General features: G+C 71.5%; 62 protein-coding genes and 2 pseudogenes (1 of these 64 running past the window's edge). 40 read left to right on the forward strand and 24 right to left on the reverse strand.

Going from position 1 to position 97,259, the window contains the following annotated elements; all coding sequences use genetic code 11:
• Positions 1 to 1,507, reverse strand: partial view of an acyl-CoA carboxylase subunit beta gene (locus ACWC2T_RS21525; RefSeq protein ID WP_450671948.1) — the 5' portion only. The gene continues 38 nt to the left of window position 1, outside the view; 1,507 of the gene's 1,545 nt are visible here — the first part of the coding sequence; the start codon lies at positions 1,505 to 1,507; its stop codon lies off the left edge, out of view.
• A gap of 112 nt (positions 1,508 to 1,619) precedes the next feature.
• Positions 1,620 to 2,405 carry an AfsR/SARP family transcriptional regulator gene (locus tag ACWC2T_RS21530; RefSeq protein WP_450671949.1) on the reverse strand — a complete coding sequence of 262 codons (786 nt, stop codon included), beginning with the start codon at positions 2,403 to 2,405 and terminating at the stop codon, positions 1,620 to 1,622.
• A gap of 443 nt (positions 2,406 to 2,848) precedes the next feature.
• On the opposite strand from ACWC2T_RS21530, the gene ACWC2T_RS21535 reads away from it, so the two are divergent.
• The 5 genes from ACWC2T_RS21535 (at position 2,849) to fdxA (ending at position 7,289) form a co-directional block, all read left to right on the forward strand.
• Complete coding sequence (locus ACWC2T_RS21535; protein WP_450671950.1) at positions 2,849 to 3,856, forward strand: DUF2156 domain-containing protein; 1,008 nt, start codon at positions 2,849 to 2,851, stop codon at positions 3,854 to 3,856.
• Between the two features lie 42 nt (positions 3,857 to 3,898).
• A complete protein-coding gene (locus ACWC2T_RS21540; protein WP_450671951.1) occupies positions 3,899 to 4,048 on the forward strand; it encodes a hypothetical protein in 150 nt (49 codons plus the stop codon).
• Between the two features lie 259 nt (positions 4,049 to 4,307).
• The gene (locus ACWC2T_RS21545; protein ID WP_450671952.1) at positions 4,308 to 5,408 is read left to right on the forward strand and encodes a fatty acid desaturase family protein; all 1,101 of its coding nucleotides are present in this window, start codon (positions 4,308 to 4,310) and stop codon (positions 5,406 to 5,408) included.
• A 149-nt stretch (positions 5,409 to 5,557) separates the two neighbouring features.
• Entirely contained in the window at positions 5,558 to 6,925 is a 1,368-nt protein-coding gene (locus ACWC2T_RS21550) for an MFS transporter (protein WP_450671953.1), read from the forward strand.
• Between the two features lie 28 nt (positions 6,926 to 6,953).
• Complete coding sequence (gene fdxA / locus ACWC2T_RS21555) at positions 6,954 to 7,289, forward strand: ferredoxin (protein WP_450671954.1); 336 nt, start codon at positions 6,954 to 6,956, stop codon at positions 7,287 to 7,289.
• A 52-nt stretch (positions 7,290 to 7,341) separates the two neighbouring features.
• Here the strand turns inward: fdxA and serS are convergent, their stop codons facing one another.
• The 12 genes from serS to ACWC2T_RS21615 all read right to left on the reverse strand — a co-directional run bounded on the left by serS (position 7,342) and on the right by ACWC2T_RS21615 (position 19,438).
• Positions 7,342 to 8,619, reverse strand: a complete 1,278-nt coding sequence (gene serS / locus ACWC2T_RS21560; RefSeq protein WP_450671955.1) for a serine--tRNA ligase — start codon at positions 8,617 to 8,619, stop codon at positions 7,342 to 7,344.
• Complete coding sequence (locus tag ACWC2T_RS21565; protein WP_450671956.1) at positions 8,612 to 10,093, reverse strand: APC family permease; 1,482 nt, start codon at positions 10,091 to 10,093, stop codon at positions 8,612 to 8,614. The genes serS and ACWC2T_RS21565 overlap by 8 nt, the downstream gene beginning before the upstream one ends.
• Positions 10,094 to 10,181: 88 nt before the next feature.
• Complete coding sequence (locus ACWC2T_RS21570; RefSeq protein ID WP_450671957.1) at positions 10,182 to 11,402, reverse strand: beta-ketoacyl-[acyl-carrier-protein] synthase family protein; 1,221 nt, start codon at positions 11,400 to 11,402, stop codon at positions 10,182 to 10,184.
• Positions 11,402 to 11,632: an acyl carrier protein gene (locus ACWC2T_RS21575; RefSeq protein ID WP_450671958.1), complete on the reverse strand. Its 231-nt coding sequence runs from the start codon at positions 11,630 to 11,632 to the stop codon at positions 11,402 to 11,404. The genes ACWC2T_RS21570 and ACWC2T_RS21575 overlap by 1 nt, the downstream gene beginning before the upstream one ends.
• Positions 11,633 to 11,666: 34 nt before the next feature.
• Positions 11,667 to 12,674, reverse strand: a complete 1,008-nt coding sequence (locus tag ACWC2T_RS21580) for a beta-ketoacyl-ACP synthase III (protein ID WP_450671959.1) — start codon at positions 12,672 to 12,674, stop codon at positions 11,667 to 11,669.
• A complete protein-coding gene (locus ACWC2T_RS21585; RefSeq protein WP_450671960.1) occupies positions 12,671 to 13,654 on the reverse strand; it encodes a VlmB-like protein in 984 nt (327 codons plus the stop codon). Before ACWC2T_RS21585 ends, ACWC2T_RS21580 begins: the two co-directional genes overlap by 4 nt.
• On the reverse strand, positions 13,651 to 14,196 hold the full coding sequence (locus tag ACWC2T_RS21590; RefSeq protein ID WP_450671961.1) for a flavin reductase family protein: 546 nt from the start codon (positions 14,194 to 14,196) through the stop codon (positions 13,651 to 13,653). The genes ACWC2T_RS21585 and ACWC2T_RS21590 overlap by 4 nt, the downstream gene beginning before the upstream one ends.
• The gene (locus ACWC2T_RS21595) at positions 14,193 to 14,723 is read right to left on the reverse strand and encodes a hypothetical protein (RefSeq protein ID WP_351211016.1); all 531 of its coding nucleotides are present in this window, start codon (positions 14,721 to 14,723) and stop codon (positions 14,193 to 14,195) included. Before ACWC2T_RS21595 ends, ACWC2T_RS21590 begins: the two co-directional genes overlap by 4 nt.
• A 21-nt stretch (positions 14,724 to 14,744) precedes the next feature.
• The gene (locus ACWC2T_RS21600; protein WP_450671962.1) at positions 14,745 to 15,227 is read right to left on the reverse strand and encodes a type II toxin-antitoxin system RatA family toxin; all 483 of its coding nucleotides are present in this window, start codon (positions 15,225 to 15,227) and stop codon (positions 14,745 to 14,747) included.
• Positions 15,228 to 15,229: 2 nt separating this feature from the next.
• Entirely contained in the window at positions 15,230 to 16,525 is a 1,296-nt protein-coding gene (locus ACWC2T_RS21605) for an aspartate aminotransferase family protein (RefSeq protein WP_450671963.1), read from the reverse strand.
• Positions 16,526 to 16,636: 111 nt separating this feature from the next.
• Entirely contained in the window at positions 16,637 to 17,779 is a 1,143-nt protein-coding gene (locus ACWC2T_RS21610) for an acyl-CoA dehydrogenase (protein ID WP_450671964.1), read from the reverse strand.
• Between the two features lie 27 nt (positions 17,780 to 17,806).
• Positions 17,807 to 19,438 carry an aldehyde dehydrogenase family protein gene (locus tag ACWC2T_RS21615; RefSeq protein ID WP_450671965.1) on the reverse strand — a complete coding sequence of 544 codons (1,632 nt, stop codon included), beginning with the start codon at positions 19,436 to 19,438 and terminating at the stop codon, positions 17,807 to 17,809.
• A 161-nt stretch (positions 19,439 to 19,599) separates the two neighbouring features.
• Here ACWC2T_RS21615 and ACWC2T_RS21620 point away from each other — a divergent pair, with 161 nt between their 5' ends.
• The 9 genes from ACWC2T_RS21620 (at position 19,600) to ACWC2T_RS21660 (ending at position 33,844) form a co-directional block, all read left to right on the forward strand.
• Positions 19,600 to 19,899 carry an acyl carrier protein gene (locus ACWC2T_RS21620; RefSeq protein ID WP_351211026.1) on the forward strand — a complete coding sequence of 100 codons (300 nt, stop codon included), beginning with the start codon at positions 19,600 to 19,602 and terminating at the stop codon, positions 19,897 to 19,899.
• Between the two features lie 12 nt (positions 19,900 to 19,911).
• On the forward strand, positions 19,912 to 25,875 hold the full coding sequence (locus tag ACWC2T_RS21625) for an SDR family oxidoreductase (protein ID WP_450671966.1): 5,964 nt from the start codon (positions 19,912 to 19,914) through the stop codon (positions 25,873 to 25,875).
• A gap of 33 nt (positions 25,876 to 25,908) precedes the next feature.
• A complete protein-coding gene (locus tag ACWC2T_RS21630) occupies positions 25,909 to 27,510 on the forward strand; it encodes a fatty acid--CoA ligase (protein ID WP_450671967.1) in 1,602 nt (533 codons plus the stop codon).
• A complete protein-coding gene (locus ACWC2T_RS21635; RefSeq protein ID WP_450671968.1) occupies positions 27,507 to 28,499 on the forward strand; it encodes an LLM class flavin-dependent oxidoreductase in 993 nt (330 codons plus the stop codon). Before ACWC2T_RS21630 ends, ACWC2T_RS21635 begins: the two co-directional genes overlap by 4 nt.
• A 29-nt stretch (positions 28,500 to 28,528) precedes the next feature.
• Positions 28,529 to 29,296: a thioesterase II family protein gene (locus ACWC2T_RS21640; protein WP_450672002.1), complete on the forward strand. Its 768-nt coding sequence runs from the start codon at positions 28,529 to 28,531 to the stop codon at positions 29,294 to 29,296.
• A gap of 130 nt (positions 29,297 to 29,426) precedes the next feature.
• Positions 29,427 to 30,437: a ketoacyl-ACP synthase III family protein gene (locus tag ACWC2T_RS21645; RefSeq protein WP_450671969.1), complete on the forward strand. Its 1,011-nt coding sequence runs from the start codon at positions 29,427 to 29,429 to the stop codon at positions 30,435 to 30,437.
• Positions 30,438 to 30,488: 51 nt separating this feature from the next.
• The gene (locus ACWC2T_RS21650) at positions 30,489 to 31,994 is read left to right on the forward strand and encodes an MFS transporter (RefSeq protein WP_450671970.1); all 1,506 of its coding nucleotides are present in this window, start codon (positions 30,489 to 30,491) and stop codon (positions 31,992 to 31,994) included.
• Between the two features lie 77 nt (positions 31,995 to 32,071).
• Positions 32,072 to 33,541, forward strand: a complete 1,470-nt coding sequence (locus tag ACWC2T_RS21655; protein WP_450671971.1) for an MFS transporter — start codon at positions 32,072 to 32,074, stop codon at positions 33,539 to 33,541.
• Positions 33,542 to 33,721: 180 nt separating this feature from the next.
• Entirely contained in the window at positions 33,722 to 33,844 is a 123-nt protein-coding gene (locus tag ACWC2T_RS21660) for a hypothetical protein (RefSeq protein ID WP_450671972.1), read from the forward strand.
• A 172-nt stretch (positions 33,845 to 34,016) separates the two neighbouring features.
• Here the strand turns inward: ACWC2T_RS21660 and ACWC2T_RS21665 are convergent.
• A pseudogene (locus ACWC2T_RS21665) lies at positions 34,017 to 34,346 on the reverse strand (transposase).
• Between the two features lie 43 nt (positions 34,347 to 34,389).
• Between ACWC2T_RS21665 and ACWC2T_RS21670 the strand changes: the two are divergent.
• The 5 genes from ACWC2T_RS21670 (at position 34,390) to ACWC2T_RS21690 (ending at position 39,244) form a co-directional block, all read left to right on the forward strand.
• On the forward strand, positions 34,390 to 35,616 hold the full coding sequence (locus ACWC2T_RS21670; protein ID WP_450671973.1) for an RNA-guided endonuclease InsQ/TnpB family protein: 1,227 nt from the start codon (positions 34,390 to 34,392) through the stop codon (positions 35,614 to 35,616).
• 149 nt (positions 35,617 to 35,765) lie between these two features.
• Positions 35,766 to 36,041 carry a cytochrome P450 gene (locus ACWC2T_RS21675; RefSeq protein ID WP_450671974.1) on the forward strand — a complete coding sequence of 92 codons (276 nt, stop codon included), beginning with the start codon at positions 35,766 to 35,768 and terminating at the stop codon, positions 36,039 to 36,041.
• Between the two features lie 134 nt (positions 36,042 to 36,175).
• The gene (locus ACWC2T_RS21680; protein WP_450671975.1) at positions 36,176 to 37,138 is read left to right on the forward strand and encodes a diacylglycerol/lipid kinase family protein; all 963 of its coding nucleotides are present in this window, start codon (positions 36,176 to 36,178) and stop codon (positions 37,136 to 37,138) included.
• A gap of 50 nt (positions 37,139 to 37,188) precedes the next feature.
• Positions 37,189 to 37,557 carry a nuclear transport factor 2 family protein gene (locus tag ACWC2T_RS21685; protein WP_450671976.1) on the forward strand — a complete coding sequence of 123 codons (369 nt, stop codon included), beginning with the start codon at positions 37,189 to 37,191 and terminating at the stop codon, positions 37,555 to 37,557.
• A gap of 118 nt (positions 37,558 to 37,675) precedes the next feature.
• Positions 37,676 to 39,244 (forward strand): MmgE/PrpD family protein, encoded by a 1,569-nt coding sequence (locus ACWC2T_RS21690; RefSeq protein ID WP_450671977.1) that lies wholly within the window; start codon positions 37,676 to 37,678, stop codon positions 39,242 to 39,244.
• A gap of 35 nt (positions 39,245 to 39,279) precedes the next feature.
• Here the strand turns inward: ACWC2T_RS21690 and ACWC2T_RS21695 are convergent, their stop codons facing one another.
• Positions 39,280 to 40,050, reverse strand: coding sequence for a GntR family transcriptional regulator (locus ACWC2T_RS21695; RefSeq protein WP_450671978.1), 771 nt, complete (start codon positions 40,048 to 40,050; stop codon positions 39,280 to 39,282).
• Between the two features lie 324 nt (positions 40,051 to 40,374).
• On the opposite strand from ACWC2T_RS21695, the gene ACWC2T_RS21700 reads away from it, so the two are divergent.
• The 8 genes from ACWC2T_RS21700 (at position 40,375) to ACWC2T_RS21735 (ending at position 64,817) form a co-directional block, all read left to right on the forward strand.
• Positions 40,375 to 41,655 carry an extracellular solute-binding protein gene (locus ACWC2T_RS21700; RefSeq protein ID WP_450671979.1) on the forward strand — a complete coding sequence of 427 codons (1,281 nt, stop codon included), beginning with the start codon at positions 40,375 to 40,377 and terminating at the stop codon, positions 41,653 to 41,655.
• Between the two features lie 81 nt (positions 41,656 to 41,736).
• Positions 41,737 to 42,738 (forward strand): carbohydrate ABC transporter permease, encoded by a 1,002-nt coding sequence (locus ACWC2T_RS21705; RefSeq protein WP_450671980.1) that lies wholly within the window; start codon positions 41,737 to 41,739, stop codon positions 42,736 to 42,738.
• On the forward strand, positions 42,735 to 43,565 hold the full coding sequence (locus ACWC2T_RS21710) for a carbohydrate ABC transporter permease (RefSeq protein ID WP_351211049.1): 831 nt from the start codon (positions 42,735 to 42,737) through the stop codon (positions 43,563 to 43,565). Before ACWC2T_RS21705 ends, ACWC2T_RS21710 begins: the two co-directional genes overlap by 4 nt.
• Before the next feature lie 8 nt (positions 43,566 to 43,573).
• Positions 43,574 to 45,082 carry a glycoside hydrolase family 3 protein gene (locus ACWC2T_RS21715; RefSeq protein WP_450671981.1) on the forward strand — a complete coding sequence of 503 codons (1,509 nt, stop codon included), beginning with the start codon at positions 43,574 to 43,576 and terminating at the stop codon, positions 45,080 to 45,082.
• 292 nt (positions 45,083 to 45,374) lie between these two features.
• The gene (locus tag ACWC2T_RS21720; protein ID WP_450671982.1) at positions 45,375 to 47,099 is read left to right on the forward strand and encodes a fatty acyl-AMP ligase; all 1,725 of its coding nucleotides are present in this window, start codon (positions 45,375 to 45,377) and stop codon (positions 47,097 to 47,099) included.
• A gap of 163 nt (positions 47,100 to 47,262) precedes the next feature.
• Positions 47,263 to 61,083 (forward strand): SDR family NAD(P)-dependent oxidoreductase, encoded by a 13,821-nt coding sequence (locus ACWC2T_RS21725; protein WP_450671983.1) that lies wholly within the window; start codon positions 47,263 to 47,265, stop codon positions 61,081 to 61,083.
• Between the two features lie 66 nt (positions 61,084 to 61,149).
• Entirely contained in the window at positions 61,150 to 63,681 is a 2,532-nt protein-coding gene (locus tag ACWC2T_RS21730; RefSeq protein WP_450671984.1) for a thioester reductase domain-containing protein, read from the forward strand.
• A complete protein-coding gene (locus ACWC2T_RS21735) occupies positions 63,678 to 64,817 on the forward strand; it encodes an alpha/beta hydrolase (RefSeq protein ID WP_450671985.1) in 1,140 nt (379 codons plus the stop codon). The genes ACWC2T_RS21730 and ACWC2T_RS21735 overlap by 4 nt, the downstream gene beginning before the upstream one ends.
• Positions 64,818 to 64,854: 37 nt before the next feature.
• On the opposite strand, the gene ACWC2T_RS21740 is transcribed toward ACWC2T_RS21735, so the two are convergent.
• On the reverse strand, positions 64,855 to 66,384 hold the full coding sequence (locus ACWC2T_RS21740; RefSeq protein WP_450671986.1) for a helix-turn-helix domain-containing protein: 1,530 nt from the start codon (positions 66,382 to 66,384) through the stop codon (positions 64,855 to 64,857).
• 209 nt (positions 66,385 to 66,593) lie between these two features.
• Between ACWC2T_RS21740 and ACWC2T_RS21745 the strand changes: the two genes are divergently transcribed.
• The 3 genes and pseudogenes from ACWC2T_RS21745 to ACWC2T_RS21755 all read left to right on the forward strand — a co-directional run.
• Positions 66,594 to 67,211: a hypothetical protein gene (locus ACWC2T_RS21745; RefSeq protein WP_450671987.1), complete on the forward strand. Its 618-nt coding sequence runs from the start codon at positions 66,594 to 66,596 to the stop codon at positions 67,209 to 67,211.
• 222 nt (positions 67,212 to 67,433) lie between these two features.
• The gene (gene acnA / locus ACWC2T_RS21750; RefSeq protein WP_450671988.1) at positions 67,434 to 70,151 is read left to right on the forward strand and encodes an aconitate hydratase AcnA; all 2,718 of its coding nucleotides are present in this window, start codon (positions 67,434 to 67,436) and stop codon (positions 70,149 to 70,151) included.
• Positions 70,152 to 70,821: 670 nt separating this feature from the next.
• Positions 70,822 to 70,944, forward strand: a pseudogene (locus tag ACWC2T_RS21755) (histidine kinase dimerization/phospho-acceptor domain-containing protein); the annotation flags it as partial.
• Between the two features lie 222 nt (positions 70,945 to 71,166).
• Here ACWC2T_RS21755 and ACWC2T_RS21760 read toward each other — a convergent pair.
• Positions 71,167 to 73,836 carry a SpoIIE family protein phosphatase gene (locus ACWC2T_RS21760; protein WP_450671989.1) on the reverse strand — a complete coding sequence of 890 codons (2,670 nt, stop codon included), beginning with the start codon at positions 73,834 to 73,836 and terminating at the stop codon, positions 71,167 to 71,169.
• A gap of 558 nt (positions 73,837 to 74,394) precedes the next feature.
• Complete coding sequence (locus ACWC2T_RS21765; RefSeq protein WP_450671990.1) at positions 74,395 to 78,198, reverse strand: GH92 family glycosyl hydrolase; 3,804 nt, start codon at positions 78,196 to 78,198, stop codon at positions 74,395 to 74,397.
• A 343-nt stretch (positions 78,199 to 78,541) separates the two neighbouring features.
• Between ACWC2T_RS21765 and ngcE the strand changes: the two genes are divergently transcribed.
• The 9 genes from ngcE (at position 78,542) to ACWC2T_RS21810 (ending at position 90,546) form a co-directional block, all read left to right on the forward strand.
• Positions 78,542 to 79,984, forward strand: a complete 1,443-nt coding sequence (ngcE, locus tag ACWC2T_RS21770) for an N-acetylglucosamine/diacetylchitobiose ABC transporter substrate-binding protein (RefSeq protein WP_450671991.1) — start codon at positions 78,542 to 78,544, stop codon at positions 79,982 to 79,984.
• Positions 79,985 to 80,054: 70 nt separating this feature from the next.
• Positions 80,055 to 80,990: a carbohydrate ABC transporter permease gene (locus ACWC2T_RS21775; RefSeq protein ID WP_450671992.1), complete on the forward strand. Its 936-nt coding sequence runs from the start codon at positions 80,055 to 80,057 to the stop codon at positions 80,988 to 80,990.
• A gap of 15 nt (positions 80,991 to 81,005) precedes the next feature.
• The gene (locus ACWC2T_RS21780) at positions 81,006 to 81,926 is read left to right on the forward strand and encodes a carbohydrate ABC transporter permease (RefSeq protein WP_450671993.1); all 921 of its coding nucleotides are present in this window, start codon (positions 81,006 to 81,008) and stop codon (positions 81,924 to 81,926) included.
• A gap of 187 nt (positions 81,927 to 82,113) precedes the next feature.
• Positions 82,114 to 83,313 carry an ROK family transcriptional regulator gene (locus ACWC2T_RS21785; protein ID WP_450671994.1) on the forward strand — a complete coding sequence of 400 codons (1,200 nt, stop codon included), beginning with the start codon at positions 82,114 to 82,116 and terminating at the stop codon, positions 83,311 to 83,313.
• A gap of 133 nt (positions 83,314 to 83,446) precedes the next feature.
• Positions 83,447 to 84,547, forward strand: a complete 1,101-nt coding sequence (locus tag ACWC2T_RS21790; RefSeq protein WP_450672003.1) for a substrate-binding domain-containing protein — start codon at positions 83,447 to 83,449, stop codon at positions 84,545 to 84,547.
• Between the two features lie 180 nt (positions 84,548 to 84,727).
• Positions 84,728 to 85,519, forward strand: coding sequence for an ATP-binding cassette domain-containing protein (locus ACWC2T_RS21795; RefSeq protein WP_351211087.1), 792 nt, complete (start codon positions 84,728 to 84,730; stop codon positions 85,517 to 85,519).
• On the forward strand, positions 85,516 to 86,808 hold the full coding sequence (locus ACWC2T_RS21800; RefSeq protein WP_450671995.1) for a sugar ABC transporter permease: 1,293 nt from the start codon (positions 85,516 to 85,518) through the stop codon (positions 86,806 to 86,808). Before ACWC2T_RS21795 ends, ACWC2T_RS21800 begins: the two co-directional genes overlap by 4 nt.
• 133 nt (positions 86,809 to 86,941) lie before the next feature.
• Positions 86,942 to 88,870, forward strand: a complete 1,929-nt coding sequence (gene dxs, locus ACWC2T_RS21805) for a 1-deoxy-D-xylulose-5-phosphate synthase (RefSeq protein WP_450672004.1) — start codon at positions 86,942 to 86,944, stop codon at positions 88,868 to 88,870.
• 152 nt (positions 88,871 to 89,022) lie between these two features.
• Positions 89,023 to 90,546, forward strand: coding sequence for an amino acid permease (locus tag ACWC2T_RS21810; protein ID WP_450672005.1), 1,524 nt, complete (start codon positions 89,023 to 89,025; stop codon positions 90,544 to 90,546).
• Positions 90,547 to 90,606: 60 nt separating this feature from the next.
• Here the strand turns inward: ACWC2T_RS21810 and ACWC2T_RS21815 are convergent, their stop codons facing one another.
• A complete protein-coding gene (locus ACWC2T_RS21815) occupies positions 90,607 to 91,014 on the reverse strand; it encodes an NTP pyrophosphohydrolase (protein WP_450671996.1) in 408 nt (135 codons plus the stop codon).
• A gap of 39 nt (positions 91,015 to 91,053) precedes the next feature.
• On the reverse strand, positions 91,054 to 92,037 hold the full coding sequence (locus ACWC2T_RS21820) for a hypothetical protein (protein WP_450671997.1): 984 nt from the start codon (positions 92,035 to 92,037) through the stop codon (positions 91,054 to 91,056).
• A gap of 20 nt (positions 92,038 to 92,057) precedes the next feature.
• Between ACWC2T_RS21820 and ACWC2T_RS21825 the strand changes: the two genes are divergently transcribed.
• A complete protein-coding gene (locus tag ACWC2T_RS21825; protein WP_450671998.1) occupies positions 92,058 to 92,180 on the forward strand; it encodes a hypothetical protein in 123 nt (40 codons plus the stop codon).
• Between the two features lie 61 nt (positions 92,181 to 92,241).
• Here ACWC2T_RS21825 and ACWC2T_RS21830 read toward each other — a convergent pair whose 3' ends face one another.
• From ACWC2T_RS21830 to ACWC2T_RS21840, 3 genes are all read right to left on the reverse strand, one after another.
• The gene (locus tag ACWC2T_RS21830; RefSeq protein WP_450671999.1) at positions 92,242 to 94,371 is read right to left on the reverse strand and encodes a 3-hydroxyacyl-CoA dehydrogenase NAD-binding domain-containing protein; all 2,130 of its coding nucleotides are present in this window, start codon (positions 94,369 to 94,371) and stop codon (positions 92,242 to 92,244) included.
• Positions 94,368 to 95,585 (reverse strand): thiolase family protein, encoded by a 1,218-nt coding sequence (locus ACWC2T_RS21835; protein WP_351211099.1) that lies wholly within the window; start codon positions 95,583 to 95,585, stop codon positions 94,368 to 94,370. The genes ACWC2T_RS21830 and ACWC2T_RS21835 overlap by 4 nt, the downstream gene beginning before the upstream one ends.
• A gap of 308 nt (positions 95,586 to 95,893) precedes the next feature.
• Positions 95,894 to 97,183, reverse strand: a complete 1,290-nt coding sequence (locus tag ACWC2T_RS21840; RefSeq protein ID WP_450672000.1) for an HRDC domain-containing protein — start codon at positions 97,181 to 97,183, stop codon at positions 95,894 to 95,896.
• Positions 97,184 to 97,259 lie beyond the last annotated feature (76 nt).

A 97,259-nucleotide genomic window follows, 5' to 3' on the forward strand; every position in this document is an offset into this window, starting at 1 on the left:
CGGCGTGTTTGGCGCGGAGCATCGCGAGCGCGCCGATGAGGACGGCGCGGGTGTCGGCCGGGTCGATCACGTCGTCGACCAGGCCGCGTTCGGCCGCGTAGTACGGGTGCATCAGCTCGGCCCGGTACTCCTTGACCAGCTCCGCCCGCATGGCCTCGGGATCGTCGGCCTCGGCGATCCGCCGCCGGAAGATGACGTTCGCGGCGCCCTCGGCGCCCATCACCGCGATCTCGTTGGTCGGCCAGGCGTAGGTCAGGTCGGCGCCGATCGACCGGGAGTCCATGACGATGTACGCGCCGCCGTAGGCCTTGCGCAGGATCAGCGAGATACGGGGCACGGTGGCGTCGCAGTAGGCGTAGAGCAGCTTGGCGCCGTGCCGGATGATGCCGCCGTGCTCCTGGCCGACGCCCGGCAGGAAGCCGGGCACGTCGAGCAGGGTGACGATCGGGATGCTGAACGCGTCGCACAGCTGCACGAACCGGGCCGCCTTCTCGGACGCCTCGATGTCCAGCACCCCGGCCAGGGTCTGCGGCTGGTTGGCGACGATCCCGACGACGTGGCCGTCCAGCCGGGCCAGCGCGCAGATGATGTTGCGGGCCCAGCGCTGGTGCACCTCCAGGTACTCGCCGTGGTCGACGATCTCCTCGATCACCCGGGTCATGTCGTACGGCCGGTTGCCGTCGGCCGGTACCAGGTCCGCGAGCGCGGGGCAGCGCCGGCCGTCCGGGTCGTCGCAGGGCACCGCGGGCGGGTTCTCCCGGTTGTTGCGTGGCAGCAGGGAGAGCAGGTAGCGGACCTCCTCCAGGCAGGTCTCCTCGTCGTCGTAGGCGAAGTGGCAGACGCCGGAGGTCTCGGCGTGGACGTCGGCGCCGCCGAGGCCGTTCTGGGTGATCTCCTCGCCGGTCACCGCCCTGACCACGTCCGGGCCCGTGATGAACATCTGCGAGGTCCCGCGCACCATGAAGACGAAGTCGGTCAGGGCGGGCGAGTAGGCGGCGCCGCCCGCGCAGGGCCCGAGCATCACGCTGATCTGCGGGATCACCCCGGAGGCGGCGGTGTTGCGGCGGAAGATGCCGCCGTACCCGGCGAGCGCGGTCACGCCCTCCTGGATGCGGGCGCCCGCACCGTCGTTCAGGGAGACCAGGGGTGCGCCGGCCGCGATGGCCATGTCCATGATCTTGTGGATCTTGGCGGCGTGGGCCTCGCCCAGCGCCCCGCCGAAGATCCTGAAGTCATGGGCGTAGACGAAGACGGTACGTCCCTCGACGGTGCCCCAGCCGGTGACCACGCCGTCGGTGTACGGCCGCTTCGTCTCCAGACCGAACCCGGTCGCCCGGTGCCGGCGCAGCGGCTCGACCTCGTGGAACGAGCCCTCGTCCAGGAGCAGGCCGATCCGTTCGCGTACGGTCAGCTTGCCCTTGGCCCGCTGGGCGGCTGTCGCCTTCTCGCCGGGGCCGGCGAGCACGCGTGCGCGCAGTTCGGCCAGTTCCGCGACCTGGGACTTCATCTCTGCCTGCCTCTGCGTGAGGAGTTCTCTTCGGTGGCGTCGCCCCGGCGATCGTGACAACCGGGGCTGACCGTCGGCTGACGGGCCGCTTGCGCGTCAACTGCCGGACAGATCAGGCCGGTTGGAGGAGCCGGTCGCCGGTGAGGGCCGGGTCGTGGGAGAGGATCGCGTTCTCGACCCGGCGCAGCGCGGGGGAGGGCTGGATGCCGAGTTCGTCGTCCAGCCGGCGCCGCATCCGGTGGAAGACGTCCAGGGCGTCGGCCTGCCGTCCCGAGCAGTACAGGGCGACCATCAACTGCTCGCAGAACCGTTCCCGCAACGGGTGGTTGGCATGGGCGTCGGCCAGTTCCGCGAGCACGGCCGCGTGGTGGCCGAGCCGCAGCTCGGCGTCGAAGCGCAGCTCCATCGCCCGCATCCGGTGCTCCTCGTAGCGGGCGCCCGCCAGCTGGCACAGGGTCCCGCCGGGAAAGCCGCCGAAGACCGGCCCGCGCCACAGCGCCAGCGCGTCCCCGAGCAGCCGGGCGGTGCGCTCGGCGTCCTGAGGCCCGGCGGACTCGGCCAGCCGCACCGCCCGGACGAACTCGGCCGCGTCCAGCTCGCCCTCACCCAGCCCCAGCCGGTAGCCGGCCGGATGCATCGTCACCCGCGACACCGGCCGCTCCGGCTCCAGCGCCCGGAGCCTGCGGCGCAGCCGGCTGATGTGCGCCTGCAGGGCGTTGGCCTGGTTGTCCGGTACGGCCTCGCCCCACATCTCCTCGGCCAGGCTCTCCCCGGAGACCGGCCGGCCCTCGCAGACCAGCAGCGTCTGCACCAGGATGCGCTGCAGATCGCCCGGCACGTCCGCCGGACCGGCGTCGGTGCGTATCTGCAGTGGCCCGAGAACGGAGAACCTCAGCATGTCATTCCCCCTTGATGACCCTTGACGACAATTCCTCGGCGACGGTGTTTCCGGTGCAGTGCGGTGGAAAAACGGGAGGCCGAACGCGCCACGCCCCGGCGGGCCTATTCTCTCGCGGCCCGCCGGGGCGGTTGCTCCGCCGGGACGGGGGGCGGCCGGCGGTTTCTGGGAAACCGGTCTCCGTCGCCTTCGACGGAGTACCGGCTGAGGGTGAGTCTGTTTCCGCGCGCCGGACCAGTCAATTCGATTTCACCCGTGTACGGAAATCTTGGTCCGACTGCCGTCCACGTCCTTCACATTGGCAGTGCGCGCTGACGGAATGCTGACGCGCTTCTGACGCACGGCAATGAATTTCCAACTGCCCTTTTCCTGGGCGTCCCGGCGGTGCTGTACTCGCTTCGACACTCCCTTGCCGTGAAAACGCTCCCGAAAGGGGTACGGGAATGACCGCGACCACCACCGAAACCGCCACCGGAAACCGGGTGCTGGAGGCGATAAGCAGGCACACCGCGAGCGAGAACCCGAGTTCGTTCCTGGCACTCAACAGCGGAAACAGCACCTTCACCGTCCCGGGCACGGACGGCGTCGTCGTCCACCGCCGCACCGGCCGCTGGGCCGTGCAGTTCGGCGGCCCCTTCGCCGCCGAGGAGGACTACGACACCCTCCTGGACGCCTTCCGGAGCCACGTCCGCGCCGAGGGCCTCAGCCTCGTCGGCGTCCAGCTCCAGCGCACGGACGCCGAGCGCTACGCCCGGCACGGCTTCACCGTCAACCAGGTCGGCGCCTCCTGGGCGGTGAGCCTCGACGGGTTCACCCTGCGCGGCACCAAGTTCATGCAGCTGCGCAACAAGATCTCCCGCGCCCACCGCAACGGCCTGGTGATCCAGGAGGTCGACGCGGCCGACGTGACCGAGGCCATCGCCACCATCGATGCGGCCTGGCTCGGCTCCAAGGGCGGCGCCCAGCAACTGGAGTTCCTCGTCGGCCAGATCGGCGGCGAGGCCCAGGCACACCGTCGGCTGTTCACCGGCACCATCGACGGCGCCCCGGTCGCCTACATCTCCTACTCGCCGGTGTACGGCAGCCGGGCCGGCTGGATGCACGACCTCAGCCGCCGCATCCCCGAGGGCTCCCCGGGCCTGATGGAAGCCATCAACGCGCACGCCGTCGAGGTGTTCCGGGCCGAGGGCGTCGAGTGGCTGCACTTCGGGTTCACGCCGTTCACCGGCCTGGACGCGAGCCATGAACTCGACGGCCACAGCCCGGCCTTCCAGTGGCTGATGCACGCCCTGTGGGCCGAGGGCGCGGCGCTGTACCCGGCGCAGACCCAGCTGTCGTACAAGCAGAAGTGGGCGCCGGACCTGCTCATCCCCGAGTACGTCGCCTTCGACGGCCCGCAGGCCTCACTGCCCGGGTTCGCGCACATCTTCCGTGCCTGCAACGCCTTCTGACGCCACATCACACCGAACCTTCACCCCGACAGGAGACACATCATGAGCCAGACCACCGAGGAACTCCAGCACGCCATGGTCGAGCAGCTCATGGCCGTCATCGGCGCCCCCGACGACCAGCAGGTCGCCGAGGCCGCCGACGCGGTCGTCCGCGCCCTCGACGAGCGGCTGCGCACCGAGGCCGCCGCCTGAGCGCGCCCGGCTGGATCAGACCGGCATCAGTGCCACATCAGTACGGCACGGAACGCTGGACACACGTCCGCCCGGCGGTCCGGGCCCGGGAGCACCGCACTGTGCTCCCGTCGCCCGGGTGCGCCGGGCGGACCCCGACAGGACCTGTCCCGCGACGGTGACCGCACGCGGGAGCCGAAGTCGACTCGCGGCGCCCGCAGCTCCGCGGGGCAGCGGCGCCGCCGCCCGCACCGGGCACTTCTCCCAAGGAGAGCAACGCATGCAGCGTCCGCACACCCAGACGGCCGGGGTGCCGGCCTTTGAGGCCGCCCCGCGCCCCGGCGCCTCGGCGACCTTCGCCGAACTGCTCAAACGGGTCAAGGCCGAGGGCCTGCTCGACCTCGACCCCCGCTACTACGTGGGCAAGCTCGCCCTCAACACCACCCTGCTGCTCATCGGCTTCGCCGCCTTCTTCGAGCTGGGCGACACCTGGTGGCAGCTTGTCACGGCCCTGTGGATGGGCCTGTGCGGCGGCCAGTCGGCGTTCATGTGGCACGACGCCGGCCACAAGGCGATGTTCCGCAGCAAGAAGGCCGCCTCCGCGGTCGGCTACATCCACGCCAACCTGGTCAACGGGGTCAGCTACGGCTGGTGGGTCAACCACCACAACCGGCACCACAGCAACCCCAACCACCTGGACATGGACCCGGACATCGGCCGGCGCACCGCCATCTTCGACATCAAGCAGTACCCCACCCGCAAGGGCACCCAGAAGTTCGTCGTGCGCTACCAGAGCGTGCTGTTCTTCGTGCTGCTCGTGCTGGAGGGCTTCAAGATGCTGAAGACGGCCGTGCTGTCGATCGCCCAGGGCAGGACCAAGCGGCCGGTGCTGGAGACGTTCCTGATCCTGCTGCGCGCCGCCGTCTACCTCACGTGCGTCTTCACCGTCCTGTCCCCGGCGCTCGCGGTCGCGTTCATCGTCGTCCAGCACGCCGCCCTCGGCGTCTACTTCGGCATGATCTTCGCCCCCAACCACAAGGGCATGCAGATCCGCGACGGCGAGGAGGAGACCCTGGACTGGCTGGAGCGGCAGGTCCTCACCTCCCGCAACATCCGGCCCAGCCTGCTCATCGACTTCCTCTACGGCGGCCTCAACTACCAGGTGGAACACCATCTGTTCCCGGCCATGCCGCAGAAGAACCTGCCGCGCGCCCGGGAGCTGACCATGCAGTACTGCGCCGAACGCGGCGTGCCGTACCACGAGGTCGGGTTCTGGGCCTCCTACCGCGAGGTCGCCTCCTACCTCCACGAGGTCAGCGCGCCCGTCCGCCGCGGTGACGTGGAGGAACAGATCCGGCGCCGCGCCATGGAATCGGTCTGATCACCCACCCCGTCACGGCAGCGCCCACTTCACCCCACACCCCACACCCCGGCCCCCGGGCCGCACGCCCGGGCCCGCCGGTGGCCCGGGCGGTTCCTTGACCGGGGGCGGACCCGAACCCCACGCAGGAGTCAGTAAGGAGCCAGCCCATGTCCCAGACCACCGCGGCGGCGGGCGGTGTCACCGCTGCCGCCCCGATCGGCGCCCGCCTGGACCGGCTGCCGATCACCGCGCTGCACCGCAGACTCACCGCGGTCATCGGTGTCGGCCTGTTCTTCGACACCTTCGAGAACAACCTGTCCGGCACCATCGGCAAGGTGCTGCAGAGCGACTTCGGCTTCGGCGCGACCTCGCTCAAGCTCGTCCTGGCCTCCGCTTTCCTCGGCCAGTTCCTGGGCTCGCTGACGCTCGGCCGGATCGCCGACCGGTTCGGCCGGCGCCGGGCCTTCCAGGTCAACCTGGCCGTCTACTCGGTCTGTTCCCTGCTCGGCGCCCTCTCGCCGAACGCCGCCTGGCTGATCGTGACCCGTTTCCTCGCCGGTCTCGGCATCGGCGCCGAACAGGCCCTGTCGGACTGCTACTTGGCGGACGTCCTGCCCGCCTCCAGGCGCGGCCGGTTCATCGCCCACGCCTACACCCTCGCCTTCTGCGGGGTCCCCGCGGTCGGCTTCGCCGCCCTGTGGCTGGTGCCCCGGACCCCGCTCGGCGTGGCCGGCTGGCGCTGGCTGTTCGTGCTCGGCGCGCTCGGCTCGGCCGTCGTATGGCTGCTGCGCCGGGGGCTGATCGAGTCCCCACGCTGGCTGGCGGCGAACGGCCGCACCGCGGAGGCCGAGAGGCTGGTGGCCCGGATGGAGGCCGAGGCGGGCGGCCGGGCACTCGTGCCGGACCGGCCCGCACCCCGGGCCGACGCCGCGGTCGACGACGCCCGGCTGCGGGACGTCCTCGGCCCCGGCCTGCGCCGACGCACCCTCGTGCTCTGGCTCTTCTGCGTGCTCTCGGTCGTCGGCTACTACGGCTTCGGCACCCTCGCCCCGCAGATCGTCGCCGCCAAGGGCTACGGCGTCGTCGCCGGACTCGGCTTCACCGCACTGTCCTTCCTCGGCTACCCCGTGGGCTCCGCGCTCGCCCTGCCGGTCGTGGACCGCGTCGAGCGCCGCACCCTGATCGCCCTGTCGGCGGCCGCGATGGTCGTGGCCGGACTCGGCTTCGCGTACGCGGACTCGGCGGAGCTGATCGTGGTGTGCGGCTTCGCCTACACGCTCTGCAGCAACGTCTTCTCCAGCGTCTCCCACGTGTACCTGTCCGAGCAGTACCCCACCGCGATCCGGGCCACCGCCGCCGGCGCCGCCTACTCGCTGTCCAAACTCAGCGCCGCCGCACTGCCGTTCGTCCTGCTCCCGGTCCTCGACGCACACGGCGCCGGCGCCCTGTTCGCCGTCATCGCCGCCGCCATGGCCGTCCTGGCGCTCACCGTGCTGACCCTGGGCGAGCGCACCACCGGAACCCCGGTCGACTGAACCCTCCCCGTACCAGAAGGAGTTGAAGATGGCCTACGTCATCGGACTGCCCTGCGTCGACGTCAAGGACCGCTCCTGCATCGACGAATGCCCCGTCGACTGCATCTACGAAGGCCGCCGCGCCCTGTACATCCACCCGGACGAATGCGTGGACTGCGGCGCCTGCGAACCGGTCTGCCCGGTCGACGCCATCTACTTCCAGGACGACCTGCCCGAGGAGTGGGGCGGCGACCACGCGGCCTCCAACGCCGACTTCTTCGCGGGCCTCGGCTCGCCCGGCGGCGGCAGTGCCCTCGGCCCCCAGGACCACGACTCGGCACTGGTGAGCGCGCTGCCCAAGGGGGTTCCGGTGGCCGGCGCGTGAGCCAGGCAGCGAAAAGGGGCGGGAGTGAGACTCCCGCCCCTTTTTGGTGTCCTCACTCGGTGGCGCCGCCCGGCAGGATCCGCCGGAAGCCGGTGTACGGCACCAGCGCCTCGGGCAGCACCACGGACCCGTCGTCCCGGACGCCCTGCTCCAGCAGCGCCGCCACGGTCCGCCCGATGGGCAGGGCCGACCCGTTCAGGGTGGCCGCCGGGGTCTTGCGGCCGTCGGCACCCCTGACCCGGATGTCCGCGCGGCGGGCCTGGAAGGTGCCGCAGTCGGAGACCGAGGAGATCTCACGGAAGGAGCCGCCGCCCGGCAGCCAGACCTCGATGTCGTACGTCATCCGCGCCGAGAAACCCATGTCGCCCGCGGGCAGCAGCACGGTACGGAAGGACAGTTCGAGGCGGCGCAGGCACTCCTCGGCGTGTCCGACCATCAGCTGAAGCTGCTCCTGCGCCCGCTCCGGGGCGCAGATCCGCACCAGCTCCACCTTCTCGAACTGGTGCAGCCTGAGCACACCGCGGGTGTCCCGGCCGTACGCCCCCGCCTCCGCGCGGAAGCAGGGGGTGCGGGCGGTGAACGCGTACGGCAGGCTCCGCGCGTCCAGCAGCTGCCCGGCCACCAGGTTGGTCAGCGGCACCTCGGCGGTCGGGATCAGGAACAGTTCCCGGTCGCCGACCTGGGTGCGGAACAAGTCCTCCTCGAACTTGGGCAGTTGACCGGTGCCGGTCATGGTGTCCCGGCTGACCAGGAACGGCACGGACTGCTCGGTGTAGCCGTGCTCGCGGGTGTGCAGGTCGAGGAAGAAGTCGCCGAGGGCCCGCTCCAGCCGGGCACCGGCTCCCCGGGCCACGCTGAACCGGGCGCCGGACAGCCGGGCCGCCGCGGCGGAGTCGAGGATGCCGAGCGCCTCACCGATCTCGGCGTGGTGGCGGGCCCCGTCCGCCGGACGCGGCGCCGGCCCGTCCCGTCGTACCTCCACGGCCTCCTTCTCGGAGTCACCGTCCGGGACCGTGTCCAGCGGCAGGTTGGGGATCGAGAGCATCAGCTCGCTCAGCTCGCCGGCGGCCTTCCGGGCAACGCTCTCCGCCTGCTGCACCTCAGCCCGCAGCGCCCGCGCGGCCTCCTTCTCCGCCTCGGTCGGCGGGCCGGAGCGGCGGGCCTTGGCCGTGCGGTTCAGCTCGGTGCGCAGCCGGGTGACCTCGGCCTGCGCGGCGGAGCGGTCGCGCAGGGCGGCGCTCAGCGCCTCCAGGTCGAGGTCGTGGCGGCGGCGGGCCAGGCGCCGTACGGCGTCGGGGCCCGCCTCGATCAGCTCGTGGGGATCATGCATGGCGGTCTCCTGTCAGGGCGGGGGAGGGTGCCGGGGCGGGGGCGGCGAGGTGCCGGGTGCCGAGCCGGCGGTAGCGCAGCGGGCGGGCCGAGCGCATGCGGGCGGCGTACGCCAGACCGCCCAGCGCGACCAGCGGCAGCAGCCAGGGCAGGGCGGCGATCACCTTCGAGGGGGAGCCGGTGAGCATGTCGAAGTTGCCGACGACCAGCCAGACGGAGGCGGCCAGCCCGGTGAAGCCGAGCAGCGGGGCGAGGGTCTCCCGCCACCAGTGCCCGCCGCCCCCGCGCAGCCGCAGCCCGAGCACGGACAGCGCGGCCAGTGCCTGCAGCGCGACGATGCCGAGGGTGCCGAGGCCGAGCATGCTGGTGGTCAGGTCGGCGTACGGGTCGAGGCCGGCCACGGCGAAGGCGGCCACGACCACCGCGGTCAGCGCGCTCTGCGCGAGGCTCGCCCGGTGCGGGGAGCCGTGCCGGGCGTGCTCGGCGGCCAGGGCGCCCGGCAGCAGACCGTCCTCGGCGAGGACCTGCGCATACCGGTTGGCGGCGCTGTGCAGCGCCAGCGTCGCCGCGAACAGGCTGGTGCACAGCAGCACCTGGAGCCCCGTGCTGCCCGCCTTGCCGAGGAAGTCGTCGCCGAGCACGAAGAACAGGTCGCCCATCTCCTTGCCCGCGACCTCCCGCACCCGGCCACTGCCGACCGCACCCACCGCAAGCCAGCTGGTCAGCGCGTAGAAACCGGCGATCAGCACGACGGCCGCGTACGTGGCCCGGGGCACACTGCGCCGGGGGTCCCTCGCCTCCTTGCCGTACAGCGCGGCCGACTCGAAGCCGATGAAGGAGACGAACGCGAACATCAGCGACACACCGACGCCGGGGCCCACGGCCGTGTGCGGCGAGAAGGAGGCGGTGGGCAGGGCATGCAGTCCGTGCCGCGTGAGGATGGCCACGTCCAGCGCGGCCAGCACGCCGATCTCACCCAGCATCAGCAGGGCGAGCACCCGGGCGCTGAGCGCGATCTCCCGGTACCCGAGCACGGCGGTCAGCACCAGCCCGACGGCCGCACACCACTCCCAGGACACGGTCAGTCCGTGGGCGGCGAGGACGAGGTGGGTGAAGTAGCCGAGCGCGCCCGCGAGCCCGATGGTGGCGCAGTTGTAGGAGAGCAGCGCGACATACCCGGCCGCGACGGCGGGCGGCCTGCCGAGTCCGTCGGCGACGGAGGCGTAGAAGCCACCGGAGCCTCCGGTACGACGGGCACTGACCGCGTACCCGACCGAGAAGCACAGCAGGGTCACTCCGGCGAACAGGAACGCCGCGGGCACGCCGGCGCCGTCACCGAAGGCGAACGCGAGCGGGACCGTACCGACCATCGCGGACAGCGGTGCGGCGGCGGCGACGATGAGAAACAGGATGTGCCCGGTACCGAGCCGGCCGGGTGGGGAGGGGGAACGACGGGTGGAACCACTGGTGGACATGGGGGACTCCAGAGCAGGGAGGACCTGAGAAAGGGGGAACAGCCGCCCGCGGAGCTCTCTCGGCGGACGGCTGCTTGCGCATGTGTGCTCAGGCGGGGGCGATCGCCAGCGCCGTGTTCTGCCCGCCGAAGCCCAGGGAGTTGCTCAGCGCCAGGTCGATGGGCATCTCGGTCAGGGTCTGCGCCAGCTTGATCTCGATCCGGGGATCGGGCATGACCAGGCCCGCGACGGGCGGAATCAGTTCGTGCTCCACACTCAGCACGGCGAACGCGGCCTCCACCGCCCCCGCCGCGCCCAGCAGATGACCGGTGACTCCCTTCGTGGACGTGACCAGCGGATCCCCGCGCAGGGTCCGCTGGATCATGCGAGCCTCGGACAGGTCGTTCAGCGGTGTCGACGTGCCGTGGGCGTTCACGTGCTGCACGTCGTCCGGGTCGGCACCCGCGTCCGCGAGAGCGGCTCGCACCGCGGCCTCGATGCCCGTGCCGTCCGGATGCGGTGACGTCATGTGGTGGGCGTCGGCCGTCGCTCCGTAGCCGATGATCCGGCCGTGGATGTGGGCGCCCCGCGCCCGCGCGTCGGCCACCCGCTCCATCACGAGGATCCCGGCACCCTCGCCCGCGACGAAGCCGTCCCGGTCGGCGTCGAACGGCCGGGACGCGGACGCCGGGTCGTCGTGCCGCTTCGACAGCGCGCCCATCTGCGCGAACCCGGCCATGACCAGCGGGGTGATCATGGCCTCGCTGCCCCCGGCCAGCACGATGTCGCACCGGCCGAGCGCCAGCAGGTCCCGCGCGGTGCCGATGGCGGTCGCGCCCGAGGCACAGGCCGTCGCCACCACCAGGTTGGGCCCGGTCGCCCCGAACTCGATGGCCGTCTGGCCGGCCAGCATGTTCGGCAGCTGCATGGGCAGCAGCAGCGGCGACACCCGGTCGGCGCCGTGCTCGCGCAGCACATGGTGCTGGTCCTCGACCGTGCCCGGACCGCCGTCGGCGCAGCCCAGCACCACACCCACCCGCGCGCCGTCCCAGGTCTGCGGGTCCAGGCCCGCGTCGGCCACCGCCTCGTGCGCGGCGACCAGCGCGAACTGCACGAACCTGTCCAGCCGGTGGGCGCGCCGCGCACTCAGCAGGGTCTCGGGGTCGAAGCCGGGCACCCGGCAGGAGATCTGTACGGGGTTGTCCGCCAGCACCGGATCGAGGGCGGCGGCCGGCCTGCCGTCGCAGACCGCCGCCCAGCTCGGCCCGACCCCGATCCCGCCGGGGGTGATCAGGCCGAGCCCGGTGACGGCGATGTCCATGCCGGCCATCAGACCGTCGCGCTCCGCTCCTCCATGAGCCGGACCATGTCGGCCACGGTCTCGGCCTCCAGGAGATCGTCGTCGCTGATGTCCAGGCCCAGCTCGGACTTCAGCAGCAGCGACAGCTCCACCACGGCCAGCGAGTCCAGCTCGATGTCCTCCCGGGTGGCCTCAGGGGTGATGGCCTCGGGCGCCACCTTGAGCTTGTTGGACAGGATTTCCTTGAGCTGCTCCAGCATGTCGGTTCCTTTCCAGGTATGTGCTGACGGTCGATCAGATGGTCTGCAGCTCCGGCCAGATGACAGTGGCCGCACCCCACGACAGGCCGCCGCCGAACGCGGTGAGCAGCACTCGGTGGCCCGCGGCGAGCCGCCCCTCGGCGGTGGCCTCGGCGAGCAGCAGCGGAATCGAGGCGGCGCCGGTGTTGCCGACCCGCTCGATGTTGCTCAGCCGGCGTTCGGCGGGGATGCCGAGCCGGTCCGAAACCGCCTCCAGGATCCGGGCGTTGGCCTGGTGGGCCACGAACCGGTCGACGTTGCTCAGGTGCCAGCCGGCCCGCACGGTGGCCTCGGTGGACGCGGCGGTCATGTGCGCCACCGCGTGCCGGTAGGTGTCCCGGCCGAGCATCTGGAAGAAGTGGTCCCGCGGGGCGGCCGGACGGCCGGTGGACCGCTGCCGGGAGCCGCCCGCGGGCACCTCGATCAGATGGCTCAGCTCGCCGTCGCTGCCGAGCACCAGCGGCCCGACGGCCCCCGGTTCGGCGGGCGAGCCGGCCCGCAGCACGACCGCGCCCGCGCCGTCCGCGAAGATCACCGCGGTGGTGCGGTCGGCCGGGTCGATGATCGTCGTGAAGGCGTCGGCGGCGATCAGCAGCACGCTGTCCGCGACGCCGGCCGCGATCAGCCCCGCGGCGGACGCGAGGCCGTAGAGGAACCCGGAGCAGACGGCCGCCACGTCGAAGGCCGGCACCGGTCCGAGCCCCAGCCGCGCGGCCACCTGCGGTGCGGTGGCCGGGCAGGGCTGGTCCGGGGTGGTGGTGGCGAGCACCACCGCCCCGACGCGCTCGTCCCCGGCGGACTTCAGGGCCCGCAGGCCCGCCTCGACCGCCAGGTCGCCGGTGGAGGTGCCCGGCGACACGACGTACCGTTCGGCGATCCCGGTGCGGGACCGGATCCAGGAGTCGGAGGTCTCCAGCCGGGCCGAAAGGTCGTCGTTGGTCACCCGGTTGGGCGGGACGTACGACCCGATCCCGGTGACGACCGCGGCCCGCCCGGTGCTCATGCGCCGGCCTCGGACGAGAGGACCTCGACGGGCAGGCCCATGTAGGCCATGCGGACCTCGGCCATCTCGTCGGTCCACCGCTCGGCCATGTCGTAGCGCTGCTCGGCGGTGGTGTCGAGCAGCCGCACGCCCGGCCAGATCTCGTAGTCGCCGATGAGGTCCGCGTGCCGGGCCATGCCCTCCTGGAACAGCTCCTCGCGGTGGATGACGAACTCCCGGTCCGGGATCTCGTCCCACAGCTTCACGCCCGCGCGCAGGATCTGAAGCAGCCTGGGCTTGTACTCCGGGTGCTCGATCACATGGTCGCGCAGGATGGTGCTGGCCACGGTGAGGTGCCTGATCTCGTCGATGGCCGTGCCGCGCGAGATCTCGCCGGTCGCCGGGGACAGCGGGGTCCACTTGCGCTCGCTCAGCTCGGCGGCCGGGGCGAGCACGCCCTCGATGATGATGGCGAACACGGCGACCCCACCGGGGAAGTCGGCCTGGTCGCGGACGATGTCCAGGGTGAAGTCCACCACCGGGTCCAGGACCCGCCCCCGGTAGTCCCGGGCCATCTCCTCGATGTCCTTCAGCAGGGTGTGCTGCGGGATGCCCAGCTCCACCAGGTGCTGGCGGAAGACCCGGGCGTGCCGGGCCTCGTCGAGCAGCTGGGTGGCGTAGAACTCCATCTGGGGGATGCCGGGCGCGATCGAGACGTAATGGCCGAGCAGCCGGGTGGCCAGCTCCTCCGCCAGCGCCCGGAAGCCGAACTCCAGCACCAGAGCCTCACGCAACGGGCCGGGCGCCTTCAGGAAGTCCGGGGTGAGCGCGTTCGCGTGGTGGCCGGTCGCCCCTCGGCCCCGCAGGGTGCCCTGGGCGACCGAGGTGATCCAGTAGGCAAGGTCGCACTCCTCGGGGCCGAGGGTGAGTTCCTTCGCGCCGTCCAGCAGACCGGGCGCCTTCTCCCAGTCCGCCTCGGGAGCAATGGATGACGAGGTCATGACGCGGCGGCCTCCTTCGCCGGGCGCAGGGAGCCGGCGTACAGCCCGCCGGCGTAGGAGAACAGCGGGATCCCGTCGTCCGCGGTGGCCCGCACGACGTGGCCGAGCAGCAGTTCGCTGTCGCCCGCCGGGTGCGCGGAGTGGAAGCGGCAGACGTAGTGGGCGAGCGCGCCCGCGATCAGCGGGGCGTGCGCGTAGCGGTCCGCCGTCCAGGCCAGGCCCGCGAAGGCCGCGTCGCCGTCGGGCCGGGAGCTGTCCGCGAACCGCCGTGCCACGTCGGCCTGTTCGGCGCCGAGCACATTGATCGCGAACCGGCCCTCCGCGGCCGCCAGCCGGGCGAAGGACGAGCCCGCCCGCAGCACGACCCCGACGAGCAGGGGCTCGCGCGAGACGAGGGTGACCGTGCTGGCGGTCGTGCCGTGCATATGGTCCTCGGGGCCGGTGGTCAGCAGGGACACCGGCGAGGCGAGGTGGTACAGGGCGCGCCGGCGCTCGGCGGGGTCCTGCCGGACCGGGCGTCGTACCTCCGTGGCGGTGGTCATCGCACGGCCTCCGTCTCGCGTACGACACGTGCGGGCACGTGTCCGACCGGCACCGGGTCCATGGCGTGCCCGACCGGCTTCGGGTGCGGCAGCCCCAGGTCGTCCAGCAGCCGCAGATAGCCCTCCTGGCGCACCGGCTCGAAGGGCAGCGCGAAGGACTTCATGAAGTTGCCGAACAGGCCGCGGTCGCCGAACAGATGGAAGGGCAGCACCAGCAGCGCCCACTCCGGCCTGACCAGCCAGCACCACAGCGCGGCGACCGCGCCCTGGGTGATGAGGCTGTGCATGACGTTGTAGAGGACGTAGTACGCCTTGGGGATCGGCCGGCCGCCGCTCCTGCGGAACGCGATCGCGCCGGGGATGTAGCCGATCAGGTCGATGTAGAGGAACAGTCCGAGCGCCGGCAGCCAGCGGATGTCGCCGAAGTGGTAGACGATCAGGCCGGTGGTGACGGCGAGGCCCACCAGGTACTCGGCGCGGTGCAGCGAGTAGGTGCGCGGGGTCTCGAAGGGGTTCGCCTGGTCCATGGTCAGCTCCTCGCGCGGGTCCTAGGCGCCGACCGCGGCGGGTGTGGTGAGTTCGATGCCGCCCTGGATGCGCACGGCCGGGAACAGGCCGGTCAGCGCCCAGGCGACGGTCTCCTTGATGACCCGCTCGGCGATCGGGTCGAGGATGCCCTCCAGGCTCGGGATGCCGAAGTCGAAGTCGGCGTCGAAGCGGACCGTGACGTCCGCGCCGGACTGCCGGACGGACCAGGTCCCGGAGAAGGAGTCGAAGTCCCCGTCGGACTGCTCGAAGCGGATCGCGCCCTCCTCCGGCACGACCGTGTCGTCCTCGGTCCAGCGCAGCAGGCCGCTGCGGAAGTGCAGCTCCCAGCTGGAGGAGGCCTTCGGGTCGGGGTAGGAGGCGTGCACGGTGGTCGCGTTGACGTGGGGCGCGAGGTCCGGGTACCGCTCCCAGCGCCGTACGGCGTGCAGGACCGTGTCGGCCTGCTCCGCGGGTATCAGGGCATCGAGTTCGACGTGCCGCACGATCAGTTACCGCCTTCCGGCATCTTGGCCGCGCCCTTGATCAGGTCGCGGGTGGCCAGGTCGAAGGAGTTGACGAGGAAGTCCACGTCGGTGTCGTCCAGCACGGCGGGCGGGGTGAACCGCACCACCGAGCTGCCGTTCATGGAGTGGTTGGCGACCACGCCGTGGTTGAACAGCTCGATCAGCAGCTCGCCGGCGAGGCCCGCCTCGACCAGCTCGACGCCGATGAGCAGGCCCCGGCCGCGCACGTCCACCACCAGCTCGGGGATGTTGCGCCGGGCGACCTCCGCGATCCGCGGCAGCAGCCGGGCGCCGAGGTCCATGGCCCGGGTGACCAGGCGCTCCTCCTTCACGGCCCGGATCGCGCCCTGCACGGCGGCCATCAGCACCGGCTGCCCGGAGAAGGTGGCGGTGTGGACGTAGGGGTCCTTGTCGAAGGGGCGGAACGCCTTGCGGGTGGCGACGGCCGCCGACACCGGCATCACCCCGCCGCCGAGCGCCTTGCCGGTGAGCAGGACGTCCGGGACGACGCCCTCGATGTCGGCGCCCCACCACTCGCCGAGCCGCCCGAACCCGGACTGCACCTCGTCGAGGATCAGGAAGCCGTCGTACTCACGGACCAGCTCCTCGACCCGCTTCAGGTAGCCCTTCGGCGGGACGATCACCCCGCCCTCGCCCTGCACCGGCTCCAGGATCACGCACACCTCGCCCGGGTGGGCCCTCAGCTCGGCCTCCAGGGCGTCGGCGTCGCCGTACGGCAGGTGCTGGAAGTCGGGGACGAGCGGGCGGAACGGCGCCTGGTAGACGTCCTTGGCGGTCGCCGACAGCGCGCCCAGGGTCTTGCCGTGGTAGCCGCCGCGCATCGAGACGGTCCGCTTGCGGCCGCCCGCGCGGGCCAGCTTCAGCCCCGTCTCGACCGCCTCGGCGCCGGACAGCGCGAAGTGCACGCGGTCGAGACCGGGAGGCAGCACGGAGACCAGCGCCTCGGCGGCGCGGGCCACCGTCGGCTCCAGCAGGATGCGGGTCGCGGTGGGGTGGGTGCGCAGCTGGCGCTCCACCTCCTCCATGACGATCGGGTGCCGGGCGCCCATGATGAACACGCCGTAGCCGCCCGCGTTCAGGAAGCGCTCACCGTCACTGGTGGTGAGCCAGGCGCCCTCGGACGCCACCTCCATATGACTGCCGAACAACTCGGCAAGCGTGGCCCGGCCCTTGCTGAGGTGGGCGCGGTAGAGATTGAGGATCTCGGCCTCATCTTCGACGGCCGGGGCCGCCTGGGATTCCTGGATTACGGTCACGGTCACTGACTCCAAAAGAGGGTGGAAAAGCGCGCCCCAAAGGGGCGCGGGGAACTGCGCGATCAACCACAACGAACCCGCAGCCGCGAACGGAGCTCATCCGACCGAGCTCTACGCCAAAACCAACGGCCCCCCGCCGAAGTACGCGAGCAACGGCTCCGACGCGGCGATACGCGACGGCGGATGAAAGGCCAGTGCTCGAGTAGCGGCAGCGGCCTGCGCGGAGGCAGAGTTGCTGATGAACTCCAGCCCCCCCAGCAGTTCCAGCGCCCGCCCCACGATGTCCGGCAGCGCGTTCTGCACGGCGTACCGGGCGACCAGCACCCGCGCCACCGACTCCTCGTCACCCGGCTCGGGACCCGTGCCGCGGGCCACGCCCTCCAGCAGAGCCAGCGCGGCCTCCATGTCGACGGCGAGCGCCGCCCGCTCCTCCGCGCCGCCCCGCTTGCGCTCCAGCACCTGCTCCACCAGCGCGGCGGCGGCGCCGGCGTACCCGCCGGAGATCAGCATCTCGAACCAGACGAACCCGGCCGACTGCAGGTCGTCCAGGCGGGTCGGGTCGTCGTCGCCGGCCCGTACGACCATCTCGGCCGGGACGAACACGTCCTCCAGCCGCACCTCGTCGCTCTCCGCGCCCGCCAGCAGGTCGTTGGCCCAGAACGGGTGCACGGACAGACCGGGCGCGTCGGCGGGCACGATCGCCAGGGCCAGCTCCGGCTCGCCGCCGTCCTCGCCGTGGATCGCGATGGACGCGGTCAGCAGGCTCATCGAACGGGACAGGCTGCACGGCTTCTTCGCGCCGGACAGCAGGAACCCGCCCTCCACCGGGCGTGCGGTGACGGCCGGCTTGAGGATGTTCTGCGCGGTACGGCCCTCGGCCCAGCCGGACGCCATCACCTGCTGCTCCGGCACGATCCGGTGCAGCAGCTCGGTCTGCGCGGCGGTGAGCCGGCCCGACTTCACCGCGAGCGAGTACAGCATGGCCGCGGTGAAGTGGTGCATGGACACCGCCGCGACGAGGGAGGGGGAAAGGGCGCCCAGGGCCAGCTGCACCCGCAGCGCCTCCAGCGGGGCCGCGCCGTGGCCGCCGTAGGTCTCGGGGATGAGCAGGCCGACCCCGCCGTGGATGCGGAAGAGGTCGATCACGGGGCTGCCGGGCCGCTCGCGCTCGGCGTACGGGATCTGCTCCAGCTCCTTGAGCAGTCCGGGGTGGAACCGCTCGCAGACGGTCCGGGCGGCATCGAGGGAACGCACGGGAAACCTCCGCAGGTCGGGGTGTGGTCAGGCGCCGAAGACCGCGTCGTACGGGCTCACGTCGCGGGCGATGCTGACTCCCTGCACATGGGAGGTCTTGAGCATCGGGTAGTTGGCCTCGCCGAAGGCGCCGCCGGTGCGGCCGGTGCCGCCGTGGCTCGGCAGGTACGGCAGGAAGCCGATGTGGGAGTCGTTGACCTTCAGCAGGCCGCCGTTGACCGTGCGCCGCACGAAGGTCTCCACGACGTGGTCCGAGCGGGACCACAGGGAGTTGCGCAGCCCGTAGTCGTTGCCGTTGACGAACTGCAGGAACGCTTCCAGGAGGGCGTCGTCGTTGTCGCGTTCGGCGACCACGATCGGGATCAGCGGGAAGAAGGTCTCCTCGCGGACCACGTCGTACGTCCGCGCCCGGTCAAGGCCGTCCACCCGCACCACCGTCGGCTGGAGGAACACGCCCGTCTCCGAGACCGTGCCGTCCAGCTCGGTGCGGTGCCCGCCGGTCACCAGCTCGGCGCCGTTGTCCAGGGCCTGCCGCAGCAGCCGGAAGAACCGTTCGCTGCGCCTGACCGGTGACAGCAGCACGTCCTCCTCCTCGGGCAGGCCCGGCCGGATGCCCTTGACCTGCTCCTTCACCTCGGCGATCAGCGCCTCGGCGACATCGGGGTGGACGAGGACGTAGTTGGGCACCATGCAGATCTGCCCGGAGCCGTAGAAGGCCTCCGTGATCGCCTCGGCCGCCCACTTCACGTCGGCGTCCTTCCACACCACGATGCCGTCGTTGCCGGCGAGCTCGAGGATGGGCTTCTTGCCGTGCGCCACGCAGCTCTGCTCGAAGCGCAGGCCCTCCTGGCTGCCGCCGATGTAGAAGATGTCGTTGATCAGGGGGTCGGCGATCCAGCGGTCCATGGTCTGCTTCGGGTTGGAGCACACCGCGTTGAGCACCCCGGCCGGCGCGTCGGCCTCCTCCAGCAGCGGGGCGACGACGTCCCGCAGCAGCCACATCGTGGACAGCGCGATGCTGCGCGGCGCCCGCACCACCACCGCGTTGCCGGCCATCAGCGCCAGCACGCACAGGGCGGCGCTCGGCAGCGGGGCGTTCTGCGGCGGGTTGAAGGCGACCACGCCGTCCGGCTGGCGGTGCAGGATCAGCTTGCGGCCGTTGTACTCCTTCTCCACCCGCATCTGCTTCAGGTACCAGCGCAGGGAACCGGGAGCGTAGATCTGCAGCAGGCAGCTCAGCTCCCAGCGGGCGAGCTTCACCGGGTGGGACTCGGCGACCAGCATGCGCAGGAACTCGTCCTGGTGCTTGATCAGTTCCTCGCGGAAGCGGGTGCCCAGCCGCATCCGCCGCTCCAGCGGTACGGCCGCCCAGTCGGGGGCGGCAGCGGCGGCGGCCTGGGTGGCCAGGTCGATGGCGGAGTCGTCCGCGATCGCGCAGCGGCCGACGACATAGGGATGCCGCGCCGCCTCGGACTCCGGGTCCTGTTCGAGGGAGCGCTTCAGACTCACGCTGGTGAACACGTCTTCCAGCAGGGAGCGCCCGCTGACGGTGTAGACCCAGCCGTCGCCGGCCACGTCCTTGCCCGCGATGTAGAGGTCGTAGCTCTTCAATCCGGAAGGTGCCTCAGCACTCTCCTCCTGCGCGGCTTCGCGAAGCATCTTCAGCCTTTCGGATATGGCGTGTGGATTTCTTGAAGCAAGGCGAGCCTGGCAGCGGAATCTGACCCCGCGCTGACGCCCGACTGACCGGCCCGATCCGGCCAACTGCCTTGCGGGAAGCCGTCAGTGGGGTGTCAGGCGGCGCTGCTTGCATGAGCCGCATGCCACCTGTCGACAGCACGAGCCGGCGCCTGCGCGAGCTGCCGCGCAGCGAACTCGCCGAAGAAATCGAGTCAATCGTCCTCGGGAAATTCAAAGCCGTTCTGCTCATGGACGATTCCGAGGATCTCCCGCTCGACGTCAGCTATTTCGATCTCGGCCTCACCTCGCTGCGGCTGACCGAGATACGGCAGAGCCTGGAACAGCTCCTGGATCTGTCGATCAACGTCAGCGTGCTCTTCAACGAGCCGACGATCGCCCATCTCGTGGACCACCTGACCCAGGCCATCAAGGAAGCTTGAGGAGTCGCTCCCATGCCGCGTACGGAGACAGAGCAGGCGCCCGAGCCGGTCGCGATCGTCGGAATCGGTCTGCGGTTCCCCGGCGGCAGCGGCTCGCCCGACGAGTTCGACGCCTTCCTGCGGGAGGGCAGGAGCGGGATCGGCCCGATCCCCCGGGACCGCTGGGACGTCGAGGCGTTCACCCCCGAGGGCCCCGACGACAAGGGCAAGATCATCGCCTCGGCCGGCGGGTTCCTGGACCGCATCGACCTGTTCGACGCGGGCTTCTTCAACATCTCCCCGAAGGAAGCCCGGTACATGGACCCCCAGCAGCGGCTGCTGCTGGAGACCGCCTGGCAGGCCCTGGAACACGCCGGCATCGACCCGGCCCCGCTGCGCCGCGGCAACGGCGGCGTCTACATCGGCGCCAGCTCCATCGACTACGCCCTGGAGCTGGACTCACTGCCCTACGAGGAGCTGGACGGCCATCTGGCCTCCGGCATCACCATGTTCCCGCTGTCGGGCAGGCTGTCGTACTTCCTGGGCTGGCGCGGCCCGAGCATGAGCGTCGACACCGCCTGCTCCTCCTCCCTGGTCGCCCTGCACCTCGCCGTGCAGGCCCTGCGCGGGGGCGAGACCGACATCGCGCTGTGCGGCGGCGTCAACGCCCTGCACCACCCGCGCATCCCGGTGATGTTCTCCAACGCCCAGATGCTCGCCCCGGACGGGCGGTGCAAGACCTTCGACGAGTCCGCCGACGGCTACGCGCGCGCCGAGGGCTGCGGCATCGTCGTCCTCAAGCGGCTCACCGACGCCGAGCGCGACGGCGACCGGATCCTCGCCCTGGTGCGCGGCACGGCCGTCGGCCAGGACGGCGACAGCGCCGGGCTCACCGTGCCCAACGGCCCCGCCCAGGAGAAGGTCATCCGCAGCGCGCTCACCGCCGCCCACCTCGGCCCCGAGGACATCCAGTACGTCGAGGCGCACGGCACCGGCACCCCGCTCGGCGACCCCATCGAGTTCGGCGCCATCGGGGACGTCTTCGTGGACTCCCACACCAAGGACCGCCCGGTGCTGGTCGGTTCGGTGAAGACCAACCTCGGCCACATGGAACCGGCCTCCGGCATCGTCGGCGTCATCAAGACCGTGCTCCAGCTGCGCTCCGGCACGATCTACCCGCACCTCAACCTGGAGACGCCCTCCGGACGCATCCCCTGGGACCTCTACCCGCTGCGGGTGCCCACCGCCTGCGAGCCGTGGGACGCCGGGGTGAGGCGGGCGGTCGTCAACAGCTTCGGGTTCGCCGGCACCATCGGCGCGGTGGTGCTGGAGCAGGCACCCGAGCCGCGGCCTGTCGGTGAGGACGGCGAGGGAGCCGCTCCGCTGTTCACCCTGTCGGCGAAGAACTCCGCCGCCCTGCGGGAACTGGCCGCCGAGTACCGGAAGTTGCTCGAGGACCGGCCCGGGATCTCCGTCGCCGCGCTCTGCCACAGCGCCAACACCACGCGCGCCCATCACCCGTACCGGGTCGCCGCCCCGGTCGCCGACCGCGCCGCGCTCGCCAGTCTCCTGGACCGCACCGCCGGGTCCGAGCACGAGGGCCCGGCCGGCATCCGCAAGACCGCGTTCCTGTTCACCGGCCAGGGCTCCCAGTACGCCGGCATGGGCGCCGCCCTCTACGAGGCCTTCCCGGTCTTCCGCGCCCACGTGGACGAGTGCGACGAGCTCTTCGCCGCCCATCTCGGGCGTTCCGTACGTGAGTTGCTGCTCGGCACGGCCGCCGACCCCGAGGCGGTCGACCGCACCGAGTACACCCAGCCCGCCCTGTTCACCCTGGAGTACGCCCTCGCCCAGCAGTGGATGGCCTGGGGCGCGAGGCCGAACGTGCTCCTCGGGCACAGCATCGGCGAGGTCGTCGCAGCTGCCGTCGCCGGGCTGTTCGAGCTGCCCGACGCCGTCCGGCTGGTCGCCGCCCGCGCCCGGCTGATGCAGGCCGTCCGCACCGAGGGCGGGATGGCCGCCGTCACCGCCGCGGTCGAGGAGGTGGCGCCCCTGCTGGAAGGCCGCGCGGACCTGGCGCTGGCGGGGATCAACGCCCCCGACCAGACGGTGATCTCCGGCGCCACGGCAGCCCTCGACGAGGTCGCCGGCATCCTCACCGGCAAGGGCGTGCGCGTCGAGCGCCTCAAGGTCTCCCACGCCTTCCACTCGCCGCTGATGGCCGAGGTGTACGACGACTTCCGCGCCGCCCTCGACGGCATCACCTTCCACGAGCCGAAGATCAGCATCGTCTCCAACGTCACCGGACGGCTCGCCCGCTTCCGCGAGATCGGCGACGCCGACTACTGGGTGCGCCACATCGGCGAACCCGTACGCTTCCTCGACGGCATCCGGGCCGTCGCCAAGCGCGGCCGGCACGCCCTGATCGAGATCGGCCCGCAGGCCGGCCTGACCGCGCTGGCCCGGCGGAGCGTCACGGTCGAGGACCACCTGTGGCTCGCCAGCCTGCGCCGCCGCGACACCACGACCGCGACCACCCTCACCGCGCTCGCCGACTACTACACGGCCGGGCTCACCGTCTCCTGGACCGGCTACCACGCCGGACACCCCGCGCCCGCCCGCGTGGACCTGCCGACGTACGCCTTCCAGCGCAAGCGCTACTGGCTGCCCACCGTCACCCCGCGCCGCTCCGCCGCGAACGGCAGTGCACGGCATCCACTGCTCGGCATCGAGGAGCGGTTCGCCAGCGGGGTACGGGAGTTCACCGCGGAGTTCACCGCCGAGGAGCTGGGCGCGCTCGCCGACCTCGCCGACGGCGGCCGTACCGTGCTGCCGGCCGGCGCCTACGTCGACCTGCTGCTCGCGGTGCAGGACGCGGTGCAGGGCCACGCCCGTTCCGCCGTCCGCGACCTGAGGCTGCTCGCCCCGCTGGAGCTGCCCGCCGAGACCGTGACCGCGCTGACCACGCGCTGGCGGCCCCGGCACGGCGGCGGCGCCGAGGTGGAGGTGTTCACGGTCGTCGGCGGCGAGGAGAACCTGCACGCCACCGCCGTCGTCGCCGCCGAACCCGAACCCCTCGTCCCCGTCTCGGAGTTGGCCGAGCTGGACGCCACGCTGGCGCCGGCCGCCCAGCACATCGACGACGAGGACATCTACACGGACCTCGCCTCCGTGGGCCGCCCCCAGGGCCCGCGCATGCGCCTGCTGCTGCGCGCCGCCCGGCACGGCGATGCAGTGCCCCGGCAGGCAACGTCCGCCCCGTCGCGACGCCCGGCACGCACTCTCGCCGCACCGGCCGAAAGCCCAAGTACGTCCAGTACGAGGGCTTCCGGCCGGCACGCCGACAGCACGCACCGGACGCCGCTCCTTGATGGGCAAACGCTGCCTGCCGGGGCACTGGTCACCGGCGAGCTCACCGGCCGTGACGCCACCGCCGTCGAGCACGTTCCGGCCGAGCTGCTGGAGGCCGCCGTCCAGGCGCTGGTCGTCCTGGACCCCGAGGGCCCGGTGTTCGTGCCGCGCGAGATCGCGGCCGTACGGCACTTCCGCAAGCCCCGCGGCGAGATGCTGCGGGTCCTCGCCCGGGTGCGCGGCGAACAGGACCGGCGGCTGGCCGACGTGCTGCTGCTGGAGAACGGCGAACCGGTCGCCGAGCTGCTCGGCGTGCGCATGGCCCGCCCCGAGGGCCGCGCCGGGCGCCGCCAGTTCCTGCACCGGCCCGACTGGGTGCGCCGCGCCCTGCCGGCCGAGGAGCACACCGCGGCCCGGCATGTGGTCCTGCTCGACCCGTCCGCCGCCCGCGCCGCCGACCTCGCCGCCGAGCCCGGTCTGAAGGTGACCTGGCTGACCGACCTCACCGACCTCAAGGCCGCCCTGGAGGACCCCACCGTCACCGATGTCTGCCGGCTGTGGCGGCAGCGCCCCGAGCCGATGTCCGCCGAGCGGCTGCGCGCCGAGTGCGAGGACAACTACCGCGAACTCCTTGCGCTCGTCGGTGCGTTGGAGAACGCGGCCCGGCCGCCCCGGCTGTGGCTGGTCACCGAGGGCGCCCAGTGGCTGCCCGGCGACCCGGCCGGCGACGGCGGCCACCTCGGCGCCGCCACCCTGTGGGGCTTCGGCCGGGTGCTGCTCACCGAGTACCCGCAGTACCGGGCCACCCTGGTCGACCTGGCCCCCGGCAGCGGCCTCGCCCCGCTCGCCGAGGAGTGGCGGGCCGAGCCGCCCGGCGAGTACCAGGTCGCCCACCGGCCCGGCCGCCGCTACGTCCGCCGGCTGCTCGCCGGTGACACCACGCTGACCTGGACCGGCGGTTTCGAACTGCGCGCCCCCGACTCCGGCGACCTCTCCGACCTGGCCCTCGCCCCGGTCGCCGACCGTGCGCCGGGGGCCGGCGAGGTCCAGGTCCGCGTGCACACCGTCGGCCTCACCGCCGAGGACGCCCGCACTGCCCTGGACACCGGCCGGGCCGAGCGCGCCGAGGAGGCCGCGGAGGAGGAACCGCCTCCGGTACTGGGACAGTTGGCGCGCGGTAGGGTCCTCGCCACCGCCGGCGGCACCGGATTCGCGCCGGGCGACGAGGTGCTCGTACGGCATGACGGCACCTTCCGTGCCACGCTCACCGTGCCCGCCCCGGCCGTCGTCCACGACACCGGCTCCGACGACACCGCCCCGCACTTCCGGCTCGACGAGACCGGCGAGGCCCTGCGCACCGCCCTCGCCGACCCCGCCGGCCGGGCCTGGGTCATCCTGCCCGAGGATCCGGCGGAGCAGCAGCCGGACGGGGTGCTTCTGTCGGAGGGCCGGGCCGAGGAGCAGCCGGACGGGGTGCTCCTGTCGGAGGGCCGGGTCGCATCGCAGCTGGACGCGGTGATCCCGGCGGAGGGGCGGGCCGAGCCGCAGCGGTACGTGGTCGAGGAGGGGCCCGCCGGGCTTCGCGCCGACCGGACCTACCTGGTCACCGGCGGTCTCGGCGGACTCGGCCTGGTCACCGCCCGCAAGCTGGCCGCCCTCGGCGCCCGGCACCTGACCCTGGTCAGCCGCAGCGGCCGGGCCACCGACGAGGCCTCGGCGCTCCTCGCCGACCTCGCCGCCGACGCCGAGATCGACGTCGTACGCGCCGACATCTCCCGCCCGCAGGACGTGCGGCGGCTCGTCCGGCAGCTCGCGGCCGGCCCGTACCCCGTCGGCGGGATCGTGCACGCCGCCGGCTCCTACGACAAGAAGCTCATCTCCGAGCTGACCTGGGAGTCCATCGACGCCCAGCTCGCCGCTAAGGCCTACGGCGGCTGGCTGCTGCACGAGGCCGCCGAGGAGTCCTTCCCGGAGCTGGAGTTCTTCGTCACCTACTCCTCCATCGCCTCCGTCCTCGGCGGCGCCACCCAGGGCCACTACGCCGCCGCCAGCGCCGCCCTCGACGCCCTCGCCGAGTGGCGCGGAAGGCGCGGGATGCCGGGCCTGTCGGTGAACTGGGGCGCCTGGGCCCGGGTCGGCATGTCCGCCCGGCTGGAGGAGCACCTCAGCCAGGAGATCGAACGCAGCGGCGTCCGCTTCTTCTCCCCGACCCGCGCCCTGGACACCCTCGCCCGGCTCTGGGGCCGCCCCCGCACCCAGCGGATCGTCGGCGAGTTCGACTGGGACCGCTATGTCTCCGGCAGCGTCACCGGTGACCTGTTCTACGACCGGCTCGCCCGCCGGACCACGGACGAGGACGGCACCGGCCTCGACCTCCGCGCGCTGACCGCGCTGCCGGAGGCGGACCGGCTCGCCGCCGTCACCTGTGTGGTCCGCGAGAAGGTCGCCGCCGTCCTGCACCTGGAGGAGGGCGACGAACTCGACGCGACCGCCGAGTTCGTGTCGCTGGGCCTGGACTCCCTGATGGCCCAGCAGGTCAAGGCCGCGCTGGAGCAGGCGTTCCGGCTGCCCCTGCCGGCCTCGCTCACCCACGACCACCCCACGGTCCGCGCGCTGGCCCGGTTCGTCGACGGGCAGCTCGCCTGAGGCAGCGTGAACAGCAAGGGACGGGAAGACGAGATGACCGACATACCCACGGAGCGCTGGACGCTCCACCACTCCGCCCGTGCCCACGCCGGCAGCCGCCCGGACCACCCGGCGATCGTCTGCGAGGGCCGCGTCACCACCTACGACAAGCTCCACCGGGACAGCAACCGGGCCGCGCACGCCCTGCACACGAGCGGTGTGCGGCGCGGCGACCGGGTCGCCTACCTGGGCCGGGAGTCCGCGAACTACTACCTCGTGATGATCGCCTGCGCCAAGGCCGGCGCGGTCCTGGTCCCGGTCAACTGGCGGCTCACCCCGAACGAGGTCGACCACATCCTGCGCGACTCCGGCGCCGCGCTGATCTTCGTGGACGACGAGTTCTGGGACACCGTCGCCACCGTCCGCCACCAACTGCGCGGACTGCGGCGGGTGATCCGCGTCGACGGCACCGACGCCGACGGCGAACCCGCGCGCGGCGCCGGCGTGCTCGCCTGGGCGGCCGACCAGCCCGAGACCGACCCCACGCCCGGTACCGGCCCGGACGACGCGGTGATCCAGATCTACACCAGCGGCACCACCGGCCTGCCCAAGGGGGCCGTCCTCGCCCACCGCAGCTTCTTCACGCTGCCGCACGCGAGCCGCGCCGAGGGCGTCGACTGGATCGACTGGCGGCCCGAGGACGTGGCACTGATCTCCCTGCCGGGCTTCGGCGTGGCCGGCATCGGCTGGTTCCTGCACACCTTCAACGCGGGCGGCACCAATGTGATCATGCCGCAGTTCGACCCGCAGGAGGCCGTACGCCTCATCCGCACCCACCGCGTGACGACCACCTTCGCCGCACCGGCGATGCTCCAGGCGATGGCCGCCGAACGCGAGGCCGGACCCGAGGCGTTCGGCTCGCTCCGCAAGATCGCGTACGGCGCCGCCCCCATGTCCGAGACCCTGCTCAAGCAGTGCCTGGAGACCTACCGCTGCGAGTTCGCCCAGATCTACGCCAGCACCGAGACCGGCAGTGTGGCGGTGTGCCTCCCGCCGGACGCCCACCACCCCGGCAGCACCAGGCTGACCTCGGTGGGCCGGCCCTGCCCCGGCACCGGGATCAAGGTCATCGGCCCCGACGGCGAGAGCCTGCCGCCCGGCGCCGTCGGCCAGATCTGCGTCCGCACCCCCTCCCGGATGCTCGGCTACTGGAACCTGCCCGAGGCCACGGCCCGCACCCTGGTGGGGGAGTGGCTGCACATGGGCGACGCCGGTTACCTCGACGAGGACGGCTACCTCCACCTGTGCGACCGCATCAACGACACGATCATCGTCGCCGGGCAGAACATCTACCCGGCGGAGGTCGAGAAGGCCCTCGCCGCGCACCCCGCGGTGGCCGACGCGGCGGTGGTCGGCCTGCCCGACGACCGCTGGGGCGAGAGCGTGCACGCGGTGGTGGTGCTCAAGGCCGGCGCGAGGGTGACACCCCGGGAACTCCTGCTGTCCCTGCGGGGCCGCATCGCCGACTACAAGATCCCGGGCACGTACCACTTCACGGACTCCCTCCCGCGCAACCCCTCGGGGAAGATCCTGCGCCGCGCGGTGCGGGAACAGCTGACGGCACCGGCCAGGGACGTACTCGGGAGCACAGTGTGACTTCACCACGGATCGGCATCCTCCTGCCCACCCGCGAGCAGGCCATCAACGGCGCCTACGCCGCCGCCCCCCTGCTCGACTTCGCCCGCCGGGCGGAAGCGCTCGGGTTCGACTCGCTGTGGGCCGGGGACTCACTGACCGCCCGCCCCCGCCTCGATCCCCTGGTCGTGCTGTCGGCCGCGGCGGCGGCCACCACCCGCATCACCGTCGGCACCGCCGCCCTCACCCCCGCCCTGCGCCATCCCCTCGTCGGCGCCAACATGGTCGCGAGCCTCAGCCATGTCGCCGCCGGCCGACTGGTCCTCGGGCTCGGTTCGGGCTTCCCGATGGCCGAGACCGAGGAGGAGTTCGCCTCCGTCGGCGCCTCCTTCCAGGGCCGGGTCGGCCGCCTGGACGAGATCACCGCGCTGTGGCGCACGGCCTGGCGCTCCGGTGAGGAAGGCGAACCCACGGAATTCGAGGGCAGGTTCTGGCAGGCGGAGAACCTCGACCGCCTCCCCTCGCCCGCGATCCCCGGCGGCCCGCCCCTCTGGCTCGCGGGCAGCGACACCCCCAAGGTCCTCGCCCGCGCCGCGACCCGCTACGACGGCTGGCTGCCCTTCCTGCCCGACGTCGAGGCCTATGCCCGCGCCCGCTGGCGCCTCGCCGAAATCGCCGCCGAGACCGGCCGCACGGTCACCCCAGCGCTGTACGCCACGGTCACCGTGAACAGCGACGAGCGTGCCGCGAGGACCGAGCTGGAGCACTACATCAGCCACTACTACGGCCGCTCCCTGGAGCAGATGAGCAGCATCCAGGCCTACGCCTGGGGCAGCGCCGAGAAGTGCGCCGAGTGGCTCGGCGGGTACGTCCGGGCCGGCGCCCGGCATCTGGTCGTACGGATCGGATCCCTGGACCCCGAGCCGCAGTTGAAGGAGATCGCCGAGGTGCTGCTGCCCGCGGTACGCGCCCTCGGCCCGTCCACCACCGTTGGGAGTACGCCGTCGTGACCACCGCCATCGGCACCGTAGGCAGCCAGATGTCCAGCGAGGGGCACTGGTTCCACCCCGTGGAGCCCTCGCCCGACGCCTCGATCCGGCTGTTCCTGCTGCCCCACGCGGGCAGCGGCGCCATCATCTACCGTGACTGGGAACGCCTGCTGCCCCCGGACATCGCCCCCCAGGCCGTCACCCTGCCCGGCCGTCACAACCGCCGGGAGGAGCCCACGTACGAGGAGTTCTGGCCGCTGCTCGACGCCCTGCACGAGGCCGTGCTGAACGACCTGGACGAGCGGCCGTTCGCCCTCTTCGGGCACTGCCTCGGCGCCCAGCTGGCGTTCCGGCTGGCCATCCGCATGCAGGAGGAGGGCGGACCGGCGCCGGTCATGGTCGGCATGTCCGGCTGGTCACCCGAGGGCTTCTTCCAGCCGACCGAGGAACAGAGCCGGATGCCGGAGCCCGAACTCGTCGAATGGATCAAGAAGTTGGGCTCCTTCCCGGCGGAGATCTACGACAACCCCGAGATGCTCGCCCTGGTCGTGCCCGCGCTCCGCGCCGATCTGCGCGTCGCCGCCCAGTACGAGGACGACGGCAAGGGCGTCAGCTGCCCGCTCGCCTCCTACGGCGGCCGCAGCGACCCGCTCCAGGAGACCCCGGACGCCATGACCCACTGGGCCGGCCGCACCCCCTCCTACCTCGGCCACAACGAGTACGAGGGCGGCCACTTCTACATCGACACCCACGCCCAGGCCGTCACCGCGCACTTCGCACACCGGCTCCAGCGGCTGGCCGCGGCCTCGGCGCGCTGACCGCCGAGGGTCCGTGTCAGCGCCGTGTCAGCGGGGCGCGAGAAAGTGACAGGCGGCCAGCCGACACGGCGTCCGTCGGTCCCTCGCCGACGCCCAGCCGAGGCCACCCAACCGAGAGAGAAGCAGCAGCATGCGATTCGACAAAGACCTCTTCGTCGCGTCGGCCGGATCCTGGCTGCCGGACACTGTCACCGTGCGGCAGGCCACCGCGGACGGCCTCGTCGACGAGGAGCACCAGAACCTCGGCTTCGAGCACATCGCCGTCTCCGACGAACTGTCCGGCCCCGAGATGGCCGTGCGCGCCGGCCGGCTCGCCCTCGAACGGTCCGGCGTCGCACCCCAGGACGTCGGTCTCGTCCTGCACTCCTCCGGCAGCTACCAGGGCCACGACATGTGGCCCGCCGCGGCCTACGTCGCCAACGAGACCGTCGGCCGCGCCGCCCCCGGCTTCGACCTCCAGCAGCGCTGCAACGCCGCGCTGGGCTCGCTGAGCCTGGCCGCCGGCTACATCGGCTCCGGACTTGCCACCGAGGTGCTGATGACCACCGGCGACCGGTTTGCCGCGCCCTGGGTCGACCGCTGGAACGTCCAGCTCAATCTGATCTTCGCGGACGGCGGCACCGCGCTGATGTTGTCCGGGCGCGGGGGGTTCGCCCGGCTGCTGGCGGCGACCATCGGCGCCGACAACTCGCTGGAGCGGTGGAACCGCGGACTCGAACCCTTCGGCATCCGACCCGGTGCCGAGGTGCGGCTGATCGAACGCGGCATGCAGCACGCGGCGACCAAGGAGGCGGAGGGCTCCTGGGAGCGCTACGAGGCCGCCCTCATGGCCACCACCTCGCGCGTCCTGGCCGAGGCCGGGGTGACGACCGAGGACATCTCGCGCGTGGTCACCCCGCACGTCCACCGCAACAAGACGCCCGAGAACTACGACCTGCTGGGCTTCACGGAGAAACAGAGCACCTGGGAGGTCGGCCGCAGGTACGGGCACATCGGCCCCGGTGACCAGTTCCTCGGCATCGAGCACCTCGTCCTGGAGCGTGCCGTCGGACCGGGCGACCTCGTCCTGGTCGTCGCGGCGGGCGCGGGCTTCAGCTTCTCCGCAGCCGTGCTGGAGATCCTGCACGTCCCGTCCTGGTGACGGGCGGGGCGGCTCCAGGGCACCACACCGACCGAAGAAAGGAACGGCCCCATGGCCTTACAAGAACCCCGGGAAGCCGCCCCGGAGCAGAACGGGAACCCGACCGGCGCGAGCGGACAGAGCGCACCGCCGGCCGTCGCCCAGCAGGAGTCCGCGGCCCCGCACTGGGCGATGCTGCCGATCATCCTGATCGGCACCTTCGTCATCACCCTCGACGTCTTCATCGTCAACGTGGCCATCCCGGCCACTCAGCGGGACCTGCACGCCAGTTCGTCCGCCGTGGAGTTCATCGTCGCGGGGTACGCGCTCGCGTACGCGGCCGGATTGATCACCGGTGGCCGGCTCGGCGACCTCTACGGCCGCCGGCGGCTGTTCTTGATCGGCGTGGCGCTGTTCACCCTCTCCTCGGCCTGGGCCGGCAGCGCGCCCACGGCCGGGCAGCTGGTGGCGGCCCGCATCGCCCAGGGACTCGCCTCCGCGCTGATGGGCCCGCAGGTCCTCGCCATCATCGGGGTCGTCTACAGCGGCCCCGCCCGGATCCGCGCGTTCAACGCCTTCGGTCTGACGATGGGCCTCGCCGGTGTGTTCGGCCAGCTGATCGGCGGTCTGCTGATCCACGCCGACATCGCCGGACTCAGCTGGCGCACCTGCTTCCTGGTCAACGTGCCGATCGGCATCGCCGCGCTGATCTTCGCCCCGCGCGTGGTCCCGGAGTCCAAGGCGCAGGGCAGGTCCCGGCTGGACCCGATCGGCATGGTGCTGGTCTCCGCCGGGCTGGTCGCCGTCGTGCTGCCGCTCGCCGAGGGCCAGCAGAAGGGCTGGCCGCTGTGGACGTGGGAGTGCCTGGCCGCCTCTCCCGTGCTGCTCGCCGTCTTCGCCTGGTACCAGCGGCGGCTCGCGGCGGCGGCCCGCGGCCCGCTCGTCAACCCGGTGCTGTTCCGCCAGCGTTCCTTCACGCTCGGCGTGATCACGGCCGTCGTCTACTACTCGGGGATGGCGTCCTTCTTCCTCGTGCTTGCGCTCTACCTCCAGCAGGGCTGTGGGCTGAGCGCGCTGGAGTCCGGCCTGGTCTTCCTGCCGCTCGGTGTGGGCTTCCTCGCCACCTCGCTGACGGCCAAGCAGATCGCCGCCGCGCTCGGCCGGCAGACCCTCGCGGTCGGCGCGCTGGTGCTGACGGCCGGACTGGTCGGGCTGTACGCCGCGGTGGAGCACATCGGCACCCACGGTCCCGTCGCCTGGCTGGTGCCGGGCCTGCTGATCGGCGGCGCGGGCATGGCCATGGTGATGGCACCGCTGGCCACCGTGGCCCTCGCGGGCACCGACCCGCGCTACGCGGGCGCGGCCTCCGGCGTGCTGTCCACGGCCAACCAGGTCGGTGGCGCCGTCGGCGTGGCTGTGGTCGGCGTGGTCTTCTACCACGTCCTCGACCACGGCACCGGCCCGGACGCCTTCGCCGACGCCTTCCGGGCGAGCGTCTACCTCCTGGTGCCATTTGCGCTCGCCGTGGCCGCGCTGGTCCAGCTGCTCCCGCGCCTTGAGAAGGCCCCGACGTCCTGAGCCGCGCGGCCACCGGCACCGTCCCGCGCGTCCGCCGTCCGGCCGCCGGCAGCACGCACCCAAGAGGAGTGTCATCCATGACCACCGAAGCGGAACTGACCGGCAGCGCGGCCGCGGTCGCACCGCCACCGGACATCGCGGAGGCCGAGGGCAAGCCCGCCTGGGGTGCGCTCTGGGTCGTGCTGGCCGGTCTGTTCATCGCCAACGTCGACTTCTTCATCGTCAACGTGGCCATCCCGTCGCTTCAGCGGAACATGCACGCGACCAGCGCCGAGATCCAGATGGTGGCCGCGACCTTCAACATCGGGCTGTCCGCCATGCTCATCACCGGCGGTCGGCTCGGCGACCTCTACGGCCGCCGGAAGGTCTTCTCCATCGGCCTGGCCCTGTTCACGCTCTCCTCGCTGGTCTGCGGCATCGCCCCGAACATGGCCGAGCTGATCGCGGCGCGCGCGGTGCAGGGCGCCGCGGCGGCGCTGGTCATCCCGCAGGTCCTCGGCATCCTGACCACGGCGTACGCGGGCAAGGCCCGGGCTGCCGCGTTCAACGCCTACGGCATCACCATGGGCGCCTCGGCCGTGTTCGGGCAGCTGATCGGCGGTCTGCTGATCAAGGCCGACGTCTTCGGCTGGGACTGGCGGACCATCTTCCTGATCAACGCGCCGATCGGCGCCGTGGGCCTGCTGCTCACGCCGAGGGTGGTGCCCGAGTCTCGGGCCGAGGGCCGTACCGGCCTCGACTGGACCGGCGTGATCCTGGTGACCGCGGGCCTCACCGCCATCGTCCTGCCGCTGGTCCAGGGGCGCGAGGAGGGTTGGCCGACCTGGACCTGGGAGAGCCTGGTCGCGGCAGTGCCGCTGCTGGCCCTGTTCTGGTTGGCCCAGCGCCGCAAGGCCGCCCAGGAGAAGTCGCCGCTGGTCCACCCGAGCCTGTTCGAGGACCGGGCGTTCGGCGTCGGCGTCGTCTCCCTGCTGGTGTTCTTCGCCGCGATGGCCTCCTTCTTCCTGGTTCTCGCGTTGTACCTGCAGGAGGGCCGCGGCCGGTCCGCGCTCCAGTCCGGGCTGCTGTTCATCCCGCTCGGCCTCGGCTTCTTCATCGGCTCCGTCCAGGCGCCGAAGGCCGCGGCCAGGCTGGGCAAGCAGGTCCTGACGGTCGGCGCGCTGGTCCAGGCGGTCGGCAACATCGCGCTCGCCGCCACCGCGTGGGAGCTGGGCGGCAGCGGCGCCGTCGCCTGGTGCATCCCAGCCATGGTGGTCGCCGGCTTCGGCATGGGCTTCGTCGTCGCCCCGCTCGCCTCGTTGGTCCTGGAGGGCGTCACCCCGCACCACGCGGCCGCCGCCTCCGGTGTCTTCTCCACGGCTCAGGAGATGGGCAACGCCATCGGCATCGCGGTGATCGGCGTTGTCTTCTTCGGCGTGGCCGGCCACCGCGTCACGGCCCACTCCTACGCCCACGCCCTCGGCGCCGGCCTGCTGGTCCAGGCGGGGATCTGCGTGGTGGTGGCACTGCTGGTGCAGCTGCTGCCGAGGAAGGCGGAGGATTCCTGAGCTTTTTCCGACAACCCCAGCCCTGGCGGGCACGCGAGATGACGCTCCGCGTGCCCGTTCGTCATGCGGTACAAAACCGGAGGATTCTGTTTCAGAACCATACTCGTTGCCTATGCCGCGCTCCTGCCTCTACGCTTCACGGACGCCTACGCGTCGCTACGCGAGGAACCCCCGCAGAAGGTGCGCATCGCGCACACGCGGCGGCGAGGCTGGCTGGTCACCCGGCACGCGGACGTGCGCCAGGTGCCCAACGACAACCGCTTCGGCGCCGACGACCAAAGACCCGGCTCGACCGATGGCTGACCGGCACTCCGCCCGGCGGCACCCGCACCTCCCGCTTCGAAGCCCTCATACTCGCCGCCTGACAACCCAATGCCGCCTGACAACCCAATTCGGCGGAGCCGGGCATTGCGTGGTCATCACACGCGGCGCGGAGCGCCGGGACAGCTCGGCCCCGGCGGGGCCGGAGTGAGGCTCACACTGGTCGGTTCTGTTTTTCGATGTACTGCTTGCCACTGCGAGTGGGGCGCCGCCCACGGTTTTGGCGAAGTAGGAGCCCGACCACAGCCTGTTGGCCCGCCAGTAGTGTCGCACCAGATGCGGGAACTCCTGACGCAGGCGGGAGATGCACGTGATTGTCCTCACCGTTGAACTCCACCAGTTCGCACTCGAAGTCCGTGCATACCGACCGCATGATCTCCTCCATCCGCACCAGATGAACATCACTGAACACCTTGTGCCGGACCTTGGTCACGAAGACCAAATGAACATGCATCATGAAAGCCACATGCCGACCAGTTCTGATCTTCTACATCTCGCCCAAAACCCAAGTATGTAGGGTGGTGGTCATGCAGCTTCGGTATAGATTCCGTCTGTACCCGAACCGTGCGCAACGCACCGCGTTGGCCAAGGCGTTCGGGTGCGCCCGCGTCGTGTTCAACGACGTGGTCCGCGCCCGTGAGGACGCCCGCGCAGCCGGTGAGGCGTTCCCGAGCGCGGGCGAACTGTCGAAGAAGCTGATTACTCAGGCGAAGCAGACCGTGGAACGGTCCTGGCTCGGCGAGGTCTCCGCCGTGGTCCTCCAGCAGTCCCTGCGCGACGCCGAGACCGCGTACAAGAACTTTTTTGCTTCCCTCAAAGGAACCCGAAAGGGCCCTAAGCTGGGCCCGCCCCGCTTCAAGTCCCGCAAGGACAACCGGCAGTCGATCCGGTTCACCGCCAACGCGCGCTGGTCGATCACGGACACCGGACGGCTGAACCTGCCGAAGATCGGCGAGGTGAAGGTGAAGTGGTCCCGCACCCTGCCCACCAGACCGTCCTCGGTCGCGGTGATCAAGGATGCGGCCGGGCGGTTTTTCGCCTCGTTCGTCATCGACACCGCCCCGACCGCTGACGCCACCCGTATGCCCGAGGCCGAAGGCCAGGCGGTCGGCATCGACCTGGGCCTGACCCATTTCGCGGTCCTGTCCGACGGAACGAAGATCGACTCCCCCCGGTTCCTGCGGCGCGCGGAGAAGAAACTCAAAAGGGCCCAGCGGGAGCTGGCCCGCAAGCAGAAGGGATCGAAGAACCGCGAGAAGGCCTGCGTGAAGATGGCCCGCGCGCACGCGCGCGTCGCCGACGCCCGCCACGAGTTCCACCACCAGCTCTCCACCTGGCTGATCCGCGAAAACCAAGCGATCGCCGTGGAAGACCTGGCAGTGAACGGGCTCGCGCGCACCCGCCTGGCCAAGAGTGTGCACGACGCGGGCTGGTCGCAGTTCGTGAACATGCTGGAGTACAAGGCGAAACGGTACGGGCGCACCTTCGTCAAGGCCGGCCGGTTCGAGCCCACCAGTCAGGTGTGCTCCACCTGCGGGTACAACGACGGTCCCAAGCCCCTCCGCGTGCGGGAATGGACCTGCACGGCCTGTGGCACCGTCCACGACCGCGACCACAACGCCGCGAGGAATGTGAAACAGGCCGCCGGACTGGCGGCATCAGCCTGTGGAGCGCCGGTAAGACCAGGACCCGTCCCGGCACAGCGCGACGAAGCAGGAAGCCATGGAAGCCCGCCCGATGCCCGTGCCGCGTAGCGGCACAGCACCGAGCGAGCAGGCCAGAACCTCCCTCCTTCGGGAGGGAGAGCAGGTCAATGGTCCATCTCGCAGGACAACAACAACCAGGTCCGCGTGGCCGTGGACGACGTGGAGCTGAGCGAGGCGACGATCCGTAAGGGGGAGGGTTGATCGTCGCGATCCCCGCCGCCAACCACGACGAGTCGGTCTACCCCGACCCCGGCCGCCTCGACCTCCACCGCAACGCCGCCGGCCATCTCGCCTTCGGCTACGGCGCCCACCTGTGCCCGGGTGCCTCGCTGGCCCGCATGGAGCTGGAGGTGTGCCTGAGCGCCCTCTTCGCCCGCTTCCCCACGCTGCGCCTGGCCGTGCCACCGGAGCAGGTCCGCTTCCGCCGGAACACGATCGTGTACGGCCTGGAGGAACTGCCGGTCAGCTGGTGATGCCCGCGCTGCCCGGGAGCCGGCGTCAGCCCCGTGTCAGCGCCCCCCGGCACAGTGGGAACGCAGCGGCACCGGGGCGGCACCACGCGGCCTGGCCGGCCCGCTGCCGTCCGACGAGAAGGAGTACGCCCGTCATGGCAGACACCGCAGCCCCGGCTCCCACCCGGGCCCTCGTCCTGGGCAACCCCGCCTCCGGCAGCCACTCGCCCGAACTGGTCGAAGAGGTACGGCAGTTGTGTGCCTCCTGCCTGGAGCACACCGAGGTGCACCTCACCACCGGCCCCGGTGACGCCACGGTCGCGGTGCGCCGCGCCCTGCAGCGGTCCGCCACGGCATCGCCCGGGGCGCCCGACCTGATCGTCGTCATCGGCGGGGACGGCACCGTCCGCGAGGCCGTCCAGGGACTCGTGCCGGCGACCGGGAACGCCGCCCTCGCGGTGGTGCCCGGCGGCACCGGCAACTCCGGCTACAAGATGCTGTGGGGCGACCGCCCCTGGAGCGAGTCCCTGAAGGCGATTCTGACCGACCAAGGCATCGGCGGCAGCGCCCGGCTGCGCCGGCTCGACCTGGCCCGCCTGGCCGAGACCCGCAACCACGTGTATCTGGGCGCCTGTTCCGGGGTGATCGCGGACGCGCTGCTCACCGCCCGGGAACTGCCGCTGACCGGGCGGGAGCGCTATGCCCGCGCCTTCGCCGACACGGCCGCCGGCTACCGGCCGTACCCGGGCCGGGTCACCGTGGACGGCCGGGTCGTGCACGAGGGCCCCACGGTCCTCGCCAACGTGGGCGGCGGCCGCTACCGCGGCGGCCGGTTCCTGGTCCTGCCCGGTTCGCTGCTCGACGACGGACTGCTCGACGTCTGTGTGATCGGCGGCGGTGTCCCGGCGGACGAGGTGCCCGAACTGACCCGCGAAGCACGGCACATGGACCACCCGGCGACCGTCTACGCCCGCGGGCGCACCATCACCGTCGAGCGCACCGACGGCCGCCGGCTCCCGCTGGAACACGACGGCGAGTACCAGCACGGCATCGGCACCACGGCCACCTTCGAGGTGCTCCCCGGAGCCCTCCCGGTCTGGGCGCCTGCCACCCCCTGAACCACCTGTCCGAAGAACCAGAGAAGCACGCCCTTAAGGAGATCGCCCGCATGAGCGACCTGACCACCACCGTCACCCGTTACCTCGCCATCTGGAACGAGGCGGACGCCGAGAAGCGCGCCGCGGCCATCGCCGAGCTGTTCACCGCCGACGCCCCGTACATCGACCCGCTCGCCGCGGTCGAGGGCCCCGAGGGCTTCGGGGCCGTGGTGGCCGGTGCCCGCGACCAGTTCAAGGGCCTCTCCTTCGAACTGCACGGCACCGTCGACGCCCACCACAACCAGGCCCGCTTCCAGTGGGGCCTGGTGACCGAGCCGGGCGCCGAGCCGATCGCCATCGGCTTCGACGTGCTCGTCACCGACGAGGCGGGCCGGATCAAGGCCGTCTACGGCTTCCTGGACAAGGTCCCGGCCGCGTAACACCACCGATGCACTGCGGGAGCACCGGGCAACGGTGCTCCCGCAGCCGTGTTCCCCCGTGTTCCCCCCGGACGTCCCAGCGCACACACGTTGACGCACGCACGGAAGGTGTACCCGCATGACCGCCGTCCTCGCGGAGAGCGTCGCCCGGGCGCTGTGCGCCGACTGGGCCGAGCAGGCCCGCACCCTGCCGCGGACCACCCGCGGTCGCACGCCCGCCGACACCCCGCTGCGCGAACTCTCCCACTGGGCCGCGACCTTGCGCCCCCAGCAGGTCCCCTGCCGGGTGCTGAAGCTCGCCGCGAGCCAGGTGCTGTCGCAGATCGCCTCCATCCGCGCGGGTCTGCAGCATCCCCTCGGCAGAAAGCTGGTGGCCGCGTTCGGGCATCCCATGCAGCGTGATCCGCGCCAGGCGGCCGGCGTCTTCGCCGCGCTCGGCTCCTGGCTGAACCTGGACGACACCGCGTACGCCGGACACCTGTCGAACTCCACGGTCGCCGTCCCGCTCGCCTTCGCCTACGCCCGGCAGCTGGACGGGCTCTCGCTGCTCACCGCGGTGGTCGCGGCCAACGAGTGCGCGGCCCGGATCACCGCCTCCGCGACGCTCGGGCCGCTGCGCGGCCAGAGCGCCGTACACACCCATCTGGCCGGTGCGGTGGCCGGCCGGCTGCACTGCGACCGGGCCCCGGCGAGCCTGTTCGAGAACGCCTTCGGACTGGCCTTCGCCATGCCCAACTGGCCCTTGATGCGGGCCTTCCTCGCCAGCGACGCCCGCCTGTTCAACACCTTCACCCCGGTGCGCACCGCGATGGACGCCTGTGACGCCGCGTACGCCGGGCTGCGCGGGGCGCCGGACATCATGGAGCACAGCGACGGCTTCCTGGCCCGGTTCGCCACCGTGCCGCTGCCCGAGGCGGTGGCCAAGGGGCTGGGGCGGCGCTGGCACACGGACACCCTGTCGTTCAAGATGCACCCCGGCGGCCCCGGCATCGACGCGGCGGTGGACTGCGCGGCCGAGATCCACAAGGAGATCGGCGCGGTCAGGCCCCGGGACGTGGCCGAGGTCGTGGTCGAGGCCTCCCTGTACACGCTGTTCGCGGGGGAGCGGGCCGCCCGCTATGTCACCGGCCCCGGCTCCCCGCTGGGCGCGCTGGTCCTGGACGTGCCCTACCCGGTGGCGACCACGCTGCTCACCGGCCACTTCGGCGTGGACGACTTCTCCCCGCCGCATCTGGACGACCCCGACCGGTGGGCGCTGGCCAAGCGGATACGGCTGGAGCACGACACCGAGATGACCCGTGAACTCTTCCTGTCCGACGCGCCGTTCGGCGAGGCGGTGCGCGAGGCGGGGGAGCGGGCGGTGCCGTGGCTGCGCGGCTTCGGCGGCGACGAGCTGGTGGACCTGGTCGGTGTGCTCGCGGCCGACAACCGGGACTTCTCCCGGTCCACCAAGGCGACCGGCGCCCGGGTCACCGTGCGTCTGACGGACGGCCGTACGGTCTCGCGCACCCGGCTGATCCCGGTCGGGGCGGCCGGGCCGGAGACCCGGGCGGGCCATGCCGAACTGGTGCGGGAGAAGTTCCTGTCGCTGGGCGGGGCACAGGAGGTCGCCGACACCGTGGACCGGCTGCACCGGATGCGCCCGCGGGCGGTACGCCGCTGGATCGAGACGGCCTTCCTGGACTGACCGAGCGGCCGTCGCCCCAGGGGCGCGTGGCTGTGTCAGTACGCCGCTTGGCCGCGTGGCCGCCGTACCGCCGTTCCGCCCGCCGCGCGGCGCAGCGCTGCCACGAACTTGTACCGGGAGCCCCGGTACACCGAGCGCACCCACTCCACGGGCCGGCCCTCCGCGTCCCGCGAGTGCCGGGACAGCAGCAGCATCGGCAGCCCCACGTCGGTGGCGAGCAGGTGTGCCTCGCGCGGCGTGGACAGCGAGGTCTCGATGGTCTCGTCGGCCTCGGCGAGCTGGACGCCGTACACCTCGGCGAGCGCCGTGTACAGCGAGGGGTGGGTCGTCAGCGAGGCGCGCAGGCCGGGGAAGCGGTGTGCGGACAGGTGGGTCGTCTCGATCGCCATCGGGTCGCCGCTCGCCAGCCGCAGCCGCTCGATGCGCAGCACGCGCTCGCCGATGCCGATGCCGAGCAGCTCCGACAGCCGCTGGTCGGCCGGGACCTCCCCGATGTCCAGCACCTGCGAGGAGGGCGTCAGGCCCTGGGCGCGCATGTCCTCGGTGTGCGACGTCAGCTGGAGCGTGCGGTACAGCTTGGGTTGGGAGACGAAGGTCCCCTTGCCCTGGATCCGGTCGAGCCGGCCTTCGCCGACCAGTTCCTGGAGCGCCTGCCGGACCGTCGTCCGTGAGGTGTCGAACCGGACGGCGAGCAACCGCTCGGCCGGCATGGCCGAACCGGGCTGCAGCGCCTCGGCCATGGCGAGGAGCTGTTGCTTGATCCGGTAGTACTTCGGCACGCGCGCGCCGCTGACGTCGATGGTCATGCCTGCCTTCCCGGCCGTGCCGACGGTCTCCCGTTATAGCGACCGACTGCCCAATGGTCTAGTCCAACTCGCGCCGTCCGTCATGGTCCAGGCCAGATGCCGGGCGAAAGGGGCGGATCCGGACGGACGTCCTCCGGTGACGTTCTCGTAACGGCCGGAATCGGCTTCCCGGACCACCCTTGACACCCCGAAAGGTCTAGGCCAAGCTCCACCGTACTGGTCTACACCATTAGTGGCCAGGTCCCGAGCCCTACGTGCAACAGCGTCGTACGCAGGTCACCGCCGAGGGCGTGGGGGGTTAGAGGCATCCCTGAGGAGGGTGGCGTGAAGCGCAAGCTCGCTGCCGCGATCGTGATCGCGGGCATGATGGTCTCCGTTGCGGCGTGTGGCGGAAACGACGGCAAGGACGGCTCCAAGGACGCGGGACCGGGCAGCTGGAAGGGCCAGACGCTCACCGTCTGGACCATGGACGGCTCCGCGCCGCCGCAGTGGAGCAAGGACGTCCAGGCCGCGTTCGAGAAGAAGACCGGCGCGAAGCTGAAGTTCGAGATCCAGAAGTGGGACGGGATCCAGCAGAAGATCACCACCGCCCTCTCCGAGGACAACCCGCCGGACGTCCTGGAGGTCGGCAACACCCAGACCCCGGCCTACGCGGCCACCGGCGGCCTCGCCGACCTGAGCGACGTCAAGCAGGCCGTCGGCGCAGACTGGACCCCCTCGGTCTCCCAGTCCTCCGTCTACGACGGCAAGCAGTACGCCGCCCCCTGGTACTTCGCCAACCGCGTCGTCATCTACAACAAGGCGATCTGGGCGAAGGCCGGCATCACGGCCACCCCGAAGACCCGCGACGAGTTCTTCAAGGACCTGGACACCATCGGCAAGAAGACCGACGCCGAGCCGCTCTACCTGCCCGGCCAGAACTGGTACTTCTTCGACGGCCTGACCATCGGCCAGGGCGCCGACCTGGTGAAGAAGCAGGGCGACAAGTACGTCTCCAACCTCGCGGACCCGAAGGTCGCCGCGGCCATGGAGCTCTACAAGAAGTACGCCTCCTACTCCAAGGCCCCCAAGGACAAGGACGAGGCCACCCCGCAGCAGGCCACGATCTTCGCCAAGGGCAAGACCGGCGCGTTCATCGGCATGGGCTGGGAGGCCGGCACCGCGATCCAGGCCAACAAGTCCATCGAGAAGGACCTCGGCTACTTCACCATCCCGGGCGCCACCGCCGACAAGCCCGAGGGCGTCTTCCTCGGCGGCTCCAACCTCGCCGTCGCCCAGAACAGCAAGAAGCAGTCCCTCGCCAAGGAGTTCCTGAAGATCGCCCTGTCCGACCAGTACGAGGGCGAGCTGGCCAAGCTCAACGGCGTCATCCCGAACAAGACCTCCCTGCAGTCCAACCTCAAGGGCAACGGCGCCGCCGAGGCCGCCGCACCCGCCGCCGCGGCCGGCGGCACCACGCCGCTGATCCCCGAGTGGGCCGCGGTGGAGAACACCCCGAACCCGATCAAGTCCTACATGACCGCGGTGCTGAACGGAAAGGCTCCCGCGGCGGCCGCCAAGGACGTCGAGGGCGAGATCAACAAGCGCCTGGCCCAGAAGAACTGATGACCCGCGCCGGGGGCGCCGCGAGCGCCCCCGGCTCAGTCGTTCGTACGGCCGGTTCGGCCATGGAAGAGATGACGACTCATGTCAGTGCAGACCGAAGGCACGGACACGGCCGGGGAGCCCGCTGTCCGCAAGGCCCGGGTTCCGGCGCCGCCGCGCGGTGAGGACCGCACCTCCGGGTCCCCGGCCGACCGCCGCGCCGTCGCCGCCCCCTATCTGCTCCTGCTGCCCGCGCTGCTGGCCACACTGATCCTGCTGGGCTGGCCCCTGGTCAAGAACGGCATGCTGTCGTTCCAGAACCTCAACCCCCGGCAGCTCATCCAGCACCTCACCGAATGGAACGGCGTCGACAACTACAAGGAGGTCCTGGCCGGTTCGGACTTCTGGAAGGTCGTCGAGCGCTCGCTGCTGTTCACCGCGGCCAACGTCGTCCTGATCATGGTGCTCGGCACCCTGACCGGACTGCTGCTGGCCCGCCTCGGCAAGAAGATGCGGCTGACCCTCCTGATCGGCCTCGTCCTCGCCTGGGCCATGCCCGTCATCGCGGCCACCACCGTCTACCAGTGGCTGTTCGCCCAGCGCTACGGCGTCGTCAACTGGGTCCTGGACAAGCTCGGCTGGCACTCCATGGCCGACCACAACTGGCTGTCCACCCAGTTCTCCACGTTCGCCGTGATCACCCTGCTCATCGTCTGGATGTCGATCCCCTTCGTGGCGATCAACCTCTACGCCGCCACCACCACCATCCCCAAGGAGTTGTACGAGGCCGCGTCCCTGGACGGCGCCGGCGCCTGGCAGAGCTTCACCTCCGTGACCCTGCCCTTCCTGCGGCCGTTCCTGTACTCCACGACCTTCCTCGAGGTCATCTGGGTCTTCAAGGCGTTCGCGCAGGTCTTCGCCATGAACGCGGGCGGCCCCGACCGCCTCACCGAGACCCTGCCGGTCTACGCCTACGTCGAGGGCGTCGGCAACCAGCACTTCGGGGTCGGCGCGGCGATCTCCTTCCTGACCATCCTGGTGCTGCTCGTCATGACCTCGTACTACCTGCGCATGGTGCTCAAGCAAGAGGAGGACGAGCTGTGAAGCGCTCGCTCTTCGGCCGTATCTGGCCCAACGCGACCGCCGTCGTCCTCTTCGTCGGCTTCGTGTTCCCCGTCTACTGGATGTTCGCCACGGCCTTCAAGCCCACCGGCGACATCATCGCCGACACCCCGGTGTGGTTCCCGACGCACGTCACCCTCGGCCACTTCAAGAAGGCCGTCGACGCCGACCACTTCTGGACCCTGGTCGGCAACTCCGTCACCGTCACGGTCTGTTCCGTGCTGCTCTCGCTCGTCATCGCCCTGTTCGCCGCGTTCGCCCTGGCGCGGATGCGGTTCAAGGGGCGGCGCGGTCTCGTCGTCACGTTCATGCTGGCGCAGATGGCCCCCTGGGAGGTCATGATCATCGCCATATACATGATCGTCCGCGACAACGACATGCTGGACAGTCTCGTCCCCCTCACCGTCTTCTACACGATGATGGTGCTGCCCCTCACCGTCCTGACGCTGCGCGGCTACATCGCCGCCGTGCCGAAAGAGCTGGAGGAGTCGGCGATGGTCGACGGCTGCACCCGCATGCAGGCCTTCCGCAAGGTGATCTTCCCGCTGCTCGCGCCCGGCCTCATGGCCACCTCGCTGTTCGGGTTCATCACCGCCTGGAACGAGTTCCCGCTGGTGCTGATCCTCAACAAGGACATCGAGAAGCAGACCCTGCCGCTGTGGCTGTCGCAGTTCCAGACCGCCTTCGGCGACGACTGGGGCGCCACGATGGCCGCCTCGACCCTGTTCGCGCTGCCCATCCTGATCCTCTTCATCTTCCTGCAACGCAAGGCCGTCAGCGGCCTGACCGACGGCGCCGTGAAGGGATGACCCCGCCGATGACCACACTCGCCACCACAGGGTCTGACAGCGGCTCCGCCGCGGGCGACACCCTCACCCGGGACGCCCTCGCGGTGCTGCAGCCCGGGTTCGACGGCACCACCGCGCCCGACTGGGTGCGCCGCCGCCTCGGCGAGGGCCTCGCCTCCGTCGCCCTGTTCGGCCGCAACGTCGTCTGCGAGGAGCAGGTCACCGCACTCACCGCCCAGCTGCGGGCCGAACGGGACGACCTGCTCGTCGCCATCGACGAGGAGAGCGGCGACGTCACCCGCCTCGACGTGCGCACCGGCTCCGCCTTCCCCGGCAACCACGCCCTCGGCGCCGTCGACGACCCCGACCTCACCCGGGCCGTCTCCCGCGAACTGGGCCGGCGCCTGGCCGCCTGCGGGGTCACCTTCGACTGGGCGCCCTCCGCCGACGTCAACGCCAACCCCGACAACCCCGTCATCGGCGTGCGTTCCTTCGGCACGAGCACCGACCTGGTCGCCCGGCACACCGCCGCCTGGGTCGAGGGCCTGCAGTCCACCGGCGTCGCCGCCTGCACCAAGCACTTCCCCGGCCACGGTGACACCAACGTCGACTCCCACCACGCCGTACCCCGCATCGACGTCGACGCCGACACCCTGTACGAGCGCGAACTGCCCCCGTTCCGCGCGGCCATCGCCGCCGGCACCCGGGCCGTCATGAGCGCGCACATCCTCGTGCCCGCTCTCGACCCGGACCGCCCCGGCACCCTCTCCCGTCGCATCCTCACCGAGCTGCTGCGCGGCGAACTCGGCTACCAGGGCCTGATCGTCACCGACGGCATGGAGATGCGCGCGATCTCCGGCACCTACGGCCTGGAGCACGGCGTGGTCCTGGCGATCGCGGCCGGCGCCGACGCCATCTGCGTGGGCGGCGGGCTGTGCGACGAGGGCACCGTACTGGGGCTCAGGGACGCGCTCGTGGCCGCCGTACGCTCCGGGGAACTGCCCGAGGAACGGCTCGCGGACGCGGCCGCCCGGGTGCGGAAGCTGGCCGCGTGGACCGCCCGGGCACGCGGCGGGCCGGACACCGAGCCCCAGCCGGAGATCGGCCTGGTCGCGGCCCGCCGCGCGCTGCGCGTGACCCGCACCGGCACCGCCGCCCCGATCAACACCCCTGTGTACGTCGCCAAGTTCGAGCCCGCCCGCAACATCGCCGTCGGAGACCAGACCCCGTGGGGCGTCGCCGCCGAGCTGGGGCGGCTGCTGCCCGGCACCGCGTCCGGCTCCTTCACCGGCGAGGGCGCGGGTGCGGCGGCCCTCGGCGCGGCCGACGGCCGGCGGATCGTCGCCGTGGTCCGCGACGAACACCGGCATGCCTGGATGCGCTCCGCCCTCGACACCCTGCTCGCCGCCCGCCCCGACACCGTCGTCGTGGAGATGGGCCTGCCGCAGGCCACCCCGCGCGGCGCCCCGCACATCGCCACCTACGGCGCCGCCCGGGTCTGCGGCGTGGCGGCGGCGGAGGCCGTCCTCGCGGGCTGATCCAGCCCTTCCACCGGCCGCCCGCAGAAGCGGGCGGCCAACTCCTTTTGGACACACAGCGTTTACGTGCGTTCGACCCGTCGACCGCCGGGACTTGTTATGGTGTTACTCGTTGGTAGCAAAGCAGAGTGGGGGGACACGGGGAGACCTGTGGCCATCTCGCCGCCGGGCGAGTGGCGTTACGGATGACCTGGCAAGGGGGCCCGGTCAACGGCTTCTGCGCGTGCGCGTCACGCGGCCGTCGAACTCCAGTTCCCTCACCCGCTGACCCCGGACAGGTGGGACTCGTCACATGGCACGTTCCCTGGTCGATTTACTGACCGCACACGCCCAGCAACAGCCCGACCGTACCGCCTACCGGTACCTCCTCACCGGCGACTGCGACGGTGACGTCCAGGAGGTCTCCTACGGACAACTGGCCCACCGCTCCCGGGCCGTGGCCGCCTGGCTCCAGGACCGCGGCCTCGCCGGCTCGCGCGCCCTGCTGCTCCATCCGCCCGGCCTGGAGTTCGTCTCCGCCTTTCTGGGCTGCCTCGCCGCCGGCGTGGTCGCCGTGCCGGGCGTGCCCCCGCAGGGACGGTCGCAGAACCACCGCGCTCTGATCCGGATGAAGCGTCTGATGGCCGACTCCGACGCCAAGGTGATCCTCGCAGGCCGCGACGTCATCCGCGCCTCGCGCACCTGGACCGAGCACCTGCCCGAACTGGACGCGGTCACCTGCGTCGCCACCGAGGACATTCCCGACGACGCGGCCGGCTCCTGGCACGCCCCCGACCTCACCGCCGACTCGGTGGCCTTCCTCCAGTACACCTCCGGCTCCACCTCCGCCCCGCGCGGTGTGGCCGTCACCCACGGCAACCTGCTGGACAACGAGCGGATCATCACCGAGCGGATGGGGCACACCCCGGACGCCCTCGCCGAGCACGGCGGGGAGCTGATCCTCAGCTGGCTCCCCGTCTACCACGACATGGGTCTCATGGGCCCGGTGCTGAACACGCTGTACCTGGGCGCCACGGCCACGCTCTTCTCACCGCTGCACTTCCTGCAGAGCCCCGATCGCTGGCTGACCGCGATCAGCCGTTACCGGCCGCACACCAGCGGCGGCCCCAACTTCGCCTACGAGCTGTGCCTGAAGCACGCCACCGCCGAGCTGGTCGACAGCCTCGACCTGAGCGCGTGGAAGGTCGCCTTCAACGGCGCCGAACCGGTGCGCGCGGCCACGCTGCGACGGTTCACCGAGACCTTCCGCGCGGCCGGCTTCCGCCCCGAGGCGTTCTACCCCTGCTACGGCCTGGCCGAAGCCACCTTGATGGTCACCGGCGGTGCGGTGGACGCCCCGCCCACCCTGCTGGAGGCCGCCGAGACCGGTCCGCACGCCGGCGAGGCGGACGCGGCCGCCGTGGGCTGCGGCCGGCCCGGGACCGGGATCAACGTGGTGATCGCCGACCCCGAACGGCAGGAGGAACTGCCCGAGGGCGAGGTCGGCGAGATATGGGTCGCCGGCGCGAGCGTGGCCAAGGGCTACTGGCGCAACACCCTTGCCACCCGCGAGACCTTCCGCGCCACCCTCACCGGCCACGAGGGCCGCTTCCTGCGCACGGGCGACCTCGGCTTCCTGTGGGACGGCGAACTGTTCGTCACCGGCCGCCTGAAGGACCTCGTCGTCATCGACGGACGCAACCACTACCCGCAGGACCTGGAGCTGTCCGCGGAGTTGTCCCACCCGGCTCTGCGGCCCGGCTGCACCGCGGCGTTCTCCGTGGACGCCGGCGTGGACGGCGAACAAGTGGTCGTCGTCGCCGAGTTGGCGCCCGACGCGGCCGGCGAGGCCGAGAAGATCACCGACCTGGTGCGCAGCGCGATCGGCCAGGCCCATGGCCTGTCGGTGCGGGACGTGGTGCTGGTCCGCCCCGGCACCATCCCGAAGACGTCCAGCGGGAAGATCCAGCGCCGCGCCTCCCGGGCGGCCTACCTCGACGGCACCCTCGCCCTGGTGGACGTGCCCGTCACGGGATGACCCCGCCGCCGGCGCGCCTGCCCGCGCCGGCCGCATGTCCGCCCCCGCGGCCGCACGTCCGTCGACTTCGGCCGTACGTCACCCGATGTCAGCCGTACGCCGCTGCCGTGCGCGGTCGTGCGGAATCCGCCCGCGTCACCGTTGCCTGAGGACACCTGCCCAGATGCCTGCGAACGAGCCCCGGAAGCAGTCCACCATCACGCCCCTCACCACCGCCGAGGACGTACGGGCCTGGCTGGGGTCGGCCGTCGCCGAGGCCGCCGGGCTCGACCCGCTGGCCGTCGACCCGAACCGGCCGATCGCGGAATTCGGGCTGGGATCACGCCAGTTGGTGACGCTGGCCGCCCAACTCTCCGAACGAACCGGCCGGCCACTGGAGCCGTCGCTCGTCTTCGACCACCCCACGATCGCCGCGCTGGCCGACGCGGTCCTCGGCGAGCCGCCCGCCCCGGCGGTCGGCCCAGCCTGTGCCGAGGCTGCGCCGCGGGCGGCGGACGACGACATCGCCATCGTCTCCATGGCCTGCCGCTTCCCCGGCGGCGCCGACGACCCCGAAGGGCTCTGGCGGTTGCTCGCCGCCGGCGAGGACGCCATCTGTGAGGTACCGGCGGGCCGTTGGGACACCCAGGGCCTGTACGACCCCGACCCCGAGGCCACCGGCAAGGCGTACACGCTGCGCGGCGGCTTCCTCGACGGCATCGACCGCTTCGACGCCGCCTTCTTCGGGATCTCGCCCCGCGAGGCCGACGCCATGGACCCGCAGCAGCGGCTGCTGCTGCAGACCAGCTGGGAGGCGATCGAGCGGGCCGGTTTCGTCCCCGAGACCCTGCACGGCAGCTCCACGGGCGTCTACATCGGCCTGTACGACAGCGGATACCTCGCCTCCGCCTCGCTGGACCGGCTCGACGGGCACGTCGGCACGGGCTCGGCACCCAGCGTGGCCTCCGGGCGCATCGCCTACACCCTCGGTCTGCAGGGCCCGGCGGTCACCGTCGACACCGCCTGCTCCTCCTCCCTCGTCGCCCTGCACCTGGCGGCCCGCGCGCTGGCGGCAGGCGAGTGCGACCTCGCGCTGGCGGGCGGCGCGAGCCTGCTGGTGACCCCGCGGGCACACGTGGAGTTCAGCAGGCTGCGCGGGCTGTCGCCGTCCGGGCGGTGCAGCCCCTTCTCGGCCGACGCGGACGGCGTGGTGTGGGCCGAGGGCTGCGGTGTGGTGCTGCTCAAGCGGCTCGCCGACGCCCGCCGCGCCGGCGACCGGGTGCTCGCCGTGGTCAAGGGCTCGGCCGTCAACCAGGACGGCCGCAGCCAGGGGCTGAGCGCCCCCAACGGCCCGGCGCAGGAACGGGTGCTGCGCGCCGCCCTCGACGCCGCCGGACTCGCACCGGACGACGTGGACCACGTCGAGGCGCACGGCACCGGCACCCCGCTCGGCGACCCCATCGAGGCTCGCGCACTGGCCGCCGTCTTCGGACCCGGCCGCCCCGCCGACCGGCCGCTCGGCGTCGGCTCGCTGAAGTCCAACATCGGTCACACCCAGGCCGCCGCGGGCATCGGCGGCGTGATCAAGACGGTGCTCGCCCTCGGGCACGAGCTCATACCGCCGTCCCTGCACGCCGAGACCCTCACGGAGCACGTCGACTGGGCCGGCGGCGGCCTGGCCGTGCACGACAGCGCCCGGGCGTGGCCGCGCGGCGGCGACCGGGTGCGGCGGGCCGGGGTGAGCGCGTTCGGCATCAGCGGCACCAACGCGCACGTCGTGCTGGAGGAGGCACCACAGGACGTCGAGGCACCCCGGGACGGCATGGGGGAGGCACACCGGGACGGCATGGAGGAGGCACCGCGGGACGTCGTCGCACCGGCCGGGGCGGAGGCGGAGCTGCCCGGCCCGACGCTCTTCCCGCTCTCCGCCCGCACCCTCCCCGCGCTCCAGGGACAAGCCGGCCGACTTCACGCACATCTCGTCGCGCAGCCGGAGTCGCCGCTGCCCGCCGTGGCCGCGACGCTGGCCCACCACCGCACCCACTTCGAGCACCGCGCCGTCGTCCAGGCGGCCGGCCGGGACGAACTGCTGACCGCGCTGCGAGCCCTCGCGGACGGCCGGCCCGACCCCGGCCCGACCGCCGGCCCCCGGCGGACGCTGCCCGCGGGCAAGGTGGCCTTCGTCTTCCCCGGCCAGGGCGCCCAGTGGGCCGGCATGGCACGTGACCTGCTCGAACGCGATCCCGTGTTCGCCGACGAACTCGACCGCTGCGACGCCGCCCTGCGACCGTTCACCGGCTGGTCCGCGGCGGCGGTCCTGCGCGGCGAGGCGGGAGCCCCGTCCCTGGACCGCGTGGACGTCGTCCAACCGGTGCTCTTCGCGGTGATGGTGTCCCTGGCCGCGGTGTGGCGGGCCCGCGGCGTCCGGCCGGAGGCCGTGATCGGGCACAGCCAGGGCGAAGTGGCCGCGGCCTGCGTCGCCGGCGCACTCAGCCTCAACGACGCGGCCGCGGTGGTCGCCCTGCGCAGCCGGGCCCTGACCGAGCTGTCCGGCACCGGCGCCATGGCCGTCGTCGCCCTGCCGCACACCGAGGTCGCGACCCGCCTCGACGGTCTCGGCGGCCGGGTCTCGGTCGCCGCCGTGAACAGCGGCCGGGCGACCGTGATCGCCGGTGACGTGGAGCCGCTGGAGGGCCTGCTCGCCGACCTCGACCGGGAACAGGTCTTCGTCCGTCGCCTCGACGTCGACTACGCCTCCCACAGCGCCCGGGTCGAGCAGGTGCGCGCGACGATCCTCGACGAGCTCGACGGCGTGACCACGTACCCCACGCCGGTCGTCTGGTACTCCACCGTCACCGGTGAGCCGGTCACCGAGGAGCTTCAGGCCGACTACTGGTACACCAACCTGCGCGAACCCGTCCGCTTCGCGCCCACCGTGGAGCGCATGGCGGCCGACGGCTACCGCCACTTCGTCGAACTCGGCCCGCATCCGTCCCTGCTCACCGCCCTGCACACGATCGGCGAGGAGTCCGGCCACGAGCTGGTCGCCGTCGGCTCCCTGCGCCGCGACGAGGACGGACCCGCCTGCCTGGACCGCGCCGCCGCCGAACTGCACGTCCACGGACGGCGGTTGGACTGGCGGCGCCTGGTCGCCGACACCGCCTGGGCGGACCTGCCGACCTACGCCTGGGACACCCGGCGCCACTGGATCGCACCCGAGTCCGCTTCCGGCGCCCCCGGCCTGTTCGACCGCGCCGCGCACCCGTTGCTCGGCGTCCAGCTGCAGTCGGCCGACGAGACCCGCTGGACCTTCCGCAACGAGTGGTCCCCGGCCACCGCCGACTGGCTGTCCGACCACACCGTGTTCGGCCGGACCGTGGTGTCCGGCACCACCCTGCTGGAGCTGTGCCGGGCCGCCCTCGCCGTGGCCCGCCCGGACGACCCGGCCGACGTGACCGACCTGCTGCTGCTCGCCCCCCTCGTGCTGCCCGCCTCCGGCACGGTGGAGGTGTCCGTCGAGGTGGTCACCGCCGGCCCGGCACCGGAGATCACCGTGCACAGCCGCCCGCGCGGCCAGGAGGCCACCGGTTGGACCCTGCACGCCACCGCCTCGGCGGCCGCGGCGACCGAGGCGGCGGGGCGGCCGCCGGTGTGGCCCGAGGGGGCGGAGCCCGCCTGGAGCCCGGACACCTACGAGCGGCTGACCGGGCTCGGTCTCGGCTACGGTCCGGCCTTCCAGGGCGTACGGGAGGCGGTGGTGACCGGCGCCGGCGAGCTGCTCGCCCGGCTGTCGCTGCCGCCCGTGGCCCACGACCTGGCCGACCCCTACCCGGTCCACCCCGCGCTGTTGGACGCCGCGCTGCACGTGGCCGCGGCCCTCGAAGGGGGCGCCGCCTCCGACGCCCGGGTGCTCCTTCCGGTCTCCGTCGGCCGCGCCGCGCTGTCGCACGGCGGCGCCGACGACCTCACCGTGTCCGTGCGCCGCACCGGCGCCGCCGGCCCGGATCTCACCCTGGACGTGACGCTGTGGGACGCCGACGGCTTCCCCGCGGGCCGGGTGGAGGGGGTACGGCTGCGGGCCGCGAGCCCGGCGGACCTCGCAGCCGGTTCGGGCAACGGGCGGCACCTGTACGAGGTGGTCTGGACGGCCGCGCCCGAACCGCCCGCCGAGGCACCGGCCGATGCCTGGACCGTCGTCGGCGACCCGTCCGACCCCGGCGTCGACGCGGCCCTGCGCGGCCTCGAAGCCGCAGGGATCCGGTGCAGCGACACGGGTGGACACGTGCTCGTACGGTTCTGGCCACAATCGGTCGAGGACGCCGAACCAGCCGCCAGCACACGGGAGTTGGTGGAATCCGCGCTGGCCGAACTGCAGACACTCGCCGCGCAGGAGGAGGCACCCGCCCGGATCATCTGGGTGACCCGCGGCGCGGTCGCGGCCGACGACCGGGACACCGTGCCGGGCCTCGCCCAGTCGGCGCTGTGGGGCCTGGCCCGCAGCGCCCGTGCCGAGCATCCGGACCTCGGGCTGACGCTGCTCGACCTCGACGGCACCGATCCCGCGGCCGCCCTGCTCGCCGCCGTCGCTCACCGGGACGAGCCCGAACTCGCCGGGCGCGCGGGCACCTTGCTCGTGCCCCGGCTCGTGCGCGCCCGCGCCGCCGGCACGGACCGTGCACGGACACCCGTCGACGGCACCGTACTGATCACCGGAGGCCTCGGCGCCGTCGGACGCCACATCGCCCGGCTCCTCGCCGAACGGGACGTGCCCCGCCTGCTGCTGACGTCCCGGCGCGGAGCCGACGACCCGCGCACGGCCGAGGTCACCGCCGAACTGGCAGCGCTCGGCGCCGAGGTCGAGGTGACGGCGTGCGACGTCGCCGACCCGGCCGCCCTGGCCGACGTCATCGGTCCCGTCGTCGGCGAACTCCGAGGCGTCGTGCACTGCGCCGGCGTCCTGGACGACGGGGTGGTCGCCGAGCTGACCCCCGAACGCCTCGTGCGGGTGCTGCGCCCCAAGGCCGACGGCGCCGCCCACCTGCACCGGCTCACCGCGGACGCACAGCTCGACCTGTTCCTGCTGGTCTCCTCCGCCGCCGGTGTCGTCGGCAACGCGGGCCAGGCCAACTACGCAGCCGCCAACGCCTTCCTCGACCAGCTCGCCCACCACCGGCGCGCCCTGGGCCTGCCCGCCCTGTCGGTCTCCTTCGGCGCCTGGGCCGGCGAGGGCCTGGCCGCCGAACACGCCGACCTGGAGCGGATGGCCCGCCTCGGCCACCGCGCCCTCACCCCGGAACAGGGCCGCGACCTCGTCGAACTCGCGCTGCGCCGGGACGTCCCGCACCTGGTCGCCTGGGCCCTTGACCTGCCCCGCCTGCGCGAGACCACGGCCGGCGCGGGCGGCGCTGCGGCCGCGCTGTGGCGTTCGCTGCTGCCCGCGCCCCGCACCGGGCAGGACGGCGCGGACGGCCTGGCGGACCGGCTGGCCCGGCTGCCGGAGGCGGAGCGCACAGGCCGCGTTCTGGCCCTGGTGCGCGAGGAGGCCTCCCGCGCCCTCGGTCTGCGCTCGGCGGACTCCGTCCGCCCCGACCTGCCGCTGCGCGACCTCGGCATGGACTCGGTGACGGCGGTGGAGCTCCGTAACCGCATCGGTGCCCGCCTCGGCTCCCGGCTCCCGGCCACCCTGCTGTTCGACCACCCCACCCCGGCCCGCCTCGCCGAGCACCTGCTGGCCACCGTGATCGCGACGAGCGGCCCCACCGCCCGCCGTCCCGCGCCCGCCGCGCCGCACACCCGCGCCGCGGCGCACGACGAGCCGGTCGCCCTGGTGGCCATGGCCTGCCGCCTGCCGGGCGGCGTGGGCGACCCGGAGGAGCTGTGGCAGCTGGTCGCCGAGGGCCGTGACGCGGTCGGCCCGTTCCCGGCCGGGCGCTGGGACGTCGAGTCGCTGTACGACCCCGACCCGGAGGCGCCGGGCAAGTCGTACGCCCGGGAGGGCGGCTTCCTGGACGACATCGAGTCCTTCGACGCGGGTTTCTTCGGCATCACCCCGAAGGAGGCCGCCGCCATGGACCCGCAGCAGCGGCTGCTGCTGGAGACCGCGTGGGAGGCGCTGGAGCGCGCCGGGATCGTCCCCGCCGAACTGGCGGGCAGCACCACCGGCGTGTACGTCGGCATGTTCGGCAGCGACTACCTCTCGGGCTCCCGGCTCGACCAGCTGGACGGGTACGTCGGCACCGGGTCGGCGCTCAGCGTGGCCTCGGGCCGGCTGGCGTACGCGCTCGGGCTGCACGGCCCGGCGCTGACGGTGGACACGGCGTGCTCGTCGTCGCTCGTCGCGGTGCACCTGGCGGCGCAGGCGCTGCGGTCGGGCGAGTGCGACCTGGCGTTGGCCGGCGGTGTGACGCTCATGGTGACCCCGCAGACCTTCGTGGAGTTCAGCCGGCTGCGGGGCCTGTCCCCGACCGGCCGCTGCCGTTCCTTCTCCGACGACGCCGACGGCGCCGTCTGGGCCGAGGGCGCCGGCATGCTCGTACTGAAGCGGCTGAGCGACGCGCGGCGGGACGGCGACGAGGTGCTTGCGGTACTGCGCGGGACGGCCGTCAACCAGGACGGCCGCAGCCAGGGCCTGTCCGCGCCCAACGGCCCGGCGCAGGAACAGGTGATCCGGCGGGCCCTGGACCTGTCCGGCCTCGAACCCGCCGACATCGACTATGTGGAGGCGCACGGCACGGGCACGACGCTGGGCGACCCGATCGAGGCCAACGCCCTGGCGCAGGTCTTCGGTGACTCCCGCGCCCCGCACCGCCCGCTGTACCTGGGCTCGCTCAAGTCCAACATCGGGCACACGCAGGCCGCCTCGGGCATCGCCGGGCTGATCAAGGTGGTGCAGTCGCTGCGCCACCGGATGCTGCCGGCCACCCTGCACGCCGGCACACCCAGCCGGCACGTCGAGTGGGAAGGCAGCGGCCTGCACCTGCTGCGGGAGGCCGTGCCCTGGCCGGCGGCGCAGGAGCGGGTGCGGCGGGGCGGGGTCAGCGCCTTCGGGATCAGCGGGACCAACGCCCATGTGATTGTCGAGGAAGCCCCGCCGTCCGCGCCAGAGCCCGAGCCGGTGGCTGAACTCCCTTCCGGCAAGCGGCTGTTCGTGCTGTCCGGGCGGAGCGAGGCCGCGCTGCGCGGGCAGGCCGCACGGCTGGCCCGGCACCTGACCGATGACACCGAGCTGCCGGACGTCGCCCACACCCTGGCCCGGCACCGCAGCCACTTCCCCTGGCGGGCGGCCGTCACGGCGGGCGACGTGGACGAACTGCGCGCCGCGCTCGATGCGTTGGGCAGCGGCCGGGCGCGGCCGGCCGCACCGCGTGACGAGGAGACGGGCAAGGTGGCCTTCGTCTTCGCCGGGCACGGCGGCCAATGGCCGGGCATGGGACTGGAGCTGCTGGCCGGTTCCCCGGCGTTCCGCGAGGAGCTGACCCGGATCGACGAGGCGGTCCAGGGGCACGTCGGCTGGTCGGTGCTCAACGTGCTGCGGGCACCGGAGGAGTTCTCCCCGCTCGACCGGACCGAGTACCTGCAACCGGTGCTGTTCGCGGTCAACGCGGCGCTGGCCGCCGCGTGGCGGGCGCTCGGCGTGGTCCCGGACGCCGTGGTCGGGCACAGCCTGGGCGAGATCGCCGCCGCGTACAGCGCGGGCGCCCTCGGCCTGGACGACGCCGTGGCCGTGGTGACCGGGCGGGCCCGGGCCGTCGTCCCGCTGGTCGGGCAGGGCGGCATGGTCGCGGTGGAGTTGCCGCGGGCGCAGGTCGAGGAACTGCTCGCCCCCTACACGGACCGGCTGTTCGTCGCCGCGGTCAACAGCGCGGGCTCCACGGCCGTCTCCGGCGCCACCGACGCGCTGACCGAGCTGCGCCACCGGCTCGAAGAACAGGGGATCGCCGTACGACCCCTGTCGACGCCGTTCGCCTCGCACACCCCCCTGATGGAACCCCTGCGCACGGAGTTGCTCGACCGCTTCTCCGGCGTCCGGGCCGCACCGGCGCCGACCCCGCTGTACTCGACGGTGCTGGCCGAACCCGTCTCCGGCGAACGGCTGGACGCCGACTACTGGTACGCCAACCTCAGCCGGCCCGTCCGTTTCGCCGACACCGTCCGGCGGATGCTGGAGGACGGCTACCGCTGTTTCGTCGAGCTCAGCCCGCACCCGTCGCTGCTGTCGTCCGTCGAGGCGGTGGCCGCCGAGGCCGGGATCGACGTGGCCTGCGTCGGCTCGCTGCGCCGTCAGCAGGACGGGCCCGACATCCTGCTGCGCAGGCTCGGCGAGTTGTACGTCGCGGGCCACACGCCCGACTGGCCGGTGCTGTTCCCGCACGGCCGGCGCGTCGATCTGCCGACGTACGCCTTCGCCCGCGAACGCCACTGGCTCACGCCCGCCCCGGCCACCGCCACGGGCTCCTCACCGGTCCTCGGCACGCACGTCGAGTCCAGCGACGAGCCCGACCGGCACCTCTTCCAGAGCGACATCGACCTGCGCGACAGCCGCTTCGCCTATCTGAGCGACCACCGGGTGGACGGCGAGGTCTGGCTGCCCGGCGCCGCCTTCCTCGACATGGTGCTGGAGGCCGCCACCGCGGTGCAGGACGGTCACCAAGTCCAGTTGAGCGAGGTCGAGTTCGCGCAGCCGTTGCGGATGGATCCCGAACGGCCCGTACGGATGCAGCTGGTGCTGCGGCCCGCCCGGGACGGCTTCCGGTCCTTCACCGTCGCCTCCGCGGCCGCCGGTGAGCGGCGCCCGCGGTGGGTACGGCACGTCGGCGGACGCGTCGCGGTGACCGGCGAGCGGACCCCGGCCGACGTGCGACCCGACGTCGTACGACCCGACGCCGTACGACCCGACGACGTGCGGCTCACCACCGTGCGTGAGCAGTGCACGCAGGACGCGGACCTGCCGGCGGTGTACGCCGGGCTGAGCGCCCTCGGCATCGACTACGGCCCCGCCTTCCGGGGCCTGGAGCAGGGCCGCCGCGGCCACTCGGTGGCCCTGGGCCGGCTGGCCGCCCGGCCCGCCGCGGGTCATCTGCTGCACCCCGCGGTCCTCGACGCCGCGTTCCACACGGCCGCCCTGCCCCAGGACGCGCCCCAGGGCCGGGCGTTCGTGCCCGCCGGGGTGGGACGGCTGCGGTTCACCGGCCTGCGCACCACGCCCGCCTGGGCCGGCTGCGAAGTGCGCTCCGTGTCCGGCGACACCGCCACCCTGGACCTCAGGATCTGGGACGAGGACGAACAACTCCTCCTGGAAATACAGGAGTTCCGGGTGGCCGCGCTCTCGCCGCTGGACGGCGCCCTCTTCGAGACCCGCTGGCACCCGCGCCCGGTGGCGCAGGAACCGCCGGTGAAGGGCAGCTGGCTGATCCTGGCCGACGACACCGGGGTGGCGGACGCGCTCGCCGAGCGGCTCGGCTCCTCGGTGCCGCACGTCGTCGCCCGCAGGGGCGGCGCCTTCGCCGTCGAGGGACCGGGACGCTACGTCCTCGATCCGGCCGACCCCGACCACCTGGCCCGGCTACTGGCGGAGGCCTTCGCGGGCGGACAGCCCGAGCAGGTGGTGCAGCTGACCGCCCTCGACGCCCCGGCGATCGGCGACGCCGGAACGGCCGAGCAGGCGGCGCGGCTGTGCTGCCTGAGCACCCTGCACCTGGTGCGCGCCCTGGCCGGCCGTCCGCAGGGCCGGGCCCCGCGCCTGTTCGTGGTCGTACGCGGCAGCCAGGCGGCCGGTGACAGCACCTCGGTGACCAACCCGCAGCAGGCGCTCGCCTGGGGCTTCGGGCTCACGGTGGCGCAGGAGTACCCGGAGCTGTCGACCACGCTGATCGACCTGCCGCCCACCGACGGCGTCGACGCCCTGTGGACCCAGCTCAGGCACGCCGACGACGAACGGCTCGTCGCGCTGCGCGGCACCGGCCGCCTGGTGCCGCGCCTGGCCCACACCCGCCCGGACGACGGCGGCCACGGCGAGACCTCCGCGGACGGCGTGCACCTGATCACCGGCGGTCTGGGCGGCCTCGGCCGCGTCGTCGCCGAGCGGCTGGTCCGCCGCGGGGCCCGCCGACTGGCTCTGATGAGCCGGGGCACGCCCGACGCGGAGGCCAGGAACTGGATCACGGGTCTCGAAGCGCGGGGCGTCACCGTCCACCTGGCCCGCGCCGACGTCGCCGACCGGGAGAGTCTCACGGCCGCCCTGGACGCCGTACGCGACGCCTGTGGCCCGATCGCCATGGTCGTGCACGCGGCCGGAGTGCTCGACGACGCCACGGTGGCGAACCTGACCGACGCACGCGTCCTGCGGGTCCTCGCCCCGAAGGTCCTGGGCACCGCCCTCCTCACCGAGCTGGTCCCGGAGGCCCGGAACCTGGTCCTGTTCGCCTCCGCGGCAGGACTCCTCGGGTCGGCCGGGCAGAGCCCGTACTCGGCGGCGAACGCCTTCCTCGACGCCTGGGCACACCACCTCTCCCGCACCGACCGCCGGGCGCTGAGCCTGGACTGGGGCGCCTGGGCCGGTGTCGGCATGGTCGCCGGATCCGGCACCCGGGCCGCCGAGACCAGCCGCTCGGGCCTGGTCGCCTTCTCGCCGCAGGAAGGAGGCGAGCTGTTCGAGCGGGTCCTGGCCACCGCCCGCCGCCAGCTCGCGCCGATCGCCCTGGACCGGGAGATGCTCACCCTCGTCCCCGACGCCGTGCGCACCCGCCCGATCCTGGGCGACCTGGTCACCGTCCCGACGGGCACGGCCGCCTCGGACGACCTCGTCAAGAAGGTGTTCGCGGCGACGACCGACCGGGACCGCGCCACCTGGCTGGAGGCGTACGTCCGGGCCCGGGTCGGCGAGGTCTCCGGAGGAGCGGTCGACGTGTCGGCGACCACGGCCCTGAAGGAACTGGGCCTGGACTCCCTGATGCTGGTGCGCTTGCGCAACGCCTTCGTCCGCGAACTGGGCGTGGAGCTCCCGGCCGCGGACGTGTTCGCGGCGTCCGACATCCGCGGTCTCGCCCAGGCCCTCGCCGAGGGCCTTCCGGAGCGGGGCGCCGTGGCGCGGCAGGACTCCGGCGACCTCGCCGGGGAGGTACCTGAGACCGAACTGCGGCCCGCGACACGAGACGTCGTACGACTGCTGCGCAGCGCCCGGCCGGGCATGCCGGACGCGGCGCACGGCATCGGCCTCGCCGTACGGCTGACCGCGCCGACCACCCCGGAGACGCTCACCGGCATCCTCACCCGGCTCGTCGCGCGGCACGCGGCCCTGCGCACCGCGATCGTCACCGGGGAGGAAGGCGTCCGGCACCTGCGCGTGGACCGGGAGCCGGCACAGCCGGTGCTGCGCTGCACCGTCGTCGAAGGCCCACTCGACGGCGCCCAGCGCCTGCGCGCCCTGCTGGAGCCGCCGTTCGACCTGGCGACGACGCCGCTGTGGCGGTTCGAGCTGGTGGACGGCGGCGCCCACGGCCAGATCCTGGTGTTCGGCGCCCACCACGCGGTCAGCGACCTGCAGTCGCTGCTGCTCGTGGCCGGGGAGATCGACGCGGAACTGTCCGGCACCTCCCTCGACGCCGCCGCCACCAACCGCGACATCGCCCTGCTCATCGAGGCCCAGCAGGGCGGCGAGGGGGCGGGCGCCGAGTGGCGCGAGCACTTCCACGGCAGCGAACGGCTCGACCTGGAACTGACCCGGCCGCGCCCGGGGACCCGGTCGTACCGGGCCGGCAGCGTGACCGTGACGATCCCCGACGGGCTGATGGAACGGGTCGCGGCGGCCGCGAGCAGCCTGGCCGTCACTCCCGCCGCCTTCTGCCTCGGCACCCTGACGGTGCTGCTGGCCGGAAAGCGGGAACGGGAGCGGTTCGTGCTCGCCGTGCCCGTGGACACCCGCATCCACGCCGACGCGTACGACGCGGTGGGCTTCTTCGGCGTGCCGGTGCCGTTCCCGGCCGAGGCCCGCGCGGGCGAACAGGTCGCCGAGGTGCTGCGCCGCACCGACGCGCGCCTGCAGCGCCTCCTGGCCAAGGGCGCCATGTTCTCCGACGTCCTGGCCACCCTGGCCCGGCAGGGCCTGCACCGGGAGAACGCGCCGCTCGTCGAGGTCTACTTCAACTACGTACGGTCCTCGCGCCGGCTCACCCGGCTGGAGGTGCTGCCGGCCGGCACCGGCTACTCCGACCTCGACCTGATGATCACCATGACCCCGGACGCGGCACGCATCCGGCTCGACCACAACCTGGACATCCTGGACGCCGCGACCACCGCCGAACTGGGGGAGGAGTTCCTGAAGCTGCTCGCGGAGACGGCCGAAAACCCGGCGATGGCGGCGCGCGCCGGCACCCGGGCTCCCGCCGGCACTCTGGCTCCCGCGGGTGAGGCGCCCGCACCTCGCCGCTCTCTGGCCCTCGCCGCCACCTTCGCCCTCGGCAACCTCCCGCTGATGTGCGAGGCAGCCGTCGGGAACGGGGCCGGGGACGGCGGACCGGCGATCACCGAGGCGCCGTACCACCACGTGCTCGCGAGTCTGAAGGACCCCTCGGGCGTCTTCGCCGACCCCGAGACCGCGGTGGGTGCGGTGCTGCTGCGGGCGGTGGACCTGGAGCGCTTCGGCCCGGTCGACGACGCGCTGCTCGCCGAGCTGCGCACCGCCTACCCGGCCGCGCTGAAGGCCCTGTCGGAACGCACCCGCAAGCCGCTGATCGTCGGCTTCCTGCCCGCCGCCCGTCAGGAGGACCGACTGACGCGGTGGGAGCGCGAGGTGGCCGCCGACCTGGCCGGCCTGCCCGGCATCGCGGTGCTCGGCCCCGACGACTGGAACCGGCACCACCCGGGCGGGGATCGCTTCGACGAGCGGACCGACCGGCTGGCCCACCTGCCCTTCACGCCGCGCTTCCAGGCGGCCGTGGCGCTGCGCCTCGCCGACGTCGTACGGGCGGTGCTGCGCCCCGCGCCCAAGGTGATCGCGGTGGACGGCGACGAGACCCTGTGGGGCGGGGTCGCCGGCGAGATCGGCCCCGAGGCCGTCGACCTGACCGGTCCGCGCGCCCTGCTCGCGCGCAGGCTGCTGCAGTGGCGCGAGGCGGGCGCGCTGCTGGCGCTCGTCAGCAACAACGACGAGGCCACGGTCCGCGCCGTCCTGGACCGCCCGGACAGCCTGCTGAAGGCGGGACACTTCAGCGTGCTGTCGGCCGCCTGGGGACCGAAGCCGGGCCGCCTGGCCGAGGCCGCACGCACACTCGGCCTCGGCCTGGACAGCTTCCTGTTCCTGGACGACAACCCCGCCGAGATCGCCAAGGTGCGCTCCGCGCTGCCGCAGGTGCTGTCGGTGACCTGCCCGTCCGCGGACGAACTGGGGGAGTTCCTGGGCCGGTTGTGGCCGCTGGTCCCCGCGGCGGTGACCGCCGAGGACGCGCTGCGGGCCCGGTTCTACGCGCAGGAACGGGAGCGGGAGACCGTCCGGGCAGCCGCCGGGTTCGAGGAGTTCCTCGCGCAGCTGCAGCTGGAGGTCGACATCCGGGCGCTGTCCGAGACCGACGTGCAGCGGGCCGAGCAACTCGTCCGCCGCACCAACCAGTTCACGCTCCACCCCCGGTCGGCCGACGGCGGCGACGTCGCCCGGTGGCGGGAGCGGGGTGAGGTGTGGACGGCGGCGGCCCGGGACCGGTTCGGCGACTACGGCCAGATCGCCCTGCTCGCCCTGCGCGCGGACGGCGACCAACTCGACGTCCTGGCCTGGCTGATGAGCTGCCGGGCGCTCGGCCGAGGGGTCGAGGAACGCCTGTTGCGGTGGCTGGCCGACCGCGCCGAGGAACAGGGCTGCGCGAAGGTCCGGCTGACGGCGGAGCGCACGGAGCGCAACGGACCGGCACGGCGCCTGGTGGCCGCGCTCGGCGGCGGTGACCCGGGCGACGAGCGCCTGGAGGCCGTGGTCACACCGGACCACCTGAGGGCGTTCCGGTCCTGGGAGCAGCAGTGAGGACGTCCCGCGGCAAGGACCTTGTCAAAGGCAACGGAAAGACGCGCACATCGATGAAGGGCTCTCATGCGTGACGTGACGGAGGACTCCGGGCAGCGGGCGACCGCCGAGGCGATCGAGCGCGGTGGCGGCGGGCTCGGCGTGGACGACCTGCTGGCCAGGGTGACGCAGGCCGCCACCGGCGCGGACTCCGGTGCCGCCCCCGCCCCCGCCCCGCCCCGGGACGTGGACGGCCTGGCCGCCGCCATCGCCGCCGCGGCGGGCCGCCATCTGCCCGCGGGACACCTGTCGCCCGACGCCGACTTCTTCGACGCGGGAGGCACGTCCGTGCACGCCGTGGAGCTCGTCGCGGAGCTGGAGGGCGAGCTGGGCATCGAGTTCGACCTGGACGAGGTGTTCGCCGACGCCCGTCCGATCAGCCTCGCCCGGCGCTGGCTGCAGGCGACCGGGGCGGAAGCGCCGAGCGGGGTCACCCCGCCGGCCGTGCACGCAGACACCCCGGCGCCCACCGCCGTGCCGGCCGCCGCCACAGAGCCGGTTTCCGGCGCGGGTGCTGTTGTGGCTCCGGCCCCTGGCACGCTGCCGGCCTCCGGTACGCTGCCCGCCTCCCGCGCCGGTGCCGAAGTGGCTCCGGCCCCTGGCACGCTGCCGCTCTCCACGGCGGGCGCTCTCCCGGCTCCCGCCCCGCGCACCCTTCCGGTCCCGACTCCGCGCACTCCACCGGCGCTCCGCCCCCCTGTCGGCAGCGGCGACGACCGGTATTCCAGGGCCCGCCGCGAGGATCTCGACCAGATCCTCGCCGATCTGGCCCTCGCCGACCGCCTGCCGTTCGCCGACGTGCCCGAGCCGCTGCCGCCCCGCCGGATCCTGCTGACCGGCGCCACCGGCTTCCTCGGCAGCCACATGCTGCTCGACCTGCTCCGGCACAGCGACGCACATGTCTACTGCCTGGTGCGCGCGACCGACGAGGAGGCGGCCGTCGCCCGGCTCGGCGAGGCGCTGAAGAGTTACCGGCTGCCCTGGTCGTCGGAGGTGCGGCGCCGGGTGACCGTGCTGCCCGGCGACATCCGGCGGCCGCGGCTCGGCCTGTCCGACGACCTGTGGCACACGCTCGCCCATGAACTGGACAGCGTCGTGGGCGTGGCCGCGGCCGTGGACTTCCTGCGCGGCTACCAGTCGCTGCGGGCGAGCAACGTCCTCGGCGCGCTCACCCTCGCCGAACTCGCGGCCACCGGGCGGCCCAAGCCGCTGCACCACATCTCCTCGATCGCCGTCTTCAACGAGGTCGGCATCACCTCCATGGGCGAGGACGACCCGCTCGCCCATGTCGACCGGCTCGTCTCGGGCTACGACCAGTCGAAGTGGGCCGCCGAGGTGGCCCTGCGCCGTGCCCGCGACCACGGCCTGGTCGTCACCGCGCTGCGCCCCGGCGGCATCGGCGGCCACACGAAGACCGGCGCCTACAACCCGCAGGACCTCAGCAGCGGCCTGATCTCGGCCTTCGGCCGCTTCCGCACCGTACCGGCCTTCCGCTACCTGAACGCGGCCCCGGTGGACTGGGTGAGCCGGGTCGCCGTCGCCGCGATCTGCGAGCCCGACGCCTGGGGCTACGACTACCACCTCACCGGCGTGCCCAACACCCTCGACGAGGTCGTCCGTGACATGGCGCTCGGCGGCATGCACGTGCGCGTCCAGGACTGGGACGAGTGGCGCACCGACGCTCTGGCCCGCCTCGCGGCCGAACCGGTACCCGAACTCGCCTTCCTTTCCAGGGTGTTGCAGAGCCCGACCGCCCTCAAGCTGTGCGAGGCGACCCTGAAGGGCCCGGCGGCCGAAGGGGCACGCACCGCCGCGCTGGTCGAGGCGCTAGGGCTGCCGCCCGCGGCCCGCTACGACGCGCAGGCCCAGCTGAGGACCTTCGAGCGGCTCGCCGAGGACGGCCTCGCCCGGCTGCCGCACAAGGACGACCAGCCCTACCTGTGGTTCTCCGAGACGACACAGGGCGGCGTGGGACCGGTCGGCGCCCCCGCCGACAGCCCCTGCTCCATGGCCCTCACCCTCTCCATCGCGAGCATGTACCAGCTGGTGAAGGAGCGCAGGGTCGACGTGACCGGTGAGGTCGTCTGCGCCGCCGTACATCCCGAGCCGCTGACCGTCGAGCGCGGCGACGTCTGGATCCGCCCCGAGGAGGGGATCCCGCAACAGCACGGACTCAGGCACCAACTCCTGCGCTACCGGCTGCGGTTGCGCGACGCCGATGGCGGCCACTGGTGGCTGGAGGGCCACAAGTACGCCCGGGCCCGCCGCGACCTGTGGCGGCAGACCCGCGCGCTGACCGTGCGGATCGGCCGCGAGGGCGAGGCGGCGAGCCTGGCGGGCGAGGTCGTCGTGCCCGCGGACTCCTACGTCCGCGACCAGATCGACGGCATCAAGGTCGACCCGCGTCTGACCAGCCAGGAGAAGCGGGCCGCCAAGCTGACCTGGCTCGCCTGGTTCGGCCTGGAGATGGGCCGCGGCCTGCTCGGCCCGTTCGCCCGCGCCGCCGCGGACCTGCTCGACCTGCGCCGCACCCCGACCCTCACGGAGCACCACCGATGATCTTCAGGACGACCACCTCGCGCCCGACCCGGCCGGCGCTGCGCCGGGTCAGGACCACCGCGGCCCTGCGCCCGCTCCACCACCGCCTCGACCCGGCCTGTGTCGAGGAGATCCCCTTCCGGGCGGACGACGGCGTCCACCTCGGCCTGACCCGCATCCACACCGGCGCCGCGGACCGCCCCGCCGTGCTGCTCCTGCACGGACACACCGCGTCCGCCGACATGTTCCTGCTGCCGGAGACCCGCAATCTGGTCGACGTCCTCCTCGACGACGGCTACGAGCCCTGGCTGCTGGACTGGCGGGGCAGCTGCCGGCTGCCGTACAACGAGACCGGCCAGCGGTACACGTACGACGACGTGGCCCTGTACGACATCCCCGCGGCCGTCCGTCACGTCCGCGAGCGCACGGGCGACCGTCCGCTGTTCGTGGTCGCCCACTGCATCGGCTCGCTCACGCTGTCCCTGAGCATGGCGGCGGGACTGGTCCCGGGCCTGGCCGGCGTGGTGTCCCAGGGGGTGTTCCTGACGCCGAAGCTCGCCGGCCGGACATCGCTGCGGATGTCACTGGCGGGTGAGCTGCTGAAGACACGGATCGACCACATCCCGGTCGACTTCCGCACGGTGGGCCTGTGGTCGAGGTACACTCCGCTGTTCGCACTGGCGTCACGGAAGGCGAGCTGCCCGGACCCGACCTGCCAGATCCTGCACAACTCCGCCTGGGGCACGGGCGCCTCGCTCTTCGTGCACGAGAACCTGTCCGAGGCCACCCACGACCGCCTCGCCGACCTCCTCGGCCCCGCGCCGCTGTGGATCCTGCCCCATCTGCGCCGCATCGAGCTGGCCCGCAGCGTGGTCCGCTGGCACGACACCGACCACCGCTACCGAGCCCTGCCGCCCAATGCGCTGGACGCGGCCGGCCGCATCGACACCCCCGTACTGCTGCTCTCCGGCAGCGAGAACGGGCTGTGGCTGGACTCCCAGCGGCTCTGCCACGACGTACTCGCCCACCGGCAGCCCCAGTTGGACGTGTCCTACACCGAGATCCCCGGTTACGGCCACCTGGACACGTTCCTCGGCCGGGGCGCCGCCCTGGACGTCTTCGGTCACATCCTCGATTTCCTCGGCGAACGGCGGTGACGGCCGGCCGTCCGTCACCGCCGTTCTCGGGGGACTTTCAGATGTCGCGGAAGATCTCGATCTGTGCCCCGATGGAGTTCAGGCGCTCGGCGAGATCCTCGTAACCCCGGTTGATGACGTACACGTTCCGCAACACGGACGTGCCCTCGGCCGCCATCATCGCCAGCAGGACGACCACGGCGGGGCGCAGGGCCGGCGGGCACATCATCTCGGCGGCGCGCCAGCGGGTCGGGCCCTCGACCAGGACCCGGTGCGGGTCGAGGAGCTGGAGGCGGCCGCCGAGGCGGTTGAGGTCCGTGAGGTAGATCGCGCGGTTGTCGTAGACCCAGTCGTGGATGAGCGTCTTGCCCTGCGCGACGGCCGCGATCGCCGCGAAGAACGGGACGTTGTCGATGTTCAGACCCGGGAAGGGCATGGGGTGGATCTTGTCGATGGGGGCTTCGAGCTTGGAGGGGCGGACGGTCAGGTCCACCAGCCGCGTACGGCCGTTGTCCGCGAAGTACTCGGGGCTGCGGTCGTGGTCGAGGCCCATCTCCTCCAGGACCGCCAGCTCGATCTCCAGGAACTCGATGGGGACGCGGCGGACCGTCAGTTCCGACTCCGTCACCACGGCGGCGGCCAGCAGGCTCATCGCCTCGACCGGGTCCTCGGAGGGGGAGTAGTCCACGTCGGCGTCGATGTTCGGCACGCCGTGCACGGTCAGCGTGGTGGTGCCGATGCCCTCGACCCGGACGCCGAGGGCCTCCAGGAAGAAGCACAGGTCCTGGACCATGTAGTTGGAGGAGGCGTTGCGGATGACCGTCACGCCGTCGTGCCGGGCGGCGGCCAGCAGCGCGTTCTCGGTCACGGTGTCGCCGCGTTCGGTCAGCACGATCGGCCGGTCGGGGCGGACCGTGCGGTCGACCTGCGCATGGTACTGGCCCTCGGTGGCGGCGATGTCCAGACCGAACCGGCGCAGCGCGATCATGTGCGGCTCGATGGTCCGCGTGCCGAGGTCACAGCCGCCGGCGTACGGCAACTTGAAGTGGTCCATACGGTGCAGCAGCGGGCCGAAGAACATGATGATCGAGCGGGTGCGTACGGCGGCCTCCGCGTCGATCGCCGCCATCTCCAGCTCGGCCGGCGGCACCAGTTCGAGGTCGACGCCGTCGTTGATCCAGCGGGTGCGCACGCCGATGGAGTTGAGCACCTCCAGCAGGCGGTACACCTCCTCGATCCGCGCGACCCGGCGCAGCACCGTGCGTCCCTTGTTGAGCAGCGAGGCGCACAGCAGGGCGACGCAGGCGTTCTTGCTCGTCTTCACGTCGATGGCGCCGGACAGACGGCGACCACCGACCACGCGCAGATGCATCGGACCCGCATAGCCCAGCGACACGATCTCGCTGTCCAGGGCCTCACCGATGCGGGCGATCATCTCAAGGCTGATGTTCTGGTTCCCGCGCTCGATGCGGTTGACCGCACTCTGACTGGTGCCGAGCGCCTCCGCGAGCTGCGTCTGTGTCCAGCCTCGGTGTTGCCGGGCGTCACGGATGAGCTTGCCGATGCGTACGAGGTAGTCGTCTGCCATGAGGTTGAGGTTATCTCAGATATGAGATGGCACCCCGTTCGGGGGGTCCGTTCGGGTGACACCCGTGACGGTCCGTCAGTGCGCCCTGGCGCAACGGCGTGACGACGCCCGGAAGGATCCGGGCAAATCCACCGATGTCGTATGACACTCGGTTACCCAGGCAACCCCCGTCCAGGCGTGTCCCTCTCTGTTCCCGAAGGGGGATACACATGAGGACCAAGACGCGCCGGCGCCTCGTCGCCGCGCTGCTCGCCGGCTGTTGTGCGCTCGTCTCCTGCGGTACGCAGCGCGCGGGCGTCGCGAAGGGCGACTCGCCCGCACCGCGGTCGTCCGCGGTCGACAGGACGTGTGACACCGAGGAAAGGGCTCCGGACACCACGGACGACGACCAGCAGCTCCCGGACACGACGTCCGACGACCAGGGGCCCGCCGTCGACACCACCAGCGACGACCAGCAGCTCCCGGACACGACGTCCGACGACCAGGGGCCCGCCGTCGACGACACCAGCGAGAACGGCTCGGGCGTGCCGCAGACCGGTCCGCACCGCTGGTTCCCGATGGCCCTCGAATTCCGCGCCTATCTGACGGCGAGCGCCGACAAGGCGGACGCCGCCATCGCGGCCCATGTCGACAGGGTCTGCGTCCGCACGCCGGGGAGCGACGGTCGCACGGAGGCCGATGTGTGGGTCGACTACGGCGTCTGGGACGACGACAAGCGGGAGCGCGCCGCCGCGGTGTTCGCGCGCTGGCGGCAGTCCGTGTACGGCGATCGGGGGCACGTGGAGGTCCTGGCGCCCGCCAAGATGACCGCCGAGCGGAGCTGGTAGCCGCCGTCCGGCGCGGCGCGGAGCGCATGCCGGGCCGGGTTGGGCATGACCGGGCCGCGCCCATGTACTAGTGTTATCTCGACATCGAGATATCTGCCGAGGCGCACCGTAGCCGCCACACCAGTAAGGCATGCCTAACTTAGCCTTACCTTACTGGTTCGGCCAAGCCGGCGTGGCGGCACGATTGACGGTGGTACGCGCACATCAATGAAGGAGACTGTCGTGTCGGCGAACAGCTTCGACGCCCGCAGCACGCTGCAGGTGGGCGACGAGTCGTACGAGATCTTCCGGCTGGACAAGGTGGAGGGCTCGGCCCGCCTGCCGTACAGCCTCAAGGTCCTGCTGGAGAATCTGCTCCGCACGGAGGACGGCGCGAACATCACCGCCGACCACATCCGCGCCCTCGGCGGCTGGGACTCCCAGGCCCAGCCCAGCCAGGAGATCCAGTTCACGCCGGCCCGCGTGATCATGCAGGACTTCACCGGCGTGCCCTGTGTCGTGGACCTCGCGACCATGCGTGAGGCCGTGAAGGAGCTCGGCGGCGACCCCGCCAAGATCAACCCGCTGGCCCCGGCCGAGCTGGTCATCGACCACTCCGTCATCGCCGACAAGTTCGGCACCAACGACGCCTTCAAGCAGAACGTCGAGCTGGAGTACGGCCGCAACAAGGAGCGCTACCAGTTCCTGCGCTGGGGCCAGACCGCCTTCGACGAGTTCAAGGTCGTCCCGCCCGGCACCGGCATCGTCCACCAGGTGAACATCGAGCACCTGGCCCGTGTCGTGATGGTCCGCGACGGCAAGGCCTACCCGGACACCCTGGTCGGCACCGACTCGCACACCACCATGGTCAACGGCCTCGGCGTCCTCGGCTGGGGCGTCGGCGGCATCGAGGCCGAGGCCGCCATGCTCGGCCAGCCGGTCTCCATGCTCATCCCGCGCGTCGTCGGCTTCAAGCTCACCGGTGAGCTGCAGCCCGGCACCACCGCCACCGACCTCGTGCTCACCATCACCGAGATGCTCCGCAAGCACGGTGTGGTCGGCAAGTTCGTCGAGTTCTACGGCGAGGGCGTGGCCGCCACCTCGCTCGCCAACCGCGCCACCATCGGCAACATGTCGCCGGAGTTCGGCTCCACCGCCGCGATCTTCCCCGTAGACGACGAGACCCTCAACTACCTGCGCCTGACCGGCCGCTCCGAGCAGCAGGTCGCCCTGGTCGAGGCCTACGCCAAGCAGCAGGGCCTCTGGCTGGACCCGAAGGCCGAGCCGGACTTCTCCGAGAAGCTCGAACTGGACCTGTCCACGGTCGTCCCGTCCATCGCCGGCCCGAAGCGCCCGCAGGACCGCATCGTCCTCGCGAACGCCGCCGAGCAGTTCAAGCTGGACGTCCGCAACTACGTCGACGACATCGACGAGGCGGGCAAGGAGTCCTTCCCGGCCTCCGACGCCCCGGCCGTCCACCCCAACGGCTTCCCCTCCAACCCGGTTCCGGTCACCGCCCCCGACGGCACGACCTACGAGCTGGACCACGGTGCGGTGACGGTCGCGGCCATCACCTCCTGCACCAACACCTCCAACCCGTACGTCATGATCGGCGCCGCCCTGGTCGCCAAGAAGGCGGTCGAGAAGGGCCTGACCCGCAAGCCGTGGGTCAAGTCCACCCTCGCCCCGGGCTCGAAGGTCGTCACCGACTACTTCGAGAAGGCCGGCCTCACCCCGTACCTGGACAAGCTGGGCTTCAACCTCGTCGGTTACGGCTGCACCACCTGCATCGGCAACTCCGGCCCGCTGCCGGAGGAGGTCTCCAAGGCCGTCAACGACCACGACCTCGCGGTCACCTCGGTCCTGTCCGGCAACCGGAACTTCGAGGGCCGTATCAACCCCGACGTCAAGATGAACTACCTGGCCTCCCCGCCGCTGGTCGTCGCGTACGCCATCGCGGGCTCCATGAAGGTGGACATCACCCGTGACGCCCTGGGCACCGACCAGGACGGCAACCCGGTCTACCTGAAGGACATCTGGCCGACCGAGGCCGAGGTCAACGACGTCGTCGCCCACGCCATCGGCGAGGACATGTTCGAGAAGTCCTACGCGGACGTCTTCGCGGGCGACGCCCAGTGGCAGTCCCTCCCGGTCCCGACCGGCAACACCTTCGAGTGGGACGCCGAGTCCACCTACGTCCGCAAGCCCCCGTACTTCGAGGGCATGGGCATGGAGCCGGCCCCGGTCGAGGACATCGCCGGCGCCCGCGTGCTCGCCAAGCTGGGCGACTCGGTCACCACCGACCACATCTCCCCGGCCGGTGCCATCAAGGCCGACACCCCGGCCGGCCAGTACCTCACGGAGCACGGCGTCGAGCGCCGCGACTTCAACAGCTACGGCTCCCGCCGCGGCAACCACGAGGTCATGATCCGCGGTACGTTCGCCAACATCCGCCTGCGCAACCAGATCGCGCCGGGCACCGAGGGCGGCTACACGCGCGACTTCACGCAGGAGGGCGGCCCGGTCTCCTTCATCTACGACGCCTCGCGCAACTACATCGAGCAGGGCATCCCGCTGGTCGTCCTGGCCGGCAAGGAGTACGGCTCCGGCTCGTCCCGCGACTGGGCGGCCAAGGGCACGGCCCTCCTCGGCGTCAAGGCCGTCATCGCCGAGTCGTACGAGCGCATCCACCGCTCCAACCTCATCGGCATGGGCGTCCTGCCGCTGCAGTTCCCGGAGGGTGCCTCGGCCGAGTCCCTCGGCCTGACCGGCGAGGAGACCTTCTCCATCTCCGGCGTGACCGAGCTGAACGAGGGCACCACCCCGCGTACGGTCAAGGTCACCACCGACACCGGTGTCGAGTTCGACGCGGTCGTCCGCATCGACACCCCCGGTGAGGCCGACTACTACCGCAACGGCGGCATCATGCAGTACGTGCTGCGCAACCTGATCCGCAAGTAAGCGGCAGGCCACAGCGGTTCAGGGCCGCATCCCCGGCACCGGGGGTGCGGCCCTTCGCCGTGTCACGGCCCTGCTGCTGCTCCTCACCGGCACCCTCGTCTGTGTGTGCGCCGGGCTCGGGCTCACCGCTGTGCTCGCTCAACGTGCGTATCTGATGGGCGAGTTGGACGGACGGGTGAGCGACGCGGCCGAGTACGGGCTGACCGGGGCCGCGCGCCACCCCGAACGCCCGGCCGACCTGATCTTCCTCGTCACCGGAGGCCACCCGTCCGGACTGCTCGCCGCCCGGTTCGACTCCGGCGGCCACGTCCTCGCCGCCGCCGTCGTCGTACGCCGGGACGCCGGCCCCGCCCAGCGCACCGCCCTCGCCGGCGTCCCCCACGACGGCCGGGCCCACACCCGCACCGTCCCCGGACTCGGCGCCTACCGCGTCACCGCCCTCGACGCCGACAGCATCCGCGTCCTGGCCGGGCTGCTCGGCCGGGTCGCCGCCGCCGCGGCTCAGGTCGCCCGGGCGCCGCTCGGACCGGACCGGCCCACCGCACTCGCCCGGGTCCCCGCACCCGATGCCGACCCCGGCACGGAGGCCGGCCAGGTCGGCGCCGCCCTCAACCGCATGATCGACCAGGTCGAGGCCTCGCTCGCCGAACGCCGCCGCGGCGAGGAACGGATGCGCCGCTTCCTCGCCGACGCCGCCCACGAACTGCGCACCCCGCTCGCCTCCATCGCCGGCTACGCCGAGCTGATGAACCGCATCGCCCCCGGTGCGGCCTCGCGCCGGATCGCCGCCGAGTCGGCCCGGATGACGGGAGGTGTCGAGGACCTGCTCCTGCCCGCCCGGCTGGACGCGGGCCGCCCCCTGCACACGGCCGAGGTGGACCTCACGGCAGTGGTCGCGGAGGCGGTGCGGGAGACCCGCGCGCTCGGAGCGGATCACGTCTGGCGACTCAACGGGCGGGGTGTGCACGCAGGCGTTGACGAGCAGCGCGGTCACCGCCTGCGTCAGGCGCGGGCCCTACGGCAGTGCCTGCTCCGCCCAGATCACCTTGCCCTGCGGGCTGTACCGAACGCCCCAGCGCTCCGTCATCTGCGACACCAGGAACAGTCCCCGGCCGCCCTCGTCCATGGTCGCGGCGTACCGCAGATGCGGCGAGGTGTTGCTGCCGTCGGCCACCTCGCAGATCAGCGTGCGGTCCCGGATCAGCCGTACCCGGATCGGCTCGCCGCCGTAGCGGATGGCGTTGGTGATCAACTCGCTGAGCACGAGTTCCGTGGGGAAGCCCAGCTCGGCCAGGCCCCACTCGTCCAGTGTCCCGGACACGGCCAGGCGCATGTCGGACACGGCCGCCGGGTCCGGGGGCACGTCCCACTCGGCGACCTGGCCGGGCGTCAGCGCCCTGGTGCGCGCGATGAGCAGCGCGACGTCGTCCGTGGGCCGGCCGGGCAGCATCTCGTCCAGCACCGCCTGGCAGCTGTCGTCCGGTGCCCGGCCGGGATGGCCCGCCACGGCCTGCCGCAGCAGCTCCATGCCCACGTCCAGGTCGCGGGCGCGGTCCTCGATCAGACCGTCGGTGTACAGCACGAGCTCGGTGCCCTCGGCCAGCTCCAGCTCCGCCGTCTGGAAGGGCAGGCCCCCGATGCCGAGCGGGGGCCCGGCCGGCACGTCGGCGAAGGTGACGCTGCCGTCGGGGTGGACCAGCGCCGGTGCCAGGTGCCCGGCCCGCGCCATGGTGCAGCGGCGCGTCGCCGGGTCGTAGATCGCGTACAGACAGGTCGCGCCGGCGATCTCCCCGGCCGCCTCCGCACAGGCCTCGTCCTGGTCGATGCGGGCGACCAGGTCGTCCAGATGGCTCAGCAGCTCGTCGGGCGGCAGGTCGAGGGTGGAGAAGTTGTGCACCGCGGTGCGCAGTCGTCCCATGGTGGCGGCCGCGTGCAGGCCGTGGCCGACCACGTCACCGACGACCAGTGCCACCCGGCTCCCCGGCAGCGGGATCACGTCGAACCAGTCCCCGCTCACCCCCGACTGCGCCGGAAGATAGCGGTAACCGACGTCGAGGGCGCTCTGCTCGGGAAGCGCCCGCGGCAGCAGACTGCGCTGCAGGGTGACCGCCAGCGCGTGCTCACGGGCGTACCGGCGGGCGTTGTCGATGCTGACCGCGGCGCGGGCCACCAGCTCCTCCGCCAGCGACAGGTCCTCCTCGTCGAAGGCGTCCCGTTTCGCGCGCCAGAAGGTCGCCGTGCCCAGCACGGTGCCACGGGCCCGGATCGGGGCGACGATGAGCGACTGGATGCCGTAGTCGAGGATCTCCCTGGCGCGCTGCGGATCCTGTGCCTGCCAGTCCTGAACGGCGAGCAGGTCGGTCACCAGCTCCGAGCGGCCGGTGTCGTAGCCGCGCGCCTGGGGGGTGGACGGCAGGAAGTCGATCAGCCGGTCCTTCTCGTAGAACGGATGGTCGTCCCGCACACCGTGCACGGCGATGCGCCGCATGTCCGTCGCGGTGGCGGCCGGCTCCTCGCCGTGCAGCACGGCGTCTGCCAGGTCCACGGTGACGAAGTCGGCGAAGCGGGGCACGGCGACCCGCGCCATCTCCTCCGCCGTACGGGCCACGTCGAGGCTGCTGCCGATGCCCAGACCGGCGTCGTAGAGCAGCTTGAGCCGCTCCCTGGCGACCTGCGCCCGTCCGGACAGCGCCTGGAGCTCGGTGGAGTCCCGGAGGGTCACCACGGTCGCTCCGGGGCATCCGGCCCGGTCCGTGGGCCGCTGGTTGACCGCCAGCAGCCGTTCCCCGGCGAACAGCACCTCATCGGTGGCCTCGCGCCCGGAGACGAGCAGCTCCACGATGTCCGGGTCGAGGCCCACAAGATGGGAGACGTGCCGTCCCTCGGCCTCGGCGGGCAGGTCGAGGAGCCGCCTGGCCTCGTCGTTGACCAGCAGCAGCCGCCCGTCGGCGCCGACGATCAGCACGCCTTCCCGCACCGAGTGCAGCACCGTGTCGTGGTGCTCGTACATGCGGCTCATCTCGTCCGGGGCGAGGCTGTGGGTCTGCCTCCGCAGCCGCCTGCCCACCAGAGCCGTGCCCCCGGTCGACACCACGAGCGCCGCGGCACCGGTGGACAGGATGATCGGCAGCTGCCGGTTCACCTCGTTGGTGACGTTCTTGACCTTCAGCCCGGCGGAGACGAGGGCGACCACCTTGCCGCGGTTGTCGTCGATCGGCACGGTCGCCTGCTCCTCGTGGCCGAGCGGGCCGTGCACGCTCTCCGTGTACACCTGGCCGGCCAGCGACGGCCCGATCCGGCCCACGAAGCGTTTGCCGATCTTGCTGGGGATCGGGTGGGTGTAGCGGATGCCGTGGGTGTCCATGACGACGATGAAGTCCACGCCGGCGGCCCTGCGCCCCGCCTCGGTGAGCGGCTGGAGGATCTTGGACGGGTGGGGCGTGCGCAGCGCCTGCAGGATGCCGGGGGCGTGCGCGAAGGTCTGGGCGACGGCGATGGACCGCCGCCTGGCCTCGGTGCTGGTGTCCCGTTGCGACTGCAGCACAAGGCCGAGGACCCCGCAGAGTACGAGCGCCACGACCAGCGCCACCTGCAGGACGAAGACCTGCCCGGCGACGCTCCTGGGGCTCTTGCCGATCACAGATCGCCAGCGGGGACGCCTGAGTCGGTCAGTCATGTCCGACATGCCGCATTTGTAGCACCGGCGTTGCCGGGGTGGCTATGGCCCGTCCATGAGCCGGACACGTGTTCTGCTCCGGTTGAGGTGAATCGTCCCTGGTCGAGGGCGTGCGGGCAGGCCCGGAGATCGGTGCGGAAATCCGGCGCCGCAGGTGCCGTGAACCGCTCTGGGCGGACCCGGTGTTCATGCGCACCGGGTCCGCGAGCCGGGCGGGTGAGGGGGGTTCGGAACCCGCCCGGGTGGTGCCGGATCATGAGGTCGGCTGCGTGCTCGACAACGTTGTCTCGGGCTCTGTACATGACTCTACCGCCTCAACGGACAACGATGTCAATCCACTTCGGGTAGCCCGATCGGGTGATCCTGGCGTGTCCCGCCGGGGTGCATGGGGTCTTCGGTGGTATCGGTGGGGCCCGTTGTCGTTCCTGCGGCTGGAGCGACGCGCGGTGCGCGACTCGGTACGACCCCACGACGCCACGACGTCACGCGCATCCGGGCTTCCGGACGACCTTCCGGACGACACAGGGGGCGGACCCGGACGGATCCGCCCCCTCGCCCATGCCCCGGTCAGGCCAGCAGCTCCACCTCCGCCAGGGTGGACTCGCGGTCCAGGACCAGCCGGTACTTCGTGTACGTGCCCGGCGTGGCGATCGTGAACGCCCGGGTCTGGCGGTCCCAGGCGAACGATTCGCCGGAGCGGTGGTCCAGGGTCTGCCAGGTGGTGCCGTCGGTGGAGCCCTGGAGCATCCAGCCGGTCGGCGCCCTGGTGTGGTCGGCCGACGAGGTCAGCGTGTACTGGACGGGCTTGACGGCCCCGTCCACCGGCAGGTCCACCGAGGTGACCGTGGCGTCCGTCGCCGAGGTGTTGTCGAAGAGCGGGCCGTCACCCTTCAGGACGTCCGAGCGGGGCGCCGGCACCTTGTCGTCCTGGGTGATGGAGACCGGGGCCGCGTTCTTGCCCGTGCCCCAGGTCGACGGCCTGGCGCCCATGGAGAACTGCAGCACCCCGCCCTGGGACAGCAGCGAGTGGGGCAGCGAAGTCGACCTCCAGGGACGGCCGTTGAACGTCACGCCCTGGACGTAGACGTTCCTGGAGCTGTTGCCGGGCGCCCTGACCACCAGGTCGTGGCCGTTCTCCAGGTGCACGGTGACCTTCTTGAACAGCGGGGAGCCGATGGCGTACTCGCCGCTGCCCATCACCAGCGGATAGAAGCCGAGCGCGGAGAACAGGTACCAGCCCGACTGCTCGCCGTTGTCCTCGTCGCCGTGGTAGCCCTGCCCGATCTCGCTGCCGGCGTAGAGCCGGGAGAGGATCTCGCGGACCGCCGCCTGCGTCTTCCAGGGCTCACCGGCCGCGTCGTACATGTACGGGATGTGGTGCGCGGGCTGGTTGGACTGGCCGAGCATGCCCATCCGCACGTCCCGCGCCTCGGTCATCTCGTGGATGACACCGCCGTAGGAGCCGACGAAGTCCGGGGACGCGGTCTCCGGGGTGGAGAAGAACGCGTCCAGCTTCTCGGCGAGGGCCTGCCGGCCGCCGTACAGGTTGGCCAGGCCCCGGCTGTCCTGCGGGACGCTGAAGGCGTAGCCCCAGCCGTTCGTCTCCGTGTAGTCGTACCCCCAGACACGCGGGTCGTACTTGGAGGAGTCCAGCCGCCAGTTCCCGTTTCCGTCGCGGCCCTGGAAGAAGCCCGCCTTGGAGTCGAACAGGTGCACATAGTCCTGGGCGCGGTTGAGGAAGTACGCGGACTCCTCCTGGTAGTGCTTCTCGCCCGTCCTCCGGTACAGGGCCTCACCCATCCTCGCTATGCCGTAGTCGTTGACGTAGCCCTCCATCGCCCAGGACAGGCCCTCGGCGGTGTCGGTGCTGGTGTAGCCGAGGAACGGCGAGGTGCTCATGCCCTTGCGGCCCACGCCCGACATCGGCGGGACGACGGTCGCGTTCTTCAGGGCCGCGTCGTAGGCCGCCTTCGCGTCGAACCTCACACCCTTGACGTAGGCGTCGGCGAACGCCACGTCCGAGGAGGTGCCGGTCATCAGGTCGGCGTACCCCGGTGAGGACCAGCGCGAGGTCCAGCCGCCGTCCTTGTACTGCTGCACGAACCCGTCGGCCAGCTCACCCGCCTGAGAGGGCGTCAGGAAGGAGTACGCGGGCCACGTCGTCCGGTAGGTGTCCCAGAAGCCGTTGTTGACGTACACCTTGCCGTCCACGATCTTCGCACCGGTGTGGGTCGGGGTGTCCTGGCTCGGCATCGGGGAGAAGGGGGAGGCGTACTGGTAGGTGTCCCCGACCTTCTCGAAGCCCGAGTTCGGGTAGAGGTACAGCCGGTACATGCTGGAGTAGAGCGTGGTCAGCTGGTCCGGGGTCGCGCCCGCCACCTCGACCCTGCCGAGCAGCTCGTCCCAGGTGCGCTGGGCCCGCTCCTTCACCGCGGTGAACGAGGTGCCGTCCGGGATCTCCTGGCGCAGGTTGTCCTTCGCCTGGTCGATGCTGATCAGCGAGGTCGCCAGGCGCAGCGTGACGGTGCGGTCCGCGCCCGCGGCGAAGCGCAGGTACCCCTTCACCCCGCTCGATGCGCCGTCCGTCACCGGCCGGTCGAACTCGCCGTACACGAACAGCCGGGTGGCACCCGTCGACAGGCCCGACTTCACGTCCGAGAACCCGGTGACGATCCCGTGCTCCTTGTCGAGGGTCAGCCCCGCCTGCTCGGTGACGTTGTCGAACAGCACGCTCGCGTCGTCGCCGGGGTAGGTGAAGCGCAGCATCGCCGCGTGGTCGGTCGGGGTCATCTCGGCGGTGAGACCGTTCTCGAAACGGACCCCGTAGTAATACGGCCGCGCGGTCTCGTTCTCGTGCCGGAACGGCAGCGCGCGCGCCGCACGGCCGGTGTCCGGGGCGCCCGGGGCGGCGGACGGCATCACCTGGAAGGTCTGCCGGTCACCCATCCACGGGCTCGGCTCATGGCTCGCGCTGAACGCCTGGATCGTGGGCAGGTTGTCGTCGTTGTTCGCACGTGCGTATTCGTACAGCCAGCTCAGCGACGACGCGTTGGTCACCGGCGTCCAGAAGTTGAAACCGTGCGGCAGGGCGGTCGCCGGGAAGTTGTTGCCGCGCGAGAAGCTGCCGCTGGAGTTGGTGCCGCGCGTGGTCAGCGCGTAGTCCGACAGATGCGCCTTCGGCTTCTCGGGCGGTACGGGCTTGATCGCCACGTCGTCGATCCAGCCCCGGAACTTCGCCGGCCCGGCGGGGGAGTCGTACCCCACCAGGATCCGGTCGACTGTCTTGCCCGCCGCCACCGCACCGATCCGCGCGACCACGTTGTTCCACTGGTTGACGTACAGCGACTTCGACTCGCCCTGCCCGCGCGGCGACAGCGGGAACCCGTGCTGGTCCAGCGCGCCCAGGTCGCTCAGATAGGTGCCGTCGGTGAAGGCCAGGTCGAGGGAGACGTTCGTGGCGTCGTAGTCCCGGTCGCCGTCGGCCATCTGCGGAAAGATCCGGTACGACAGCTGGGTGTCGCCGCCGACCTTCACGTTCACGTCGAAGACCTTGTTGTACGAGTACGCCCGGCCGGCCGCCGTGTGCCGTCCGGCGTAGCGCAGCGCCCTCTTTCCGGTGAACCCGACCCGGGCCTTGGCCGTCGGCGAGGCGGTCGGGCCCTTGTCGACCAGCGTCAGCATGTCCTGCGGCACCGGGGCGCCCCCGCCGCCGGTGGAGAACTGCACGTCGGCGAGCTGGAGGAGGCCCGAGGCGCCGTTGTTCCTCGTGATCTCCAGCCGGAAGTGCTGGTACTCGGCGGGCTCGGCCAGGTCGTAGGACTTCGTCTGGAAGCGCTCGGAGAAGGTCTCGTCCGACCGGCTGTCGACCGGCTTCCAGTCCTTGCCGTCGGTGGAGCCGAGCAGCGTCCAGTCCCTCGGGTCGCGCTCGGCGTCGTCGTTGGCCGAGGTGAGCGCGTACGTCACCAGCTTGACGGGCTTGTCGAGGTCGAACTCGACCCAGCCGGTGGGCTGGAAGGTCAGCCACTTGGTGCCGGGCTCGCCGTCGACCAGGTTCTCCTTGACCTCGCCCGCGCCCGCGTTCTCGCCGCTCGCCCGGACATCGGTGACATGGTCGTTCACATTGCCCGGTATTCCGGTGCTGTAGCCGCCGTCGACCCCCGAGGCGCGCTTGGTGCCGTCCGGCGCGGTGTCGACGGTGTTGAGCCAGTCCGGAGCCGGATCACCCGTCTCGAACGAGGACGCGAACTCCTGGTCGGCGGCCGGAGCCTTGGCGGGCAGGGCGACCGCCGCGCCCTGCGCGCCGGCGGCCATGACAAAGGCGGCCGTGAGGACGACCGCCTGGCCCCATCTGTGCCGAGTTCTCCGCTGCATCTACGGATTCCCCTCCTGCGACCGCTCTGGACAACGTTGTCAACTTCGGCGCGCAGGAACCAGTAGTGCGTCAAGTGACCGGTGATGTCAAGGCTGTTGGGTGTGGCATTCAGGCACTTATGTCGCGAGTTTTTCCGCCCGGCTCTCCACAGGGGGCTCATATTTCCGCGAGGTCTCAACTCGGAAAAGACCCATCGCGAACCTTGCATTCGATCTTGCTCCGCTGGCGGGAAGTGGACTATACCTGTCGGCGTTTCCCGCACGACCCTGCACTACCCGACCGCGGTGCCGGGGAGGATCCGGTTCACCGCCTGAGTCCTGGAGAGAGCGAGGACTTGAGCACATGGGATCCACTGCGCACCACGGTGGCGAGGGTGTCGGCCGCCGCGATCTGATCAAACGCTCGGCCGCACTCGGCCTTGTGGCCGCCCCCGGAATGGGCCTGCTGTCCGCCTGTGCGAGCGGCGGAGGCGGCGGCAACTCGGACGAGGGCAACACCAAGGGAAAGGCGACCAAGGACAACCCCTTCGGCGCGAAGAGCGGCAGCAAACTCGATGTCGTCGTCTTCAAGGGCGGATACGGCGACGACTACGCCAAGGCGTGGGAAGCCGACTTCAGCAAGAAGCTCGGCATCACCTCGACCCACACCGGCACCCAGGAGATCACCGGCAAGCTGCAGCCGCGCTTCAACGCCGGCAACCCGCCGGACATCGTGGACGACTCCGGTGCCCAGCAGATCAAGGTCGACGTCCTGTACAAGAACGGCTCGCTGCTCGACCTCTCCGAGGTCCTGGACGCACCCTCGGTCGACGACCCGGGCAAGAAGGTCCGGGACACCCTGATCCCCGGCACCCTCGACCCGGGCATCCAGGAGGGCAAGGTCGTCGCCCTCAACTACATCTACACGGTGTGGGGCCTGTGGTACTCCGGCAAGCTCTTCAAGCAGAAGGGCTGGACGCCGCCGAAGACCTGGGACGACTTCCTCGCCATCTGCCAGGACGCCAAGAAGCAGGGCATCGGGGGCCTGGCCCACCAGGGCAAGTACCCGTACTACATCAATGTCGCCATCATGGACATGATCGCCAAGAAGGGCGGGATCGACGCCGTCAAGGCGATCGACAACCTCGACCCGAAGGCGTTCGTCGGCTCCGACGCGGCGCAGGCCGGCATCGAGGCGATCTACGAGGTCGTCGAGAAGGGCCTGTTGATGCCCGGCACCAACGGCCTGACCCACACCGAGTCGCAGACCCGGTGGAACCAGTACAAGGCCGCGTTCATCACCTGCGGCTCCTGGCTGGAGAACGAGCAGCTGAAGCAGACGCCGACGGACTTCGACATGAAGTTCCTGCCGATGCCGCTGCTGCCCGGCAGCAAGATGCCGTTCGAGGCGATCCGGGCCGGCTCCGGTGAGCCCTTCATCATCCCGGCGAAGGCGGCGAACCTGCCCGGCGCCAAGGAGTTCATGCGGCGGATGCTGTCCAAGGAGTGGGCGACGCTGTTCGCCAAGGAGGCGAACTCGCTGACGATCCTGCAGGACGGCGTCGATTCGAGCGTCACCCTGCGGCCCGGCACCCAGTCCACGGTGGAGGCCTCCAAGGCGGCCGGTTCCAACACCTTCCGGTTCCTGTACCCCGACTGGTACAGCGAGATGGACACGGCGATCCAGAACGCGTCCAATGAGCTCATGGCGAAGCGGATTCAGCCGAAGGAATGGCTGAAGAGGTGTCAGGCGGCCGTCGACAAGCAGGCGAAGGACCCGGCCAGCAAGAAGAACCACCACGCCTGAGCTCGAACGACGGATTCGGGGCCGGGAACCGTTACGATTCCCGGCCCAGAACTTCAGGGGCAGGAACGCCATGCGCAAAGGGCAGTACCGGTTCGTCGCGGGGTTTCTCCTCGTTCCCGTGACGCTTTATCTGATCTTCGTGATCTGGCCGTACATCCAGACGTTCGGCTATTCACTGACCGACTGGGCAGGACAGTCACAGACCTTCAGGTTCGTCGGCCTGGACAACTACAAGGCACTGTTCCAGGACGACGTCTTCATGGAGGCGATCTGGCACAACATCCTGTTCCTGATCTTCATCCCGGTGATCACGATCCTGCTCGCCCTGTTCTTCGCCTTCATGCTGAACGCGGGCGGACGCAGCAGGGCCGGCGGGGTGCAGGGCGTCGCGGGGTCGAAGTTCTACAAGATCGTGTACTTCTTCCCGCAGGTGCTGTCGCTGGCGATTCTCGCCGTGCTGTTCAACGCGGTGTACCGCAGTGACGGCGGCGGTCTGCTCAACGGCGCGCTGATCAAGATCGGCCTGGTGGACGCCGGCAACCCGGTGGAATGGCTGAACGAGCCGAGCCTGGTCCTGTGGGCGCTGATGGTGGCCGTGATCTGGCAGGGCGTGGGCTTCTATCTGGTGCTGTTCTCGGCCGCCATGCAGTCCATCCCGAGGGACATCTACGAGGCCGCCCTGATCGACGGCGCGAGCCGCAACCAGTCCTTCTTCCGCATCACCCTGCCGCTGCTGTGGGACACCGTGCAGACCGCCTGGGTCTACCTCGGCATCGTCGCCATGGACATGTTCGTACTGGTGTCCTCCATGACCCAGAGCATGGGCGCGTACGGCGGCGGCCCCGACCACCACAGCGATGTGATGGCCACGGTGATGATGCGCAACTTCCTCTACTACGGCAAGAGCGGCTACGCCTGTGCGATGGGCGTGGTCATGCTGCTGCTCACCCTGATCCTGTCCGTGGTCACGCTGCGCGCCACCCGCCGCGAGCGCATCGAGTTCTGAGCGGGAGTAACGACGATGACTGCACTCAAGGAGACCGCCCCCGCCCCGGCCGAGGGGCCCGTGGCCAAGGCGCCCGTCCGGCCCGGCGACCGGCGCGGCGAGGGCGTCGTACTGAACGTCTTCTCGCACGGCTTCCTCGCCCTGTGGGCGCTGCTGATCGTGCTGCCGCTGCTGTGGCTGGTGCTCAGCTCCTTCAAGACGGACGCCCAGATCGGCGGCTCCGCCTTCGGCTGGCCGCACGCGTGGTCCTTCGACGTCTTCCGGCGGGCCTGGAACAAGGGCATCGGGGACTACTTCCTGAACACCGTGATCGTCCTGGTGTTCTCCGTGCCGCTGACCATGCTGTTCGGCTCGATGGCGGCGTACGTACTGGCCCGGTACCAGTTCTGGGGCAACCGGCTGCTGTACTACTTCTTCGTGGCCGGCGCCATGTTCCCGGTGTTCCTGGCCCTCGTCCCGCTGTTCTTCATGGTCAAGCGGCTGGACATGCTGAACACCTACCAGGGTCTGATCCTGGTCTACATCGCCTACTCGATGCCGTTCACGGTGTTCTTCATGCACGCCTTCTTCCGGACCCTGCCCACGGCGGTCTTCGAGGCGGCGGTCCTGGACGGCGCCTCGCACACCCGGACGTTCTTCCAGGTCATGCTGCCGATGGCGAAGCCGGGCCTGATCAGCGTGGGGATCTTCAACACACTGGGCCAGTGGAACCAGTTCATCCTGCCCACGGTGCTGATGCAGCCGCAGAGCGGCTCCGACCCCGAGCGCTATGTCCTCACCCAGGGGCTGATCCAGCTGCAACAGCAGCAGGGGTACGCCTCCGACCTGCCGGTTCTGTTCGCGGGTGTGACCATCGCGATGATTCCGATGCTGGTCGTCTACCTGTCCTTCCAGCGCCAGGTGCAGGCGGGTCTGACCTCGGCCACACTGAAGTAGCGGGACGCTCCGCATCCGTCCGTGTGCACACCGTTCCGGCCCCCGGAGCGGTGTGCACACGTGTGTCCGGGCACCCGGAAACGGTTCAACCTCTTGACGTAAGACACCCCGAACGGCTCAGCTTAGAGTTCACTAGTTGGACATACGCGGGGCCTCGCCGAAGCGGCCCCGCGCTCAGGAGGTCGTCGTGGAGACTCCAGGGTCGCAGTCGTCGCTGCACCGAGCCAACCTGGAGCGGGTGGTACGGGCCGTGCGCCTTGCCGGATCCCTCACACAGGCGGAGATCGCGCGGACGACCGGTCTGTCCGCGGCGACCGTCTCCAACATCGTGCGGGAGCTGAAGGACGGCGGAACCGTCGAGGTCACGCCCACGTCGGCGGGCGGGCGACGGGCCCGCAGCGTCTCTCTCAGCGGGGACGCGGGGATTGTCATCGGCGTCGACTTCGGGCACACCCATCTGCGCGTCGCGATCGGGAACCTCGCCCACCAGGTGCTGGCCGAGGAGGCCGAGCCGCTGGATGTCGACGCCTCCGCCGCCCAGGGCTTCGACCGGGCGGAGGAGCTGGTCAGCCGCCTGATCGCGGCCACGGGCGTGAACCGGTCCAAGGTGGCCGGCGTCGGGCTCGGCGTGCCGGGCCCGATCGACGTGGAGTCGGGGACCCTGGGGTCCACCGCGATCCTGCCGGGCTGGGGCGGCACCAAGCCCGCCGAGGAGCTGCGCGAGCGGCTCGGCGTGCCCGTGCACGTGGACAACGACGCCAACCTCGGCGCCCTCGGTGAGCTGGTCTGGGGCAGCGGGAAGGGCGTCCGGGACCTCGCGTACATCAAGGTCGCGAGCGGTGTCGGCGCCGGTCTGGTGATCGACGGGAAGATCTACCGCGGCCCGGGCGGCACCGCCGGAGAAATCGGTCATATTACACTCGACGAATCCGGCCCGGTCTGCCGTTGCGGGAACCGCGGCTGCCTGGAGACGTTCGCGGCCGCGCGCTATGTGCTCCCGCTGCTCCAGCCCAGCCACGGCCCCGACCTGACCATGGAAGGCGTCGTACGGCTGGCCAGGGACGGAGACCCGGGCTGCCGTCGGGTGATCGCCGACGTCGGCCGCCACATCGGCAGTGGAGTGGCCAATCTCTGCAATCTGCTGAACCCGAGCCGGGTGGTGCTCGGCGGTGATCTCGCCGAGGCCGGTGAGCTGGTGCTCGGGCCGATCAGGGAGTCCGTCGGCCGCTATGCCATCCCCAGCGCGGCGCGCCAACTGTCCGTTCTCCCGGGGGCACTTGGCGGCCGCGCCGAGGTGCTCGGAGCGCTCGCCCTCGCCCTCAGCGAGATGGGCGATTCGACGCTTTTGGAAGGGTCGCTGTCTCTGGCGACCCCTGCCTTCACTTAGAGAACGGATGGCACCGTTGCCATCTCGTTAAGGATTTACTTCTTGACGTCGCACGTGTGGCCGAGTTGACTTCCAGCCACCTCGGCCGCAACGACGCGGCCTCGTCAGGGAGGTTTCTGAAGTGAACACGCGTATGCGTCGTGCGGCCTTCGCCGTTGCTGCTGGTGCCATGGCCGTCTCGCTCGCTGCCTGTGGCAGCGCCAAGCAGTCCGGAGGTGGCTCCTCCAACTCCTCCGGCCCCAAGAAGGGCGACGCCATCAAGGTCGGTCTGCTCCTGCCGGAGAACCAGACCGCCCGTTACGAGAAGTTCGACCGCCCCTTGATCGAGAAGAAGGTCAAGGAGCTCACCAACGGCAAGGGCCAGATCGTCTACGCCAACGCCAAGCAGGACGCGACGCTGCAGAACCAGCAGGTCGACACGATGATCACCAACAAGGTGGACGTGCTCATCGTGGACGCCGTGGACTCCGCCGCGATCAAGAACTCGGTCGACAAGGCCAAGCAGGCCGGCATCCCGGTCGTCGCCTACGACCGCCTGGCGCAGGGCCCGATCAGCGCCTACACCTCGTTCGACAACGAGACCGTCGGCGAGACCCAGGGCAAGGCCCTCCTCCAGGCCCTCGGCTCCAAGGCCAAGTCCGGCAAGATCGTCATGATGAACGGTTCCGTCACCGACCCGAACGCCGCCCAGTTCAAGGCGGGCGCCCACAAGGTCCTGAACGGCAAGGTGAACATCGGCAAGGAGTACGACACCAAGGAGTGGAAGCCGGAGAACGCCAACTCCAACATGGAGGGCGCCATCTCCGCTCTGGGCAAGCAGAACATCATCGGCGTCTACTCCGCCAACGACGGCATGGCCGGCGGTATCATCACCGCCCTCAAGGCCGCCGGCATCTCCAACATCCCGGTCACCGGCCAGGACGCGGAGCTCGCGGGTGTCCAGCGCATCGTCGCCGGTGAGCAGTACATGAGCGTCTACAAGCCGTACGCTCCCGAGGCCGCCGCCGCCGCCGAGATGGCCGTGGACCTCGCCCAGGGCAAGTCGCTCGACTCCGTCGCCAAGGACAAGGTCGACAGCCCGACCACCAAGCAGGTCCCCTCGGTCCTGGTGCCGGTCACCGCGCTGACCAAGGACAACATCAAGGACACCGTCATCAAGGACGGCATCTACACGGTCGCCGACATCTGCACCCCGCAGTACAAGGCGGCCTGCGACAAGATCGGCCTGAAGTAGCAGCCCCACGCGCCTTTCCACCCAAGGGAATTCACTCTTGAATTCTCTTGGGGAAAAGGCCTCCACAGCTCCGCCGGCGCCCCGCGCATCAGACAGCCCCGCAAGCTCGCCTGCGGGGCGCCGGACGGAACACCCCCCAAACTTCTGCACAACCTCCCGCCGGGTCAGGCGGCGAAGGAGATGGTTCACGTGTCCGCTACGCCCGTGCTGGCGTTGCGCGGGGTCTCCAAGCGGTTCGGTGCCGTTCAGGCGCTCACCGACGTAGAGCTTGAGGTCCACGCCGGTGAGGTGGTCGCCCTGGTCGGCGACAACGGTGCCGGAAAGTCCACGCTGGTCAAGACGATCGCCGGCGTTCACCCCATCGATGAGGGCGTCATCGAATGGGAAGGCAAGGCCGTCCAGATCAGCAAGCCGCACGACGCCCAGAACCTGGGCATCGCGACCGTCTACCAGGACCTCGCGCTGTGCGACAACATCGACGTGGTCGGCAACCTCTACCTGGGACGGGAGATCCGCCGCCGCGGTGTCCTGGACGAGGTGGAGATGGAGCGCCGCTCCCGCGAGCTGCTCACCACGCTGTCGATCCGCATCCCGAGCGTCCGCATCCCGATCGCCTCGCTCTCCGGCGGTCAGCGCCAGACCGTGGCCATCGCCCGCTCCATGCTCGGCGAGCCCAAGCTGGTCATCCTCGACGAGCCCACCGCCGCCCTCGGTGTCGAGCAGACCGCGCAGGTCCTCGACCTGGTGGAACGGCTGCGGGAGCGTGGTCACGCCGTGATCCTCATCAGCCACAACATGGCCGATGTGAAGGCCGTCGCCGACAAGGTGGCCGTGCTGCGCCTGGGTCGTAACAACGGCGTCTTCGAGGTCAAGTCGACCTCGCAGGAAGAGATCATCTCCGCCATCACCGGCGCCACGGACAACGCCGTGACCCGTCGTGCGGCGCGCTCCAATGGGGAGATCAAGAAGTGAGCATCGACAAGACCTCCACGCCGCCCGAGGACCACGCGGTGGAGAACCCCGAGGCGGCACGCGGCGCCGACGTCGCGGTCGACCCCCGTCTGCTGGTGCGCGAGCAGGGCCTCGCGGGCTACGTCACCGAGTTCAAGCGGAAGATGAAGGCCGGTGACCTCGGCTCCCTCCCGGTCGTCCTCGGTCTGGCGATCATCTGGATCATCTTCCAGAGCCTGAACTCCAACTTCCTCACGGCCGGCAACCTGTCCGACATCTCCGTCGCCATGGTCGGCACGGGCATGATCGCCGTCGGCATCGTGTTCGTCCTGCTGCTCGGCGAGATCGACCTGTCGGTCGGTTCGCTCTCCGGTGTCGCGGGCGCCACCTTCGCCGTGCTCAACGTCACCCACGGCATGAACGAGATCCTGGCCCTGGTGCTGTCGATCCTCACCGGAACGGTCGCGGGCGCGCTGCAGGGCTTCTTCTTCGCGAAGATCGGCGTACCCGCCTTCGCGGTCACCCTGGCCGGTCTGCTGTTCTGGAACGGCCTCATGCTCAAGATCCTGGGCGACAACGGCACGATCAACCTGAACGACAACGGCCTGGTCGCCAAGCTGACCAGCTACTACTTCTCCGACGTGGCCGCCGCCTACGGCCTGGCCATCGCGGTGACGGTGCTGTTCTTCGTCAGCTCCTACTTCGGCAACAAGCGCCGCGAGGCCGCCGGCGTGCCGTCCCGCCCGCTGAGCGAGACCATCCTGCGCACCGTGCTGCTGGGGATCGTCGCCTTCGCGGCCGCGGTCGTCTTCAACCAGTACAAGGGCCTGCCGCTGGCCGTGGTGATCTTCATCGCCGTGCTGTTCGTCACGGACTTCGTGCTGCGCCGCACCGGGTACGGCCGCAAGGTCTTCGCGCTCGGCGGCAGCGTCGAGGCCTCCCGTCGTGCCGGTATCAACGTGGACATGGTCCGGATCTCGGTGTTCGCCATCTCCGGCACCTTCGCGGCGATCGGCGGTCTGTTCATCGCCTCCAAGATCGCGTCCGCCAACCAGGGCGCCGGTGGCGGTGACCTGCTGATGAACGCGATCGCGGCGGCCGTGATCGGCGGTACGTCCCTCTTCGGCGGCCGCGGCCGCACCTGGAACGCGCTCCTCGGTGTGCTGGTCATCGTCTCGATCCAGTACGGCCTCGCCCTGCAGGGCATCGCCTCCCCGGTCCAGTACATGATCACCGGTGGCGTCCTGCTGGCGACCGTGGTCATCGATGCGGTGACGCGCAAGACCCAGAAGACGGCCGGTCGGGCGTAACGCCCGATCCTCCGGCACGGCACAGCGCCCGGCACCGAAACGTGCCGGGCGCTGTCGTGTCGTGCAAAGCATGAACATTAGACTCGGGCGAGCCCGGCGAAAGCTCGATCAGCTCTACTGCAAGGAGGCACGGGTGCCGCTGCTGACCCGCATCAGGGGACCGCGCGATCTGGACCGGCTCAGCCTGGAGGAGCTGAACCAGCTGGCACAGGAGATCCGGACCTTCCTCGTCGACGCCGTCTCCAAGACCGGCGGCCACCTCGGCCCCAACCTCGGTGTGGTGGAGCTGACCATCGCCCTGCACCGCGTCTTCGACTCGCCGAAGGACAAGGTGCTGTGGGACACCGGCCACCAGTCCTACGTGCACAAGCTGCTCACCGGCCGGCAGGACTTCTCCAAGCTGAAGATGAAGGGCGGCCTGTCGGGCTACCCCTCGCAGGCCGAGTCCGAGCACGACGTCATCGAGAACAGCCACGCCTCCACGGTCCTCGGCTGGGCCGACGGCATCGCCAAGGCCAACGAGCTGAAGAAACGCGACAGCCATGTCGTGGCGGTCATCGGTGACGGGGCGCTCACCGGCGGTATGGCCTGGGAGGCGCTGAACAACATCGCCGACGCCAAGGACCGCCCGCTGGTCATCGTCGTCAACGACAACGAGCGGTCGTACGCCCCGACCATCGGCGGCCTCGCCAACCACCTCGCGACCCTGCGCACCACGGACGGCTACGAGCGCTTCCTCGCCCGGACGAAGGAACTCCTGGAGCGCACCCCGGTCGTCGGAAGGCCGCTGTACGAGACCCTGCACGGGGCGAAGAAGGGGTTCAAGGACTTCATCGCCCCGCAGGGCATGTTCGAGGACCTGGGCCTGAAGTACGTCGGCCCGATCGACGGCCACGACATCGAGGCGCTGGAGTCCGCCCTGGCCCGGGCCAAGCGGTTCGGCGGCCCGGTCATCGTGCACTGCCTCACCGAGAAGGGCCGCGGCTACCAGCCCGCCCTGCAGGACGAGGCGGACCGCTTCCACGCCGTCGGCAAGATCCACCCGGACACCGGCCTGCCGATCGCCTCCTCCGGCGCCGACTGGACCTCCGTCTTCGGGGACGAGATGGTCAGGCTGGGCGAGGAGCGCGAGGACATCGTCGCCATCACCGCGGCCATGCTCCAGCCGGTCGGCCTGGAGAAGTTCGCCAAGCGGTTCCCCGAGCGGGTGTACGACGTCGGGATCGCGGAGCAGCACGGCGCCGTCTCCGCCGCGGGCCTCGCGTACGCCGGGGTGCACCCCGTCTTCGCCGTCTACGCCACCTTCCTCAACCGCGCCTTCGACCAGGTCCTCATGGACGTGGCCCTGCACCGGTGCGGGGTGACGTTCGTGCTCGACCGGGCCGGCGTCACCGGAACGGACGGCGCCTCGCACAACGGCATGTGGGACATGTCGATCCTGCAGGTGGTGCCGGGCCTCAGGCTGGCGGCCCCGCGGGACGCCGAGCAGGTGCGGGCCCAGCTGCGGGAGGCCGTCGCGGTGGACGACGCGCCGACCGTCGTCCGCTTCTCCAAGGGCGCAGTCGGCCCCGCCGTACCCGCCGTGGGCCGCATCGGCGGCATGGACGTGCTGCGCGAGCCCGGCACCGACCGGCCGGACGTGCTGCTCGTCTCCGTGGGCGCCCTCGCCCCGATGTGCCTGGAGATCGCCGGCCTGCTCGACAAGCAGGGCATCTCCACCACGGTGGTCGACCCGCGCTGGGTCAAGCCCGTCGACGAGGCCATGGCCCCGCTCGCCGAGCGGCACCGGGTCGTCGTCACCGTGGAGGACAACAGCCGGGTCGGTGGTGTCGGCTCCGCGGTCGCCCAGGCCCTGCGCGACGCCGGCGTGGACGTGCCGCTGCGCGACTTCGGCATCCCGCCGCGCTTCCTCGACCACGCCTCCCGCGCCGAGGTCCTCGCCGAGATCGGCCTGACCGCTCCGGACATCGCCCGCCAGGTCACCGGTCTTGTCGCCAAACTGGACGGCCGGTTCGACCGTACGGCCGACGAGGTGGACTCGGTCGAGCCCGCGCGCGACTGACGCGAACGCGCCCCTCACGGGCCGGTTCCGCCGCTCCCTGCGGTGGCGGAACCGGCCCGTCTGCGTGAACCTGCCTGTGCCGGGGCATACGCATCCCGACCCTCTCGATCATGACGGGCCACGGCGAGGTCCCCAAGCGTGGGAGGCAGGACGTGAGCAGCGCGCTGTTCAGGACGAAGAACGTCGAGCAGTCCATCCAGGACACCGAGGAGCCGGAGCATTCGCTCAAGAAGTCCCTCTCCGCGCTCGACCTGACCGTCTTCGGCGTCGGTGTCATCATCGGCACCGGCATCTTCGTCCTCACCGGACAGGTCGCCAAGAACAACGCCGGCCCGGCCGTGTCCCTGGCCTTCGTGGTGGCCGGCGTGGTCTGCGCGCTCGCCGCCCTCTGCTACGCCGAGTTCGCGTCCACGGTCCCCGTGGCGGGCTCGGCGTACACGTTCAGCTACTCCTCGCTGGGCGAGCTGCCCGCCTGGATCATCGGCTGGGACCTGGTCCTGGAGTTCGCGCTCGGCACGGCGGTGGTGGCCGTCGGCTGGTCCGGGTACATCCGCTCGCTGCTGGACAACGTCGGCTGGCACCTGCCCGACTATCTGGCCAGCCGGGACACGGCCTCCGGCTTCGGCTTCGACATCCTCGCCGCCGCCCTGGTGCTGGTGCTCACCGGCATCCTCGTCCTCGGCATGAAACTGTCGGCCCGGATCACCTCGCTCGTCGTCGCCATCAAGGTGGTCGTCGTTCTCATCGTGATCGTCGCCGGTGCCTTCTTCGTCAAGACCGGCAACTACTCTCCGTTCATTCCGCACCCTCAGCCGGTGCCGGCCGGTGGCGACCTGAAAGCCCCGCTGATCCAGCTGATCTTCGGCTGGGCGCCCGCCAACTTCGGTGTGATGGGCATCTTCACGGCCGCCTCGGTGGTGTTCTTCGCGTTCATCGGCTTCGACATCGTCGCGACGGCCGCCGAGGAGACCCGCAACCCGCAGCGGGACATGCCGCGCGGCATCCTCGGCTCCCTGTTCATCTGCACCCTGCTGTACGTGGCCGTCTCCATCGTCGTCACCGGCATGGAGAAGTACTCCAGGCTGTCCGTGGAGGCCCCGCTCGCCGACGCCTTCAAGGCCATCGGGCACCCCTGGTTCGCGGGTGTGATCAGCTTCGGCGCTGCCGTCGGCCTGACCACCGTGTGCATGATCCTGCTGCTCGGCCAGACCCGGGTGTTCTTCGCGATGAGCCGCGACGGACTGCTGCCGCGCTTCTTCTCCCGTGTTCACCCGCGTTTCCGCACCCCGCACCGGCCGACCATCCTGCTCGGCGTGATCATCGCGATCGTCGCCGGTTTCACCAGCCTGAGCGAGCTGGCCGAACTGGTGAACATCGGCACGCTCTTCGCGTTCGTCGTCGTCGCGATCAGCGTGGTCATCCTGCGCCGGACCCGCCCGGACCTGCCGCGCGCCTTCCGCACCCCATGGGTCCCGGTCATCCCGATCCTGTCGGTGTGCGCCTCGCTGTGGCTGATGCTCAACCTGCCGGCCGAGACCTGGCTGCGGTTCGCCATCTGGATGGTGATCGGTTTCGCCGTCTACTTCCTCTACGGCCGCACCCACAGCCGGCTGGCCCCGGGCGGGCAGACCGCCACCGGAGAGACCCAACGGCCGTCCGCCGGGAACACCCCGTGACCGTCTCCGCCCCGCCCCGCCTGCTCGCCCACCCGGTACGCGGAGGCGGGCACGGCGGGGTCAGCCCAGTACCGTGCGGGGGCCGGTGACCTGTGCGCCGTGTTCCCGGACCCGGCGCCGCAGTTCGCGGTCGGCCGTGACGACCAGGCACGGGCGGTCGCCAGCCGCCGCCGCGAGGTCCACGATGCGGTCGTCGCCGCTGCCGGGCGCGTCCTCGACCCGTACCCCGGGCACCGACTCCACACCCCGGGCCGCGCCCTCCACCACCAGGACCAGCTCCAGCGGACCGGGCAGGCCGGCCACGCCGGACCGGGCCAGGGGCGCCAGCCGGTCACGCAGGCGCTCGGCCGCGCCGCGGCGGTCGCGCCACCAGCCGTCGGGCACCGACCCGACGACGTTCGCGCCGTCGACGACGATCAGGGGGAGGGGCTCGTCCGTCACGTCCGTCCCGCCCTTGGTGTCCGTCATGTTCCGTAACAGCTCTGGTGTGTCGCCTGCGTAGCAGAGTCAGTGTGTCACGGGTGTCAGGGGTGTCCCGGCCCAGCGGCTCGTGACCGCGGCGATCGCGGCGGCCGCGCGCTCGGCGGGCCGCCCGCCCGCGCGCACCTCGGGGGAGAACTCGACGTGCAGGAACGGCACATGGTCGGCGTCGGCCACCTGGCCCTGCACGTTCGTGAGGCCCTCCAGCGGACAGGACCGCGCCCAGGCCCGGCACACCCGGAAGCCGTGACCGCGCAAGGCGTCGGACAGTTCCAGGCCGTCCTTCCGGCCCGCCGACCCGGCGCCGGTGGAGGCGACCACGTCGTAGCCGGGCACGGCGGAGGCGGCGAAGCCGTGCAACTGGATCCCGGGCATCCCACGGCGGGCCAGTTCGGCGCAGATGGCGTGGAAAACGGTGTCCCGGCGATGCGCCACGTCCGCGGAATTGCCTACTCCTGCTTTGCGATGTGCTCCTGCGATCACGAGGATCCCGTCGGGTGAGCCACGCAGCACCCGCACGCCCAGCTGCTCGGTGCCGAGGTCGAAGCCGGGATGCGGGACCTGCACCGACCAGCTCGGGCGGTGGTCCAGATCGAGGTAGACCCGGCCCCAGCCGCGCGGGGTCGCCGTGGCGTCGGTGCGGTCGGACACCTCGGCATAGCGGTGGCCGGAGGGCCGGTCGAAGACCGTGCGCAGGGTGAAGTCCCGCTGCGCGAGACGCTGTTCCGCTTGTGTGCGGTGACCGTCGAGCAGCAGGCCGATGGCCGCGGCGATGTCCTCGCGGTCGGCCTGGCCGGGCGGCAGATAACCCCGGCCGGGGGCGAACCGGCTCGTGTAGTCCGCCACCTCGCGCGCCAGGTCGAACTGCCCGCTCCCTTCCGGGGCGGGCCGGCGGGCGTCGTCGGCGGTGCCGCCCGGGGCGCGCAGCAGGACGGTGAGACCGGCCGCGAGACCGGCGGCGACCAGCAGCAGCGTTGCAATCGTGATGAAACGTGAGCAATGGGCTCTCATGGTCGTATCACGATATCCCGGTGACCGGACGCCGTAGCGTGGTGCTCGAACGGCCCACGGGGGACCTCTGCTCCCGGCGTGACCGGGACGGCACCGAACTGCGCGTCGTCCACGTCGAGGACGGCCGCCCGGCCGAGGCCTGACGACGCCGATGCCCGGCACACCAGTCGGTGTACCGGGCATCGCAGGACCGTACGCGGTGCCTTACGCGGGGACGCTCGCCACGCCCTGCGCCAGGAACTTCCTGCCGTTCACGCGCTCCGAGACGCCCTCGCGGTCCAGGTACGGCGTGATGCCGCCCAGGTGGAAGGGCCAGCCGGCACCGGTGATGAGGCAGAGGTCGATGTCCTGGGCCTCGGCCACGACGCCCTCGTCGAGCATCAGGCCGATCTCCTGCGCGACCGCGTCCAGGACACGGGCGCGGACCTGCTCCTCGGTCAGCACGGTGTCGCCCTGCTTGAGCAGCGCGGCGACCTCCGGGTCCAGCTCCGGCTTGCCGCTGTCGTAGACGTAGAAGCCGCGCTTGCCCGCCTCCACGACCGCCTTGAGGTTCGGGGAGACCGTGAAGCGGTCCGGGAAGGCCCGGTTGAGGGTCTCCGAGACGTGCAGGCCGATCGCGGGACCGACCAGCTCCAGCAGCACCAGCGGGGACATCGGCAGACCGAGCGGCTCGACGGCCTTCTCGGCGACCTCGACCGGGGTGCCCTCGTCGATGACGTTCTGGATCTCGCCCATGAAGCGGGTCAGGATGCGGTTCACGACGAACGCCGGGGCGTCCTTGACCAGAACCGCGGTCTTCTTCAGCTTCTTGGCGACGGCGAACGCGGTGGCGAGCGACGCGTCGTCGGTCTTCTCACCGCGGACGATCTCCAGCAGCGGCAGCACCGCGACCGGGTTGAAGAAGTGGAAGCCGACGACCCGCTCGGGGTGCTTGAGCTTCGACGCCATCTCCGTCACCGAGAGGGAGGAGGTGTTGGTCGCCAGGATCGCGTGCGCCGGGGCGACCGCCTCGACCTCCGCGAAGACCTGCTGCTTGACGCCGATCTCCTCGAACACGGCCTCGATGACGAAGTCCGCGTCCGCGAAGCCCTCAGCCTTGTCCAGCACACCGGTGACCAGCGCCTTGAGGCGGTTGGCCTTGTCCTGGTTGATCCGGCCCTTGCCGAGCAGCTTGTCGATCTCGGCGTGGACGTAGCCCACACCCTTGTCGACGCGCTCCTGGTCGATGTCGGTCAGCACGACCGGCACCTCCAGGCGGCGCAGGAAGAGGAGGGCGAGCTGCGAGGCCATCAGGCCCGCGCCGACCACGCCGACCTTGGTGACCGGACGCGCCAGGTTCTTGTCCGGGGCGCCGGCGGGACGCTTGCCGCGCTTCTGGACGAGGTTGAACGCGTAGAGACCGGCGCGCAGTTCACCGCTCATGATCAGGTCCGCGAGGGCCTGGTCCTCGGCGTCGTAACCCTGCTGCAGGTCGCCGTTCTTGGCGGCGGCGATGATGTCGAGGGCGCGGTAGGCGGCCGGGGCCGCGCCGTGCACCTTGGAGTCCGCGATGAACCGGCCCCGCTCGACGGCCTGGTCCCAGGCCTCGCCGCGGTCGATCACCGGGCGCTCGACCTGGATGTCGCCCTTGAGGACCTGCGCGGTCCACAGCAGCGACTGCTCCAGGAAGTCCGCGCCCTCGAAGATCGCGTCGGCGATCCCGAGCTCGAAGACCTGCTTGCCCTTGAGCTGCTTGTTCTGGTTCAGCGAGTTCTCGATGATGACCGAGACGGCCTTGTCGGCGCCGATCAGGTTCGGCAGCAGGGTGCAGCCGCCCCAGCCGGGGACCAGGCCGAGGAAGACCTCGGGGAGCGAGAACGCGGGAACGGCCTTGGACACCGTGCGGTAGGTGCAGTGCAGGCCGACCTCGACACCGCCGCCCATGGCCGCGCCGTTGTAGTAGGCGAAGGTCGGCGCGGCCAGGTTCGCCAGACGCTTGAAGACGTCGTGGCCGCCCTTGCCGATGGCGAGCGCGTGCTCGTGCTCCTTGAGGACCTCGACGCCCTTGAGGTCGGCGCCGACGGCGAAGATGAACGGCTTGCCGGTGATGCCGACGCCGACGATCTCGCCGTCCGCCGCCTCCTTCTCGACCTGGTCGATGGCGGTGTTCAGGTTCGCCAGCGAGCCGGGGCCGAAGGTGGTCGGCTTGGTGTGGTCGAAGCCGTTGTCCAGCGTGATCAGCGCGAAGCGGCCGGCGCCGAACGGCAGGTCGAAGTGGCGTACGTGCGCGCTGGTGACGACCTCGTCGGGGAACTGCTGCGCGGCCTGCTTCAGAAGCTCGGCGGTGGTGCTCACTTGTCCCCCTCGAAGTGCGGGTTCTCCCAGATGACCGTCGCGCCCATGCCGAAGCCGACGCACATGGTGGTCAGGCCGTAGCGGACGTGCGGCTGCTCCTCGAACTGGCGGGCCAGCTGTGTCATCAGACGGACGCCGGAGGAGGCCAGCGGGTGGCCGAAGGCGATGGCGCCGCCGTACTGGTTGACGCGCGCGTCGTCGTCGGCGATGCCGTAGTGGTCGAGGAGGGCCAGCACCTGGACGGCGAAGGCCTCGTTGATCTCGAACAGACCGATGTCGGAGATGGACAGGCCCGCCTTGGCGAGAGCCTTCTCCGTGGCCGGGATCGGGCCGTAGCCCATGACCTCCGGCTCCACGCCCGCGAAGGCGTAGGACACGAGCCGCATCTTGACCGGCAGGCCGTTCTCGCGGGCGAAGTCCTCGGAGGCGATGATCGAGGCGGTGGCGCCGTCGTTCAGACCGGCCGCGTTGCCGGCGGTGACCCGGCCGTGCACGCGGAACGGCGTCTTCAGGCCCTGCAGGTTCTCCAGGGTCGTGCCCGGCCGCATCGGCTCGTCGGCGGTGACCAGGCCCCAGCCGGTCTCGCCGGCCTCCGCGTTGGTGCGGCGCACCGAGATCGGCACCAGGTCCTGCTGGATCTTGCCGTTGGCGTACGCCTTGGCGGCCTTCTCCTGCGAGCGCACCGCGTACTCGTCGGCGCGCAGCTTGGTGATGTGCGGGTAGCGGTCGTGCAGGTTCTCCGCGGTCATGCCCATGAACAGGGCGGACTCGTCGACCAGCTTCTCGCTGACGAACCGCGGGTTCGGGTCCACGCCCTCGCCCATCGGGTGCCGGCCCATGTGCTCGACACCACCGGCGATGACGGCGTCGTAGGCGCCGAAGGCGATCGAACCGGCGGTGGTCGTCACGGCGGTCAGGGCGCCGGCGCACATGCGGTCGATGGAGTAGCCGGGGACGGACTGCGGCAGGCCCGCGAGGATGCCGGCCGTACGGCCCAGGGTCAGGCCCTGGTCACCGATCTGCGTGGTCGCGGCGATGGCGACCTCGTCGATCTTCTTGGGGTCCAGACCGGGGTTGCGGCGCAGCAGCTCCCGGATCGCCTTCACGACAAGGTCGTCGGCGCGGGTCTCGTGGTAGATGCCCTTCGGGCCCGCCTTGCCGAACGGGGTGCGGACGCCGTCGACGAAGACGACGTCCCTGACGGTACGAGGCACGATGGCTCTCCTCCAGATGCGGGATGGCACTGCCGCGCTGCGCTGAGCGCGCGCTCAGGACTCATGCTACTTACGAGTAACGTAACTGCCCAGTCCTGTTCGGGGGAGCGGCGAACGTCACATCCCCAGGCGCTCACACGCTCCTGCTCTCTCCGTCTCTTTCCGGTACGTGCCGTCCCAGGATCTTGGCGTGATCTCGACGCCGCCGTTCCGCTTCCGCACGTCTTCCCGGCACGTGCCGCGGCGGCCCGGTGCGGCGAGAGTGCGTGCATGGCGTCGCAGGGCAGGCGGGAATTTGACGACAGAGCCTAGGCGCCCCGCGTGCTCAGCGCGGCGACGAGCACCGGCGTCACTAGCCCGACCTGCCAGGGACGCGCGCCGTACCCGGCGAGCGCGGCCCCCACGGAGTCGGCGTCCACCACCTTCGGCGGCTCCCAGCAGATCCGCCGGACCGTGTCGGGGGAGATCAGGTTCTCCTGCGGCATGCTGAGCCGCTCGGCGACGGAGGTCACCCCCGCCCGGGCGGCGGAGAGCCGTGCCGCGGCGGCGGGATCCTTGTCGGCCCAGGCTCGCGGCGGCGGAGGCCCCGTCACCGGCTGGCCCGGCTGAGGCAGCGCGGCGTCCGGCAGGGCCTTGGCCCGGTCGACCGCCGCCTGCCACTGCTCCAGCTGCCGCCGCCCCATCCGGTGCCCGAACCCGTTCAGCCCCGCGAGCACGTGGACGTTGGCCGGAAGCGCGAGCGCCGCCTCCACGATGGCGGCGTCACTGAGCACCTTGCCCGGCGAGACGTCCCGCCGCTGTGCGATCCGGTCCCGCGTCTCCCACAGCTCCCGTACGACACCGAGCTGCCGGCGCCTGCGCACCTTGTGCATCCCGGAGGTGCGGCGCCAGGGGTCCTTGCGCGGCTCGGCCGGCGGCGCGGCCGCGATCGCGTCGAACTCCTGCAGGGCCCACTCCAGCTTGCCCTGCCGGTCCAGCTCCTTCTCCAGGGCGTCGCGCAGGTCGACGAGGAGTTCCACGTCGAGCGCGGCGTACCGGAGCCAGGGCTCGGGCAGCGGCCGGGTCGACCAGTCGACGGCGGAGTGGCCCTTCTCCAGGACGAAGCCGAGCACGTTCTCGACCATGGCGCCGAGGCCGACCCGGGGAAAGCCGGCGAGCCGGCCGGCCAGCTCGGTGTCGAAGAGCCGGGCCGGGACCATGCCTATGTCGCGCAGACAGGGCAGGTCCTGGGTGGCGGCGTGCAGCACCCACTCGACGCCGGACAGGGCCGCGCCGAGCCGGGACAGGTCGGGGCAGGCCACGGGGTCGATCAGTGCGGTACCGGCCCCCTCGCGGCGCAGCTGCACCAGGTAGGCGCGCTGGCCGTAGCGGTAGCCTGAGGCGCGCTCGGCGTCGACGGCGACCGGGCCGGAGCCCGCGGCGAAGGCGGCGACCACCTCGGCGAGCGCGGCCTCGTCGGCGACGACGGGAGGAATGCCCTCGCGCGGTTCGAGCAGTGGTGTCGGCGCCCCCAGCACAGAAGATCCGGCGTCATCCGGAGGAGTGCCTCCGGTGGTGCGCAGGGTGCTGTCTGCTGTGGTGTCTTGGGCGTCGGTCACCTGTCAAGGGTATCCGTGTGTCGACGGCGCCCGTCGACGAAGGGGCGCGAGGCTGTATCGATATGCGGCTCCGCCG

This window comes from Streptomyces sp. NPDC001393 (assembly GCF_053597455.1).

Bases quoted from the DNA above. Each gene is read 5' to 3' on its own strand.
- ACWC2T_RS21685 (WP_450671976.1), top strand. From the start codon at position 37,189: ATGAGCGACCTGACCACCACCGTCACCCGTTACCTCGCCATCTGGAAC.
- ACWC2T_RS21590 (WP_450671961.1), bottom strand. From the start codon at position 14,196: ATGACCACCGCCACGGAGGTACGACGCCCGGTCCGGCAGGACCCCGCC.
- ACWC2T_RS21595 (WP_351211016.1), bottom strand. From the start codon at position 14,723: ATGGACCAGGCGAACCCCTTCGAGACCCCGCGCACCTACTCGCTGCAC.
- ACWC2T_RS21820 (WP_450671997.1), bottom strand. From the start codon at position 92,037: ATGAGAGCCCATTGCTCACGTTTCATCACGATTGCAACGCTGCTGCTG.
- ACWC2T_RS21545 (WP_450671952.1), top strand. From the start codon at position 4,308: ATGCAGCGTCCGCACACCCAGACGGCCGGGGTGCCGGCCTTTGAGGCC.
- ACWC2T_RS21740 (WP_450671986.1), bottom strand. From the start codon at position 66,384: ATGGCAGACGACTACCTCGTACGCATCGGCAAGCTCATCCGTGACGCC.
- ACWC2T_RS21720 (WP_450671982.1), top strand. From the start codon at position 45,375: ATGGCACGTTCCCTGGTCGATTTACTGACCGCACACGCCCAGCAACAG.
- ACWC2T_RS21705 (WP_450671980.1), top strand. From the start codon at position 41,737: ATGTCAGTGCAGACCGAAGGCACGGACACGGCCGGGGAGCCCGCTGTC.
- ACWC2T_RS21540 (WP_450671951.1), top strand. From the start codon at position 3,899: ATGAGCCAGACCACCGAGGAACTCCAGCACGCCATGGTCGAGCAGCTC.
- ACWC2T_RS21780 (WP_450671993.1), top strand. From the start codon at position 81,006: ATGACTGCACTCAAGGAGACCGCCCCCGCCCCGGCCGAGGGGCCCGTG.
- ACWC2T_RS21765 (WP_450671990.1), bottom strand. From the start codon at position 78,198: ATGCAGCGGAGAACTCGGCACAGATGGGGCCAGGCGGTCGTCCTCACG.
- ACWC2T_RS21655 (WP_450671971.1), top strand. From the start codon at position 32,072: ATGACCACCGAAGCGGAACTGACCGGCAGCGCGGCCGCGGTCGCACCG.
- ACWC2T_RS21725 (WP_450671983.1), top strand. From the start codon at position 47,263: ATGCCTGCGAACGAGCCCCGGAAGCAGTCCACCATCACGCCCCTCACC.
- ACWC2T_RS21550 (WP_450671953.1), top strand. From the start codon at position 5,558: ATGTCCCAGACCACCGCGGCGGCGGGCGGTGTCACCGCTGCCGCCCCG.
- ACWC2T_RS21790 (WP_450672003.1), top strand. From the start codon at position 83,447: ATGCGTCGTGCGGCCTTCGCCGTTGCTGCTGGTGCCATGGCCGTCTCG.
- ACWC2T_RS21615 (WP_450671965.1), bottom strand. From the start codon at position 19,438: ATGCTTCGCGAAGCCGCGCAGGAGGAGAGTGCTGAGGCACCTTCCGGA.
- ACWC2T_RS21735 (WP_450671985.1), top strand. From the start codon at position 63,678: ATGATCTTCAGGACGACCACCTCGCGCCCGACCCGGCCGGCGCTGCGC.
- ACWC2T_RS21730 (WP_450671984.1), top strand. From the start codon at position 61,150: ATGCGTGACGTGACGGAGGACTCCGGGCAGCGGGCGACCGCCGAGGCG.
- ngcE (WP_450671991.1), top strand. From the start codon at position 78,542: ATGGGATCCACTGCGCACCACGGTGGCGAGGGTGTCGGCCGCCGCGAT.
- ACWC2T_RS21650 (WP_450671970.1), top strand. From the start codon at position 30,489: ATGGCCTTACAAGAACCCCGGGAAGCCGCCCCGGAGCAGAACGGGAAC.
- ACWC2T_RS21645 (WP_450671969.1), top strand. From the start codon at position 29,427: ATGCGATTCGACAAAGACCTCTTCGTCGCGTCGGCCGGATCCTGGCTG.
- ACWC2T_RS21530 (WP_450671949.1), bottom strand. From the start codon at position 2,405: ATGCTGAGGTTCTCCGTTCTCGGGCCACTGCAGATACGCACCGACGCC.
- ACWC2T_RS21670 (WP_450671973.1), top strand. From the start codon at position 34,390: ATGCAGCTTCGGTATAGATTCCGTCTGTACCCGAACCGTGCGCAACGC.
- fdxA (WP_450671954.1), top strand. From the start codon at position 6,954: ATGGCCTACGTCATCGGACTGCCCTGCGTCGACGTCAAGGACCGCTCC.
- ACWC2T_RS21620 (WP_351211026.1), top strand. From the start codon at position 19,600: ATGCCACCTGTCGACAGCACGAGCCGGCGCCTGCGCGAGCTGCCGCGC.
- ACWC2T_RS21585 (WP_450671960.1), bottom strand. From the start codon at position 13,654: ATGACCTCGTCATCCATTGCTCCCGAGGCGGACTGGGAGAAGGCGCCC.
- ACWC2T_RS21775 (WP_450671992.1), top strand. From the start codon at position 80,055: ATGCGCAAAGGGCAGTACCGGTTCGTCGCGGGGTTTCTCCTCGTTCCC.
- ACWC2T_RS21640 (WP_450672002.1), top strand. From the start codon at position 28,529: ATGTCCAGCGAGGGGCACTGGTTCCACCCCGTGGAGCCCTCGCCCGAC.
- ACWC2T_RS21575 (WP_450671958.1), bottom strand. From the start codon at position 11,632: ATGCTGGAGCAGCTCAAGGAAATCCTGTCCAACAAGCTCAAGGTGGCG.
- ACWC2T_RS21715 (WP_450671981.1), top strand. From the start codon at position 43,574: ATGACCACACTCGCCACCACAGGGTCTGACAGCGGCTCCGCCGCGGGC.
- ACWC2T_RS21630 (WP_450671967.1), top strand. From the start codon at position 25,909: ATGACCGACATACCCACGGAGCGCTGGACGCTCCACCACTCCGCCCGT.
- ACWC2T_RS21565 (WP_450671956.1), bottom strand. From the start codon at position 10,093: ATGTCCACCAGTGGTTCCACCCGTCGTTCCCCCTCCCCACCCGGCCGG.
- ACWC2T_RS21815 (WP_450671996.1), bottom strand. From the start codon at position 91,014: ATGACGGACACCAAGGGCGGGACGGACGTGACGGACGAGCCCCTCCCC.
- ACWC2T_RS21690 (WP_450671977.1), top strand. From the start codon at position 37,676: ATGACCGCCGTCCTCGCGGAGAGCGTCGCCCGGGCGCTGTGCGCCGAC.
- ACWC2T_RS21570 (WP_450671957.1), bottom strand. From the start codon at position 11,402: ATGGCCGGCATGGACATCGCCGTCACCGGGCTCGGCCTGATCACCCCC.
- ACWC2T_RS21580 (WP_450671959.1), bottom strand. From the start codon at position 12,674: ATGAGCACCGGGCGGGCCGCGGTCGTCACCGGGATCGGGTCGTACGTC.
- ACWC2T_RS21625 (WP_450671966.1), top strand. From the start codon at position 19,912: ATGCCGCGTACGGAGACAGAGCAGGCGCCCGAGCCGGTCGCGATCGTC.
- ACWC2T_RS21535 (WP_450671950.1), top strand. From the start codon at position 2,849: ATGACCGCGACCACCACCGAAACCGCCACCGGAAACCGGGTGCTGGAG.
- ACWC2T_RS21695 (WP_450671978.1), bottom strand. From the start codon at position 40,050: ATGACCATCGACGTCAGCGGCGCGCGCGTGCCGAAGTACTACCGGATC.
- ACWC2T_RS21745 (WP_450671987.1), top strand. From the start codon at position 66,594: ATGAGGACCAAGACGCGCCGGCGCCTCGTCGCCGCGCTGCTCGCCGGC.
- ACWC2T_RS21760 (WP_450671989.1), bottom strand. From the start codon at position 73,836: ATGTCGGACATGACTGACCGACTCAGGCGTCCCCGCTGGCGATCTGTG.
- serS (WP_450671955.1), bottom strand. From the start codon at position 8,619: ATGCATGATCCCCACGAGCTGATCGAGGCGGGCCCCGACGCCGTACGG.
- ACWC2T_RS21680 (WP_450671975.1), top strand. From the start codon at position 36,176: ATGGCAGACACCGCAGCCCCGGCTCCCACCCGGGCCCTCGTCCTGGGC.
- ACWC2T_RS21795 (WP_351211087.1), top strand. From the start codon at position 84,728: ATGGTTCACGTGTCCGCTACGCCCGTGCTGGCGTTGCGCGGGGTCTCC.